110 protein-coding genes, 4 tRNA genes and 2 pseudogenes (1 of these 116 cut by a window edge) are annotated in these 111667 nt (G+C 72.8%); 71 read left to right on the forward strand and 45 right to left on the reverse strand.

Features of this window, described 5'->3' with window-relative positions; genetic code table 11:
• Positions 1-171: pseudogene (locus ACPYO6_RS11700) on the forward strand (IS110 family transposase); the annotation flags it as partial.
• A gap of 64 nt (positions 172-235) precedes the next feature.
• Here ACPYO6_RS11700 and ACPYO6_RS11705 read toward each other — a convergent pair.
• Positions 236-1618: a nicotinate phosphoribosyltransferase gene (locus tag ACPYO6_RS11705; RefSeq protein WP_425715049.1), complete on the reverse strand. Its 1383-nt coding sequence runs from the start codon at positions 1616-1618 to the stop codon at positions 236-238.
• 48 nt (positions 1619-1666) lie between these two features.
• On the opposite strand from ACPYO6_RS11705, the gene clpS reads away from it, so the two are divergent.
• The 5 genes from clpS (at position 1667) to ACPYO6_RS11730 (ending at position 4859) form a co-directional block, all read left to right on the forward strand.
• Positions 1667-1999, forward strand: a complete 333-nt coding sequence (clpS, locus tag ACPYO6_RS11710) for an ATP-dependent Clp protease adapter ClpS (protein WP_425715048.1) — start codon at positions 1667-1669, stop codon at positions 1997-1999.
• 1 nt (position 2000) lies between these two features.
• Entirely contained in the window at positions 2001-2771 is a 771-nt protein-coding gene (locus ACPYO6_RS11715; RefSeq protein ID WP_425715047.1) for a DUF2017 family protein, read from the forward strand.
• Between the two features lie 10 nt (positions 2772-2781).
• A complete protein-coding gene (gene murI / locus ACPYO6_RS11720) occupies positions 2782-3606 on the forward strand; it encodes a glutamate racemase (RefSeq protein ID WP_425715045.1) in 825 nt (274 codons plus the stop codon).
• On the forward strand, positions 3603-4397 hold the full coding sequence (locus ACPYO6_RS11725) for an MBL fold metallo-hydrolase (RefSeq protein ID WP_425715043.1): 795 nt from the start codon (positions 3603-3605) through the stop codon (positions 4395-4397). Before murI ends, ACPYO6_RS11725 begins: the two co-directional genes overlap by 4 nt.
• 114 nt (positions 4398-4511) lie before the next feature.
• A complete protein-coding gene (locus ACPYO6_RS11730) occupies positions 4512-4859 on the forward strand; it encodes a helix-turn-helix domain-containing protein (protein WP_425715042.1) in 348 nt (115 codons plus the stop codon).
• Positions 4860-5000: 141 nt separating this feature from the next.
• On the opposite strand, the gene ACPYO6_RS11735 is transcribed toward ACPYO6_RS11730, so the two are convergent.
• Positions 5001-5588, reverse strand: a complete 588-nt coding sequence (locus ACPYO6_RS11735) for a ClpP family protease (protein ID WP_425715041.1) — start codon at positions 5586-5588, stop codon at positions 5001-5003.
• Positions 5585-6214, reverse strand: coding sequence for a ClpP family protease (locus tag ACPYO6_RS11740; RefSeq protein ID WP_425715040.1), 630 nt, complete (start codon positions 6212-6214; stop codon positions 5585-5587). The genes ACPYO6_RS11735 and ACPYO6_RS11740 overlap by 4 nt, the downstream gene beginning before the upstream one ends.
• 233 nt (positions 6215-6447) lie before the next feature.
• Between ACPYO6_RS11740 and ACPYO6_RS11745 the strand changes: the two genes are divergently transcribed.
• From ACPYO6_RS11745 to rdgB, 3 genes are all read left to right on the forward strand, one after another.
• Positions 6448-9120 carry a phosphoenolpyruvate carboxylase gene (locus ACPYO6_RS11745; RefSeq protein ID WP_425715058.1) on the forward strand — a complete coding sequence of 891 codons (2673 nt, stop codon included), beginning with the start codon at positions 6448-6450 and terminating at the stop codon, positions 9118-9120.
• A gap of 256 nt (positions 9121-9376) precedes the next feature.
• The gene (gene rph, locus ACPYO6_RS11750) at positions 9377-10141 is read left to right on the forward strand and encodes a ribonuclease PH (RefSeq protein ID WP_425715038.1); all 765 of its coding nucleotides are present in this window, start codon (positions 9377-9379) and stop codon (positions 10139-10141) included.
• 107 nt (positions 10142-10248) lie between these two features.
• Positions 10249-10881, forward strand: a complete 633-nt coding sequence (gene rdgB, locus ACPYO6_RS11755; RefSeq protein ID WP_425715056.1) for an RdgB/HAM1 family non-canonical purine NTP pyrophosphatase — start codon at positions 10249-10251, stop codon at positions 10879-10881.
• 12 nt (positions 10882-10893) lie between these two features.
• Here the strand turns inward: rdgB and ACPYO6_RS11760 are convergent, their stop codons facing one another.
• Positions 10894-11544, reverse strand: coding sequence for a hypothetical protein (locus tag ACPYO6_RS11760; protein ID WP_425715037.1), 651 nt, complete (start codon positions 11542-11544; stop codon positions 10894-10896).
• Positions 11545-11797: 253 nt separating this feature from the next.
• Between ACPYO6_RS11760 and ACPYO6_RS11765 the strand changes: the two genes are divergently transcribed.
• From ACPYO6_RS11765 to ACPYO6_RS11775, 3 genes are all read left to right on the forward strand, one after another.
• Positions 11798-12493, forward strand: coding sequence for a hypothetical protein (locus ACPYO6_RS11765; RefSeq protein ID WP_425715036.1), 696 nt, complete (start codon positions 11798-11800; stop codon positions 12491-12493).
• Complete coding sequence (locus tag ACPYO6_RS11770) at positions 12486-12782, forward strand: hypothetical protein (protein ID WP_425715035.1); 297 nt, start codon at positions 12486-12488, stop codon at positions 12780-12782. Before ACPYO6_RS11765 ends, ACPYO6_RS11770 begins: the two co-directional genes overlap by 8 nt.
• Before the next feature lie 63 nt (positions 12783-12845).
• Positions 12846-13559, forward strand: coding sequence for a hypothetical protein (locus ACPYO6_RS11775; protein WP_425715034.1), 714 nt, complete (start codon positions 12846-12848; stop codon positions 13557-13559).
• 18 nt (positions 13560-13577) lie between these two features.
• Here the strand turns inward: ACPYO6_RS11775 and ACPYO6_RS11780 are convergent, their stop codons facing one another.
• Together ACPYO6_RS11780 and ACPYO6_RS11785 are read right to left on the reverse strand one after the other, a co-directional pair.
• Positions 13578-13976, reverse strand: coding sequence for a DUF3054 domain-containing protein (locus ACPYO6_RS11780; RefSeq protein ID WP_425715033.1), 399 nt, complete (start codon positions 13974-13976; stop codon positions 13578-13580).
• 92 nt (positions 13977-14068) lie between these two features.
• On the reverse strand, positions 14069-14605 hold the full coding sequence (locus ACPYO6_RS11785; RefSeq protein WP_425715032.1) for a DUF4916 domain-containing protein: 537 nt from the start codon (positions 14603-14605) through the stop codon (positions 14069-14071).
• Between the two features lie 123 nt (positions 14606-14728).
• On the opposite strand from ACPYO6_RS11785, the gene ACPYO6_RS11790 reads away from it, so the two are divergent.
• The gene (locus tag ACPYO6_RS11790) at positions 14729-14974 is read left to right on the forward strand and encodes an addiction module protein (RefSeq protein ID WP_425715031.1); all 246 of its coding nucleotides are present in this window, start codon (positions 14729-14731) and stop codon (positions 14972-14974) included.
• Positions 14975-14999: 25 nt separating this feature from the next.
• Here ACPYO6_RS11790 and ACPYO6_RS11795 read toward each other — a convergent pair.
• The 4 genes from ACPYO6_RS11795 to ACPYO6_RS11810 form a co-directional block, all read right to left on the reverse strand.
• Positions 15000-15081, reverse strand: a tRNA-Leu gene (locus ACPYO6_RS11795).
• 93 nt (positions 15082-15174) lie between these two features.
• On the reverse strand, positions 15175-15675 hold the full coding sequence (locus ACPYO6_RS11800; RefSeq protein ID WP_425715030.1) for a peroxiredoxin: 501 nt from the start codon (positions 15673-15675) through the stop codon (positions 15175-15177).
• Positions 15672-16142 carry a peroxiredoxin gene (locus ACPYO6_RS11805; protein WP_425715029.1) on the reverse strand — a complete coding sequence of 157 codons (471 nt, stop codon included), beginning with the start codon at positions 16140-16142 and terminating at the stop codon, positions 15672-15674. The genes ACPYO6_RS11800 and ACPYO6_RS11805 overlap by 4 nt, the downstream gene beginning before the upstream one ends.
• Before the next feature lie 15 nt (positions 16143-16157).
• On the reverse strand, positions 16158-17306 hold the full coding sequence (locus tag ACPYO6_RS11810; RefSeq protein WP_425715028.1) for an MFS transporter: 1149 nt from the start codon (positions 17304-17306) through the stop codon (positions 16158-16160).
• Positions 17307-17525: 219 nt separating this feature from the next.
• Between ACPYO6_RS11810 and ACPYO6_RS11815 the strand changes: the two genes are divergently transcribed.
• The 4 genes from ACPYO6_RS11815 (at position 17526) to ACPYO6_RS11830 (ending at position 20596) form a co-directional block, all read left to right on the forward strand.
• Complete coding sequence (locus tag ACPYO6_RS11815; RefSeq protein ID WP_425715027.1) at positions 17526-18644, forward strand: hypothetical protein; 1119 nt, start codon at positions 17526-17528, stop codon at positions 18642-18644.
• 158 nt (positions 18645-18802) lie between these two features.
• Positions 18803-18874 (forward strand) — tRNA-Lys (locus tag ACPYO6_RS11820).
• A gap of 191 nt (positions 18875-19065) precedes the next feature.
• Positions 19066-19347, forward strand: a complete 282-nt coding sequence (locus tag ACPYO6_RS11825) for a hypothetical protein (protein WP_425715026.1) — start codon at positions 19066-19068, stop codon at positions 19345-19347.
• A 58-nt stretch (positions 19348-19405) separates the two neighbouring features.
• Positions 19406-20596 (forward strand): PRC-barrel domain-containing protein, encoded by a 1191-nt coding sequence (locus ACPYO6_RS11830; protein WP_425715025.1) that lies wholly within the window; start codon positions 19406-19408, stop codon positions 20594-20596.
• Positions 20597-20697: 101 nt separating this feature from the next.
• On the opposite strand, the gene ACPYO6_RS11835 is transcribed toward ACPYO6_RS11830, so the two are convergent.
• The 5 genes from ACPYO6_RS11835 to ACPYO6_RS11855 form a co-directional block, all read right to left on the reverse strand.
• Positions 20698-21036 (reverse strand): hypothetical protein, encoded by a 339-nt coding sequence (locus tag ACPYO6_RS11835; protein WP_425715024.1) that lies wholly within the window; start codon positions 21034-21036, stop codon positions 20698-20700.
• The gene (locus tag ACPYO6_RS11840; protein WP_425715023.1) at positions 21033-21368 is read right to left on the reverse strand and encodes a hypothetical protein; all 336 of its coding nucleotides are present in this window, start codon (positions 21366-21368) and stop codon (positions 21033-21035) included. The genes ACPYO6_RS11835 and ACPYO6_RS11840 overlap by 4 nt, the downstream gene beginning before the upstream one ends.
• Before the next feature lie 74 nt (positions 21369-21442).
• Entirely contained in the window at positions 21443-22105 is a 663-nt protein-coding gene (locus tag ACPYO6_RS11845) for a methionine ABC transporter permease (RefSeq protein ID WP_425715022.1), read from the reverse strand.
• Entirely contained in the window at positions 22102-23205 is a 1104-nt protein-coding gene (locus ACPYO6_RS11850) for a methionine ABC transporter ATP-binding protein (RefSeq protein WP_425715021.1), read from the reverse strand. Before ACPYO6_RS11850 ends, ACPYO6_RS11845 begins: the two co-directional genes overlap by 4 nt.
• Positions 23206-23291: 86 nt before the next feature.
• Entirely contained in the window at positions 23292-24200 is a 909-nt protein-coding gene (locus ACPYO6_RS11855) for a MetQ/NlpA family ABC transporter substrate-binding protein (RefSeq protein ID WP_425715020.1), read from the reverse strand.
• A 204-nt stretch (positions 24201-24404) separates the two neighbouring features.
• On the opposite strand from ACPYO6_RS11855, the gene ACPYO6_RS11860 reads away from it, so the two are divergent.
• Positions 24405-25322: an ATP-grasp domain-containing protein gene (locus ACPYO6_RS11860; RefSeq protein WP_425715018.1), complete on the forward strand. Its 918-nt coding sequence runs from the start codon at positions 24405-24407 to the stop codon at positions 25320-25322.
• Between the two features lie 93 nt (positions 25323-25415).
• Here ACPYO6_RS11860 and ACPYO6_RS11865 read toward each other — a convergent pair whose 3' ends face one another.
• Positions 25416-25544 carry a hypothetical protein gene (locus ACPYO6_RS11865; RefSeq protein ID WP_425715017.1) on the reverse strand — a complete coding sequence of 43 codons (129 nt, stop codon included), beginning with the start codon at positions 25542-25544 and terminating at the stop codon, positions 25416-25418.
• Between the two features lie 102 nt (positions 25545-25646).
• Between ACPYO6_RS11865 and ACPYO6_RS11870 the strand changes: the two genes are divergently transcribed.
• From ACPYO6_RS11870 to ACPYO6_RS11885, 4 genes are read left to right on the forward strand one after another with little or no spacing between them, the layout of a single operon-like run.
• Complete coding sequence (locus ACPYO6_RS11870) at positions 25647-26033, forward strand: ArsR/SmtB family transcription factor (protein ID WP_425715016.1); 387 nt, start codon at positions 25647-25649, stop codon at positions 26031-26033.
• Between the two features lie 24 nt (positions 26034-26057).
• On the forward strand, positions 26058-26984 hold the full coding sequence (locus ACPYO6_RS11875) for a helix-turn-helix domain-containing protein (protein WP_425715015.1): 927 nt from the start codon (positions 26058-26060) through the stop codon (positions 26982-26984).
• Entirely contained in the window at positions 26914-27339 is a 426-nt protein-coding gene (locus ACPYO6_RS11880) for a VOC family protein (RefSeq protein ID WP_425715013.1), read from the forward strand. The genes ACPYO6_RS11875 and ACPYO6_RS11880 overlap by 71 nt, the downstream gene beginning before the upstream one ends.
• A gap of 55 nt (positions 27340-27394) precedes the next feature.
• Entirely contained in the window at positions 27395-28015 is a 621-nt protein-coding gene (locus tag ACPYO6_RS11885) for an SRPBCC domain-containing protein (protein ID WP_425715012.1), read from the forward strand.
• A gap of 1 nt (position 28016) precedes the next feature.
• Here the strand turns inward: ACPYO6_RS11885 and glsA are convergent, their stop codons facing one another.
• A complete protein-coding gene (gene glsA / locus ACPYO6_RS11890; protein WP_425715011.1) occupies positions 28017-29297 on the reverse strand; it encodes a glutaminase A in 1281 nt (426 codons plus the stop codon).
• A gap of 14 nt (positions 29298-29311) precedes the next feature.
• On the opposite strand from glsA, the gene ACPYO6_RS11895 reads away from it, so the two are divergent.
• The 3 genes from ACPYO6_RS11895 (at position 29312) to ACPYO6_RS11905 (ending at position 30795) form a co-directional block, all read left to right on the forward strand.
• Positions 29312-29659, forward strand: a complete 348-nt coding sequence (locus ACPYO6_RS11895) for a hypothetical protein (RefSeq protein WP_425715010.1) — start codon at positions 29312-29314, stop codon at positions 29657-29659.
• A 74-nt stretch (positions 29660-29733) separates the two neighbouring features.
• Entirely contained in the window at positions 29734-30270 is a 537-nt protein-coding gene (locus tag ACPYO6_RS11900; protein ID WP_425715009.1) for a DUF6506 family protein, read from the forward strand.
• Positions 30271-30288: 18 nt separating this feature from the next.
• A complete protein-coding gene (locus ACPYO6_RS11905) occupies positions 30289-30795 on the forward strand; it encodes a hypothetical protein (protein ID WP_425715008.1) in 507 nt (168 codons plus the stop codon).
• Between the two features lie 61 nt (positions 30796-30856).
• Here ACPYO6_RS11905 and ACPYO6_RS11910 read toward each other — a convergent pair whose 3' ends face one another.
• Positions 30857-32947, reverse strand: a complete 2091-nt coding sequence (locus ACPYO6_RS11910; RefSeq protein ID WP_425715007.1) for a PTS mannitol transporter subunit IICBA — start codon at positions 32945-32947, stop codon at positions 30857-30859.
• Between the two features lie 183 nt (positions 32948-33130).
• Between ACPYO6_RS11910 and ACPYO6_RS11915 the strand changes: the two genes are divergently transcribed.
• Genes ACPYO6_RS11915 through ACPYO6_RS11925 form a run of 3 tightly spaced genes read left to right on the forward strand, consistent with a single transcriptional unit; the run spans position 33131 to position 35972 of the window.
• The gene (locus ACPYO6_RS11915; RefSeq protein ID WP_425715006.1) at positions 33131-34189 is read left to right on the forward strand and encodes a zinc-dependent dehydrogenase; all 1059 of its coding nucleotides are present in this window, start codon (positions 33131-33133) and stop codon (positions 34187-34189) included.
• A 56-nt stretch (positions 34190-34245) separates the two neighbouring features.
• Positions 34246-35013: a DeoR/GlpR family DNA-binding transcription regulator gene (locus tag ACPYO6_RS11920; RefSeq protein WP_425715005.1), complete on the forward strand. Its 768-nt coding sequence runs from the start codon at positions 34246-34248 to the stop codon at positions 35011-35013.
• On the forward strand, positions 35010-35972 hold the full coding sequence (locus ACPYO6_RS11925) for a 1-phosphofructokinase family hexose kinase (protein WP_425715004.1): 963 nt from the start codon (positions 35010-35012) through the stop codon (positions 35970-35972). Before ACPYO6_RS11920 ends, ACPYO6_RS11925 begins: the two co-directional genes overlap by 4 nt.
• A gap of 36 nt (positions 35973-36008) precedes the next feature.
• Here the strand turns inward: ACPYO6_RS11925 and ACPYO6_RS11930 are convergent, their stop codons facing one another.
• The 3 genes from ACPYO6_RS11930 to ACPYO6_RS11940 form a co-directional block, all read right to left on the reverse strand.
• Positions 36009-36542 (reverse strand): putative glycolipid-binding domain-containing protein, encoded by a 534-nt coding sequence (locus ACPYO6_RS11930; RefSeq protein WP_425715003.1) that lies wholly within the window; start codon positions 36540-36542, stop codon positions 36009-36011.
• 140 nt (positions 36543-36682) lie between these two features.
• Positions 36683-37438, reverse strand: coding sequence for a 3-oxoacyl-ACP reductase FabG (gene fabG, locus ACPYO6_RS11935; RefSeq protein WP_425715002.1), 756 nt, complete (start codon positions 37436-37438; stop codon positions 36683-36685).
• Between the two features lie 144 nt (positions 37439-37582).
• Positions 37583-38215 (reverse strand): ArsR/SmtB family transcription factor, encoded by a 633-nt coding sequence (locus ACPYO6_RS11940; protein WP_425715001.1) that lies wholly within the window; start codon positions 38213-38215, stop codon positions 37583-37585.
• A gap of 68 nt (positions 38216-38283) precedes the next feature.
• Between ACPYO6_RS11940 and ACPYO6_RS11945 the strand changes: the two genes are divergently transcribed.
• The gene (locus tag ACPYO6_RS11945; RefSeq protein ID WP_425715000.1) at positions 38284-39576 is read left to right on the forward strand and encodes an MFS transporter; all 1293 of its coding nucleotides are present in this window, start codon (positions 38284-38286) and stop codon (positions 39574-39576) included.
• 116 nt (positions 39577-39692) lie between these two features.
• On the opposite strand, the gene ACPYO6_RS11950 is transcribed toward ACPYO6_RS11945, so the two are convergent.
• The 4 genes from ACPYO6_RS11950 to ACPYO6_RS11965 form a co-directional block, all read right to left on the reverse strand.
• Positions 39693-40394, reverse strand: coding sequence for a class I SAM-dependent methyltransferase (locus tag ACPYO6_RS11950; RefSeq protein WP_425714998.1), 702 nt, complete (start codon positions 40392-40394; stop codon positions 39693-39695).
• Positions 40395-40420: 26 nt separating this feature from the next.
• Positions 40421-40990, reverse strand: coding sequence for a DapH/DapD/GlmU-related protein (locus ACPYO6_RS11955; RefSeq protein WP_425714997.1), 570 nt, complete (start codon positions 40988-40990; stop codon positions 40421-40423).
• Positions 40991-41030: 40 nt separating this feature from the next.
• The gene (locus ACPYO6_RS11960; RefSeq protein WP_425714996.1) at positions 41031-42053 is read right to left on the reverse strand and encodes a zinc-dependent alcohol dehydrogenase family protein; all 1023 of its coding nucleotides are present in this window, start codon (positions 42051-42053) and stop codon (positions 41031-41033) included.
• Between the two features lie 90 nt (positions 42054-42143).
• Entirely contained in the window at positions 42144-42326 is a 183-nt protein-coding gene (locus ACPYO6_RS11965; RefSeq protein ID WP_425714995.1) for a hypothetical protein, read from the reverse strand.
• A gap of 144 nt (positions 42327-42470) precedes the next feature.
• Between ACPYO6_RS11965 and ACPYO6_RS11970 the strand changes: the two genes are divergently transcribed.
• The gene (locus ACPYO6_RS11970) at positions 42471-42920 is read left to right on the forward strand and encodes a helix-turn-helix transcriptional regulator (protein WP_425714994.1); all 450 of its coding nucleotides are present in this window, start codon (positions 42471-42473) and stop codon (positions 42918-42920) included.
• A gap of 5 nt (positions 42921-42925) precedes the next feature.
• A complete protein-coding gene (locus ACPYO6_RS11975) occupies positions 42926-43333 on the forward strand; it encodes a VOC family protein (RefSeq protein ID WP_425714993.1) in 408 nt (135 codons plus the stop codon).
• 69 nt (positions 43334-43402) lie between these two features.
• Here ACPYO6_RS11975 and ACPYO6_RS11980 read toward each other — a convergent pair whose 3' ends face one another.
• Positions 43403-43972: a VOC family protein gene (locus ACPYO6_RS11980; RefSeq protein ID WP_425714992.1), complete on the reverse strand. Its 570-nt coding sequence runs from the start codon at positions 43970-43972 to the stop codon at positions 43403-43405.
• A gap of 34 nt (positions 43973-44006) precedes the next feature.
• On the opposite strand from ACPYO6_RS11980, the gene ACPYO6_RS11985 reads away from it, so the two are divergent.
• Positions 44007-44870: a helix-turn-helix domain-containing protein gene (locus ACPYO6_RS11985; protein ID WP_425714991.1), complete on the forward strand. Its 864-nt coding sequence runs from the start codon at positions 44007-44009 to the stop codon at positions 44868-44870.
• A 127-nt stretch (positions 44871-44997) separates the two neighbouring features.
• Here the strand turns inward: ACPYO6_RS11985 and ACPYO6_RS11990 are convergent, their stop codons facing one another.
• Entirely contained in the window at positions 44998-45831 is an 834-nt protein-coding gene (locus ACPYO6_RS11990; RefSeq protein WP_425714990.1) for a siderophore-interacting protein, read from the reverse strand.
• 146 nt (positions 45832-45977) lie between these two features.
• Between ACPYO6_RS11990 and ACPYO6_RS11995 the strand changes: the two genes are divergently transcribed.
• The 3 genes from ACPYO6_RS11995 to ACPYO6_RS12005 all read left to right on the forward strand — a co-directional run bounded on the left by ACPYO6_RS11995 (position 45978) and on the right by ACPYO6_RS12005 (position 48762).
• A complete protein-coding gene (locus tag ACPYO6_RS11995) occupies positions 45978-46934 on the forward strand; it encodes a bile acid:sodium symporter (protein ID WP_425714989.1) in 957 nt (318 codons plus the stop codon).
• Between the two features lie 79 nt (positions 46935-47013).
• Positions 47014-47523, forward strand: coding sequence for a hypothetical protein (locus ACPYO6_RS12000; RefSeq protein ID WP_425714988.1), 510 nt, complete (start codon positions 47014-47016; stop codon positions 47521-47523).
• Positions 47524-47601: 78 nt separating this feature from the next.
• Positions 47602-48762: a Gfo/Idh/MocA family protein gene (locus ACPYO6_RS12005; RefSeq protein ID WP_425714986.1), complete on the forward strand. Its 1161-nt coding sequence runs from the start codon at positions 47602-47604 to the stop codon at positions 48760-48762.
• A gap of 12 nt (positions 48763-48774) precedes the next feature.
• Here ACPYO6_RS12005 and ACPYO6_RS12010 read toward each other — a convergent pair whose 3' ends face one another.
• The 3 genes from ACPYO6_RS12010 to ACPYO6_RS12020 all read right to left on the reverse strand — a co-directional run bounded on the left by ACPYO6_RS12010 (position 48775) and on the right by ACPYO6_RS12020 (position 50888).
• The gene (locus ACPYO6_RS12010; protein WP_425714985.1) at positions 48775-49950 is read right to left on the reverse strand and encodes an AI-2E family transporter; all 1176 of its coding nucleotides are present in this window, start codon (positions 49948-49950) and stop codon (positions 48775-48777) included.
• Between the two features lie 229 nt (positions 49951-50179).
• Entirely contained in the window at positions 50180-50647 is a 468-nt protein-coding gene (locus ACPYO6_RS12015) for an SRPBCC family protein (protein WP_425714984.1), read from the reverse strand.
• A gap of 165 nt (positions 50648-50812) precedes the next feature.
• Positions 50813-50888 (reverse strand) — tRNA-His (locus ACPYO6_RS12020).
• A gap of 172 nt (positions 50889-51060) precedes the next feature.
• Here ACPYO6_RS12020 and ACPYO6_RS12025 point away from each other — a divergent pair.
• Positions 51061-52239 carry an epoxide hydrolase family protein gene (locus ACPYO6_RS12025; RefSeq protein WP_425714983.1) on the forward strand — a complete coding sequence of 393 codons (1179 nt, stop codon included), beginning with the start codon at positions 51061-51063 and terminating at the stop codon, positions 52237-52239.
• Between the two features lie 152 nt (positions 52240-52391).
• Here ACPYO6_RS12025 and orn read toward each other — a convergent pair whose 3' ends face one another.
• Positions 52392-53051, reverse strand: coding sequence for an oligoribonuclease (gene orn, locus ACPYO6_RS12030; RefSeq protein WP_425714982.1), 660 nt, complete (start codon positions 53049-53051; stop codon positions 52392-52394).
• A gap of 178 nt (positions 53052-53229) precedes the next feature.
• Here orn and ACPYO6_RS12035 point away from each other — a divergent pair, with 178 nt between their 5' ends.
• The 4 genes from ACPYO6_RS12035 to ACPYO6_RS12050 all read left to right on the forward strand — a co-directional run bounded on the left by ACPYO6_RS12035 (position 53230) and on the right by ACPYO6_RS12050 (position 60288).
• Positions 53230-56859 carry an efflux RND transporter permease subunit gene (locus ACPYO6_RS12035; RefSeq protein ID WP_425714981.1) on the forward strand — a complete coding sequence of 1210 codons (3630 nt, stop codon included), beginning with the start codon at positions 53230-53232 and terminating at the stop codon, positions 56857-56859.
• An 84-nt stretch (positions 56860-56943) separates the two neighbouring features.
• Positions 56944-57774: an HAD hydrolase family protein gene (locus tag ACPYO6_RS12040; RefSeq protein ID WP_425714980.1), complete on the forward strand. Its 831-nt coding sequence runs from the start codon at positions 56944-56946 to the stop codon at positions 57772-57774.
• Between the two features lie 122 nt (positions 57775-57896).
• On the forward strand, positions 57897-59642 hold the full coding sequence (locus ACPYO6_RS12045) for a pyruvate dehydrogenase (protein ID WP_425714979.1): 1746 nt from the start codon (positions 57897-57899) through the stop codon (positions 59640-59642).
• Positions 59643-59658: 16 nt separating this feature from the next.
• Positions 59659-60288 carry an arginase family protein gene (locus ACPYO6_RS12050; protein ID WP_425714978.1) on the forward strand — a complete coding sequence of 210 codons (630 nt, stop codon included), beginning with the start codon at positions 59659-59661 and terminating at the stop codon, positions 60286-60288.
• A 46-nt stretch (positions 60289-60334) separates the two neighbouring features.
• Here the strand turns inward: ACPYO6_RS12050 and ACPYO6_RS12055 are convergent.
• Positions 60335-60811: pseudogene (locus tag ACPYO6_RS12055) on the reverse strand (DUF6157 family protein).
• A gap of 108 nt (positions 60812-60919) precedes the next feature.
• Positions 60920-61954, reverse strand: coding sequence for an NAD(P)/FAD-dependent oxidoreductase (locus ACPYO6_RS12060; RefSeq protein ID WP_425714977.1), 1035 nt, complete (start codon positions 61952-61954; stop codon positions 60920-60922).
• 113 nt (positions 61955-62067) lie between these two features.
• Between ACPYO6_RS12060 and ACPYO6_RS12065 the strand changes: the two genes are divergently transcribed.
• Together ACPYO6_RS12065 and ACPYO6_RS12070 are read left to right on the forward strand one after the other, a co-directional pair.
• Complete coding sequence (locus ACPYO6_RS12065) at positions 62068-62670, forward strand: helix-turn-helix domain-containing protein (RefSeq protein WP_425714976.1); 603 nt, start codon at positions 62068-62070, stop codon at positions 62668-62670.
• 213 nt (positions 62671-62883) lie between these two features.
• On the forward strand, positions 62884-63783 hold the full coding sequence (locus ACPYO6_RS12070) for a hypothetical protein (protein ID WP_425714975.1): 900 nt from the start codon (positions 62884-62886) through the stop codon (positions 63781-63783).
• A gap of 12 nt (positions 63784-63795) precedes the next feature.
• Here the strand turns inward: ACPYO6_RS12070 and ACPYO6_RS12075 are convergent, their stop codons facing one another.
• Positions 63796-64668 carry a GAP family protein gene (locus ACPYO6_RS12075; protein ID WP_425714974.1) on the reverse strand — a complete coding sequence of 291 codons (873 nt, stop codon included), beginning with the start codon at positions 64666-64668 and terminating at the stop codon, positions 63796-63798.
• Positions 64669-64770: 102 nt separating this feature from the next.
• Here ACPYO6_RS12075 and ACPYO6_RS12080 point away from each other — a divergent pair, with 102 nt between their 5' ends.
• The 4 genes from ACPYO6_RS12080 (at position 64771) to ACPYO6_RS12095 (ending at position 68546) form a co-directional block, all read left to right on the forward strand.
• Entirely contained in the window at positions 64771-66069 is a 1299-nt protein-coding gene (locus ACPYO6_RS12080) for a sensor histidine kinase (protein WP_425714973.1), read from the forward strand.
• Complete coding sequence (locus ACPYO6_RS12085; protein WP_425714972.1) at positions 66066-66854, forward strand: response regulator; 789 nt, start codon at positions 66066-66068, stop codon at positions 66852-66854. Before ACPYO6_RS12080 ends, ACPYO6_RS12085 begins: the two co-directional genes overlap by 4 nt.
• Before the next feature lie 479 nt (positions 66855-67333).
• Positions 67334-67582: a hypothetical protein gene (locus tag ACPYO6_RS12090; RefSeq protein WP_425714971.1), complete on the forward strand. Its 249-nt coding sequence runs from the start codon at positions 67334-67336 to the stop codon at positions 67580-67582.
• 268 nt (positions 67583-67850) lie between these two features.
• Positions 67851-68546 (forward strand): DNA alkylation repair protein, encoded by a 696-nt coding sequence (locus ACPYO6_RS12095; RefSeq protein ID WP_425714970.1) that lies wholly within the window; start codon positions 67851-67853, stop codon positions 68544-68546.
• A gap of 215 nt (positions 68547-68761) precedes the next feature.
• On the opposite strand, the gene ACPYO6_RS12100 is transcribed toward ACPYO6_RS12095, so the two are convergent.
• Together ACPYO6_RS12100 and ACPYO6_RS12105 are read right to left on the reverse strand one after the other, a co-directional pair.
• On the reverse strand, positions 68762-69109 hold the full coding sequence (locus ACPYO6_RS12100; protein WP_425714969.1) for a YtxH domain-containing protein: 348 nt from the start codon (positions 69107-69109) through the stop codon (positions 68762-68764).
• Between the two features lie 129 nt (positions 69110-69238).
• Positions 69239-69314: transfer RNA gene (locus ACPYO6_RS12105), tRNA-Arg, on the reverse strand.
• A gap of 221 nt (positions 69315-69535) precedes the next feature.
• Here ACPYO6_RS12105 and ACPYO6_RS12110 point away from each other — a divergent pair.
• Both ACPYO6_RS12110 and ACPYO6_RS12115 read left to right on the forward strand, forming a co-directional pair.
• Positions 69536-70720 (forward strand): FUSC family protein, encoded by a 1185-nt coding sequence (locus ACPYO6_RS12110; RefSeq protein WP_425714968.1) that lies wholly within the window; start codon positions 69536-69538, stop codon positions 70718-70720.
• 77 nt (positions 70721-70797) lie between these two features.
• Complete coding sequence (locus ACPYO6_RS12115; protein WP_425714967.1) at positions 70798-71217, forward strand: NUDIX hydrolase; 420 nt, start codon at positions 70798-70800, stop codon at positions 71215-71217.
• Between the two features lie 224 nt (positions 71218-71441).
• On the opposite strand, the gene ACPYO6_RS12120 is transcribed toward ACPYO6_RS12115, so the two are convergent.
• The 4 genes from ACPYO6_RS12120 to ACPYO6_RS12135 all read right to left on the reverse strand — a co-directional run bounded on the left by ACPYO6_RS12120 (position 71442) and on the right by ACPYO6_RS12135 (position 75822).
• Positions 71442-72299, reverse strand: a complete 858-nt coding sequence (locus ACPYO6_RS12120) for an HAD family hydrolase (protein WP_425714966.1) — start codon at positions 72297-72299, stop codon at positions 71442-71444.
• 214 nt (positions 72300-72513) lie between these two features.
• The gene (locus tag ACPYO6_RS12125; protein ID WP_425714965.1) at positions 72514-73677 is read right to left on the reverse strand and encodes an ABC transporter permease; all 1164 of its coding nucleotides are present in this window, start codon (positions 73675-73677) and stop codon (positions 72514-72516) included.
• Entirely contained in the window at positions 73674-74822 is a 1149-nt protein-coding gene (locus ACPYO6_RS12130) for an ABC transporter permease (protein ID WP_425714964.1), read from the reverse strand. The genes ACPYO6_RS12125 and ACPYO6_RS12130 overlap by 4 nt, the downstream gene beginning before the upstream one ends.
• Before the next feature lie 19 nt (positions 74823-74841).
• Positions 74842-75822: an ABC transporter ATP-binding protein gene (locus ACPYO6_RS12135; RefSeq protein ID WP_425714963.1), complete on the reverse strand. Its 981-nt coding sequence runs from the start codon at positions 75820-75822 to the stop codon at positions 74842-74844.
• 184 nt (positions 75823-76006) lie between these two features.
• Between ACPYO6_RS12135 and ACPYO6_RS12140 the strand changes: the two genes are divergently transcribed.
• The 5 genes from ACPYO6_RS12140 (at position 76007) to ACPYO6_RS12160 (ending at position 82415) form a co-directional block, all read left to right on the forward strand.
• Positions 76007-77644, forward strand: coding sequence for a hypothetical protein (locus tag ACPYO6_RS12140; RefSeq protein WP_425714961.1), 1638 nt, complete (start codon positions 76007-76009; stop codon positions 77642-77644).
• A complete protein-coding gene (locus ACPYO6_RS12145) occupies positions 77641-79101 on the forward strand; it encodes a GTPase (RefSeq protein WP_425714960.1) in 1461 nt (486 codons plus the stop codon). The genes ACPYO6_RS12140 and ACPYO6_RS12145 overlap by 4 nt, the downstream gene beginning before the upstream one ends.
• 324 nt (positions 79102-79425) lie before the next feature.
• Positions 79426-79947 (forward strand): single-stranded DNA-binding protein, encoded by a 522-nt coding sequence (locus ACPYO6_RS12150; protein ID WP_425714959.1) that lies wholly within the window; start codon positions 79426-79428, stop codon positions 79945-79947.
• 191 nt (positions 79948-80138) lie between these two features.
• The gene (ettA, locus tag ACPYO6_RS12155; protein ID WP_425714958.1) at positions 80139-81821 is read left to right on the forward strand and encodes an energy-dependent translational throttle protein EttA; all 1683 of its coding nucleotides are present in this window, start codon (positions 80139-80141) and stop codon (positions 81819-81821) included.
• Positions 81822-81935: 114 nt separating this feature from the next.
• Positions 81936-82415 carry a DUF4282 domain-containing protein gene (locus ACPYO6_RS12160; RefSeq protein ID WP_425714957.1) on the forward strand — a complete coding sequence of 160 codons (480 nt, stop codon included), beginning with the start codon at positions 81936-81938 and terminating at the stop codon, positions 82413-82415.
• A gap of 278 nt (positions 82416-82693) precedes the next feature.
• Here the strand turns inward: ACPYO6_RS12160 and ACPYO6_RS12165 are convergent, their stop codons facing one another.
• Positions 82694-86869: an exo-alpha-sialidase gene (locus ACPYO6_RS12165; RefSeq protein ID WP_425714956.1), complete on the reverse strand. Its 4176-nt coding sequence runs from the start codon at positions 86867-86869 to the stop codon at positions 82694-82696.
• Positions 86870-86976: 107 nt separating this feature from the next.
• On the reverse strand, positions 86977-90087 hold the full coding sequence (locus ACPYO6_RS12170; RefSeq protein ID WP_425714955.1) for a sialidase family protein: 3111 nt from the start codon (positions 90085-90087) through the stop codon (positions 86977-86979).
• Positions 90088-90286: 199 nt separating this feature from the next.
• Between ACPYO6_RS12170 and ACPYO6_RS12175 the strand changes: the two genes are divergently transcribed.
• From ACPYO6_RS12175 to ACPYO6_RS12255, 17 genes are all read left to right on the forward strand, one after another.
• Positions 90287-91093 carry an IclR family transcriptional regulator gene (locus ACPYO6_RS12175; RefSeq protein ID WP_425714954.1) on the forward strand — a complete coding sequence of 269 codons (807 nt, stop codon included), beginning with the start codon at positions 90287-90289 and terminating at the stop codon, positions 91091-91093.
• A complete protein-coding gene (locus ACPYO6_RS12180) occupies positions 91090-91971 on the forward strand; it encodes an amidohydrolase family protein (RefSeq protein WP_425714953.1) in 882 nt (293 codons plus the stop codon). Before ACPYO6_RS12175 ends, ACPYO6_RS12180 begins: the two co-directional genes overlap by 4 nt.
• On the forward strand, positions 91968-93293 hold the full coding sequence (locus ACPYO6_RS12185; RefSeq protein ID WP_425714952.1) for an aspartate aminotransferase family protein: 1326 nt from the start codon (positions 91968-91970) through the stop codon (positions 93291-93293). Before ACPYO6_RS12180 ends, ACPYO6_RS12185 begins: the two co-directional genes overlap by 4 nt.
• A gap of 1 nt (position 93294) precedes the next feature.
• Positions 93295-94854, forward strand: coding sequence for an N-acyl-D-amino-acid deacylase family protein (locus ACPYO6_RS12190; protein ID WP_425714951.1), 1560 nt, complete (start codon positions 93295-93297; stop codon positions 94852-94854).
• Complete coding sequence (locus ACPYO6_RS12195) at positions 94851-95867, forward strand: Gfo/Idh/MocA family protein (RefSeq protein ID WP_425714950.1); 1017 nt, start codon at positions 94851-94853, stop codon at positions 95865-95867. Before ACPYO6_RS12190 ends, ACPYO6_RS12195 begins: the two co-directional genes overlap by 4 nt.
• Positions 95864-96376: a hypothetical protein gene (locus tag ACPYO6_RS12200; RefSeq protein WP_425714949.1), complete on the forward strand. Its 513-nt coding sequence runs from the start codon at positions 95864-95866 to the stop codon at positions 96374-96376. Before ACPYO6_RS12195 ends, ACPYO6_RS12200 begins: the two co-directional genes overlap by 4 nt.
• Before the next feature lie 13 nt (positions 96377-96389).
• Positions 96390-97235: a fumarylacetoacetate hydrolase family protein gene (locus tag ACPYO6_RS12205; protein ID WP_425714948.1), complete on the forward strand. Its 846-nt coding sequence runs from the start codon at positions 96390-96392 to the stop codon at positions 97233-97235.
• A gap of 68 nt (positions 97236-97303) precedes the next feature.
• Complete coding sequence (locus tag ACPYO6_RS12210; protein ID WP_425714946.1) at positions 97304-98893, forward strand: ABC transporter substrate-binding protein; 1590 nt, start codon at positions 97304-97306, stop codon at positions 98891-98893.
• A gap of 4 nt (positions 98894-98897) precedes the next feature.
• Positions 98898-99857 carry an ABC transporter permease gene (locus ACPYO6_RS12215; RefSeq protein WP_425714944.1) on the forward strand — a complete coding sequence of 320 codons (960 nt, stop codon included), beginning with the start codon at positions 98898-98900 and terminating at the stop codon, positions 99855-99857.
• Positions 99854-100801: an oligopeptide ABC transporter permease gene (gene opp4C, locus ACPYO6_RS12220; RefSeq protein ID WP_425714943.1), complete on the forward strand. Its 948-nt coding sequence runs from the start codon at positions 99854-99856 to the stop codon at positions 100799-100801. Before ACPYO6_RS12215 ends, opp4C begins: the two co-directional genes overlap by 4 nt.
• Position 100802: 1 nt before the next feature.
• Positions 100803-102569, forward strand: a complete 1767-nt coding sequence (locus ACPYO6_RS12225) for an ABC transporter ATP-binding protein (protein ID WP_425714942.1) — start codon at positions 100803-100805, stop codon at positions 102567-102569.
• Positions 102570-102604: 35 nt separating this feature from the next.
• Positions 102605-103453 (forward strand): PIG-L deacetylase family protein, encoded by an 849-nt coding sequence (locus ACPYO6_RS12230; RefSeq protein WP_425714941.1) that lies wholly within the window; start codon positions 102605-102607, stop codon positions 103451-103453.
• A 103-nt stretch (positions 103454-103556) separates the two neighbouring features.
• The gene (locus tag ACPYO6_RS12235; protein WP_425714940.1) at positions 103557-104669 is read left to right on the forward strand and encodes an alanine racemase; all 1113 of its coding nucleotides are present in this window, start codon (positions 103557-103559) and stop codon (positions 104667-104669) included.
• Positions 104670-104683: 14 nt separating this feature from the next.
• Entirely contained in the window at positions 104684-105061 is a 378-nt protein-coding gene (locus tag ACPYO6_RS12240) for a RidA family protein (protein WP_425714939.1), read from the forward strand.
• Positions 105062-105066: 5 nt separating this feature from the next.
• A complete protein-coding gene (locus ACPYO6_RS12245) occupies positions 105067-105927 on the forward strand; it encodes a fumarylacetoacetate hydrolase family protein (protein ID WP_425714937.1) in 861 nt (286 codons plus the stop codon).
• A 142-nt stretch (positions 105928-106069) separates the two neighbouring features.
• Positions 106070-106558, forward strand: coding sequence for an acyl-CoA thioesterase (locus ACPYO6_RS12250; protein WP_425714936.1), 489 nt, complete (start codon positions 106070-106072; stop codon positions 106556-106558).
• 42 nt (positions 106559-106600) lie between these two features.
• Complete coding sequence (locus ACPYO6_RS12255) at positions 106601-107140, forward strand: DUF4282 domain-containing protein (RefSeq protein WP_425714935.1); 540 nt, start codon at positions 106601-106603, stop codon at positions 107138-107140.
• 215 nt (positions 107141-107355) lie between these two features.
• Here the strand turns inward: ACPYO6_RS12255 and ACPYO6_RS12260 are convergent, their stop codons facing one another.
• The gene (locus ACPYO6_RS12260) at positions 107356-108375 is read right to left on the reverse strand and encodes an acyl-CoA thioesterase (RefSeq protein ID WP_425714934.1); all 1020 of its coding nucleotides are present in this window, start codon (positions 108373-108375) and stop codon (positions 107356-107358) included.
• Positions 108372-108788: a globin gene (locus ACPYO6_RS12265; protein WP_425714933.1), complete on the reverse strand. Its 417-nt coding sequence runs from the start codon at positions 108786-108788 to the stop codon at positions 108372-108374. The genes ACPYO6_RS12260 and ACPYO6_RS12265 overlap by 4 nt, the downstream gene beginning before the upstream one ends.
• 139 nt (positions 108789-108927) lie before the next feature.
• Here ACPYO6_RS12265 and malQ point away from each other — a divergent pair, with 139 nt between their 5' ends.
• Positions 108928-111069 (forward strand): 4-alpha-glucanotransferase, encoded by a 2142-nt coding sequence (gene malQ / locus ACPYO6_RS12270; RefSeq protein ID WP_425715054.1) that lies wholly within the window; start codon positions 108928-108930, stop codon positions 111067-111069.
• 145 nt (positions 111070-111214) lie between these two features.
• Here malQ and pepN read toward each other — a convergent pair whose 3' ends face one another.
• A protein-coding gene (gene pepN / locus ACPYO6_RS12275; protein ID WP_425714932.1) for an aminopeptidase N crosses the window boundary here: on the reverse strand, positions 111215-111667 show its end. The gene runs 2145 nt beyond the window's last position; only the last 453 of its 2598 coding nucleotides appear in the window; its start codon lies beyond the right edge, outside the window; its stop codon occupies positions 111215-111217.

The raw sequence follows: 111667 nt of genomic DNA on the forward strand, positions 1-111667 counted from the left end.
ACCGCGGTCGTGACCCGGATGAGTCACGACCCCGAGACCCGCGCCTACGTCGAACGCCGCGCCGGCGAGCACCGCACCAAGGCCGAGATCCGCCGCTGCCTCAAGCGCTACCTCGCCCGCCGCATCTTCCGCACCCTCAACAGCACCCCCGAACCCACCATGGCCGCTTGACGAAACATAGAAGGATCAATCTCGACGTGCACCAACCGCAGTCTCGACGAACGGAGGGTGGACGTCAGGCGTGGCCGCTCGGGTCCTCGAGGGCGTCGTCGCTCGGGTCGACGTCGACGTGCCGGGTCGGGATCGCCGGCTCGCCCTCCGAAAGCCGCCACGCCGGGTACGGGAGCGCGGCGCGGGACTCGGCGTGCCGGGCCTTCGCGGCCTCGAGCGCGTCGGGGCCGTGGTGCTCGGCCACGGGTTCGCCGCCGACCACGAGGTCGACCATGAGGCGTCGCGCCCCCTGCCGGTCGACCTCGGCCCACACCTGGTCCGCCGAGGTCCCGGAGACGACGAGCTCCTCGACCGCGTGCCCGGCGCCGTCGACGATCCGCCCCGCGCGCTTGAGCCCGCCGACCGACTTCTTCGACGTCGACCGCTTGGCGACCTCCCGGGGCCGGCCGTCGGCGCCCTCGCGCGAGACGAGCTTGTAGACGAGCTCGGCGGTGGGGTGGCCGGACCCGGTGACGAGCTTGGTGCCCACCCCGTAGCTGTCCACGGGGGCGGCGTTGAGGGCGGCGATCGCGTACTCGTCGAGGTCGGAGGTCACGGTGATCCGCGTCGTCGTGGCGCCGAGGGCGTCGAGCTGTGCGCGCACGGTGAACGCCTGCGCCACGAGGTCGCCCGAGTCGAGGCGCACGGCCCCGAGCTCGCCACCCGCGGCGCGCGCGGCGGCGACGGCCCGCTCGACCCCGCGCTCGACGTCGTAGGTGTCGACGAGCAGCGTGGTGCCCGGCCCGAGGGCGTCGACCTGCGCGGCGAACGCGTCCTCCTCGGAGTCGTGCAGCAGCGTGAACGAGTGGGCGGCCGTGCCGATCGCGGTGATGCCGTACCGGCGCCCGGCCTCGAGGACCGAGGTCGCGGAGAAACCGCCGACGACGGCGGCCCGCGCGGCGGCCACGGCGGAGTCCTCGTGGGTGCGGCGCGCGCCCATCTCGAGCAGCGGCCGGCCGTGGGCAGCGGTCGCCATCCGGGACGCGGCGGCGGCCACGGCGGAGTCGTGGTTGAGGATCGACAGGACGAGGGTCTCGAGGATGACGGCCTCGGCGAACGTGCCCTCGACCACCACGATCGGGGAGCCGGGGAAGAACACCTCGCCCTCGGGGTAGCCCACGACGTTCCCGGTGAAGCGGTACTCGCGCAGCCGGTCGATCGTCTCGTCGGACACGATCTTCGCCCGGTGGAGGTAGTCGAGCTCGTCGGGGCCGAACGTGAAGTCGCCGATCGAGTCGAGCAGCCGCCCGATGCCGGCGACCACGGCGTACCTGCGCCTGGCCGGCAGTCGACGGTTGAAGACCTCGAAGACGCTCTGCCGGTCGGCGGTGCCCGAGCGGACGGCGGCCTCGACCATCGTCAGCTCGTACATGTCCGTCTTGAGCGCGGTCGATGCGCGGTGGCTCATGTGGGGAGAGTAGTCGCGCGTCGGACCGCGGCGGTTATCGTGGACGTCATGGTTCAACCCGCGGTCCCGGCCGCCCCGGCGGCACCCACCGCCCCGGAGACCGACCGGCAGGCCGAGGAGAGCGCCGAGGCGGCGGCACGCCGGGCCCCGTCGTGGCGCTGCGTCGTCCACGACGACCCGGTCAACCTCATGACCTACGTGACCTGGGTGTTCCAGAGCTACTTCGGCTACCCGGAGTCCCGGGCGCACCGCCTCATGCTCCAGGTCCACCACGAGGGCCGGGCGATCGTGTCGACGGGGTCGCGGGAGTCGGTCGAGGCCGACGCGGCCGCGATGCACGGCTACGGCCTGTGGGCCACCATCGAGGAGGGCGAGGACTGACATGGACCCCTTCCGGCGCGTGCGCGGCGGGATCGCCTCCCACCTCGACGTCCACGAGCGACTCTTCCTCGCCCGGCCGTTCTCCGACGTCGCCGAGCTCCTCGGCCATCGCGAGCCGCACACCACCCTGCCCGACGCCGCAGCCTCCTCCGCTGGCGCCGGCACCTCCGGGGGCGGGGCCGCCCCCGGCGACGACGACGCAGCCCCGGCGGACGGTTCCGCGAGACCGGACGGTTCCGCGCCGTCGGCGGGCGCCGCCCGGCGGGGTGAGGGCGCACCGACGGGCGACGACGCCGTCCTCGCCGCCCTCGACTTCGTCCCCTCCGACGCCGGCCCCGCGGGCGACCGGCCCCCGACCGACCCGGCACTGGCCCGGCTGCTGCCCTCGATGTCCGAGGACGAGGCGATCGCGGGCGAGCTGCGCGAGCTCACCGAGGCGCCGCTGCGGGCGGACAAGATCCGGCGGATCATGGCGGTCGTCGACGAGCTCGACACTCCGACCGGCCCGCGGGGCTCGTTCTTCGTCCGGGACGGCCAGGAGGCCGACGTCCTGCGGGCCGTCAACGACGTCCGGCTCGTCCTCGGCACCCGCCTCGGGGTGGGGGACACGCTCGCGGACGACGAGCTGTACGCGCGCGCCGAGGCGGCCGGCAAGGGCGCGAGCGACGGCCCGGACGCCGTGCTCGAGGCCATGGCGATCCTTTACACGTCCTTGACCTGGTGGCAGGAGTCACTGATCAACGCGCTGCACACCAGGCCGCGGTCGAACTAGCGTCGTCGCCATGAACGATGCGCCCATCGGCATCTTCGACTCAGGCGTCGGAGGTCTGACGGTGGCTCGCGCCGTCATCGACCAGCTCCCGCAGGAGGAGGTGGTCTACATCGGCGACACGGCGAACACCCCCTACGGTCCGCGCCCGATCAGCGAGGTCCGCCACCTCGCGCTCGAGGTGATGGACGAGCTCGTCACCGCCGGCGTCAAGCTCCTCGTCATCGCCTGCAACTCGGCCTCGGCGGCCGTCCTCGCGGACGCCCGGGAGCGGTACGCGCTCGACGCCGGGGTGCCCGTCGTCGAGGTCATCCGCCCCGCCGTCCGCCGCGCGGTAGCCGCCACCGGCAACGGGCGCGTGGGGGTCATCGCCACGCGGGCGACCGTCGACTCGGGCGCGTACCGCGACGCGTTCGCCGCGGCCCCCCGGCTCGACCTGACGGTCGCCCCCGCGCCGCGGTTCGTCGAGCTCGTCGAGGCCGGCATCACCTCGGGCCCCGAGGTCCTCGCCGTCGCCGAGGAGTACCTCGCGCCCGCGAAGGAGGCGGGCGTCGACACGCTCGTCCTCGGCTGCACGCACTACCCGCTGCTGACCGGCGCCATCTCCTACGTCATGGGTCCCGACGTCACGCTCGTCTCGTCCGCCGAGGAGACGGCGAAGGACGTCTACCGCACCCTCGTGGCGCACGACATCGAGCGGAGCCCCGACGCCGCGCCGCCGCAGCACCGGTTCCTGTCCACGGGCGACCCGGAGGAGTTCGGGCGCCTCGCCCGCCGCTTCCTCGGCCCCGAGGTGCGCAGCGTCGAGGCCACGCGGCGCGGGGCGGTGGCGCTGTGAGGCTCACCGTCGTCGGCTGCTCCGGCTCGATGTCCGGCCCCGACTCCGCGGCGTCCGCCTACCTCGTCGAGGCGCGCGGTCCGGGGGAGGACGGCGCGGAGCGCACCTGGTCGATCGTGCTCGACCTCGGCCCGGGTGCGATGGGCGCGCTGCTCAACCACGTGGACCCCCGTGAGCTCGACGCCGTCGTGCTCTCCCACCTGCACGCGGACCACATGGTCGACCTCATCGGGATGCAGGTCTACCGGCGGTGGCACCCGGACGGCCCGCTCCCGCCGCTCGACGTCCACGGGCCTGCCGGCACGCTCGAGCGCACGCGGGCGGTCGGCGGGGACGACGAGGACGAGGACTACTCCGACGTCCTCACCTTCCGCACCCTGTCCACCGGCACCCCGGTGGCGGTCGGTCCGATGACGGTCGAGGTCTTCGACGCGTGGCACCCGGTACCGGCGTTCGGGATCCGCGTGACCGGGCCGTCGGAGGACGGCGCCGGCACCGTCTCCCTGGGCTACACGGGAGACACCGACTCCTGCCCCGGCCAGGACGCGATGGCGCAGGGGCTCGACCTCCTCCTGTCCGAGGCCGCGTTCCAGGAGGACCGGGACGAGGCCCGCGGCATCCACCTCACCGGCCGGCGCGCCGGCGAGCTCGCGGTCACCGGCGGGGTCGGGCGCCTCGTCCTCACCCACGTCCAGCCCTGGACGGACAAGCCGACCGTGCTCGACGAGGCGCGCTCCGTGTACGACGGTCAGGTCGACCTCGCGGCACCCGGCGCCACCTGGGTGCTCTGACAGCCTCCCGGTTGCTCTGTCAGACTTCCGGTCGCTGCGTCCCGCTCCGCCGATCCCGCTCCGCCGAGAGCGGATCGGCCGCCGGGCCCGCCGGCGACCGGCCTACCATCGACCATGGCCGAGACCGGACCCGCACCGCTGCGATCCCTGCGTCGCACGCCGCAGGAACCCCTGTGGCGCCACATGCTCGGGGAGCGGCTGCGGGCGCTGCGGCACGCGCGGGGCGAGCGGCTCGGGGACACGGCCGGTCGTGCGGGCGTCTCGCCCCAGTACCTCTCGGAGATGGAGAGGGGCGTCAAGGACCCCTCGAGCGAGATGATCGCCGCCGTCGCGGGCGCGCTCGGTGTCTCGCTCGTCGACCTCACCGTCGCCGTCAGCCGGGAGCTCGTGGCCCACGAGGCGCACGGCGCTCAACGATCGCGTGGGGCCGAGGTGCGGGCGACGCTCGCCGTCGCCGCCTGAGCGACGCCCAGGACCCGGGCGACGTGCAGCACGCGGGCGACGCCCAGGACCCGCGCGACGCTCAGGACCCGGGCGACGTTCGTCTCCCGAGCACCGCTCGCCGCCGTCGGCCGACCGGCGTGCGCGGCCCGGCCGCGCCGCTCACCTGCCCGTGAGCACGCGGTCGACGATCCCGTAGTCGACCGCCCCCTGGGCGGTGAGGACGAGGTCCCGGTCGGTGTCCGCCCGCAGCCGCTCGACCCCCTGCCCGGTGTGCTCGGCCATGATCGACTCCATCTCGGACCGGGTCCGCACGAGCTCGTCGGCCTGGAGGATGAGGTCGGGGATCGAGCCGCGCCCCTGGGCCGCCGGCTGGTGCAGCACCACCCGCGAGTGCGGCAGGACGGCACGCTTGCCCGGGGCGCCCGCGGCGAGCAGCACGGCACCGACGGAGACGGCCTGACCGACGCACGTGGTGGCGACGTCGGGCCGGATGTACCGCATCGTGTCGTAGATACCGAGCATCGCGCTGGGGTCCCCGCCCTCGCACGTGATGTAGAGGTGGATGTCCGCGGCCGGGTCGTCCTGCTCGAGGTAGATGAGCTGGGCGATGAGCGCGCCGGCCACCCCGGAGTCGATGCCGGTGCCGAGGTAGACGATGCGCTCGCTCAGCAGGTGGGAGTAGACGTCCATCGCGCGCTCGCCGCGCGGATGACGCTGGACGACGTTCGGGATCGTGTAGGAGCTCATCGCGCGGCCCCCACGGCCCCGCCGAGCGCGGGGATGCGTCGCGCACGGCGGGGTGCGACGTCGTCGAAGTCGGTGACGATCTCGTCGACGAACCCGTACTCCCTCGCCTCGCCGGCCGTGTACCACCGGTCGTGCAGGGAGTCCTCGAGGACCTGGGCGAACGGCCGGCCCGTGTCCTCGGCGACGAGGCCGAGCACCGTGTCCCGGGTGTGCCGCAGGTCGTCCGCCTGCAGCTCGACGTCGACCGCGCTCCCGGCGATCCCCGCCGAGCCCTGGTGCATGAGGACCCGTGCGTGCGGCATCGCCCGGCGCAGCCCCGGCGTGCCCGCGGACAGGAGGAACTGGCCGGCGCTGTAGGCGATCCCGAGGGCGAGCGTGGCCACGTCGCACGGGATCGTGCGCATGACGTCGCGGATCGCGAGCATCGCCGGGACGGACCCGCCGGGGGAGTGGATCCACAGCGCGATCCCGGCGGTCGGGTCGTCGACGGCGAGCGTCATCAGCTGGGTGGCCAGGAGAGTGCCGTTGTCGTCGTCGAGCTGGCCGTCGAGGACGAGCACGCGCTGGTCGTAGAGCGACCGGCGTGCCTCGGCGTCGAACCGGGGTGGGGGTGGGTTCTCGCTCATGGGGCGACGCTCGCACCCCGGCAGGGGTGAGGTCGCGCCGTGCTGCTCACGGCAGGTCTGCCCTCGGCGGAACGGCCACCGGGTGGTCGCGTCTGCGCCCATGCCGGGCGCGCCGTTAGCCTGCACGCGTGATTGCACCAGGTGACCGCGCGTCCGACCCGCTCGACCCCACCACCGACCCCGCCGGCGGGGCGCCCACGGGCGCCGCACCCGCCGGCACCCCCACGGCGGGCATGCCGTCCACCGGCACGACCACGACGACGCCGAACGGCACCGCGTCCGGCGTCCCCGACGCCATGCGCGCCGACGTCCGCCTGCTCGGCAACATGCTCGGCCAGGTGCTCAAGGAGTCCGGGTCCGAGGGGCTGTACGACGACGTCGAGACGCTGCGCGAGCTCGTCATAGACGCGCGCCGGGCGAGCAGCGCCACGGACATCGCCCGCGCCGAGGAGGTCGTCGCCGGCTTCACGCCCGAGCGCGCCATCGAGGTGGCCCGGGCCTTCTCCTGCTACTTCCACCTCGCCAACCTCGCCGAGGAGCAGCAGCGCGTCCGCGTGCTGCGCGAGACCGAGGGCGGCGGCAGCCGCGGCTTCACGTCCCCCAGCTCGCTGCCGGGCGCCGTGCGCGCGCTCGCCGACGAGGTGGGCGAGGAGGAGGCCCGCCGCCGCCTCGGCGAGCTCCGCTTCCACCCCGTCTTCACGGCGCACCCGACCGAGGCGCGTCGCCGCGCGGTCACCCGGTCGATCCGCACGCTCGGCGAGCTCATCGACGCCCGCGACGACGACCGGCTCGGTCCGTTCGCCCTCGCCGAGATCGACCGCGAGCTCCTCGCCGCCGTCGACACGCTGTGGCGCACCGCCGAGCTGCGCCCCTACAGCCCCGGCCCGCTCGACGAGGTCCGCACCCTCATGCAGACCTTCGACAGCTCGCTCGTCGACGTCATCCCCGCCGTCTACCGGCGGCTCGACGACGCGCTGGACCCCGAGGGCGCCGGCATCGCCGAGCCCGTCGCGCCGGCGTTCGTCCGCCTCGGCAGCTGGATCGGTGGCGACCGGGACGGCAACCCCAACGTGGTCTCGCCCCTGACGATCGAGGCCTCGCGCATCATGTCCGAGCACGCGCTCGCCACCATCGGGGAGCGCACCCGGCACGTCGCCATGCACCTGACCGTCGCGGACTCCTTGGTCGCCCCGGCCGACGCGGTCTCGCGCCTGTGGCAGATGCAGCGCCAGCTGAGCCCGGCGCTCGCGGAGCAGGTCGCCTCGACCTCCCCGGGGGAGACCCACCGGCGCGTCCTGCTGTTCGTCGCCGGCCGCCTCGACGCCACGCGGGAGCGCGACGCCGACCTCGCCTACGCCGACCCGGAGGAGGCGCTCGACGACATCCGCACCGTCCGCGCCTCGCTCGCGGCCGCCGGCGCGCACCGGGCCGCGAACGGCGACATCGCCGACCTCGAGCGCCAGCTCGTCACCTTCGGCTTCCACGGCGCCGAGCTCGAGATGCGTCAGCACAGCAAGGTGCACCGCCAGGCGCTCGCGATCCTCGACGGGGAGGTGGACCCCGAGGAGCACCCGCCGGCCGTGCCGGTCGAGGAGGTGCTCGACACGATGCGGGCCGTCGCCCTCGTCCAGCGCCGGCTCGGCGAGGGGGCGGCGGGCCGCTACCTCGTCTCGTTCACCCAGTCGAGCGAGGACATCGCCAACGTCTACCGGCTCGCGCGGATCGCCGCGGGGGACGGACGCCACGCCCCGGTCATCGACGTCGTGCCCCTGTTCGAGACGTTCGAGGACCTGCGCAACGCGCCCCGGATCCTCACCGAGATGCTCGACATCCCGGACGTCCAGGAGCGGCTCGCCGCGAACGGGCGCCAGATCGAGGTCACGCTCGGCTACTCGGACTCCGCGAAGGACGTGGGGCCGGTGGCCGCCACGATCGCGCTCTACGACGCGCAGCGGCAGATCGCCGACTGGGCGAAGGAGCACGACATCGCGCTCACCCAGTTCCACGGGCGCGGCGGCGCGCTCGGCCGTGGCGGCGGCCCCGCCCACCGGGCCGTGCTCGCGCAGCCGCCGCACAGCGTCGACCTGCGGTTCAAGGTGACCGAGCAGGGCGAGGTCATCTCGGCGAGGTACTTCAACCAGGCCATCGGCATCCGGCACATCGAGTCCGTCGCCGCCGCCACGCTCATGGCCTCCGCACCGAGCGTGGAGCGGCGCAACGCCGAGGCGGCCGAGCGGTTCGCCGAGCTCGCCGAGCGGCTCACCACGACGTCCCGCGAGCGGTTCGACGCGCTCGTCGGCGCCGAGGGCTTCCCCGCCTGGTTCGCCCAGGTCACCCCGCAGGAGGAGGTCGGCCACCTCGCGATCGGCTCGCGGCCGGCCAAGCGCGGCCTGTCGGTCGAGTCGCTCGACGACCTGCGCGCCATCCCGTGGAACTTCGCCTGGTCGCAGGCCCGGACCAACCTGACCGGCTGGTTCGGCCTCGGGACGGCGCTCGCGGAGGTCGGCGACGTCGAGCTCCTGCGCTCCGCCTACGCGCAGTGGCCGCTGTTCGCCACGATGGTCGACAACATCGAGATGTCGCTGGCCAAGGCCGACGACCTCATCGCCGCCCGCTACCTCGCCCTCGGCGACCGCGAGGACCTGTCCGCCATGGTCCTCGAGGAGCTCGAGCTCACGCGCCGCTGGGTCCTCGAGGTCACGGGCCAGGACGAGCTGCTCCAGTCCCACCGGGTGCTCGGCCGCGCCGTGGCGCTGCGCAACCCGTACATCGACGCCCTCTCGCTCCTCCAGCTGCGGGCGCTGCGCGTGCTCCGTGGTGACGTGGACGAGGTGCCGGACGAGGTCCACCAGCTCCTCCTCATCACCCTCAAGGGAGCGGCCGCCGGCCTCCAGAACACGGGGTGACCCACCCCCCGACTCCTCGTCGAGACTGCGGTTGGTGCTCGCCGAGATTGCGGTTGGTGCACCTCGACGTCGGGCGGCTCCGATCGGTTGGTGCACCAACCGCAGTCTCGGAGAACGGATCCCGCGCGCGCTCACACGTGTCGACAGTGCGGTTCAGCGGCCTGAGCCGCACTCTCGACCAACGGCGGTGGAGGGGGGGCCGCCCGGGGTGCCGGACCGGACCGCCCACCTCGGCGCGCGCCGGTAGCCTCGACCCATGACCTCTGACTCGACGAGCACACCCGTGCCCCGCGCCGACGGCCGCGCGCCCGACCAGCTCCGCGACGTGCGGATCACCCGCGGCTGGCAGAAGGCGGGCGAGGGGTCGGTCCTCGTCGAGTTCGGCGACACCCGCGTGCTGTGCGTCGCGTCGTTCACGGCCGGCGTCCCGCGCTGGCGCAAGGACTCCGGCGAGGGCTGGGTGACCGCCGAGTACGCGATGCTCCCGCGCGCCACGAACGACCGCTCCCAGCGCGAGTCCGTGCGCGGGAAGATCGGCGGCCGCACGCACGAGATCAGCCGCCTCATCGGCCGGTCGCTGCGCGCCGTCGTCGACATGTCCGCGCTCGGCGAGAACTCGATCGTGCTCGACTGCGACGTCCTCCAGGCCGACGGCGGTACCCGCACCGCCGCCATCACCGGCGCCTACGTGGCGCTCGCCGACGCGATCACCTGGGGCCAGCGTGAGGGCCACGTCCGCAAGGGCGCCGGCGTGCTCAAGGACTCCGTCGCGGCGATCTCCGTGGGCGTCGTCGACGGGCGCCCCGTCCTCGACCTGCCCTACGTCGAGGACGTCGCCGCCGACACCGACATGAACGTCGTCGTCACCGGGGGCGGGAAGTTCATCGAGATCCAGGGCACCGCCGAGGGCGAGGCGTTCGACCGCGCCGAGCTCGACGCCCTCCTCGACCTCGCCCTCACCGGCACCGCCCGCCTCACCGAGCTCCAGCGCGAGGCTCTCGCCGGCGGGGCCGGCGCGTGACGAACCACCCGAGCCCGACGCCGGAGCCCGCCCCGGGCGGTCACGTCACCGGGCGTGACGGCACAGCCGGGCAGGTCCCGACGCCGGAGCCCGGCGCGGGCGCATCGATCCGTCCGCGGCTCGTGCTCGCCACCCACAACCCCGGCAAGCTCGCCGAGCTGCGCGAGATCCTCGCCCCGCTCGTCCCGGGCCTCGCGCCGGAGGAGGTCGTCACGGCCGGGGAGCTCGGCATCGACCCGCCGGTCGAGGACGGTGTGACGTTCGAGGCCAACGCGCTGCTCAAGGCGCGCGCGATCGCCACGGCCTCGGGCCTGCCCGCGGTGGCCGACGACTCCGGCCTCGCCGTCGACGTGCTCGGCGGATCGCCCGGTGTGTTCTCTGCACGCTGGTCCGGCCGGCACGGGGACGACGCCGCGAACAACGCGCTGCTGCTCGCCCAGCTCGCCGACGTGTCCGACGAGCATCGCGCGGCGCGGTTCGTGTGCGCGGCCGCGCTCGTGGTGCCCGGTGCTCCCGGCGCGACACCGGTCGAGGTCACGCGGTGCGGCGAGATGCCGGGGCGCCTGCTGCGCGAGGCGCGGGGGAGCGGCGGCTTCGGCTACGACCCGCTGTTCCTGCCCGACGGCGAGACGCGGTCCGCGGCCGAGCTCGCGCCCGCCGAGAAGCACGCGATCAGCCACCGGGGTGCGGCGTTCCGTGCCCTCGCCCCCGATGTTGTGCGCGTGCTCGACGCGCGCTGACTCCCGGTCCGGTCAGCTCCCGGTGCGACCCGCGCGTGCGGCCGCCTGTCGCGCGACGTCGGGCCGGTGGTGCGCCACCCATTCGCCGATCCGGTGGCGCGCCCACTGCTCGTCGAACTGGGACAGCGGGATCGCCGTTCTCGACTCACCGCTGTCCGGGTCGGTGCCGTAGCGCGCAGGGTCCTGGGCGTAGGTGCGCTCCGCCAGCGGACCGCCCGTGACCTCCGTGGTGCCGCGGCCCACCAGCCCCAGGCCCTCGCGGCGGAAGGCGCTGAACCCCTCCGTCGGAGCGCCGCCTCCGAGCGGGGTGATCGTCGGGATCACCTCGGCCGCCCGGACGTCGTCCCACGCCATCCGCCGGACGGAGGAGTCACCGACGTACTCGAGGCCGTCGGGGGACAGGGTGAGTGACAGGCCGGCCGCGGAGTCGCGGGCTGCCCGCCGGCCCAGCCAGGCGATGAGCGCGGTCGACACGGCGGCGGCACCCAGTGCGACGAGCACCGACCACGGGATCCCCGCGAGCGCGAAGAGGGGCCAGTAGACCAGGGCGGTCGCGACGAGCAGGCCGGCGATCCGCGCGGGCGTGCGCGTGATCGTCTCGGCCGCGTGTCGGGAACTGGTGCCGGCGACGAACTGCTCGGTGGTCACGAAGTCGTCATCCATCCGGGCTCCTTCATCGCTTGACTGGCATCTGGATCAGGGTGCGCGCGCCGCACGAGAAACGTACCGAGCACCGGCCCAATCAGGTCCGTCGACGCTACCTGCTCCCCGGCCGCGCCGGCGGGGGCTCTGCGGTTGCGTCCAGGATCGCGAGGGGGGGAGGACTCCCCGGCAACGGGGTCACGATTCGTGCTCGATCTCGGTAAAGATCGACGTCCATGACGAGACACCCGACGGCGAGGACCGGCACCACAGCATGAACACCACGAACAGCGGGCACTTCGAGGGCGGGGATTCGCAGGACGCAGTGCTGCTCGTCGTCGATGACGACGCTCGCACGGTCGGCATCGAGCTCGCCGCGGACTGGCCGGAGATCGTCGTAGAGAGGGACCTCGGTCTCCATCTGGTGGAGGCGTATCGCGCGGCGGTCGCCGCGCGCGACACGAGCCAGATGGACCAGGTTGATCTGGACGGGTTGCTCGCCAGGTTGCGGACACTGACCGAGATGACGCCTGAACAGCTCCGGGAGCACCTGGGAACTGCCGCGACCGACGCCTCCTGGCGTTCGTCGAGCGGGTCGGGGAACGACGATCTGCTCGATCCCGAGTTCCGTGCCACCCATGCCGAGCGGCTCCGCGAGATCCACAGTGAGACCGACGAGGTGACGTCGCCGGACGGTCTTCTCACGCTGCAAGGCATCGCAGGGCAGCCGACCGGACTGACGATCGCGCGCGGCTGGTCGACCCGGTACGAGGTCGACACACAGGCCGTACAGCTCTTCGCGTTGCTCGAGGAGCTGGCTCGGCGACATGACGAGCGTCTCGCCCAGCTCGACCTCGAGTTCCCGGGCCTGGCAGACCGCCAGCAGGCCACGATCGACCGTGGGCTCGACCTGGTACGGAGCATCCCGCTGACAGAGGACGACGAAGGACGGAGACAGACCGATGGCTGATATCGAGATCACCTACAGCGTCGTGCGTTCGGTGGCAACGACCTGGAACACGACGCTCGCCGACGAGTACACGAGCCTCAAGGGCCGGGCGGAGTCGTTCACGGTCGACAGCTCCTCCTGGAGCGGCGGGGTCGGCGGCGTCTACGACTCCATCCGTACGACGATGGCTGCGATCGCCGGTGGAGGTAGCGACGAGATGGAACTGATGGCGGGGGCCCTGACGGCCGCGTGCAACCACTACGAGGAGACGGACGAGGAGTCCGAGTACGAGTTCGATACTCGCACCTGACCTCCGCCTCTGGGTATGGACCACCACGACGACTCACCGACGACGAACTGAGAAGAGGACGATATGTCGAGCGCCGAGTTCCTGAGGTCCGAGCTACGCCGAGTCTCGGGCGAGCTGCGTGATGCCGAGGGCGGCCTGCGCAACTTTCCGAACCAGGTCCCGCCGGTGGTCAGCAGTGCGGTCAGTGGCCCCGCGAACGATCTTGCTGACGGCTGCGCGAACGCGGCCGGCGACGCCGATCGCGTCGAGCTGAACGTCCGGGACGACGCCGCGGTGCAGCAGGCGAAGGATGACTGGATCGCGTGGGCGGAGTCCGTGCTCGAGACCATCACGGACTTCCAGACCACCGAGGTCGGACCGCAGCACTGGTCGGCGGACGGTGCCACCGCCTACGCCAACGCCCGCACGCCGCAGAGCGACGCGATGACGTTCATCGAGCAGCACGCCCGCGACATCGCACGTGAGCTGGAGATCTACGGCGAAGCCATCGACGACTTCCGTAACTCGGGCCTGCTGTGGGTCGGGGAGATCGTCCTGCTGCTCGCGTCGATCGTCGCGATCCTCGCCACCCCCGTCACATTCGGGGTCTCGGGGGTCCTCGGCATCATCGGGCTCGTCGGCTCCCTCGTGATGATGGGCTTCACGATCGCCAACCTCATCGAGCTCGCCAACCAGCTGAAGGACACGACGCCGTTCGACGAGCTGCTTGCCACCATCTCCTCGACCCCGTCCCTCCGTTCGGGTGAGTGGCCCTACGCACTCAAGGCGCAGGACTGACGAGCGGAAGCTGCTTCCTCACGGTCGGGTGCGGTCGGAACCGGGTCGAGTCGCAAGCCGGACGACCAGCACCACGAGCCGCCAACCGAGGAAGCCGGCGGCGAACAGGCCGGCAGCCACGAGCACGAACGTCCATGCGGTCCCGCCGCCGGTGAGTGCGCGCAGTGCCATGCCGATCCCGAGGGTGCCGAGCCAGACGAGCACCCCGGTGGGCCACAGCGAGGTCGGGGCACGCCACAGCCGACCCGCCACCCACGTGATCGCGAGCGCGGCGAGGAACGGCCACGCAATGCGAGCCAGGTCCCCGGCGCCCCGCTCGTGGGCGTCCGCACCGCCGAGTGTGAAGGCCGCGACCACTGCCACGTCGAGGAGGAGCGCCCACCACACGACGCCACGACGCCGCGCGACCGGTGTCACGCCGTCGGGTCGGGTGGGCGAGGCTCCGGTCCCCGTACGACCGACGTCGTCGTGACGAGCGGGACGGTCCCCGACCCGCTCCCCGCCTCTCGTCACGGCAGGCGGCCGAGGTGCGCGAGCGCGCGGCGCACGAGGTCGGCGTGCCCCTCGGACATGTCGCCGGTGATCTCCGGGGTCACGACCTCGCGCGGGGTGAACCAGCTGAGCTCGAGGGTGTCGTTGGACGGGCTGCAGTCGCCGGCGACGGGCACGATGTAGGCCAGCGACACCGCGTGCTGGCGCGGGTCGAGGTAGTGCTCGCCGGGCGTGGGGAAGTACTGGCCGATCGCGTACGGCACCGGGGAGACCGGGAGCTGGGGGAGCGCGAGCGGGCCGAGGTCCTTGTCGAGGTGGCGCACGAGCGCCTGGCGCACCGTCTCCTGGAACAGGACGCGGCCGGAGACGAGCTCGCGGGTGATGGTCCCCTCGGGCCGCGCGCGCAGGAGGAGGCCGACCGCCTCGAGGGTGCCGTTCTCGCCGACCCGCACGGGGACGACGTCGACGTAGAGCATCGGCACCTTGCGGCGGACGAGCTCGAGCTCCTCCTCGGACAGCCAGGGACCCATGTCGTCGGACGCGATGTCGCTCACCCGTCGTTTCTACCCCGGCGGCGTGCGTCGGCGCGACTCCGCCGCGGCCGGGGAACGCACGACCTCGCCGGGACCTGTGCACGAGTCGGGACTCGTTCGGGCGCGGTCGCTAGGCCGACAGGCATGGCACGCGACACTGCAGGGTTGATCCGCGACGCGCTCGCGCTCGACGTGGACCAGCGCGCAGTCGTCGCGCGCGCCCTCATCGAGAGCCTCGAAGACGCGTCCGGCGTGGGTGAGAGCGAAGAAGAGTGGCGTGACGAGGCTGTTCGGCGGCTGGCCGAGGTCAGGGCCGGCACGGTGGAGGCGGTGGAGGCGTTGCATGCTGACGAGCACCATGCGCGTCTACGTGCCTCGCTTACTGCATGACCCTGGACCAGCGGGAACCGCAAGGTGCGCGAGGCGGGACTCGAACCCGCACGCCCGAAGGCACCAGGACCTAAACCTGGCGCGGCTGCCAGTTACGCCACTCGCGCTCGCGGGCACGGCCCGCGAAGGACGAGCCTACGTCGTCGTCGGCCGACGATCACCACGTCGACCGACGACGAACACCCCGGTGCTGAACGCGCCTACGCTGCCGCGGCGAGCCCCAGCTCGCGCGCGAGGAGTGCCATGTGCCCCTTGGCCCGCACGTTGTACCGCACCCAGCTCACGACGCCGTCCGGGTCAAGGACCGCGGTCGAGCGGATGAGCCCCTCGTAGGTGCGCCCGTAGTTCTTCTTCTCGCCCCACGTGCCCCATGCCTCGGAGACGGCGTGGTCCTCGTCGGAGAGCAGGTCGAACGGGATCGCGTCCTGCTCGACGGCGCGGGCGAGCCGCTCGACGGGGTCGGGCGAGATGCCGACGAGCGCGTACCCGGCGTCGGTGAAGACGTCGTACCGGTCGCGGGCGTCGCACGTCTGCTGCCGGCACGCCGGGGTCAGGGCCTGCGGGTAGAAGTAGACGATGAGTCCGGTGCGGCCCTCGGCGAGGAGCTCGTCGAGCGTGCGGACGGCGCCGGTGTGCGCGGGCAGCGAGAAACCGGGCGCGGCGCTCCCGATCGCGAGCCGCGCCCCTGCGGGGGCAGTCACGCGCCGAGGACCTCGCGCAGGCGCGCGACGTGGCCGTTGGGGTCCACGCCGTACTCGACGTGGGTCAGGCGCATCTCGGGGTCGACGACGAAGGTCGAGCGCTTGTTGCCCGTCTGGACGCCGAACGGGGTCTCGTGCGTGCCCCACGTGCCGTACGCGTCGCCGACCGCGTGGTCCTCGTCCGACGCGAAGGGGAAGGTCACGTGGTTGTCCGCCGCGAACGACTCGAGGTCGGCGACGGGGTCCGCGGAGATGCCGACCAGGGAGTAGCCGGCGGCGGCGAGGGCCGCCTCGTTGTCCCGGAAGTCGCACGCCTCGGTCGTGCAGCCGGGCGTTGCGGCCTTCGGGTAGAAGTAGACGATCGCGCCCTTGCCCGAGCCGACGAGCTCGGACAGGACGACCCGCGAACCGTCGTGCGCGGGGAGGTCGAAGTCGGGCGCCTGGTCACCGGCGGAGAGAGAAGTCATGCGCCCATCGTGGCATCACCCGCCCCGTCCGCGCCGGTGCGACCGAGGAAGAGACACGACGACGAGACCCGCGATCACGACCGCCGCCAGCAGCGCGCCGGCGCCCGCGGGCGAGGCGGCGAACAGAGGGAGGACGGCGGGTGCGGCGGCGCCGGCCGCGAACTGGGCCGACTGCGTGACCGAGGTCGCGCCGGCCTCGTTGGTGGGTGTCGAGGCGATCGCGAGGCTCGTGCACAGGATCCGCACGCACGAGGCGGTCGCCCCGCACAGCGCGACGGCGAGCACGAGCAGCCACAGTGCGGGGGAGACCTGGACGGCGAACGTGGCCGAGGCGAGGACGGCCGCCGCCACGGCGCCCATGGCGAGCATCCCGAACCGGTCCGCCCAGGCGCCGGCGAGCCGCGCCGTCGCGAACCCCGCCACCCCGAAGGCGACGACGACGAGCCCGCGCTGCGCCGGTGGCAGGCCGAACCTGTCGGTGGCGATGAGGGCGGCCGAGAGCACGACGAAGTTGGCGGCGAGCTGGGCGGTGGCCGCCATCACCGTCACGGAGCCGAGCCGAGGGTTGAGCAGGGCGCCCCAGGCGGCGGGTGCGGTGGGCACACGTGTGGGCCGGCCCGACGGGGTGAGCAGCGCGAGGACCACGGCGGCAAGTGCGGTGGCGACGAAGGCGATCCGCCAGTCGTGGCCGGCCGCGAGGCCCCCGGCGAGCGGTGACAGCGCCTGACCGGCTGCCTGTGCGGCGGCGAACCCGCCCAGCGCTCGCCCGACCCGGCCCCGGTCGGTCGCGGCCACGATGAGCGTGATGAGCACGGGTGTGAGGAAGGCGTTGGCCGCGCCCTGGACCGCGCGGGCGCCGAGGAACAGCGGGAGCGTGGGGACCAGGGCGCACGCCACCGAGGACGCCGCGTAGGAGGCGTAGCCCACGCGGACGACCGTGGCCCGGTCCCACCGGTCGGCCAGGGTGCCGGACACCAGGAGCAGGAGCGCGAAAGGGCCGAGGTACCAGGTGATCGACTGCGAGGCCCCGTGGACGGTGGTGCCGAGCCCCTCGGCGAGCTCGGGCAGCATCGTCGAGACCATCCCGCCGCCGAACGGACCCATGAACCCGCCCACGTAGAGCACCCACAGACGCCGGGGAGCGGTCGGGGGCGGCGTCGTCACCGCGCCAGGGTAGGCCGCGCGAAACGCGGACGCCTGCCGGCCGTCGGTCGTGAGAAGCGGCCTCCGTCTGGGCATCTCGATGCGGACGTCCCCGCTATCGTCAGGGATGGGGGCGCGCAATGCTGCGACGGGCCCCGAACTGCGGGTCGGCCGCGCCGCGGTACGACCGACATCGAGACCGAGCTCTCCGCGGCGCTCGGGGAGGCACAGAGGTGGGACATGGTGTCTGATCCGGTGGGCCGCGGTCCCTCGACCCGCACGGCTCGACGTCGAGCCCTCGTCCTGGTCGCCGGCGCCACGCTGCTGACCGCCGCGTGCCAGGGCGGCGGCGACGGCGGGTTGAGGGCGGGTGACGACTTCTCCGTCGTCGCCGCGATCGGTGAGATCCCGGCCGAGGTGGCGGAGGGCGCCGTCTACGTCAGCACGGCGGATCTCGACTCCGCCTGCGAGGCGAACGGGTGCACGCGTCCGGAGGACGCGGACGACGAGGAGGCCGTCCGGGACTGGATGAGTGCGCTGACCGGGGGGCCGGCCGCGCCCGACGGCCCCGTGCACGTCGATCTGCCCGACTCCTTGGGCGGCCGCACGGGAACGATGGCCGACTTCCGCGATCAGGTGGGCTGGTCGCTCGTCGACGTCGACTCGTACGTGTCGTTCGCGGTGCCTCCGTCCTCCTTCACCGTCGTCACCGGTCCCGAAGCGCTGAGCGACGAGCTCGTCGAGGTCGACGACCGCGTGCTCTCGACCAGCGACGCCGAGGACGGGTGGGTGGACCCGTCGTCGGCGTCGGCGATCGACAGCCTGGGTCGCCCCGTGCGTCTCACGCAGGACGAGGACCGGACCGCGCTCTCGCTCTCCACGGCCTCGGTGGCCGCGTGGCGTGCAGGGCCCGAGGCCACGCTCGCCGACGACGAGTCGCTCCTCGCCGTCGCCGGCGCGATGGACGACGCGGGGGTGGTCTCCTCGGTGCTCGCCCGGGACGACTTCACGGTGCCCGACGACGCGGTGGGTCCCGGGGCCGCGCGCCTGCCTCCCTTCGAGACCGTCGCCGTCGGCTGGAGCGGCGGTGACGACGCCGCGATCACCGTCGCCTACGGGACCGGTGCCGGCCAGGACGCCGAGCAGCTCGCCACCGCGCTGCAGGACATGTTCGACGAGGACGTGACGTCGGCGTCCGCGACGTCGGTGGGCCGCCCGCTGAGCGACGTCCTTGTCCTGGACGACGTCACGGTCGGGGACTCGCTCGTGACGGCCACCGTGCGACCCGCGGCCGAGGGGCGCCCCGGGACGGTCATGGAGATGCTGCACGTGCGCGACCTGCTGTTCAGTCACCGGTAGCCGCTGTCCCGGCCCCGACGGGTTGCCAGTCGGCGCCGCTGTGCGTGACCTCACGGCGTGCGGACGGGCCGCGGACTGGGAGGACGCGCCTCCGAGCGGTAGAGTGATTCCTCGGTTCACACGGGCCGGTCGCGCGCAGCGCGAGCCCCTCGGACCGCGCACCGCTAGCTCAACGGCAGAGCAGCTGACTCTTAATCAGCGGGTTCTGGGTTCGAATCCCAGGCGGTGTACAGCAGGAAGGCCCCGGCCGCGGACATCCGCGACCGGGGCCTTCGTCGTGCCGCTCGCCCGCCGTCGCCGTGCGCGTCCGGCGGCCTCCGAGTAGCGTCGTGTCACGAGGGCGTAACGGCGCACGGGGGAGCCCCGCGGAAGCGGGTTCCCGATGCGGGCGGCGAGCGCCCACACCCCAAGGAGGCACGCCATGAGTCACCACGGCAAGCATGTCGCCGATCCGCACGAGGGCGGCGACGAGGGCGAGGTCGGGTACAGCCCGAGCGAGTACCAGCACCGTCCGGACAACCCGGACCAGCCGGACAACCCGCAGGCCGAGCACACGGACCGTTCCGCCTACAAGCACGACGGGTCGGACGGCGGGGGCGGCGCCGGCCGCACCCACGACGGCGGCGTCCTCGGTGGCGCCGGTGTCGAGGGCGACGCGGGCGGGACCCTGCGCCCGGACGGCACGGACCGGCCCGACGCCTGACACCCCTGCACGTAGCTGAACAGTCCACCCGTACGACACATTCGAACGAGGGAGAAGCATGATCAGCATCAACGATGTCGGTGGCATCCTCGCCGCGAAGACGCCCGTCCACGGAAGCGACGGCAAGATCGGCACGGTGGGGCAGGTCTTCCTGGACGACTCCAGCAACGACCCCACCTGGATGACCGTCAACACCGGGCTGTTCGGCACCAAGGAGACGTTCGTCCCGCTCGACGGGGCGACCTACGAGAACGACGAGATCGTCGTGCCGTTCACGAAGGACGCGGTCAAGGACGCGCCGCGCCTGGACGTGGACGAGAACCTCACTCCCCAGCAGGAGAGCGAGCTCTTCGAACACTACGGACTGCAGGACCGCTACGCGGGCTGGGACCAGCAGCCCGGGGTCGCCGGCGACGCGCGCCAGGACGGGACCGCCCCCGTGGCGGACCAGCAGGGAGCACCCGTCGCCGGTGCCGGCCATGCCGGTGCCCCGGCCGAGGGGGGCGTGGCGGGCCCGACCTTCCGCGACGACCGTCCGGACTCCGCACGCCCGGACGCCCCCACCGCGGACGGTCGGCCCGTCCAGGCCGACTCCGACCTCGCGGCACCGGCTGCCGCTGCCGCCGGTGGCGCCGCCGCGGGTGGCGCGCTCGCCGGCCCGCCGCACGTCGGCCCGGGCCGGGTGTCCGAGGACGGCGCCCCTGCCGGTGCCCACGACGAGCGTCCCGTCCAGGCCGGAGCGCCCGTCGGCGACGCGCGCCTCGGCGACACGCCGGTCCAGCCGCGCGCCGGTGAGCACGGCGGTCCCGCGGGGGCTCCCGCCGCACCCCACGAGCAGGGGCATGCTGGAGCGGGCGAGGTCGACCGTCCGCCGCACGAGCGTGAGCACGGCGTCCCGGGCGAGGCTCCGGTCCCGCCGCACGAGCGTGAGCACGGCGGTCCGGGTGAGGCTCCGGTCCCGCCGCACGAGCGTGAGCACGGCGGTCCGGCCGGTGGTCCACCGGTCCCGCCGCACGAGCGTGAGCACGGCGTCCCGGGCGAGGCTCCGGTCCCGCCGCACGCGCAGGGTGGGGCCGCCGACCAGGCGGGCCAGCCGACGGGTCGGATGCGGCTGCGCCGCTACACGGTGACGGAGACCTTCGCCGAGGACGGCACCCCCGTCACGAGCGAGGACATCCACATCGAGCGCGACCCTGCGGGCCCCGACGCGGGTGCGGACGGGGACGCGGGGCGGCACGCCCGACCCTGACCCATCCTCCACCGGCCGGGAGCCGAGCCGCCTGACCCCCGGGTCGGCGGCCGGCCCCGGCCGGTGCCGTGTCCGCCGCGCGCGCCGTCAGGTGCGAGCGGTCAGCGCTTCTTTCGTCCCATCCGACGACCGGACTTGCGCATCGTGCTGCGCCGCTTGCCACCGCTGGAGCGGGAGCGACGCCGCGAGGACCCGGAGCCGAACCGTCCGCCGGAGCTCCGCCGGCTGGAACGACTCGACCTGAAGCTACCGCCGAAGCTGCCGCGACCGGACCCGCCGGAGCGTCCCGACCTGCGGGACCGGCCCGATCCCCAGCCGCTCCGGCGGTCACGACGGTCGTATCCGCCGTCGTACCCGCTGTGGCCCCTGCGCACGCGCGAGACCCCGCGGGCGATGTTGATGATCGCGAGGATGACGATGAGGATGATGACCCAGGTCATCGCTGCTCTCCCTTCGCACGGGAGCGGAGGTACTGTTCCTCGAGGCTGAGGCCCGCGCCGAACCCGGAGGGTGATCCGGCGTCGTCGGTCGGACCGTGGACCGCCGTCACTTCGGGCGCGGTCGGCTGCCGGCGACGCAGCTCGAGCATGCGGATCTCGTGCTCCCGCCGCCGCTGCGCCTCGCGGTGCGCCATGACGCGCTGAACGATCTTGACGACGATCGACAGCACCATCAGCGCAGGCACCACGTAGAACATCCACGGCACGCCCCCGGGAAAGGCGCCCGGGAAGCCCGCAGTGGCGGGGCCGACAAGGGCGGTGGTCGTCGTCATGGCGACAGCGTGCCACCGAAGAGCTGCCGCAGGAGGGGCTCCACCCGGGGAGTTCAAGCCATCGCCCGGACGGTTCAGCGCCGCATGACCTTCCGCGCCAGCCAGTTGCCGAAGAACTGCACGCCCTGGACGAGGATGACGATCACGATGACGGTGATGATCGTGAGGATCCAGTCGAAGCGCTGGTAGCCGTACGTGAGCGCGAAAGCGCCGAGCCCGCCGCCGGAGATCATCCCGGCGAGCGCGGACATGTCGACGATCGCCACGAAGATGAACGTGTACCCGAGGATGAGCGGTCCCAGCGCCTCGGGGATGACGACCGTGCGGATGATCCGCCACGGCGACGCGCCCATGGCGCGGGCCGCCTCGATGAGCCCGGGGTCGAGCGCCACGAGGTTCTGCTCGACGATGCGCCCGGTCGCGAAGGACGCCATGACCGCGGCGGGGACGATGAACGCCTCGGTCCCGATCCGCGACCCGACGATCTGGATCGTCACCGGTCCCATGACGGTGAGGAAGATGATGAACGGGATCGGCCGCACGAAGTTGGTCAGGACGTTGAGGAACCCGAAGACCCACCTGTTGGCGAGGACGCCGCCGCGCCGGGTGGCGTACAGCAGCGTCCCGAGGATCAGCCCGAGGACGCCGCCGATGAGCAGCGTGGTCCCGACGATCTGCAGCGTGACGAGGAAGGCCTCGAGGAAGACGTCCCAGTTGTTCGCCCAGTCGAACTTCATCGCTGCGCCTCCTCGTCGATGGTCGGTCCATGTGCGGACACGGGAGGCGCGGGGGGTTCGCCGTCGGGCTCGGGGACGTGGATCGTGACCTCCGCGACGTCGTACAGGGCGCCGACGAGCGCCTCGATCGCGGCGTCGGTCCCGGTGAGCGCGAACGTGAGCGATCCGAGCGGGCGGTTGCCGACGTCGGTGATACCGCCGTACACGAGCGCCGCCCGCACCTGTGGGTGCTCGCCGAGCGTCTCCGCGATGAGGGCGGACGAGCCACGCTCCTCGCGCACCGCCACGGTGGTGAGTACCGCGCCCGGGTGGGTCTCGCGCAGGGCGCGCAGCGTGTCGGTCCGGGGCTGGTCGCGCAGCGAGGTCGCGACGAAGCGCCGCGTCGTCTCGTGCTGCGGGTCCGCGAACACGTCGTAGACGGCGCCGGTCTCGACGATCTCGCCGTGCTCCATCACGGCCACCCGGTCGCAGAGGTGCTTGACGATGTCCATCTCGTGGGTGATGAGGACGATGGTGAGGCCGAGCTCGTCGTTGATCCGCCGCAGCAGGGCGAGGACCTCGCGCGTGGTCTCGGGGTCGAGCGCGGACGTGCACTCGTCGGCCAGCAGGATCCGCGGGCTCGGCGCGAGGGCGCGGGCGATGCCGACGCGCTGCTTCTGGCCGCCCGAGAGCTGGTCGGGGTAGGCGCGCTCCTTGTCGGCGAGGCCGACGAAGTCGAGCAGCTCCTTGACGCGGGCGGTGCGGCGCTCCTTCGACCAGCCGGCGAGGCGCAGCGGGTAGGCGATGTTCTCGGCCACGGACTTGCTGTTGAAGAGGTTGAACTGCTGGAAGATCATCCCGATCTCGGGGCGCACCGGCCGGATCTGCCTCTCCCGGAGCCCGGAGATCTCCCGGTCGAGCACGCGGACGCGGCCCGACGTGACCGGTTCGAGGCCGTTGACGAGGCGGACGAGCGTCGACTTCCCGGCGCCGGACCAGCCGATGACGCCGAAGATCTCACCCGCCTCGACGTCGAGGCTCACGTCGCGTACGGCGCGCACCTCCCCGGCCTTGCCGGAGTAGGTCTTCGACACGCCGTCGAAGGAGATGACTGTGCTCATGCGGGGTGCCCCTCACGGTGGCGGCGGAGCGCGACCGTGAGGGGTCGCGCTCCGCCGGTGACGGTTCGTCGGTCGTCCGGTCCCGGTCAGCCCTCGGCGAGGGAGGCCTCGACCTCGGCGAGGATCTCCTGCAGCTCGGCCGGGTCCTGGTCCGCGATCGAGGCGGTGCCGCCCGAGGCCTCCTGGAGCGCGTCGACGACCTCCTGCTCGTGGAAGATCTCGACGAGGCGGGCGTAGGTCTCGTTGTCCGCCTGGTCGGCGGGGGCGGCGAAGACGTTGATGTACGGGCGCGCACCCTCGGACTCGGCGGAGTCCTCGAAGATCGCGTCGGCGGGCGTGAGTCCGGCGTCGGCGACGAAGTCGTTGTTGACGACCGACGCGGCGACGGAGTCAAGCGCAACGACGGTCTGGGTGGCGTCCATCGGGGCGACGGTCACGCGCGAGGCGCCCTCGTCGACATCCGTGGGGTCGGGCACCACGCCGGCGTCCTCGTTGAGCGTAACGAGTCCGGCCTCCTCGAGGACGAACAGGGCGCGCGCCTGGTTGGTCACGTCGTTCGGGATGGCGATCTCGGAGCCGTCCGGGATCGACTCGACGTCGGTGAACTCGGTCGAGTACACGCCCAGCGGGTAGACGGCGGTGGCCCCGATCGGGGTGAGGTCGTCACCGGTGTCGGCGTTGTGCTGCGCGAGGTAGAGCAGGTGCTGGAACTGGTTGAGCTCGAGGTCGCCGTCCGCGAGCGCGGGGTTCGGCTGCGTGTACTCGGAGAAGTCCCCGATCTGGATGTAGATCCCCTCCTCCTCGGCGAGCTCGGTGAAGATGTCCCACTGCGGGTCGGCCGCGCCGACCACGCCGATGCGGATGGGGGAGTCGGCCGAGGCGCCGCGCTCCTCACCGTCGGCCGGCTCGTCGGACGAGCAGGCGGCGAGGGCGAGGGGGAGGGCGGCGGCGAGCGCGAGGAGCGTGCCTGCGCGGCGGGTGCGACGAGTGGTCATGGTGATCCCTGTTCGTGCGGAGAGGCCGGGGGGTGCCCGGGAGAACGAGGAGCACTCTGCATCGCGCCGCCGCGCCGGACGGGGCCGCATCGGGCTGTCTCACATGCTGACCAGGGCGTCGTGAGCCACGGCACGGACGGGCCCGCCGCGGCTCCCGGTGGCGTCGGGCAGCCCCGGTGCGGTGTCGCAGGTAGATTGCGGTTCATGTCGACGACGCCTGTAGTCACCCTTGCCACGTGGTCCGGAGCGCCGGAGCTGAGCGACGACGAGCGAGGACTGCCCGACGCGCTGCGTGCCCGCGGCATCGACGTGCGCGTGAAGGTGTGGGACGACCCCACCGTCGACTGGCAGGACGCGGGGCTCGTGGTGGTCCGTGGCGTGCGCGACTACGCCCAGAAGCTCGACCAGTTCCGCACGTGGACGAACTCGTTGCGCCGGGTGCTCAACCACCCCGACGTCATGGAGTGGAACACCGACAAGCACTATCTGCTCGAGCTCGAGAAGCGCGGCATGCCGATCATCCCCACCGTCTGGCTCGAGCCCGACCACGGCTACAACAAGCACCAGATCCACACGCGCATGCCGGCCTTCGGCGACTTCGTCGTCAAGCCCGCGGTGTCCTCGGGCGGGCGCGGCACGGGGCGGTACACCTCGACGGACGCGGCCTCGCGCCAGGAGGCGATCCTCCACGCCGAGCGTCAGCTGAAGAAGGGGCGCACCGTCATGGTCCAGCGCTACCTCGACCAGATCGACCGCGAGGGCGAGATCTCGCTCATCTACTTCAACGGCCTCTCCGAGCACATGGTCGTCAAGGAGCCGATGCTCCACCCCTCATTCCGTTCGGTCGACGACGTCCACGAGGAGGTCGTCTCCTCCCGGGAGGCCTCGGAGGAGGAGTGGCGCTGGGGCGAGCAGATCCGCAAGTCCATCCATGGCTACATCAAGGACCGGCTCGGCCGCGACGAGCAGCTGCTGTTCTGCCGTGTCGACCTCGTGCGCGACGGCAAGGGCGGCTTCTACGTCATGGAGATCTCGCTCATCGACGGCTCGCTGTACCTCGGCGCCGTGGACGACGGCCTCGAGGCGTTCGCGGACGCGATCGCGGTGCGCGCCTTCTGGTGACGCCGCCGGTGTGACGGAGGGGCCGGGTCCGCAGCGTGGCGGACCCGGCCCCTCGTTTCGTGCCGTTCCCGGTCGGTGACCGGGGTGGTGCGGTCAGTAGCAGCCGCAGCCCTGGCCACCGCAGCAGCCGCCGCCGGTGGCGGAGACGTCGGTGAGCCGGAAGGTCGTGGCGGTGTCCGAGCCGGTGGCGCGGGCGGTGTCCTCGGTCGCGTGCGTGCTCATGGGCACTCCCCTCTCGTCGCGTCGGGCCGCCGGGGATCGACGGCCGTCGGTGTCGACCCTACCCCCATATCGATGCCTGTCGATCCGTTCTATGCTGATCTCATGACGACACACCCCGACCTCGGCCTCGTGGCGGTCTCCCGCGAGCCGTCGGCGGACGGGTGCTGCGCCCCGGACGCTCCGGCGATGACGGAGTCGACCGCCGCGGAGGTCGCCGCTGTCGCGAAGGCGCTGGCCGATCCCGTCCGCGCCCGCCTCTACGCCCACATCGCTGCGACACCGGGCGCGCGGGTGTGCTCGTGCCACATGCCGGAGCAGCTCGGGGTGGGCCAGTCGACGCTCTCCCACCATCTCGGCCGGCTCGTCGCCGCCGGGCTCGTCGACCGCTCGCAGGCCGGTCGATGGGCGTACTACACGGCGCGGACCGTCCCGCTCGCCGAGGCGATCGTCGCGGCGGCCACACCTCCGACGACGTCGCCGCGCGACTGAGCGGACCGGACCTATCGTGGGGCGATGACCGGTCAGCGACCCGTCTGGGAGTTCGTCCACGCACCGCCGCGGTCCGTGCCCGGCGCCGTCACCGCTGTCGGCTACCGCGCCCACGGTGCTCCCGAGACCGTGCACCGTGGACTTCCGTCCGCCGGTCTCACCTTCATCATCGCCCTCGACGACGGGGTCCGCGCCGCCGCCTCGTCCGAGGAGCTGGCCGCGACCCGGCCGACGCGGATCCTCCTCGGCGGGCTGCACCGCACCGCGAGCCTTGTGGACCAGCGCAGCGACCAGGCGGGCGTCCAGCTGGCCCTGCACCCCCTTGCCGCCCGCTCCGTCCTCGGCGTGCCGGCGGCCGAGCTGAGCGTCACCGACTTCGACGGCACCTCTCTCGTGGGCGCGTGGGGCGACGAGCTCGCCGGTCGGGCGGCGGAGGCGAACGGCTGGCGGGAGGTCTTCGCCCACCTCGTCGGCGCCCTGGCCCGCCGGTACGACGATCGGGCGGCCGTCCGGCCGGAGCTCGCCCACGCGTGGCACCTGCTTCAGCGCACGGGCGGGCGGATCCCGGTGCGCCGGCTCGCGGGCGAGGTCGGGCTCTCGGAGCGGCACCTCTCGACCCTCTTCCGGCGCGAGATCGGTGCCGGCCCGAAGGCGGTCGGCGGGCTCATGCGGTTCGAGCGCGTGGTCGCTGCGATCTCCGCGCAGGTCCGTGAGGGTGGCACCGACCTCGCCCGAGCGGCAGCCGAGACCGGGTACGCCGACCAGGCCCACCTCACCCGGGAGTTCACGCGCCACGCGGGGATCCCGCCGACGGCCTGGATCGACGAGGAGCGCCGAAACATTCAAGCCGGCGGGCACGGCGGAACGGCAGCATCGGACCATGAGCGACAACGAGCAGGCCACCACGACCACCACCGACCCGGCCGTCTGGACCACGCTCCAGGCACGTGACGCGAAGGCCCTCATCGACTTCTTCGTCGACGCCCTCGGCTTCGTGTCGACAGCGACCTACGACGACGGCGACGTCGTCCACCACGCCGAGCTCCGCCGACCCGGCACCGCCGGCGGCATCATGCTCGGCACGTACGACGCCGACAAGCCGTGGGGGCGCGAGCCCGGCTCGGGGACGGCCTACGTGGTCGTCCCCGACGTCGACGCGCTGTACGAGCGCGCCACCGCCCAGGGCGCCACGATCATGCGTCCGCTCGACGACACGGACTACGGGAGCCGCGAGTTCGGCGTCGACGACCTCGAGGGCAACAGCTGGACGTTCGGCACCTACCCCGGGGCCCCGCTTCCCGAGTGACGTTGCGGCGGCCCGTCGGCTTGCGGACGCCCTGCCCGGTTGGCACCGTGGCGGGGTGGACCTCTCGCAGCAGATCGCGGCCGTCGGACGCGTCGTCGAGGCCGGGGACGGCGAGCACTCCGTGGTCCTCACCCAGACGTTCGGCGCGAAGGCCGCCGAGCTCTGGTCCGCCTTCACCGACCCGGCCCGCCTGGCGACGTGGCTCGAACCCGTCGAGGGCGACCTGCGCGAGGGCGGCCGCTACCGGCTGACCGGCAGCGGGACCGAGGGCACGGTCGAGCGGTGCGTGGAGCCCGGCGCGCTCGAGGTCACCTGGGAGTACGCGGGCGACTCGAGCCGGCTCGGCGTGTCGATCGTGCCTTCCGGCGGAGGCACCACGGTGACGCTGCGGCACACGGTGCCCGCCGACGACCACTGGGACGAGTTCGGTCCGGCCGCGACCGGGATCGGCTGGGACGGCGCGTTCCTCGCCCTGGCCCTGTTCCTCGCGGGCGACCCACGCTCCACGCCGGAGGCCATGGGCGAGTTCAGCACGTCGGCCGCCGGCCTGCGGTTCGTCGCGGAGCTGGCGCGCGCCTGGGAGTCCGCGCATCTCGCGACGGGGATCGACCCTGGGTCGGCCGCCGCAGCCGCCGCACGATCCTCCGCGTTCTACCGCGGCGAGTCCGAGGAGTAGGTCAGGACCGCAGGTCGATCTCGCCGACCGAGGGGACCACGCTCACGTCCGCGGCGACGTCGTCGGGGTCGATGATCCCGGGCAGGCCGACGAGCCATGCCTCGTAGCCCTCCGCCCGCAACCGCGCGACGAGGTCACCGAGCATCCGGGCCGCCGTCGCGTCGACCGACGTCGCGGACGTGGTGTCGACGACGACCGACCGGTGCTCCGGCGGGTTGTCCGTCACGACGCGGACCACGGCCTCCACGCTCGAGAAGCGCAGGGGGCCCTGGAGGACGTAGCTCGTCGCGGAGCGCCCGTCGATCAGATCGACGCTGCCGCGGTCCCGGATGACCGAGCGCGTCAGCGGCGGGACGCTCATGAGGTGCAGCCCGAAGTCGTGACTGAGCCGCTCGAAGATCTCCACGCCGCGGGCGCTCGACCCGTGCTCGTCCAACGGCGGGGAGAAGGAGGCGACGCCGAGCTGCCCGGGCAGGGCGCCGATGAGCCCGCCCCCGACCCCGCTCTTGGCCGGGATCCCGACGTCGGTGATCCAGTCGCCCGCGGCGTCGTACATCCCGCAGGCGAGCATGACGGACAGGGTCTGGCGCACGACGTCGACGGGGACGACCTGCTCACCGGTCACCGGGTTGGTGCCGCCGTTGGCGAGGGTGGCGGCCATGACGGACAGGTCGCGCGGGCTCGCACGGATCGCGCACTGGCGCGTGTACCCGCGGACGGCGGCGTGGGCATCGATGGTGAGGATGTCGTAGCCGTAGAGCATGTGGGCGATCGAGAAGTTGCGGTGCGCGGTGTCCATCTCGGAGCCGTGCACCTTCTCGTCCACCTCGAGGCGGCGCCCGGCGAACGCGGAGAGCCCGGCGAGGACCAGCTCGTCCCGTTCCTCGTCGGTGATGCCGGGCTCGCCGACGAGCGCGTGCGTGGCCAGCGCACCTGCGTTGATCATCGGGTTGTACGGGCGCTTGGACACCTCCTCGAGCGTCATCTCGTTGAACGCCTCGCCGGAGGGCTCGACGCCCACCTTCTCCTCGACGGCGGCGATGCCCCGGTCGCGCATCGCGAGGGCGTAGACGAACGGCTTCGAGATCGACTGGATCGAGAGCATCGTGTCGGCGTCGCCCGCCGCGTACGTCACGCCGTCCGTCGTGGTCAGGGCGACGCCGAGCAGCGTCGGGTCGACGTGGGCGAGCTCGGGGATGTAGGTCGCCGGTTCGCCGCGTGCCGGGCCCGTGGCTGTCGCGGCGACGATCTCGTCGAGGTACTCGGAGACCTGGGAACGCATGGCACCATCGTCACATGACCGACCCCTACGCGCCGTCGCCGACCGCCGGCGAGAAGCGCTCGTGGCTCGTGCCGCTGATCATCGGTCTCGCGGCGCTCGCAGCCTTCGGCGGGTTCGCCTGGGGCCACGCCGACGCGACGGCCCTCGGGCTCGACGAGGAGGGCGTGCAGACCGCGGCGATGGTGGTGGCCGGGGCGGCCGCCGTCGGCACCTTCGGGCTCGGCAACCTCGTGGCCACGCTGCTCGGGCGGGAGCCCGGCAAGGAACGGGCGGTGGCGGTCGGTATCGGGCTCTCGGTGCTGCTCCTCGTGGTGGCCGCCGTGCTCTTCCTCGTCGTCCACCCGATGGTCGTCGACCTGTAGCCGGTGCGGTCACGGGCGGCGGACGGTGCACCACCGGCAGGAACACGCGTCGCGCACGCGGTGTTGTCGTACACATGGAACCGACAGCAGTGCTGTACGAAGGAACGCCCGGTGCGCGCCTGAGCACGCCGAGCCTGACGGTCGTGGGGGCGGAGGCCAGCGACGTCGTCACCGAGGCCCTCCGGCTCGCGGGGGAGGGGTGGACCCGGCTCGAGCTGTGCGGGGGGCTCCCCGTCGACGTCGCGTCCGAGGTCCTCGACGCGCTCGCGACGGAGGAGCGCGAGGAACCGGTCCGGGTCGGGCTCAACCGCTACGGGTTCGAGTCCCTCGAGCTCGTCGCCGACTTCAAGCGCGCGTTCGACCGTGGCGAGGCCGCACCGCAGGTCTTCCTCGTGCCGGCCCGGCGGGAGGTCGCCCGCGTCGAGCACGCCGACGTGACGATCATCCCGGTCGGCTCGCTCCGCGAGACCGAGGGCCTCGCCGGCGACCTCGCCGCCACCGGCGTCGGGATGATCGAGCTGTACGGCGGGCTGGGGACCGACCACGCCGCCGCGGTCTGGCGCGGGTCGGGCGGGCGCATCCCCGTGGGCTTCGTCGGGTACGACGACTGAGCGCACGAGGAGGCGGCCATGACTGACGAACCCGGTGTCGGGCCCGCGGGCGGGGACCAGGACGGCCAACCACCCAGGATCGACTCGGACGCGACCGCCTCGGACGCCACCGCCGCCGATCGGCGTGCGGTGGAGACGGCCGAGCGTCGGGAGCGCGCGCGGCGCGAGCACGAGCGCGACATCCGGGTCACGCGTGAGGTGACCGAGCGCAGCGGGCAGCGCAACCGCTACTGGATGGTGGCAGTCCTCGCGGCCCTCACCATCTCGGCGGGGTACTTCGGCTTCACCTGGGGGGAGGTCGACGCCGCCGACGCCGGGGCGGACGAGCGGACGGCCACCGACGCGGGTGCCGTGCTGGCGCTGGCGGCGATGCTCGGCACGCTCGCGGTCGGACTGCTGCTCATGCCCCTGGTGCTGCGCCGGCGAGCCGTGACCACGATCGTGCTCGCCGTGCTCGCCCTCGTGCTCGCGGTGGGTGCCGCTGCGCTCGCGCTGTGGGCGTACCCCGCCGCGCTCGGCGGCTAGCACCCGAACGGCGCGAGTCCCGGTCACGTCGGCACCGGCCGGGCCGCCCCGGACGGGCCGGTCAGACCTGCACCGCACCGAGGACGTCGAGCACCTCCTCGGGTGAGCCGGCCGCGCGCAGCCGGTCGACCTCGGCCTCGTCGAGGAAGACCTGCGAGAGCCGGGAGAGCACCTGCAGGTGGTCGTCGCCGCTTCCTGCAATGGCGACGACGAACTCGGCCCGCTGCCCGCCCCAGTCGAGACCCTCGGCGTAGCGGACGAAGGACAACGAGGTGCGGCGGACGAGGCCCCGGGCGTCGTCGGTCCCGTGCGGGATCGCGAGCCCGTTGCCGACGAGGGTGGAGACCGAGCTCTCGCGCTCGTGCATCGCGGCCACGTACTCCTCGGGGACGGCGCCCGCGGCGACCAACAGTCGTCCTGCCTCGTCGATCGCGTCGTCGCGGGTGCGTGCGGTGCCGTCGAGGACGATCGACTCCGGCGCGAGCAGGCCGTGCCTCGGTGGCGCGGCGGTCGCGACCGCAGCGGCGCCGTTCTCGCTGCCGACCGGGGTGGCGGCCTGGGTGCCGGCTCCGCCCGGGGTGGCGCCCCCGCCGGCAGCTGCGGAGCCGTGCGCCGCCCCCGTCGTGCCGTCCGTCTGCTCCTGGAGCAGGGCGACGACGTCGTCGTACCGCGGGCTGGCGAGGAAGTCGTCGACGGAGACGTGGACGGCCGACGGCGTGCGCCCGCGGGCACGCTCGGTGAGGTCCTGGTGCGTGACGACGAGGTCGACGTCGTCGGTGAGGCTCGAGATCGCCCGGTTGACCACGGTGACGTCGGTGAAGCCTGCCGCGTGCACCTTCTTGCGCAGCACCGAGGCGCCCATCGCGGACGAGCCCATGCCGGCGTCGCACGCGAAGACGATCGTGCGGATCGGACCCGACCGGTCCCCGCCGGCGACGAGGGTGGAGGCGATCGAGCTGCGCCCCTTCATCGCCTCCATGTCGGCCGTGGCCCCGGCGAGGTCCTCGGAGCCCGACCGCCCCGTCCGCAGCAGGACGCCGGCGACCACGAAGGTGACGGCCGCCGACAGGACGACGGACAGCGTGACTCCGACGAGGCTGCCGGCGGGCGACTGCAGGAGCACCGCGATGATCGAGCCCGGCGCGGCCGGTGCGCGCAGCCCGGAGTCGAGCAGCAGGTTGGTCGCCACGCCGGTCATGCCGCCGGCGATCATCGCGACGATGAGCACGGGCTTCATCAGCACGTACGGGAAGTAGATCTCGTGGATGCCACCGACGAACTGGATGAGCGCGGCGCCCGGCGCGGACGCCTTCGCCATGCCCGTGCCGAACACGGTGAACGCGAGGAGCAGCCCGAGACCGGGGCCGGGGTTCGCCTCGATGAGGAAGAGGATCGACTGTCCCTCCGACGCGGCCTCGGCCGTCCCGAGCGGGGTGAAGACGCCGTGGTTGATCGCGTTGTTGAGGAAGAGGACCTTCGCGGGCTCGACGAGCACGGACGTCAGCGGCAGGACGCTGTTGTCCACGAGGAGGTCGACCACCCGCTCGGCCGCGCTCGAGAACGCGGAGACGAACGGCCCGGCGGCGAGGAACCCGACCACGGCGAGGACCATGCCCCAGATGCCGGCGGCGAAGTTGTTGACGAGCATCTCGAAGCCGGGACGGATCCGGTCGGCCCACAGCGCGTCGAGCTTCTTCATCGACCAGCCGCCGAGCGGGCCCATGACCATCGCGCCGAGGAACATCGGGACGTCGGCGCCGGCGATCGCGCCCATCGTGGCGATCGCGCCGACCACGCCGCCCCGGGCCGTGTCGCCGTACATCATCCGGCCGCCCGTGTAGCCGATGAGGATCGGCAGCAGGTAGGTGATGGTCGGCCCGACGATCCCGCCGCCCTCGGCGCCGGCACCCCAGCCGCCGAAGTGCTCGACGAACCCGTAGCCGCCCTCGTACCCGAGGACGCGGTCGCCGACGAGGGTGATCCACCCGGCCTCGATGAACAGGGCGGTGATGAGCCCCCACGCGATGAACGCGCCGATGTTGGGCATCACCATGTTCGACAGCGCCGTGCCGAACCGCTGCACGGCCACCCGGGCGCCCCGCCGGGGGCGGGCGTCCTCCAGGGCCGGCCTCGCGTCAGTGGGTGCGGACATCTCTCCTCCTCGAGATCGACGCCGGCCGCCGTCGGCCGACGCTCTGCCACGCGGCAATGTGACGATGAAACCACACGAACCCAACTGAAGCCAAGTAAACAACGCTGGCAGAATCTGTGAGCATGTGGCTATGCTGGGTGCTGGCGGCCGGAACCGGCGCCGACGGTCGACCGAGGAGGACCGATGAAGGCCCTGCGCTTCTACGCACCCGAGGACGTCCGGCTCGAGGACGTGCCGGAGCCGACGTGCGGACCCGACGAGGTGAGGATCCGCGTGCGGAACTGCTCGACGTGCGGCACCGACGTCAAGATCTTCCACAACGGGCACCAGAACCTCAGCCCCCCGCGGACCACCGGGCACGAGATCGCCGGCGAGATCGTCGAGGTCGGCGCCGACGCGGTCACTCCGGACGACCGGCCGTGGCAGGTCGGCGACCGCGTGCAGGTGATCGCCGCCGTGCCGTGCGGCCGGTGCCACGAGTGCCTGCGCGGCTGGATGGCCGTGTGCCAGAACCAGACCTCGGTCGGCTACCAGTACGAGGGCGGGTTCGCCGAGTACATGGTCGTGCCGCGCGAGGTCCTCGCCGTGCACGGTCTCAATCGGGTCCCCGACGGCATCGGGCTCGACGAGGCGTCCGTGGCCGAGCCGCTCGCCTGCGTCATCAACGCCCAGGAGCTCCTCGGGATCGAGGAGGGGGACACGGTCGTCGTGTTCGGCGCCGGCCCGATCGGCTGCCTCCACGTCCGCGTCGCCCGCGGCGTGCACGGCGCCGGCCAGGTCCACCTCGTCGACGTCAACGCCGATCGGCTGGCGATGTCCGCGGCCGCCGCCCGCCCGGACGGGACGATCGACGCCTCCCAGGTCGACGTCGTCGAGCGGGTGCTCGAGCTGACCGGCGGCCGCGGGGCCGACGTCGTCATCACGGCGACGGCGGCGAAGGTCGCCCAGGAGCAGGCCGTCGCGATGGCCGCCCGCAACGGGCGCATCTCCTTCTTCGGCGGCCTGCCGAAGAACGACCCGGTCATCGCCCTCGACTCCAACGTCGTGCACTACCGCCAGCTCCACATCCACGGCGCGAACGGGTCCGCCCCCGAGCACAACCGGCGGGCCCTCGAGCACATCGCCTCCGGGCGCGTCCCGGTCGCCGACCTCATCACCCACCGCGTGCCGCTGGGCGACGTGCTCCATGCGTTCGACCTCGTGCGCACCGGGGCCGGGATCAAGGTGACCGTCGAGCCGTGAGCGCCCGCCGCGCATAGCATCGGCATCGGCCCGTCGGGTCGCGAGGGAGGAGCACGGTGTACGCAGAGGAACGGCAGCAGGCCGCCGCGAGGCTCGTCCTCACGCGCGGCCGCGTCTCCGTCACGGAGCTCGCCGAGGAGTTCGACGTGACGAGCGAGACGGTGCGGCGCGACCTCGGCGTGCTCGAGCGGATGCGGCTCGTGCGCCGGGTGCACGGCGGCGCCGTGCCCGCCGCGTCCCTCTCGGCGATCGAGTCCGGGCTCGACGAGCGCGACGTCACGCGGTCGAGGGAGAAGGAGCGGATCGCGCTCGCGGCGCAGCGCTTCCTGCCGGACGACGGCGGCACGGTGGTGATCGACGCCGGGAGCACGACCGGACGCTTCGTCACTCTCATCGGCCCTGGCGCGACGTTCGTCGCCTTCACCCACGCGCTGCCGATCGCCGCCGGCCTCGCGCTCCTGCCCGAGGTCGACCTCCACCTGCTCCCCGGACGGGTCCGGCACACCACGCAGGCCGCCGTCGGCTCGCCCACGACCGAGGCCCTCGACCGGGTCCGCGTCGACGTCGCGTTCCTCGGGACGAACGGGATCAGCGCCGAGCACGGCCTGTCCACCCCCGACCCGGAGGAGGCGGCGGTCAAGGCGGCCCTCGTCCGGGCGGCGCGCGTCGTCGTCGTGCTCGCGGACTCCTCGAAGTTCGCCCGCGACGCGACGGTGAGCTTCGCCGACCTCGCCGACGTCGACGCGATCGTCACGGACGCGGCGGACGTGCCCCTCCCGCGCGCCCTCCTCGAGGACCTCGGGATCGAGCTCGTGGTCGCATGATCGTCACCCTGACGGCGAACCCGTCGACCGACCGGACGGTGGTCCTCGGCGGCCGGCTCGTCCGCGGCGGGGTCGCCCGCTCGACCGGGGCGAGCGCCCAGGCCGGGGGCAAGGGCGTCAACATCTCGCGCGCCGCGGTCGCCGCCGGCGTCCCCACTCTCGCCGTCCTCCCCGCCGACGAGGGATTCGCCCACGAGCTCGCCGCCGCGGGGATCGAGTGCCGCACCCGGCAGCCGGCCGGCCCGGTCCGGGTCAACCTCACGATCACGGAACCGGACGGCACGACGACGAAGATCAACCACCCCGGCCCGGTCGCGGACAGTCGTCTGCTCGACGGGCTGCGCGACGACGTCGTCTCCCTCGCGGCCGGCGCCGACTGGGTGGTCCTCGCGGGCTCGCTCCCGCCGGGCGCGCCGGACGGCTGGTACGCGGAGATCGTCGTCGACCTGCGGGGGGCCGGCGCGCGGATCGCCGTCGACACCAGCGGGGCACCCCTGGCGGCGCTCGCGGCGGCGCTGCCCGCGGCGGCGCCGGACCTCATGAAGCCCAACGGCGAGGAGCTGGCGAGCCTGACCGGCGCCGAGCCCGAGCGCCTGGAGCGGGACCACCGGGCCGCCGCGGACGCCGCCCTCGAGCTCGTCGCCCGAGGGGTCGGCGCGGTGCTCGTCACGCTCGGCGCCGGGGGAGCGGTGCTCGCCACGTCGGACGGGGCGTGGCATGCCCCGGCCCCGGTCACCGAGGTCGTCAGCACCGTGGGCGCCGGCGACTCCAGCCTGTTCGGCTACCTGCTCGCGAGCGAACGAGGCCTGGCGCCCGAGGAACGGCTCGCCCACGCGGTCGCCTACGGGAGCGCCGCCGCGGGACTCCCGGGCACCACCATCCCGCGCCCGGCCGACGTGGAGCCAGGTCGCGTCCGGCCCGTCCGGGTCGCGGCCGCCCGGCCCGCACCGACCGCCTGATCCGGGCAGGGGGGCGCCGGCCCGTGCGGGTCGGCCTCAGTCCCGCTCGACGGCGAACAGCCCGGGATAGCCGACGACCAGTCCGTCGTCGTCGACCGTGATCTCGCGGGAGAAGTCGGAGTCCATCGACTCGTAGAGGTAGAGGTGCGTGTCGAGGCGCGTGTAGCGCTGGGGGTCGGTCGTCACCTCGAGGGACGGGGTGTCGACGTAGGCGCAGACGATCTCCGCGGAGGCGCCGAGGTCGAGGTCGAGCCGGCGGATCGGCAGGGTGTTCGTGAACGGGCTGAACGACAGGTCGATGTCGAACGCGTCCGAGAGGTCGTCCCGGTCCTGGCCGTCGACGCTCCAGAGGCCCGTGGGTGAGCGATGGACCGACAGGGCGCGGCCGTCGCCGGAGCCCACCGTGAGGTGGAGGAAGTCCCAGTCGTGGGTGAGGGTCGCCCGGTAGGAGTACCGCTCCTCCCCGGCCGCGACCACGCCGATGGCGACGAGGCTCGCCGCCTGGTGGAGCTCGAGGTCCTCGTGCCCCTCGATGTCGAGGCGGTTCCACCTGCGGGTCGACGACTGCATGACGATCCTCCGGACGACGGGGGCGGTCGGGCCTCGACGAGGATCGCGCCGGACGACGCGGTCGTGCAACTCGGGCTGCGTCGTGCGGCCCGGGGTCATGGGGATCGCCCGGGCCGCTGTCGCGCAGGCCCTGCGCGCGGTCAGAGGATCGCGTCGGGCTCCTCGGGAAGGATCTGACCGCCGTCGACGATGATCGTCTGACCCGTGATGTACGCGGCCTCGTCGGAGGCGAGGAACACTGCCGCGGCCCCGATGTCCTTCGGGTCGCCGAGCCGGTGCATGGGGATCGAGCGCGACATCGCGGCGAGGTACTCCTCGCCCTGGGCCTTGAGCCCCTCGGACAGGACGTTGCCCGGCAGGACGGCGTTGACCGTGATGCCGTCCTTCGCGTACTCGAGCGCCGCGCTCCGCATGAAGCCCTGCTGGCCGGCCTTGCTCGCGCCGTAGTGCGCCCAGCCCGGGTAGCCGGTGATCGACCCGGTGATCGAGGAGGTGATGACGAGGCGGCCGTGGCCCTGGGTGCGCATCTGGGCGAGGGCCGGCTGCGTGGCGAGGAACGTGCCCTTGAGGTTGACCGAGTGCATGGTGTCCCACTGCTCCTCGGTCATGTCGGCGATCGACGCCTGCGGGAAGATCCCCGTGTTCGAGCAGAAGATGTCGAGCCGGCCGTGCTGCTCGACCACCCGGTTGACGAGCGCGCGGCACTTCTCGGCGTCGGTGACGTCGACGTGCTCGGCGCTCGCGCCGATCTCCTCGGCCGTCGCGCGGGCCTTCGCGTCGTCGATGTCGGCCACGACGACCGTGGCCCCGGCCTCGACGAGCCGCTCGGCGATGCCGCGTCCGATCCCGGAGGCACCCCCGGTGACGATCGCGATCTTGTCGGTGAGCGTGAACATGGCGGACCTCCGGTCGTCGAGCGGGTCGAGAGTGCTGTCGCCCTCTCAACCTATCGACGACCGACGTCGTCGCCCAGGCCCTTGGTCGCAGGCGCGGGGCGGGTGGCCGGGTGGCCGGGTGGCCGTGCTGTACGGGGAACGCCCTCAGTCCTCGGGCAGCGGGAACACGTCGAGGTAGACGCGGACCCGGCGGGTCTCGGCGTCGTTGCCCTGTGCCTCCGCGTTCTCCCGTCGGTCCTTCGCCGCCGTGACGTGCTCGTGGAGCACGGTCATGAGCGCGTCGCGCAGGTCGCGCATCTCGTCGAGGGTGAGCGAGGAGGTGATGGTCGAGTTCGTGGTCGCCGTCTGCCACGGCAGGGGCTCCGACTCGCTGCGCGCGTACCAGTCGGCGAGCTGGCGGGCGCGTCCCGCGACCTGGTTGCTCAGCACCGCCTCGACAGCGGGTCTCGTGCCGGCGTCCTGCGCGAGCTCGAACCCGTCCATCCGGAACCCGACCGACCTCCACCAGCGCTCGCGGCCGCTGCCCCGGCCCGGGTCCTCGGTGACGAACCCGTGCCGCTCGAGCTGGCGGAGGTGGTAGCTGGTCTGCCCGGTGCTCTCGCCGGTGTGCCGGGCGAGCATCGTCGCCGTCGCCGCCTCGTGATCGACGAGGTAGTCGTACATCGCCATCCGCAGGGGGTGGGCGAAGGCCTTCATCGCGCGCGCGTCGATCGCGGGGGCGAAGAACTCGGGCTCGTCGGGGTCGCGGGAGTCCGTCGGGGGGTTGTGCGTCGCCATATGCAGAGATACCTTTGCAGAGAGAACTTTGCATTGATCCTTCTGCACCGACTCTAGGGGAGACCGCCATGACCACGCCCACCGCACCCACGTCCGGTGTCGAGGACGCCCCGACCGTCCGGGAACCCCTCGGCCGGCGATTCGGCGTCCACCTCACGGGCGTCGGCTTCGCCAACCTGGCCGACGGGTTCGTCCTCGTCGGTGTCCCGCTCGTCGCCGTCACCCTCACGCGCTCGCCGGGGCAGATCTCGCTCATCCAGGCGGCGTTCTGGCTCCCGTGGCTGCTGCTCGGCATCGTCGCGGGAGTGGTCGTCGACCGGATGGACCGCCGGCACGTCCAGCTCCTCGGCATGGTCGTCCGCGTGGCCGTCATGGCAGGGCTGGCCGCGCTGGCCGCCACCGACCGGCTGACGATGCCCGTACTGATCGCCGGGGTCGGGCTCTACGGCGTCACCCAGGTCTTCGTCGACCTGGCCGGGTCCTCGATCGTCCCGCAGCTCGTCCCGCGCTCGCGGCTGTCCGCCGCCAACGGGCGCGTGATGGGGCTCGAGCAGGTCGGCACCAACTTTCTCGGTGCCCCGCTCGCCGGGCTCCTCGTCGCGATCGGCAGCGGATGGGTGTTCGGCGTACCGGCCGCGCTCGGCGTCGCCTTCCTCCTCGTCATCGGCCTCGGCATGCGCGGCAGCTACCGGGCGCAGCGGTCCGAGCCTGCCGCGACGAGGCTCCAGGAGGTGCTCGAGGGCATGCGGTTCCAGGTCCGCCACCCCGTGCTCCGGCCGCTGCTCATCGGCAACTCTCTCCTCAACTTCGCCAACACCGCCTACTTCTCGGTCGTCGTGCTGTGGGCGGTGGGTGAGGAGTCGCGGGTCGGGCTCGAGCCGGAGCAGTACGCGCTGCTCGGTGCGCTCCTCGCCGTCGGCGCCGTCCTCGGCGCGATGCTCGCCGAGCGGCTCGTGGCCCGGCTGCGGGAGGTGCCGCTTCTCGTCGGCAGCTGGCTCGTGTGCTTCTCGCTGCTCATCGTCCCGGTGATCGCCCCCAACCCCTGGGCCATGGCCGGCGCTCTCACGCTCATCGGGATGACCAACATGATCGGCAACGTGGTGTCGCGGACGATGCGCCAGCGGCTCGTCCCGCGCGACAAGCTCGGACGGGTCGGCGGCGCCGGCGGCATGATCGGGTACGGACTCATGCCCCTCGGGGCGCTGACCGCGGGCCTGGTCGGCGAGCTGTGGGGGCTGCCGACGGTGTTCGTCGGAGCCGTCGTGGTCTGCCTCGCCACGGTCGCCTACGTGGCCACCCGGATCAGCACCCGGCTCGTCACCGAGCACGAGATCGAGCACGACGACGCCGCCGCGGCGTGACCGTGCGCCGCTCGCGAGGCGGCGGCGCGGGGCGGCGGTGGCCACGCCGGCGGCGCGGGTCGGGCCGGCCGACCGGTGGTACGGCATCGGTGATGCGGGTCGGTGCCGGACGGGGACTACCGGCGGCGCAGCAGCAGGACTCCGTCCTCGAGCTCCGCGGGCTCGCCGTCCGGAGAGGTGGCGGCCCGGGTCCTCGTCTCGGCGAGCACGACCTCCCATTCGTCGCCGAGATCGAGCTCCGCGAGCTCCTCCGCGGGCGACGGCATGTCGTGGAGGTGCCCCTCCGGACCCGCCCACGGGGGAGGGGCCGCGTGGGTGACGGCGAGCAGGTGCCCGCCGGGTGCGACGGCGTCGGCCACCCGCCGCAGGATCTGCGTCCGGGGGAGCTCGACGCTCGAGTGGAGGAAGCTCGCGGTGACGAGGTCGTACGGCCCTTCCGGGGTCCACGTGGCGAGGTCCGCGACGTCGAACCGCACCGCGTCCTCGTCCAGCCCGAGCTCGCTCGCCGCGGCTCTCGCGCGACCCACGGCGACGGACGAGATGTCGACCCCGGTCGTGCGCCAGCCCTGCCGGGCCAGCCAGATCGCGTCGGCGCCCTCCCCGCAGCCGAGGTCGAGGGCGTTGCCGCGCGGCAGGTCGGCGGCGACGTCCGCCGTCGTCGCGTTGGGCCGGCCCGACCACATCCGCTCGGACTCCCCGTAGCGGCCCTCCCAGTACGCCGTCGGGTCCTGGTCCGGATCGACGCTCGCGTGGCCGCCGGGTGCGGCGTCGTCGTGCGCGTGGTCGTGCCCGTGCGGGCGCGGGGAGGGCGCGGTCATGCCGGGGACGCTACCGGTGCGCCGGGTCAGCCCGTCACGTGCCGCACGACCCGGGCGGGTGAGCCCACGACCACGGCGCCGGCCGGGACGTCGCGGGTGACCACGGAGGCCGCGCCGACCACGGCGTCGTCGCCGATCGTCACGCCCGGGAGGATCGTCGCGCGCGACCCGATCCACACGTTGGTCCCGATGACGACCGGGGCCGGCTTCATGTCGCCCCGGCGGGCCGGGTCGAGGTCGTGGTTGAGCGTCGCGATGATCGTGTCGTGGCCGATGAGGCAGTCGTCGCCGATGGTGATGCCGCCCTGGTCCTGGAACCGGCAGCCGGCGTTGATGAACACCCGCCGGCCGAGCCGGATGTTCCGACCGAAGTCGGTGCTGAACGGCGGGAACATCTGGACCGACGCGTCGACCGGGCGTCCCGTGAGCTCGGTGAGGAGCTCGCGGACCCGGTCCGGGGCGTTGTACCGGCCGTTGAGCTCGGCCGTGATCCGCAGCGCCGCCTGGCTCGCGGCGTGCATCGCCTCGTGCAGCGGCGAGTCGGACGGGATCGTGCGGCCGGAGTCGAGCTCGGCCAGGAGAGCGTCGAGGCTCATGCGGGGTCCTGTCGTCGAGGGGCGGCGGGCTGGCGCCGGCTCAGAACGTGAGCATGGCCTTGATCGCGCGGCGCTCGTCCATCGCACGGTAGCCCTCGGCCGCCTGGTCGAGCGGCAGGGTGAGGTCGAAGACCACGCCCGGGTCGATCTCGTCGGACATCACGAGGTCGACCAGCTCGGGCAGGTAGCGGCGCACGGGCGCCGGGCCGCCGTGGAGGTGGACGCCGGACAGGAACAGGGCGGCGCCGTCGAGCTCGACGCCGTGGCTCACGCCGACATAGCCGACGTGACCGCCCGGCCGGGTCGAGCTGATGGCCTGCATCATCGACTCCTGCGTGCCGACCGCCTCGATCGTCGAGTGCGCGCCGTAGCCGCCGGTGAGCTCCTTGACGCGTGCGACGCCGTCCTCGCCCCGTTCCTCGACGACGTCCGTGGCGCCGAGCCGCGTGGCGAGCGCCTGCCGGTCGGCGTGGCGGGACATCGCGATGATCCGCTCGGCGCCGAACCGCCTCGCGGCGAGGATCCCGAGGAGCCCGACGGCGCCGTCGCCGACGACCGCGACGGTCGTCCCCGGCCCGACGGCGGCCGCGTCGGCGGCGAACCAGCCGGTGCCCAGCACGTCGGAGGCCGCGAGCAGGCCGCGGGTCTGCGCCTCGGTGGGGGTGCCGGGGATCGTGACGAGTGTGCCGTCGGCGTGCGGGATCCGGGCGAGCTCGGACTGGGTGCCGATCGAGGCCATGAAGACGTGCTCGATGCAGCGCGACTGGTAGCCGGCGGCGCAGATCTCGCACGTGTTGTCCGACGCGACGAACGAGCCGACGACCCGGTCGCCGACGGCGAGGTCACGTACGTCCGCCCCGATCTCCTCGACGACGCCGACGTACTCGTGCCCCATCCGGGTCGGCCCGCCGATCTCCTCGAGCCCTCGGTAGGGCCACAGGTCCGAGCCGCACACGCAGGCGGCGGTGACGCGGATGATCGCGTCGGTGGGGTCGACGATCTCGGGGTCGTCGACCGTGTCGACCCGGACGTCACCGGGGGCGTGGAGGACGACGGCGCGCATGCTGGCTCCTTCGGTCGGGGGAGGTGGAGGTCGCCCGAGTGCAACCTCGGTCGTTGCCGAGCGGGACCGCGTGCGGGAGGGACCCTGTGCTCACTCGTCGCGGCGGGCGAGCGCCCGGCGGATCAGGACATAGATGACGAGTGCGATGACCGCGACGACGACGAGCCGCGCGAGGAAGGCGATGGCCTGGAAGACGAAGCCCACCAGCCACCACGCCACGACCACGGCGCCGATGACGATGAGCACCGTGGCGAGCGTGCTCCGTCCCTGCATGGCACCAGTCTCGCATTCGCGGGAGGAGACCGCGAGGGTCGGTGCAGCGGGTGCAGCGGATGCAGCGGGTGCAGCCCGTGCGTCAGGTGCCGGGCCGCTCCCGCCGTCGGACGCGGGTCGACGCGACGTGCCACCATGCCGGGCATGGCCACGGTGACGCGGGAGGAGCAGCGCCTGCGGGACATCGTCGCCATGCGCCGGGTGCGCGACCGCATCGACCGTGAGTACGCCCGCCCCCTCGACCTGGAGGCGCTCGCGCGTGGCGCTCACATGTCGGCGGGCCATCTCAGCCGCGAGTTCCGCCGCATCTTCGGCGAGCCGCCGTACTCCTACCTCATGACACGCCGGATCGAACGCGCGATGACGCTGCTCCGGCGCGGCGACCGCAGCGTCACCGAGGTGTGCTTCGAGGTCGGCTTCACCTCGCTGGGCACCTTCAGCACGCGGTTCACCGAGCTGGTCGGGGTGCCGCCGAGCGTGTACCGGAAGGACCACGGCGCGGCCGGCGCCGGGATCCTGCCGTGCCTCGCGCGGCAGGTCATGCGACCGATCAGGAATCGAGAAGCGAGCACCGAGATCGCGCCCCTAGCGTGACCGCCATGGATCTCACCATCGCCCTGGCCTTCCTCCCGCACACCGACGCCGACGCGGCGCTCGGCTTCTACCGCGACACCCTCGGGTTCGAGGTCCGCAAGGACGTCGGCTACGAGGGCATGCGCTGGATCACCGTCGGCCCGCCCGACCAGCCCGGGACCTCGATCCTCCTCCACCCGCCGGCGCTCGACCCGGGTCTGACGGACGAGGAGCGGGCCACCGTCCACACGCTCATCGCCAAGGGCGCCTACACTGCGCTGACCCTGGCGAGCCAGGACCTCGACGGCGTGTTCGAGGCCCTCGTGGCCGCCGGCGCGGACGTGGTCCAGGAACCGACCGACCAGGACTACGGCATCCGCGACGGTGCGGTGCGCGACCCGGCCGGCAACCTGCTCCGGATCAACCAGCTCTGAGCCGTCGTCGGGCCCTGCCCGCCCAGGCTGTGGCCGCCCCGCCGTCGCCGGCGGGGCGGCCGATCACCGTCAGGCGTGCGCCGCGGCCTCCTGCTCGGCCGCCCATGCCGCCACCCGCCGGGCGCTCTCCTCCTCGGAGAGGTCCTCGACCCGGCTCATGATGGTCCAGCGCACCCCGAACGGGTCGATGATCGAGGCGTACCTGTCGCCGGAGACGAACGTGGCCAGCGGCTCGCGGACCCGGGCGCCTGCGGCCTCGGCGCGCGCGACGACCGCGTCCGCGTCGGCGCAGAAGAGACCGAGCGAGTAGCAGGCGGCGTCGCCGTCGGGCGGCGGGACCAGGCCGTACTCGGGGTTGGGCTCGCCGATCTGGAGGCGGCCGTCGCCGAGGTCGAGCTCGGCGTGGACGACGACGCCGCCCATCTCGGTGACGTCGACGACGCGCGCCCCGAGCACGTCCCGGTAGAACTCGACGGCCTCGACGGCGCGGGGCACGGCGAGGAAAGGTGTGAGGCTCGTCGAGCCGTGCGGGACACCGTCCGTCGTGTGCTCGCCGGTCACCCCGGTGCGGGGTGCGTCGTCGTCGGAGGTCGTGGTGGGTGTGGTGGTCGTCGTGGCCGTGGTCTGCTCGGTGGTCATGGTGTGAGGCTAGGTTCGACGTCGAGAGTGCGGCTTGGAGATTCGCGACGACGTCGGAGGCGGGGGCGAGATGGCCGATCTGGCGGACGGCCGCGGGATCCTCTACCCGGCGCGGCTCCCGACCTTTCACCGCGCTGCGGCCCCGCCGGACCTCGCGGATCGCGTCCGCTGGTTCTGGGTGCCGCGCTGGCGCCTCGCCCCGGGACGGGTCTCGCGGCAGCGGCTCCTCCCGTTCCCCGCGGCCAACCTGGTCGTGGGACCGGACGGCGTCACGCTCTCCGGTCCGACGACGGGCGTCTCGCACCGCGACCTCTCCGGGACCGGCTGGGCGGTCGGCGCGCTGCTCCGGCCGGCCGGGATCGCGGCTCTCGCGGACGAGCCGCGCGACCTGCGGGACTCCGAGGTCGTGCTGGACCTCGCTGGTTGGGGGCTGGGGGAGCTGCACGCCGCGGTCGCAGGGGCGATGTCCGACCCGGACGAGGACGCCGGCCGGGACCGGGCCGTGGCGGCGCTCGCCGACTGGGTGCGTGTTCACCTGCCGGCCCCCGACGACGCGGGAGCGACGGCCAACGCGATGGAGGACCTCGTCGCCACCGACCCCGAGGTGGTGCGGGTCGAGCAGGTGGCGCAGCGGCTCGGGATGTCGGCGCGGGCGGTGCAGCGGCTCGCGCGCAGGTACGTGGGGCTCGCGCCGCTGGCGATCGTGCGGCGCTACCGCCTGCAGGAGGCGGCCCGGCGCCTGAGGGAGGAGCCGGGTCTCGGCATCGCGGACGTCGCGGCCGACCTCGGGTACGCCGACCACGCGCACCTCAGCTCCGACTTCCGCACGGTCCTCGGCCTCACGCCGAGCGAGTACCGGCGGCCCGATGCCGATGCCGATGCCGACGTTGGCGAGTGAGGGGATTCTCCTCCGACGAGTCAGGGGAGGGTCTGATCACCCGCCCTGAGCCGCACTCTCGACACGGGGTGTGCACGAACCGCAATCTCGACGTGCACCAACCGCAATCTCGACGAAGAGGAGCCGGTCAGATGCGGCCGATGTCCTCGCGCTTCTCCGCCTGGAACGCGTCCTCGATGCGGCCGTGCGCCCAGTAGGCCGAGATCGAGAGCTGGTCCTTCGCGAGCCCGCGGTCGTCGGTGAGGTACGGGCGCAGCGACTTCATCGCGCTGCGCTCGCCGTGGGCGAAGACCTGGACGCGCCCGTCCCGCCACGGGGTCTCGCGCACGGCGTCGGTGAGCAGGGAGGTGGTGCCGGGCTCGGCGCCGTCGCGGTGCAGCCACCGCACCTCGATGCCGTCCGGGGCGTCGATCTCCTGGTGATCGGCCGCGGAGTCGACCTCGAGGTGGGCGACGCCCACGGCGTCGCGCGGCATCGCCTCGAGGGCGGCGGCCACCGCCGGGAGCGCGGAGTCGTCGCCGGCGAGCAGGTGCCATTCGGCGTCGGGGTCCGGTGCATAGCCGCCGCCGATCCCGCCGAGGACGACCGCGTCCCCGGGGCGAGCCGCCATGGCCCACGGCCCGGCCACGCCGCGGTCCCCGTGCACGACGAAGTCGATCCAGATCCGACCATTCTCGAGGTCGAACCGCCGGATCGAGTACGTGCGCCGCGTGGGCATGAGCTCGGTCGGGAGCTCCTCGCGCAGCGCCTCCATGTCGTACGGCGGCGTGAGGTCGGTGTCCGGGTGCGGGAACAGCATCTTCGTGTACGCGTCCGTCTTCCCCGCGTCCTCGACCGCGGCGATCCCGGGTCCGCCGGCGACGATCCGCACCATGTGCGGCGTGAGCTGGATCCGCTCGAGCACCTCGAGGACGATCTGGGGCCGCTGCGGACGACGGGGACGCTCGGTGTGGGCAGTCATGTGCACCTTTCGGCTCGGGGGCCCGCCCGGGCGCGCGATGTGCGGGGGGCACGGCAACTTAGGCCAGCCTAACCGCGACCTTCGTGGGCGTCACGTGAGGAGGAGGTCACCCGGACCAGGCGGGGGCCCGCGAGAGGATGGCCGGCATGCGCGTGGTCGTCGAGGGGATGGAGCGGCACCAGGTGTCGCTCTACCTGGTGGCGCTGGTGCTCGGAGCCGCGGTCGGCCTCCTCGTCCCCGGCGCGGCGGGGGCGGCGCGTCACGCGGTCGATCCCGCGATCGCGCTGCTGCTGTACGCGACATTCTTGGGGGTGCCGTTCGCCCGGATCGGCGGGGCGGTGCGGGACGTGCGGTTCGTCGTCGTCGTGCTCGCGGTCAACTTCCTCGTCGTGCCGGTGGTGGTCGCGGTGCTCTCGCGGGTCGTCGCGCACGACCGGGCGTTGCTCGTCGGGGTCCTGCTCGTGCTGCTCACCCCCTGCGTGGACTACGTCATCGTCTTCACGGGCCTCGCCGGCGGCGCGCACGACCGGTTGCTCGCGGCGGCCCCGCTCCTCATGCTCGTACAGATGGCGCTGCTGCCCGCCTACCTGTGGCTGCTCGCCGGCCCCGACGCCGTCGCCGCGGTCGACCTCGCCCCGTTCGTCCGCGCGTTCGTCGTCCTCATCGCCCTCCCGCTCGCCGCCGCCGCGCTCACCCAGGCGATCGCCGCCCGCGCGAGCGCGGCCGCGGCCTGGTCGAGCGCAGTGGCGAGCGCGATGGTGCCGCTGATGATGCTCGCGCTCGGCGTCGTCGTGACCTCCCAGGTCGCGGCCGTCCGCGGAGAGCTCGGCGCGCTTCCGCTCGTGGTCCCGGTCTACGTCGCGTTCGCCGCCGTCATGCTCCCGGTCGGCGCCTGGGCGGGCCGGGTCGCCGGGCTCGACGTCCCCGGGCGGCGCGCCGTCACGTTCGCCGGGGTCACCCGCAACTCGCTCGTGGTGCTCCCGCTCGCGCTCGCGCTCCCCGCCGGCTTCGAGGTGGCGCCGATCGTCGTCGTCACGCAGACGCTCGTCGAGCTCCTCGTCATGGTGGCCCTCGTCCGCCTCGTTCCGCGGCTCGTGCGCTGACGGGCCGCTAGCCTTGGCCCGTGCCACGACACCGCTCGCCCGTCCCACCCGCGGACGGCCCGACTCCGGGCCGCCGCGCATGACCCGGGCCCCTGACGTCCGCGACCACCCGACGCCGATCCTCACCCCCGAGGAGGTCAGGCACCTCCTCGTCGAGGCCAACGCGGACCTCGGCGCGCGCGGGGGAGCGGTCGGCGGAGCCATCGGCGGCGGGATCGGCGGCGCCGCCGCCGGAGCCCTGGGCGGGAGTGTCGGTGGACGCTCCGGCGGCCGCAGCGGCGGCAGGCTGGGTGCCCGGCTGTTCACGAAGGTATACGGCTCGCAGCGCGTCGTCCCGATCCCGCCGACGCCGGAGCGAGAGGCGGCCCTGGCCGCCGTGCTGCACACCGTCCTGCGCCAGGATCGCCAGGCCCTCATCGGGCTCATGGGCTCGGGCTCGATGAACATGAACACGGCGGTCGTCCAGGTCCAGTGGCACCCGAACCAGGCGGTCATCACAGCCCACGGGCTCGAGGGGATCATCAAGCAGCGGACGTCGGGCAAGGCGATCGACCGGCTCGAGGCAGCCATGCGCGAGACCGCTGCCTAGCGGGCGCAGGCGTCCACCCGCGTCTCGCCACCCTCGGCCGGGCCCGCGATTCACCACCACAGGAAAGGACGGCTCGACATGGAGACGGTCGGAATCGGGATGGTCGGCGCGGGATTCGTGGCCGACCTGCACGTCGAGGCGTTCCGCCGGGTCGCGGGCCACGACGTCCGGGTCGTCGCGGTAGCCGCGCCGCCCACGCGGCGCGCGGCGTTCGCGGAGCGGCACGGGATCGACGCGGTCTACGAGGACCTCGACGAGCTGCTGGCCGACGACGCCGTGGACGTCGTCGACATCTGCACCCCGCCGTCGCTGCACGTCGAGATGGCGATCGCGGTGCTCGAGGCAGGCAAGCACGTCATCTGCGAGAAGCCGCTGACCGGGTTCTTCGACGTGCCGGCCGAGGGCGCGGACGGAGTGGATCGTCGTCGGATGGTCGAGTCGGTGACGGCCGAGATGGACCGGCTGCGGGAGGTCGTGGTCCGGGGTGACCGGGTCTTCGGGTACGCGGAGAACTACGTCTACGCGCCGTCGATCCAGAAGAGCCGTGAGGTGCTCGAGCGCTCCGGGTCGCGCATCACGATGATGCTCGGCGAGGAGTCCCACAACGGCTCGCACTCCGAGTACGCGCGCCACTGGCGCCACTCGGGCGGCGGGGCACTGATCCGGCAGGGCTGCCACCCGCTGTCGGCGATGCTCTACCTCAAGCAGGTCGAGGCACGGGCGGCGGGTCGCAGCGTGGCCGTCGAGTCGGTCCTCGCGGACACGACGGCGATCACGCCCACGCTCCCGGACGAGCGGCGGCGCTTCCTCCACGCCCGGCCCGCCGACGTCGAGGACGTCGCGAACGTCGTCCTCGCCTTCGACGACGGCACCCGGGGCGTGGTGACGGCGAGCGACGTGATCGTCGGCGGGGTCCGCAACACCGTCCAGGTCTTCACCACGGACAGCGTCCACCTGTGCCAGATCAGCCAGAACGACTCGATGCGTCTCTTCCACGCGGACCCGGCCTCGGTGGAGGACGTGTACGTCACCGAGAAGCTCGACCACAAGGCCGGCTGGCAGTACGTGCTGCTCGACGAGCTGCTGGCCCGCGGCTACGTCGGCGAGATGCAGGACTTCGTCGACTGCGTCGTCCACGGTGGGACTCCGCAGGCGGACATCGAGCTCGCGTACTCCTCGATGCAGGCGATCTACGCCGCGTACGAGTCGGCCGCCACGGACCGGCGGGTGCGGCTGTAGCGACCGGGTCGGTCAGTCGGCCCGGTCCTTGCGCACCTGCCGGATCTTCTCGTCCCGCCGGGCGTTGCGCTCGTCGACCCAGGCGGGGGACACCGACCCCAGCTGCTTCGGGATCCGCTCGGCGTCGACCTCGGGCAGGAGCCTGCGCGGTGGGTCGGTGAGCGCGCTCCCGCCGTGCGCCAGTCCGGGGAACGGGTCCCGGCCGCCGAGGTAGCTCGCGATCGTGTTGACGGCGGCGATCGCGGGGACCGCGAAGAGGGCGCCGACGATGCCCATGATGTACGAGCCCGTCGCCACGCCGAGGAGGACGACGATCGGGTGGACGTCGACGGCCCGGCCCATGAGGACCGGCTGGAGGAAGTTCGACTCGAGCTGCTGGACGCCCACGACGATGACGAGCATGATGATCGCCGCCGTCAGGCCCTGGGAGCCCAGGGCGACGAGCACGAACAGCGCGCCGGAGACGAACGCACCGACGACCGGGATGAAGCACAGCACGAAGGTCAGCACGGTGAGGGGGATGACGAACGGGACCCCGAGGATCGCCGCACCGATGCCGATACCGACCGCGTCGACGGCGGCGACGAGCGCCTGCGTCTTCGTGTACGTCCCGATGGTCACCCAGCCGCGGCGCGCCGCCTCGTAGGCCCGCTCGTGCCACTGGCGGGGCAGGCGCATGATCGCCCACGTGCCGAGGCGGTCGCCCTCGGCGAGGAAGAAGAACGTGGCGACGAGGCAGAGCACGGCCCCGACGACGACACCCGCCGCGCCGGTCCCGATGCCGACGGCCGACGTGGCGATTTGGGAGGAGTTCTCCTGCAGCCAGGTGCCCGCCTGGTCCATGGCCGACTGCACCTGGGCGGCGTCGACGGGCAGGGGCGAGCTGGCGATCGCGTTGACGATGTCCTGCACCTGCAGGGACGCGAGCTCCCCGACCTCACCGATCCCCTCGGAGATCTGGGTTCCGACGAGCGCGCCGACCCCGGTGAGGAAGGCGAGGGTGATGAGGATCGTCAGTGCCGCGGCGGCCAGGCGCGGCAGGCGCAGCCGGTGGTTGAGCAGCACCTGGAGCGGCATGAGCAGCCCCGTGAGCAGGATCGCCACCGCGGTCGGGATGAGGATCGAGCTGAGCAGCGCGCCGGCCTGGTTGATCGTCTGGACGGCCAGGCCGACCAGGACGATGGTCACCGAGGCGAGGATGACCACCCGGGTGCGTGGGTATCCGGCGAGAAAACCGGCACGGCCCGACGTCGAACCACCCGCGTCCGTGCCCTCCGGCACTGTTCCGGCGGCGGTCACCGCGTGGGCGGCCGAGGTGCGGGTGTCGGCGTCGTGCGGGGTCGATCCTCGGGAGAGGGCCGTGCGGCCGGCCTCGCGCCTGACGCTCCTGCGCGATCGCCTGCGGGGTACGCCCACCTCACGCGTCCGAGACGGCGGCGGCGAGCAGGTTGAGGGACTCCTCGAGGCTCTCGGCGGGGATCGCGGGGAAGACCGACGCGAGCTTCGGGTCCTCCACCTTCGACCAGTCGTACGTGAGGGTGACCTCGGTCGAGTCCGAGCCCTGGGACTTCAGCTCGTACAGCCACTCCCAGCCCCCGGGGCCGTCGGCGTCGGGGCTGTTCGGCTGCCAGCCGACCATGACGTTCTCGGCGTACGCCGTGACGTGGTTGCGCATCTGGTAGTCGCCGCCCTGCGACTCGGCGTGCATGTTCATGACGAACGTGTCGCCCACCTGCTGGATCCGGTCGGCGTAGTCGTCGGACCGGACCATCCCCGAGCCGTCGAACTCGGAGTGACGGGAGGGGAGGGTGAGGACGTCGAAGATGGCCTTCGCCGGGGCGTCGATCGTGCGGGAGACGGACAGGGACGTCTGCTCGGTGCTCATCCCTCCACTCTGCCCCCTCCGGCGTCGGCGCGCATGGTGGATCGGCGCGTCGGCCGGAGACGTGTGAGCGGGGCGACACGGACGGTCCGGCGGGGCCCGGGTCCGGGGCCGGAAGGGGGCGGGCCCCGACCGAGCTGCCTCGGCCGGGGCCCGAACCTGACTCCCTGGGGTGGCTAACGGGGCTTGAACCCGCGACCTCCTCGACCACAACGAGGCGCTCTACCAACTGAGCTATAGCCACCATGCGCCACCGACCGGCGGTAGCGACGCACCATGCTATCCGAGGCCCGAGGGCGTCGGCGCCGTGTGTGCGGTGCGCTCGCTCACGTCCGCGGGGGGTGGCGCGACGTCCCCGAGAGGTCGCGCAGAAAAAAGGTCACGCCCTGTCCGGGTGGGTCCGTAGCGTCCCGGTCATGGATACCAGCGGTACGCGAACCACCGACACCCAGACCGACACCCGCGCCGACGAGACCGTCCGTCCCTTCACCCTCGCCGTCCCCCAGGACACGATCGAGGACCTCCACCGTCGCCTGGCGGACACGCGCTGGCCGGACGAGAACCCGGAGGCCGGCTGGTCCGACGGTCTCCCGCTCGCTTTTGCGAAGGACCTCGCGACCTACTGGCGGGAGACCTTCGACTGGCGGGCGCAGGAGGACCGCCTCAACGCCGTCCCGCAGTTCACGACCGCGATCGACGGCCACGACGTCCACTTCGTCCACGTCCGTTCGCCCCGCCCCGACGCGAAGCCGCTCCTGCTCGTGCACGGCTGGCCGAGCGGACCGACGGACTTCCTGTCGATGATCCCGCTGCTCACCGAGCCCGCGGACGGCGGCCAGGCCTTCGACGTCGTCGCCCCGACGATCCCCGGCTTCGGTGTCTCGGGCCCCGTCGTCGGGTGGACGCTCACCCGGGTGGCCGACGCGTTCGCCACGCTCATGGACCGGCTCGGCTACGAGCGCTACCTGGCCCACGGCTACGACACGGGCGCCGGGGTCGTCCGCGACCTTGGGCTGCGCCACCCCGAGCACGTCGCCGGCATCCACTCCACCGGCCCGCTCGGCGGCGAGGAGCTGACCGAGGAGACCGCGGACATGTCGGTGCCCGCGGAGGCGGCCGCCGTGGCCGACGGGTACCGGTACATGTACGACATCGGCGCCTACGCGATGCTGCAGTCGACCCGGCCGCAGTCGATCTCCTACGCGCTGACGGACTCGCCGGTCGCGCAGATGTCGTGGATCGTCGAGCGGTTCAAGGACTGGTCGTCCGCCGAGGGCGACCCGGACCAGGTGCTCGACCGCGACGAGATGCTCACCGTGGTCTCGATCTACTGGTTCTTCCGGACCGCCGGCTCCTCCGCCCGGTACTACAAGTACGGGCTGCCCGACTGGGCGGAGCCGCTGCAGCCCTCGACCGTGCCGACGGCGATCCTCGTCATGCCGGACGACATCGGCCGGCCCGTGCGCCGGCTCGTCGAGCAGGTCGACCGGGTCGTGAGCTGGACCGAGGCCGAGCGGGGTGGGCACTTCGCGGCCTGGGAGCAGCCCGAGCTCGTCGCGGCCGACATCCGCGCCTCGATCGGGCACCTGGACTGAACCCGGCCGGCGGTGGGCCGTGGGGACGGTGCGCCACCGCCGGTGGGGGCGCCGGTCAGGGGTGGCGCTGGTCGGCGTCGGCTCGGGTCGGTGGCGGAGGTGGCTGGAGCGGTCCGGGGCACCGGGTCAGAGGGTCTCGTCGTCGGGCGTGGTTACGCGTCCGACGGCTTCGCGAGCTCGGTGATCGCGGCGCTCGTCGGGTGGTCGGAGACGGCCTTGGCGGCGGCGCGCGCCTCGGAGGTCGTCGGCCCCTCGCCCTCGGGCCACAGGACCGCGCGGTAGTACCGCAGCTCGTCGATCGACTCGAGGATGTCGGCGAGCGCGCGGTGGCCGCCGTTCTTCTGCGGCGACTGGAAGTAGGCCCGCGGGTACCAGCGGCGGGCGAGCTCCTTGATCGAGGAGACGTCGATGATCCGGTAGTGCAGGTGCTCGACCAGCTCGGGCATGTCCCGCGCGAGGAACACGCGGTCGGTCCCCACCGAGTTGCCGGCGAGCGGGGCGCGGCGCTTCTCCGGCACGAACCGCTTGACGTAGGCGAGGACCTGCTCCGCGGCGTCGGCCATCTCGAGGCCGTCGTCCAGCTCGGTGATGAGGCCGGAGGCCTTGTGCATCTCGACGACCACCTCGTCCATCGTCTCCACCGTGCCGGGGCGCGGCCGGATGACGAGGTCGAGCCCGGCGTCGAGCGGCGTCAGCTCGGAGTCGGTGACGACGACGGCGACCTCGACGAGCGAGTCGCGCTCGGCGTCGAGGCCCGTCATCTCGCAGTCGATCCAGACGATGGGGTCCTTGGCGCGGGAAGCAGCAGTCACCAGGGAATCGTAGGCGCGGACGACGGCGGCGGCGCGGTCCCGGCGTACGTCACACCGACGACCACACCGTCAATCCTTCGGCTGATGCCACCAGACGAGACGCGGTGTCTAGACTCAGCGACGGCGCGGCCGGTGGTCCGGCGCGATCCCCTCCCCGACGACCTCCCGGAGCACGCCCGTGGCGAACCTCGCCCGCTTCTCGCTGTCCAATCGCGCGCTCGTGGCCCTGTCCACGATCATCGCCGTGCTCGCCGGCCTGTGGGCCACGACCTCCCTGCGGCAGGAGCTCATCCCGGACCTCGAGCTGCCGATCGTCGCCGCCGTGACGACCATGCCCGGCGCCTCCCCGGAGATCGTCGAGGACCAGGTGACGGGCGTGGTCGAGGAGGCGGCGCGTGGTGTCCCCGGACTCGAGGGCACCACGTCCCAGTCCGGTCCCAGCGTCTCGGCGGTCATGCTCGAGCTCGAGTACGGCACCGACATTCTCACCGCGCAGCAGGAGCTCCAGGTGGCCCTCGGCCGGGTCGAGCAGCAGCTCCCCGAGGACGCCGAGACCCAGGTCATCGCCGGCTCCGTCGACGACCTCCCGGTCATCCAGCTCGCCGCCACGGGCGGCGCCGACGTCGCCGAGCTCCAGCAGCGCGTCGAGGAGGTGCTCGTCCCCGAGCTCTCCCGGGTCGACGGCGTCCGCCAGGTCCAGCTCTCCGGCATCACCGAGCAGCGCGTCGCCATCGACGTCGACCCCGAGGCGCTCGCCGCCGAGGGCCTCACGCTCGACTCCATCACGAGCTCGCTCGACGAGAACGGCGTGGTCACCCCCGCCGGCACCATCGAGTCCGACGGCAGCGAGCTGACGATCCAGGCCGGTGGCCGCCTCACGTCTCCCGAGGAGATCGCGGGGCTCCCGCTCGTCGCCGACTCGTCGTCGGGCGGCGCCGCGGGCGGGGACGCCCCTGCCGACGGGGGCCAGGCACCCGCCGACCCGGGGCAGGCACCGACCGACCCGGGGCAGGCGCCCACCGACCCGGGGCAGGCGCCCACCGACCCGGGGCAGGCGCCCACCGACCCGGGGCAGGCACCGACCGCCGGTGACGGCGCCGAGCAGGCGCCCCAGGCACCCGCCCCGGACGAGGTCGTGACGATCGACGACGTCGCGGACGTCGCCGTCGAGGACGTGCCCGCCACGTCGCTCACCCGCACCGACGGGGTCGCGAGCATCGGGCTGGCGATCACGGCCACGCCCGACGGCAACACGGTCGAGATCTCGGAGCAGATCCGCGAGCTCATGCCCGAGCTCGAGGGCTCCCTCGGCGACGGCGGCGAGCTCGTCGTCGCGTTCGACCAGGCCGTCTTCATCCAGCAGTCCATCGAGGACCTCGCCGTCGAGGGCGTGCTCGGCCTCGCGTTCGCCGTCCTCGTCATCCTGCTGTTCCTGCGCTCGATCCGCGCGACCACCGTCACGGCGATCTCGATCCCGCTCTCGCTGCTCGTCGCGCTGCTCGCGCTCAAGGTAGCCGACTACTCGCTCAACATGTTCACGCTGGCGGCGCTGACGATCTCGATCGGCCGCGTGGTCGACGACTCGATCGTCGTCATTGAGAACATCGCCCGGCATCAGTCCTACGGGACGTCGAAGCGGCAGTCCGTGCTCACGGGCGTCAAGGAGGTGGCCGGCGCCGTCACGTCCGCGACCGTCGCCACCGCCGCCGTGTTCGTCCCGCTCGGCCTCGTCGGCGGCATGGTCGGCGAGCTCCTGCGCCCCTTCGCGTTCACCGTGGCCCTCGCACTGGGCGCGTCCCTGCTCGTCGCCCTGACGATCGTCCCGGTGCTCGCCTACTGGTTCCTCCGCACGCCCGTCGACCCCGAGCGCGCCGCCACCGCCCGCGTCGAGGCGGAGGAGAAGGAGCGCAGGAGCATCCTGCAGCGCGGCTACGTCTCCTCGTTGCGCGGCGTCCTCGGGCACCGCTGGCTCACCATCGGCGGCGCCGTCGTCCTCATGGCGGCCACCGTGTTCGGTGCGACTCGCCTGCCCACCGACTTCATCGGCGACACGGGCGAGAACGCGATCTCGGTCACCCAGGACCTGCCCACGGGCGTCACGCTCGAGGCCCAGGACGCCGCCGCCCAGCAGGTCGAGGACGTGCTCGCCGACGTCGAGGAGGTCGAGAGCTACCAGGTCACGGTCGGGTCGGCCGATCCCGCGATGGCGGCCTTCGGCATGGCGCAGGACGTCACCTTCTCGGTGACGCTCGACGTCGACGCCGACGCGGGTGCCGTCGAGGACGACGTCCGCGAGCGGCTCGAGGCCCTCGGCGAGGACGCCGGCACCATCACCGTGGCGCCCGGCTCGGCCGGCGGGTTCTCCTCCGGGGTCGAGGTCATCGTCTCCGGGGCCGACGGCGAGGACGTCGCCGCAACCGCCGAGGAGGTCGAGGCGGCGATCGCCGGGATCGACGGGCTGCGCGACGTCGAGAGCTCGCTCGCCTCGGACCTGCCCTTCATCCAGGTCGCCGTCGACCGGCCCGCCGCGGCCTCGCTCGGCCTCACCGAGTCCGCCGTCGGCGGCATCGCCTACGCGGCGATCAACGGCCTCCCGGCCGGCGACGTCGACACCGAGGACGGCACCCTCCCGATCGTCCTGTTCTCCGGGGAGGCGCCGGCCACCGTCGACGAGCTGAGCGCCCTGCCGCTCGGCGGGTCGCCGGAGGCGCCGCTCGTGCTCGACGACGTCGCCGACGTCGCTGAGGAGCGCCAGCAGGCCTCGATCACCCGCCAGGACGGACTCCGCTCGGCGTCGATCACCGCGGCGACCGAGATCGCCGACCTGCAGACGGTCAACGCCGAGCTCGCCACGGCGCTCGACTCGGTCGACGAGCCCGAGGGCGTCAGCGTCGAGATCGGCGGCGTCAGCGCCGAGCAGGAGGACGCCTTCGGCAACCTCTTCCTCGCGCTCGGGCTCGCCGTGGCGCTCGTCTACCTCGTCATGGTGGCGACGTTCCGCTCGCTCGTGCAGCCGCTCGTGCTGCTCGTGTCGATCCCGTTCGCCGCCACCGGCGCGATCCTCGGTCTGTGGCTGACGGACACGCCGCTCGGGGTCGCGGCCCTCGTCGGTGCGCTCATGCTCGTCGGCGTCGTCGTGACGAACGCGATCGTCCTCATCGACCTCATCAACCAGTACCGCACGGCCGGAATGGACCTGCGCGAGGCGGTCGTCGAGGGCGGGCGGCACCGCCTGCGCCCGATCCTCATGACCTCGGCCGCGACGATCATGGCGCTCATCCCGATGGCGTTCGGCATCACGGGCGGCGGTGCCTTCATCTCGCAGCCGCTCGCGATCGTCGTCATCGGCGGCCTCATCACCTCGACGATCCTCACGCTGCTGCTCGTCCCGGTGCTCTACGAGCTGACCGAGGGGCGCGGCGAGCGGCGGGCACGGGAGAAGGAGATCGCTCGGCTGGAGAAGGTCGTGGCGGCGCGCGAGGAGCGCGGCGAGGACGCCGCTGCGCCCCGCGCCGAGCTCGAGCGGCTGCGCGCCGGGGGGGGAGCGGCCCGGGTCCGCGAGGAGGAGCGGGTCGGCGACGACGACGCCCCCGTGCTCGTGCATGCCGGCGCCGGCGAGGCCGAGGCTGGTGCGGGCGCGGCTGGTGCGGACGCTGGATCGGCCCCCGCGTCAGGTGCCCGGGCCGGCGAGGGGCGGAAGCCGTCCGACGGTTCCACCTCCGGGGCCCACGCGGCGGCACCGCCGGACGACGCCCACGTCCTGAACGAGGGTGACGACTCCGGCGGCGGCAAGCACGCCGCCGACTGAGGGTCGCGTCGGCCGGCCGTCGGGGGAGGCCGCCGACCGGCGGACGGCTGTGCCGTCGACGGCCCGCCGGGGGAGAATCGGACCATGACCGACAGCAAGATCGTGTTCCTCGACGTCGACGGCACCTACGCCCACCAGGGCGAGGTACCCCCGGGCCACGTGCGGGCTGTGCAGGCCGTCCGTGCGGCCGGCCACCGGGTGCTGCTGTGCACGGGGCGACCCCGGATCATGCTCCCCGAGCGCATCTCCGCCGCAGGTTTCGACGGGTACGTCGCCACGGCCGGGGCGTACGTCGAGGTCGACGGCGAGGTCGTCGCCGACGAGCGGTTCCCGGTCGAGCTCGGCGACCGGCTCATCGACGTGCTCGAGTCCTACGACGTGACCTTCGTGCTCGAGACGCCTGGGGCGCTCCTGGGAAACCGGCACGCGGAGCAGGTCATCAGCGCGGCGGTCGCCGGCCACGAGGCCTCCGTCGACGGCTCGAGGCACTCCGGTCCGTCCGACATCCTCGCCGGCATGTCCGTCGTCGACGACCTCAGGGGCCGCCCCTTCGCCAAGGCCGTCGTCGTCGAGTCGGGGGTCCCGAACGACCAGCTCGCCCGCGAGGCCGGCGAGGCCGTCCTGTCCCTCGAGGCCTCCGTGCCCGGCCTGCACCCCTCGTCCGGCGAGCTCTACCTCGCCGGTATGCACAAGGCGGTCGGCATGCGGGCCGCGCTCGCGCACCTCGGTGCCGACGTGGCCGACTCGATCGCCTTCGGCGACGGGATGAACGACCTCGAGATGTTGCGCGAGGCCGGCATCGGCGTGGCCATCGAGGGGTCCGACCCGCGTGTCCTGGCCGCCGCCGACCGGACGGCGCCGGGCCCCGAGCGCGAGGGCCTGACCCGCGCGTTCGCCGAGCTCGGCCTGCTCTGACCGCGCCCGCGTCGCCCCGACGCGCGAGGCGTGCGCCCGGGCCGTAGCCTGGCGGGACGACGAACGACCCGTGGCCCGGCGGCCGGAGTCGGGGTGCCCACGGGCCCGAGGAGGACTGCCCCGTGAAGCTCGCCGACCAGATCGTCGCCCAGCTGCAGGCCGTGGGGGTGCGGCGCATCTACGGGATTGTCGGTGACAGCCTCAACCCCGTCGTCGACGCCGTCCGCCGCACCGTCGGAAGCGCCGAGGGCGGCATCGACTGGATCCATGTCCGCCACGAGGAGGCAGCGGCCTTCGCTGCCGCCGCGGACGCCCAGATCTCCGGTGAGCTCGCGGTGTGCGCGGGATCGTGCGGTCCCGGCAACCTCCACCTCATCAACGGCCTGTACGACGCCAACCGGTCCGGCGCGCCCGTCCTCGCGATCGCCAGCCACATCCCCACACCGCAGATCGGCCAGGAGTTCTTCCAGGAGACCCACCCCGACCGACTCTTCACGGAGTGCTCCGTCTACAGCGAGCTCGTCAGCACGCCCACCCAGTCGCCGCGGATCGTGCACTCCGCGATCACGCACGCGCTCGCCGCCCCCGGCGTCGCCGTCGTCACCCTGCCCGGCGACGTCGCGGACGAGGAGGCCACCGCGGACGCACCCGCCTACGTGCCGACCGTGCGCGGCACGCTCGAGCCCGCGCAGTCGGCGCTCGACGCCGCGGCCGAGGCGATCGACGACGCCAAGCGGGTCGCGATCTTCGCCGGCGCCGGGGTGCGGGGCTCGCACGACGAGCTGATCGATCTCGCGGACAGGATCGGCGCGCCCGTGGGCCACTCGCTGCGCGGCAAGGAGTGGGTGCAGCACGACAACCCCTTCGACGTCGGCATGACCGGTCTGCTCGGGTACGGCGCAGCCGCGGAGGGCATGGACGACGCCGACCTGCTGCTCCTGCTCGGGACCGACTTCCCCTACGACCAGTTCCTGCCCGACGGGCCGACGACGATCCAGGTCGACCGCCGGGCCGAGGTGATCGGACGGCGCACCGGCGTCGACCTCCCCGTCCACGCCGACGTGGGCCCGTTCCTGCGCGGACTGCTCGACCGCGTGGCGGCGAAGCGCTCGCGCTCCTACCTGAAGAAGACCCTCAAGCGGCACGAGAAGCTGATGGACTCGACCGTCGGCGCCTACACGCGCAATGCCGAGGACCTCGTGCCGATCCACCCGGAGTACGCGGCCTCGCTCATCGACCAGGCGGCCGCCGACGACGCCGTGTTCACCGCGGACACCGGCATGTGCAACGTGTGGCAGGCCCGCTACGTCACCCCCAACGGCCGGCGCCGTGTCATCGGCTCGTTCCTGCACGGGTCGATGGCGAACGCCCTCCCGCACGCGCTCGGCGCCCAGGTGGCCGACCGGGACCGCCAGGTGGTCGCGTTCAGCGGGGACGGCGGTCTGTCGATGCTCATGGGCGACATGCTCACCGCCGTCCAGTGCGAGCTGCCGGTCAAGGTCATGCTCTTCAACAACTCGACGCTCGGCATGGTCAAGCTCGAGATGCTCGTGGACAAGCTGCCGGACCACGGCGTGGACGTGCCCGCGACGAACTACGCCGCGATCGCCGAGGCGATGGGCTGGCACGCCGTGCGGGTGGCCGACCCGAAGGAGCTCGAGGCGGGCATCGCCGAGGTGCTCGCCCACCCCGGTCCGGCGCTGCTCGACATCGTCACCGACCCCAACGCGCTCTCGCTGCCGCCGTCGATCACCGGCGAGCAGGTCTTCGGGTTCGCCACCGCGATGAGCAAGATCGTCTTCACCAAGGGCGCCGGCGAGGTCGTGTCGATGGCGCGCTCGAACCTGCGCAACATCCCGCGGCCGTAGCCGGGACGAGTGGATCATGACGACGATCGAGCTGATCGGCGTCGTCGGGGGCCTGGCGGAGACGTGGAGGGCACCCGGGCTCCTGCTGCTCGACGGCCACGAGGACACGATGCCGCTCGACGTCGTCGAGGACGGGGAGGCAGCCAACTGCGAGGTCGGCCTTCTCCTGGGGCTGACCGGGCGAACGCTGCGCGACGGGCTCGGGGTCCCGCTCCCGGCCCTCGACACCGACTCGCTGTGCCTGCTGGGGCAGCGGGACGCCGACTGGCGGCGGCGGTTCAACGTCGGCAGCCTCGCCGACCTCGGCGTATGGTCGCGGGATCTCACGTCGATGCGTGCCGATCCCGGTGGTGCAGCCCGTGACGCCGCTCGCCACCTGCGGGAGCGGACGAACGGGTGGTGGCTCCACGTCGACGTCGACGTCCTCGACCCGACAGTCGTCCCGGCGCAGGGCCTGCCCGACTACCCCGACGAGCCCGACGGCCTGGACCTCGGCCAGCTTGCCGTAGCGATGACGGCGGCCGTGGCGGAGGGCGGCTGCCTCGGCCTGAGCATGGCGATCTACGACCCGGACCAGGATCCGGCCGGCGACGACGCCGCCCACCTCGTCGAACTCGTCGGGACCACCGTCCGAGCACTCGCCTGAGGGACGCGTACCGACGCACGCGAGTTTCCTCCCGGCCGTCGTCGCCTCACCGCGAGGACCGCATCGCCGGTCGCTTCGTCACCGACTCGTCGGCCACGAGCTCGTCGTAGCGGTCGGAGCCGGGCTCGACGAGCGCGATGCGCCCCTCGGCGTCGAAGTGCACGGCTCAGCCGTAGGTCTTCGTCAGCGGCGAGGCGCGCAGGCACGGCTGCCCCTTCGAGAAGAACTCCTCCCGCGCCCGGTCGACGTCCGTCGCGGGGATCCCGCGGCGGACCATGTGGACGTCGAGGAGCAGCTCGTCGCTGGTGAGGGCGTAGTCGGTCGGTGCGAGCCGCTCGTACTGCAGCTCCGCGACCGTGCCCTTCCCGGTCGGCGGCTCCGTCGGGTGCGTCGCCCGGGTGTCGGGGGCCGGGGTGATCAGCGTGTCGCGGTAGTCGGTCGAGTGCGTCGCCATGGGGTGCCGTCCGTCCGTCGGGCCCGGGGCGGGGCCGTGTGGTCGGAGGCTAGCGAGGGCCGCCGACATCCGTGGCGAGATCAGGACCTTCTCACCGAGATTGCGGTTGGGAGGCGGCCCCGGGCAGGCCGCGGCGGCCCGGCGGCCCCGCCCGACCCGCCTCGAGGCGCGCGACCGTCAGGCGGCGGCCGCTGCGACCGCCAGGTCGGCGTCGGCCATGACGAGGTCCCCGTTGATGTGGCCCCCGGCCAGCGCCCCCTGCGCGGCAGCGGCACCGACCTGCATCGACACGTCCGCGAGGTTCCCGGCCACCCATACGCCGGGGACGTTCGTCGCGCCGGTCGGGGTGGCTGCGACCGCGGTGCCCATGACGTTCTCGGCGACCTCGAGGCCGAGCGCCGCGAACGGCTCGAGGCGCGGCTGGAGCACGGTCTGGACCGTCACCGCCCCGACCTCGAGGACTCGCCCGTCATCCATCCGTACGCCCGACACCCGGCCGCCCTCACGCACGATGCCATCGGGCGTGCCCGTGACGATCTCGACCCCGCGGGCGGCGAGTCGCTCGCGGTCGGTCGCGGCGAGCTCGAGGTCCCACGCGAACAGCCGGACCCGCTCGGAGAGCTGGCGGAACATCAACGCCTGGTGGACGGCCATCGGACGGGAGCCCAGCACGCCGATGACGCGGTCGCGGACCTCCCAGCCGTGGCAGAACGGGCAGTGCACGACGTCGGAACCCCAGCCCTCCCGCAGGCCCGGCAGCTCGGGCAGCTCGTCGAGCACCCCGGTGGCGAGGAGCAGCCTGCGGGCGCGGACCGTCGAGCCGTCCTCGGTGGTGACGACGAACAGGTCGCCGTCCTGCCGGGCGTCCCGGACCTTCGCGGGCCGGATCTCGCCCCCGTACCGCTCGACGTCGGCCCGCCCGCGGGCGAGCAGCTCGAGGGGCGGTGTGCCGTCGAGGGCGATGAGTGCGTGGACGGCGTCGGCCGGGGCGTTGCGGGGCTCGCCGCCGTCGAGGACGAGCACGCGACGCCGCGAGCGAGCGAGCATGAGTGCGCCGCTGAGCCCGGCCGCACCACCGCCCACCACGACGGCGTCGTAGGTCTCGGGGGAGGGGGAGTCGTTCGTCGTCGGGAGGGTGTCGTCGTTCGTGGCGGGATCGGACGGGGTGGTGGTCGTCGTCGTGGGCGAAGTGGTGCGGTCGGGCGTGGTCATGGTGGTCCTCACATGCGTCGGCGGGGCGCTCGCCCCGGGAGTCGGTGTGCTGACGAGCCTGCGCGGCCATTTCCCGTATGGCAAGCAGAGTTGCCGAATGGCAAACTGGGGGCATGGCACCCGACCTCGACCACACGCTCGACGCCGTCGGGCCGCGGCTGCGCCGCCTCCGGCAGCGTGGCGACGTCACGCTGGCGGAGCTCGCCGAGCGGACCGGGATCTCCGCGAGCACCCTGTCCCGCCTCGAGTCCGGCCTGCGCCGGCCCACCCTCGAGCAGCTGCTTCCGCTCGCCCGGGTGCACGGCGTGACGCTCGACGAGCTCGTCGACGCCCCGCCGACCGGCGACCCGCGCATCAACATGCGTCCCCTTGCCGGGGACCACGGCGCGGTGGTCCTGCCGCTCTCGCGCCGTCCCGGCGGGATCCAGGCCTACAAGTTCGTCCGGCCCGCCGGCCGGCCGGGAGAGGTCCCGCAGCCGCGCACGCACGAGGGGTTCGACTGGGTCTACGTCCTCGACGGCCGGCTGCGCCTCGTGCTCGGTGAGCAGGACATGATCCTCGGGCCGGGCGAGGCGGCCGAGTTCGACACCCGCACCCCGCACTGGTTCGGCGCCACCCCGGACGGACCTGTCGAGTACCTCAGCCTCATCGGCAAGCAGGGGGAGCGGGCGCACCTCCGCGCCGCCCCTTCTGTCGAGAGTGCGCCTCAGGACTGACCAGTTGGTCGAGAGTGCGGCTCAGCGCGAAGACTGGCTGCGCAGCTCTCCTCGAGATTGCGGTTCGGAGCGTCCGGCTTCCTGTCGAGAGTGCTGGGCAGGGGGCGCGTCGATTCGTCAACTGCTCTCGATGTCGGTGATGGTCCATACCTTGGCATCGACGCGTTCCCCCGGACGCGTCGTCCCCCCACCCGAATCAGCCAGGGAGCCCCCGTGCCTGACACCTTCCCCGACGGCGTGCCGCCGTCCTCGACGAACGGCGACGTCGCCGACACCTACGCCCCCGTGTACACGCCGACCTACGCGCCCGACGCCGGTCAGGGCCACGCCGACGCCCCGGCGTACGGCTGCGCCACCGCCACCGCCACCGCCACCGAGCAAGACCCGGCCGACGACGCGCCCTTTGCGACCTCCCCGGCGCGCCGCGGCGGCCGCGCCCGGATCGTCGCCCTCGCCACCCTCGTGGCGGCGCTCGCCCTGGTCGCCGGCTTCCTCGGCGGACGGATGACCGCCGACCCGACCGCATCGGAGGAGTACGCCGGCCTCGAGGGCCGGCTCACCACCGCCGAGTCCGAGCGGGACGAGGCACTGACGACGCTCGGCACCACCGAGGGCGACCTCGCGTCCGCGCAGCAGCAGGTCACCGACGTCACCGCGGAGCGCGACCAGGCGCTCACCGACCTCGACAACGCGACGGCTGGGCACGACGAGCGCGAGGCCGGCCTCGACGAGCGTGAGGTGGGCCTGGACGAGCGCGAGAGTGGCCTCGACACCCGTGAGACCGAGATCTCCGAACGTGAGACGGACATCGGCGAGCGCGAGACCGAGGTCGGCGAGCGCGAGGTCGCCGTCGGCGCCGTGGAGGAGGAGATCGACTCCGCCTCGTTCGGTGCGGGCACCCACCTGGTCGGGACCGACATCGCCCCGGGAACGTACCGGTCGACCGGCACCGGTGACGGGTGCTACTGGGAGCGCCTCGCCGGCACGTCGGGCGAGCTGTCGGACATCATCGCCAACGACTTCACGAGCAACCCGGGGTCGATCGTCACCATCGCCGCCTCCGACGTCGCCTTCAGCTCGAACCGCTGCGGCAGCTGGGAGCCGGTCCAGTAGGTGGGGCGCCGCTCAGCCCTGGAACTGCTGGAGCCCGTTGAGCGCGAGGACCACGCCGACGATGCCGACGACCCACGCGGTGGTCGACGCCGCGTTGCGCGTGAGCCAGCTGTCGAGCCTGCGCAGCGGTCCGTCGAGCTGACGAGCGGCGACGAGCCGGCCCGTGAGCAGGACGAGCGCCGGCGTGATCATCACGAGGCAGTAGGCGGCCAGCCACAGCACCGATGTCGGCCAGCCCGGCCCCTGGGTGGAGATGAGACCGATACCCGCGAGGTAGGGGAGCATCGAGGCCACCTCGATGGCCGCTGCCGCGAGGGCCAGGCCCATGAGCGCGCCGACCGATCCGCGCCCGCGCGTCGTCGTCGAGGTGGGAAGGGCCGACTCGGACCATGACACGGACCCGGTGCTGAGCCGACCGTTCACGGCACTGCCCACGCCACCGCCCCGCGCAGCGTTGTCGTCGGACTCGACCCCCATGGCGCGCTCGCGCCACCGGCCGATCCGACCGCCACCGTGCTCGGCCTGCTCGGCTGCCCGGCGCTTGGCGGCAGGGGAGTCGAGGGCGAAGCTGAGGAGGACCAGGCCGATGCCCACCACCATCATGAGGATCGCTGCTGGCCGGCCGGACAGCAGGTCTCCGAAGGCGCCGAGGAAGGCGTCGGCGCCGAGCATGACGGCGATCCCGACCGCGAGGTAGAACCCGGCGACGGTCCCGAGGAAGACCAGCACGCGCCCCGGGCGCAGGCGGCCGGGGGCGAGCATGAGCCACACCGGGATGAGCAGGGTGCCGAAGCTCGTCGAGTCGATGAGCGCGAGCACGGCCAGCACACCGGCGAGCGCCGGCTGCGACATCGCGCCGTCCGAGAAGGATCCGAGGAAGTCCATGACGCCAGTCTCCGGGGTGGCCCTCGCGTGCGCGTCCGTCGAACGGAGCGACGAACGGGTACATCCTTCGACGGACCTTCTCGACAAGGCGGGCGTGCTGGGATGGACCCCGTGACCCCGGACCGGACCAAGGACGTGCGTGCCGCCGGCTTCGTCGTCGGCATCGGGCTCCTCACGCTCGGGCTCGGGCTCTACCCGCTGACGAACCTGCCGTCGGTCTACGGGGCCGACGCCGGGTCGATCTCGCCGTGGTGGTTCGTCGTCACACTGGTCGCGGGCAGCGCCGTCGTCGCACTGCGCAGCCTCCACGCGGGCGGGTCGCTCGTCGTCGGGACGCTGCTGCTCCTCGTCGACCTCGCGCTCGGTGGAAGCGTGGCGATGCTGCTCGTCATCTGGGAGCTCATCCACCATGCGGCGCTCGTCGGGTCGCGGCGGATGCGGATCGGGTTGCTCGTCGGTGTCGGGGTGGTGGCGGTGCTCGCCGGCGTCGGCACTGCGATCGGTGAGAGCGATTCGCGCGTGTGGATCTCGACCGTGCTCCAGGTCGCCGGACTGGGCGTCATGCCGATCTGGTGGGCGACCGAGGTGCGGCGCGGGCACGAGCTCGCCGAGGTCTCCGCGCAGAAGGCGCGGCTCGAGGCGGAGCGTGCCGACGCCGTGGCCCTGGCCGCCGAGCGGGAGCGGGCCGACGCCGTCCGGGAGGAGCGGACGTCGATGGCCCGCGACCTGCACGACGTCATCTCCTCCCACCTGTCCGCGATCGCCATCCACTCCGGGGCCGCGCTCGCGGTACCGCCCGACGGGGAGCGCGACCGGGCGGCACTGACCGCGGTGCGGCGCGAGGCGGTGGCCTCTCTGGAGGAGATGCGGACGATGGTGGGGCTCCTGCGCTCCGGGTCCGACGAGCCGTGGGCGTCGCCCGCGGGACTTGACGAGCTCCCGGCGCTCGTCGAGCGGACCCGGGACGCGGGGCTCGCCCTCACCGTCGACCCGCACGTGCTCGCCCCGGACGGGAGCGTCGCGGTCACGGCTCCGACGCCGGTCGCGCAGTCGGCCCTGCGCATCGTCCAGGAGGCGCTGACGAACGCGCTGCGGCACGGCGCCGGCGACGCGCACCTCGAGCTCGAACGCACCGGCGGCACACTGTCCCTCGTGGTGACCAACGAGCTCCGCGACCCCCGCGCGGCCGACGTCGATCTTGCGACGCCGTCCCCCGGGATCGGGCTGCTCTCGATGCGCGAGCGCACCGAGGCGATGGGCGGCACGTTCGACGCCGGGGTCCGTGACGGGGTGTGGCAGGTCCGCGCCGATCTGCCGACCGATCCGGCGGGAACGACGGGAGTCCCCGAGCTACCGGGGCAAGCCGCCGGGGACGACGCCGTGACGGAGGCAACCGCATGATCCGGGTGCTGCTCGCCGACGACCACGCCGCGATCCGCGGGGGACTGCGCCTCCTGCTCGACGCCGCCGACGACGTCGAGGTGGTGGGGGAGGCCGCCGACGGTCGCGCCGCGATCCTCAACGCCCGCTCGCTGCGGCCCGACGTCGTCGTCATGGACGTCCGGATGCCCGGCGTCGACGGGGTGGAGGCGACGCGCACGATCGTCGGCGAGGACCTCGCCCAGGTGCTCGTGCTGACGACCTTCGACGTCGACGAGGTGGTGTTCGGCGCCCTGCGCGCCGGCGCGGCCGGGTTCCTCCTCAAGACCGCGGAGCCCGAGGCTCTCATCGACGCCGTCCGGACCGTCGCGGCCGGTGACGGCGTCGTCGCCCCCGAGGTCACGCGCCGGGTGCTCGCGGCGTTCGTCGGACCGGGGTTGCGGGGCGAGGGCGGGGGAGGGCTCGGTGCCGGAGTGGGCGGCGGTGGTCTCGGGGTGGTCGGCGGTGCGGCGGCCGGCGGCGCCGCCGGTGGCGCGGTCGACGACGGCTCAGGTTCAGCTGCAGCAGGCGGGCCCCCTGGTGCGAGCGGTCCGGGTCGTCCCGGCGGCATCGGCGTCGACCTCACGGACCGCGAGCGCGAGGTACTTGCCGCCCTGGGGCGGGGGCTGTCGAACGCGGCCATCGCCGCCGAGCTGTTCATCGCGGAGGCGACGGTGAAGACCCACGTCTCACGGGTGCTCGCCAAGCTCGGGGTCGCCTCGCGGATGCAGGCGGCAATCGTCGCCCGCGAGGCCGGCCTGGCCTGATCGCCGGGGCCGTCCGGACCGCCGGACCGCCCCTCGTCCGGGCCGGCCGGGACGCAGCCCCCGCCGAGGGAACCTCGCGCTCTCGATGTCGGTGCTCGGTGGTCGAATGGGACGAACGGCGGACGGGAGGCCGTCGTCGGGAAAAAGACCTGACATCGCGTGCACGGCCTGGTGAAGTTGTCCCTGTGAGACCGACCGGGACGATCCCGGCGGTCTCACCACCCGTCAGTCCGCACGACGCGAAGGAGGATCAGATGAATGCCACCGGCACTGGTCCGGCGTCGGCGCACGGCGGGGCTCTCCGCCTCGCCTAGCCGACACCGCTGAACGGCCCCGGTCGCCCACGAGCGACCGCGAACGAGGCGACGACGATCACCATCCGCGCAGCCGCGCGGTTCGACGTCGTGCCCATCTCCTCCGCCCGCAGGGGCGGGCATGCACCTCGGCGCGCTCATGCGCGCCGCTCGGGTTGGAGAATCATGAGCACAGCAACCACCACCGTCGTCTGCCCCGAGGCGATCCGTCGGCACGTCGCGACGGTCGTGCCGCGGACGTCCCGGCCGACTCCCCGTCCGTCCGTGGGCGCTCGCGTCGCGGCCGCCGCCCGGCGCACCCTGTCAGCGATCGTCCGCGACGAGGTCGGGGACCGCATCTCGGCCGACCGGACGCACCGCGGGGCGCAGGCCGCGTCGACGAGCTACGTCCTCGCGCGGGCCGACGCCCGCTGAGCAGGGTCGCGGTCCGGCGTGCCGGACGGCGACCCACGGCGACGACGCAGCTCGTCGTCGGGGATCGTCCGGCGCGGTCGACGCGGCCGCCCGGGCGCCCGACCGGATCCTCCTCGTCGAGATTGCGGTTCGTCGCCATTGTGCGACGTCGGGTGCCCGACGTCGCACGGATCCCCGCAGGCCCGCCCCGGGCACGGTGACTCGCACCCACCGTGACTGGGGCGGGCCTGCGCGCATACTGGGGCGAGGACCCAGGAGAGGAGCCGTGATGGCGACCGCGACCACGCCGACCACCGCGCCCGAGGAGGGCGTCGAGAGCCTGCTCGCCGAGCTGCGAGCGCTCGAGGATCCGCGGATGCGGGCCGTCAACGAGCGCCGCGGCGACGACCACGGCGTCAACCTGACGAAGCTCCGCGCGATCGCCAAGCGGCTGAAGACCCGGCACGAGCTCGCGACGGACCTTTGGGCGACCGAGGACACCGCCGCCCGACTGCTCGCACTGCTCGTGTGCCGGCCGAAGGCGTTCGAGCGCGCCGAGCTGGACGCGATGCTGCGCGACGCCCGCGCCCCGAAGGTCCAGGACTGGCTGGTCAGCTACGTGGTCGGCAAGAGCCCGCACGCCGAGGACCTGCGGGTGAGCTGGCTGACCGACCCCGACCCGGTGGTCGAGAGCGCCGGCTGGGACCTCACCTCGGTCCGGATCCGGAAGTCGCCGGCGGGGCTCGACCTCGACGGGCTGCTCGACGTCATCGACGCCCGGATGAAGGACGCCCCCGAGCGGCTCCAGTGGTCGATGAACACCTGCCTCGCCCACATCGGGATCGAGCACCCTGACCTGCGCCCGCGGGCGCTTCTCATCGGGGAGCGGCTCGAGGTCCTCAAGGACTACCCGACGCCGCCGAACTGCACCTCGCCCTACGCGCCCGACTGGATCAACGAGATGGTCCGCCGGTCAGGCGCCTGACGCTCTTCTTCGTCGAGATTGCGGTTGGTGCGCGTCGAGATTGCGGTTCGTCGGCGTTGCGCGTGTGCCCCGCGTGTGTCACGCGTGTGTCCCGTGTGCCGAGAGTGCGGTTGCGGGCCGCGTCATGAGCCAGGAACGGGCCTCCGGACGGACGACGACGCCGGGCCTCCTCGCGGGAGCCCGGCGTCGTCGTGCGTGTATCGGTGCTGACTGCCTCAGGCGGTGTCGGCGCGGTTCGGCGCGTCCTTGATCCCGGCGTCGACCGCGGGCGACGGCCCGGTGCTCTCGGGTGCTGCGTCGTCGGTGGCGGAGCGCTCGCGACGCTCCTCGACGGCCTCACCCACCTTGTCCTTCGCGGTGCGTGCGGCGGAGGCGGCAGCACCCGGCGCCTGCTTCGCGAGCTCCTCGGCCTTCTCGGCCGCCTGCTCGCGCACCTCCGCGACCTTGGGGTTCTCCCAGATCTGCGTGGCCTGGCGCTTCATCTTCTCGTACTGACCGCGGCCGGCGCGTGCGCCGAGCACGAACCCCACGCCCAGTCCGACCAGGAATGACACCTTGCTCATCTGACTGCCTCCTCATGACTCGGGAACGGGTACGAGCCTAGGGGGATCGGCGGCCTGGCGCGCGACGATGGCTGACGCGACGGGCGATCGTGTGCGGTGCCCGCACCTGTGCGCGGCGTCGCGCGGGCATGGTGCCCCCACCCGGACTCGAACCGGGAACCTACGGATTAGAAGGCCGGTGCTCTATCCATTGAGCTATGGAGGCGTGGGTGGCCACGGCCGGCCGCCACCGGGACAGTCTAGGTGTCTCGCTGCCGGCGGATCGGCCGATCCTCGGGCGCGGAGGGATCCTGTGCCGAGCACGGTGTCCTCGACGGGCGCGCGCACCAGGGGTGTGCGACCGTGGCGCCGGATGTCCGATCCGAGCTGCGGACCTCGAGCTCGGTACGGACTCCGCCGGGACTGTCGTGCACCCGAGAGGATCTCATGTCGCCGCCGAAGGATCAGGTGCCCGCTGGATCGGGCGGGCCGGGCCGGGGCGGACGCACCCGCGGACGTCCGGGGGAGGGCTCGGGCAGCCGGCTGCGAGAGCTTCTCGCGCGGCCCGAGCTCACGACCGAGCTGCTCCAGATCCTCAAGGGTGTCGTCGCCGCGACCGGCGCGTGGTGGCTGTCGGTCGCGGTGCTCGACTCCGAGCTGCCGTTCCTGGCGCCATGGACCGCTCTGCTCACCGTCCACGCCACCGTGTACCGGTCGATGTCGAGCGGCGTGCAGCTCACCCTCTCGTCGGCGCTCGGTGTCGGGATGTCGTTCCTCATCGGCAGCTATCTGGGCGTCAACGGGTGGACGTTCGCGCTCGCGATCCTGGTCGGCCTCGCCGTCGCGCGGACCCCGTGGATCCGGGACGAGGGGACGGCCGTCGCGACGACGGCGATCTTCGTCCTCGGCACCGGGTTCGACGAGCAGGCGCCGCTCCTGCTCGACCGCATCCTCGAGGTGGGTGTCGGCGTCGGGGTCGGGGTCGGTGTCAACCTGCTCGTGGTGCCCCCGCTGCGGGACGCGCAGGCCGCTCGACACGTGGATGCCGTCAACCGCCGGATGGGTGAGGTGCTCGTCGAGATGGCCGAGGAGTTCGCCGAGGACTGGGGCACGCAGCGGGCGACCGACTGGTTCGAGGCGACGGAGTCGATGAGCAGGTCCGTCGAGGTGGCGTGGCAATCGGTCGGCTTCGCCCGGGAGAGCAGGAGGGGGAACTACCGACTGTTCCTCCCCGAGCGCCACGCCGCCGGACGGCGGGGCGTCCGGCTCGGGTACGAGGACATCCTGCCGAGGCTGGACGAGGGGGTCTCGCACCTGCGGCACCTCGCGCGCACGCTGTACAACGCGACGTATGCCGAGGGCGAGTGGGACGAGCACTTCCGCGTGACCTGGGTGCGGATCGTGGGGGACTGCGGTCGCTCCGTCGCCGATCCCGACGCCGAGGTCGAGCCCGTCGCCGACAGACTCGAGGCGCTGGCCGAGGAGCTCAGCCGCGACCGGCAGCTCCCCGCACGGTCGTGGCCCGTGTACGGCTCGCTCATCACCAGCGTGCGCCACATCGCCGAGGTGGTCGACGACGTCGCCTCGGCCCGCCGTGCACGTGAGGCGGGTGCCCCGAACCCTGAGGCCTGACTTGCGGCCGACGGGCGATGATGCGGGAGCTCCGAATTGCCTCGCTCGTGCGCGGCGCCGGCTGCTTGGATCGCGGCGTGGATCTCCGTGTCTCCGCCTACGTCGTGGTCGTGCAGGACGACCGGCTCCTGCTCTCGCATCTCCGGGACCATCCGGACGACGCCTGGACGATGCCCGGTGGTGGCATCGACCCCGGCGAGCACCCTGAGGACGCCGCGGTGCGCGAGACACGCGAGGAGACCGGGTACGACGTCGAGATCACCGGCCTGATCGGGGTGAGCAGCATCGTCATCCCGCAGCCCGACCGGGTGCCGCCCGCCGACCGGCCGTTCCAGGGGATCCGGATCGTCTACGAGGCCCGGGTCGTCGGCGGGGACCTCCGCCCCGAGACTGACGGCACGACCGACCGCGCGGAGTGGATCCCGCTCGGCGTACTGGATGACATCGAGCTGGTCGAGCTCGTCGACGAGGTGCTCGAGCTCGCGGGCCTTCGGTGACCCTGCTCGTCGGTGGCTCGGATGGTGATCGCGGCACCATCCGGAGCGGGGGAGGCGAGTGACCTGGCCCTGAACCGCACTCTCGACGTCGCCCCGGCGGAGGGTCGACGACGACGATCCGCTGTGCCGACGTAGCGTTCGGTCCTCAACCGCAGTCTCGACCTACGGGGTGTGCACGAACCGCAATCTCGACGGGCACCAACCGCAATCTCGACGAAAGTAGTTCAGGCGGCGAGGAGGGCGCGCAGGACGTGCATGACGCCGTCCTCGTCGTTGGACGGGGCGACGAACCGGGCGGCGGAGCGGATCTCGGGCTCGGCGTTGGCCACGGCGAACGGCATCCCGACCGACTGCAGCATCGCGAGGTCGTTGAAGTGGTCGCCGAACGCGGCACTCGCCTCGCGGGGGATCCCGAGCGACTCGCGCAGGCGCGTGAGCGCGGCCCCCTTCGAGGCGCCGGCGCGCATGACGTCGGCCCAGTACTCGTGGGAGCGCACGATCGCGGCGTCGAGCTCGAGCGCCTGAAGCGCCGGGACGACCGCCTCGACGATCGGCTCCGCGTCCCAGGTGGCAAGCTTGACGACGTCCTCGGGAAGGTCGGTGAGGTCGTCGACGACCTCGACGACCGGGTAGAAGTGGCGCACGTGCGCGAGGAACGTCGCGTCGCTGCGCTCGACGTACGCCCGAGACGGCGCGCCGGCCACGAGCCCCGTGTCCCGCCCCTGGGCGGCCAGCGCGCGGACGGCGGTGGCGACGCGCACGGTCGTCTCGCGGTCGACGGTCTCGGCGCGCAGCACCTCCTCGCCCTGCCAGGCGACGGCACCGTTCTCCGAGAGCACGGTGATCCGGTCGCCGACGGGCGCCATGGTCTCCATGATCGCGCCGCGCTGCCGCCCGCTCGCGGCGACGAGCACGATGCCGCGCCCGATCAGCTCCTCGGCGACCGGCCAGAACTCGTCGTTCACCGTCTTGTCGGAGCGGACCAGCGTGCCGTCCATGTCGAGCGCCACGAGGCGCAGGTCCCGCGCCTCCTCGGCGGTCGGGAGGTCGAGGGCCGGGGCGAGGGAGGACTGTTCGAGCACGCCCCCAGTCTCCCAGCCTTTCGGGCCGACGTCGTCCGCCCTCGGACGCCGATCGGGTGGCGTCCGACGCTTCCGGACCTCCGGAAGTGCCGCACGCCACCCGAACGGTTCGATCAGCGGATCGCCCACCTCACAGCGCCCACCTCACAGCGCCCACCTCACAGCGCCCACCTCACAGCGCCCACCTCACAGCGCCCGCGTCACGACGACCGCGTCACAACGACCGCGCGAGGCTCCGGCGCATGGCCCACGAGCCGAGCAGCACGGCGAGGGCCGCCATCCCGGCGAGCACCCCGAGCATCGGCAGGATGTCGACGAGCCCGCCGTCGTGCCGCTGGATCTCGGCGAACGCGTCGTAGGCCCAGGCGTGCGGGGTGACGTGGGCGACCTGCCGCATCGTCTCGGGGAACACCTCGAGCGGGGCCATGCCGCCGCCGATGCCGGCGAGCACGAGGCCGAGCCCCACGCCCACCCCGGACGCGGCGCCCTCGTTGTCGAGCACCGAGCCGAGCAGCATCGCCACGCCCGCGGCCACCGCGGCGAACACGGCGAGCACGAGGGCGGACAGGGCGAGGTTGCCCCAGTCCACGCCGAAGAGGATCGCGGTGGCGGCCATGATGTAGAGGCCTTGGAACATCGCGATCACCCACCGCCCGAGGGTGAGCCCGCCCATCATCTGGCTCGTGCGTACCGGCGCGGCCAGCGACCGCCCGATGACCCCGTTGCGGCGGGCCTGGATGAGCGTCCCGGAGGCGGCGAGCGAGATGAGGAAGACGAACAGGAGCAGCTGGGAGACGCCGCCGAGGTCGAACTGGCCGAGACCCGAGAACTCCTGGGCGATCTCGTTCACGTCGGTGACGACGAGCTCCGGCGCCGCGACCTCCTCGCGGGTCTCGCCGAGCGCCTGCTCGGCGTCGGCCTGCTCGGCGCCGGCCGACACGAGCGCGTCGACCTGCGCGCGCTCGAGGGAGAGGGACTCGACGGCGGTCGACACGCGCTGCTCGATCGCGAACGCGTTCCCGCCCGAGCCGGAGACGACCTCGACGGTCACGGGCTCGCCGTCGGCCCAGGAGGTCTCGGCGCCCTCGGGGACGAACAGCCCCACGTCGGTCCGGCCGCGGGCGACGGCCGTCCGCGTCGCATCGGCGTCGTCGGAGGAGACCGTGAGGTCGTGCTCCTCGAGGGCGGTGACGAGCTCGGTGCGCAGCTCGCCGTCGGGTCCCGCCACGGTGACGCTGCCCTGGGAGCCGGCTGCTCCGAACTGGGAGCCGAGCACGAGGACGAGCAGGAGCGGGAAGAAGAAGACGAAGAAGATGTTGGAGCGGTCGCGCAGGAACCGGCGCAGCTCGGTGCCGGCGACCGTCAGGATGGCTCTCACAGCGACGTCCCCCTGTCCGGGACGAGGCGGGACACCGCGCCCATGACGAGTGTGAATCCGAGCAGGACGGCGACCGGGACGGCGATCTCGCCGAGCCCCCCGCCGCCGGAGGTGATCCCGAGTCCGCGCGTGAAGGCGCCGATCGGGTTGAGGTCGAGGATCTGCCCGAGCAGCCCGGAGGCGCTCATCGGGAAGAACGCGCCGCCCGCCATGCCGAGCACGAGCGCGACGATCGACTGGGCGATGTTCGCCTGCTCGCTCGAGCGCGTGACCCGGGCGATGACGAGCATGACGGCGGTGCCGGCGGCGGTCACGCACAGGACGAGCACGGCGACCGCGAACGGGTTGCCGAAGTCGACCCCGAACATCAGGCTGCCCGCGACCAGGAGCACGGTCGTGGCGACCGCGCCGAGGAGGAAGCTCGTCAGCGCCTTGGCGGCGCCGATGTGCCAGGTCGGCATCGGCATCGACCGGAGCCGGGCGAGCGTGCCCTGCTCCCGCTCGGTGACGAGCGCGAGCACGCCGAACCCGACCGTGAACAGGAGGAACAGCCCGGCCTGGCCCGCGACGAGGGTGGCGGAGGCGTCGAGCTGCTCGTCCGCCGTCGTGCCGGCCGTGAGGGCGAGCGCGGTGTCGCCCGCGCCGACCTGTTCGGCGAGCGCCCCGATCTGCTCGGGCGCCATGCCGAGCGCGGACCCGGCGCCGGCCGCCGTCGAGGCGGCGTGCATCCGGGTGAGCGTGCCCTGGAGGATCGACAGCACGACGTCGCCCTCGATCCCGGCGGCGTCACCCTCGATGACGGAGACGTCGAGCGCCTCACCTCCGCGCAGGCCCTCGCCGAAACCCTCGGGCACGACGACGCCGAGCGCGGCGTCGCCCTCCTCGGTCATCGTGCGGGCGTCCTCGGCGGAGGTCTCCTCGACCGTGACGTCGAAGCCCTCGATGCCGCCGAGGACGTCGATCAGGGTGGCGGCGGAGTCGTCGCCGTCGGGGACCGAGGCGGCCACCGTGACGGGGTCGAGCTCGTCGTCCTGCGTCCCGCCGACCACGAGGTTGAGGACCGTCATTAGGGCGAGCGGCACGACGATCGCGAAGATGATGACCGACTTGTCTCGTATGCGTTGACGCAGGTCCGACTGCGTCATGGTCCAGATGGTCCGCATGTCAGTCCCTCAGCGCCTTCCCGGTCAGGTGGAGGAAGACGGACTCGAGGTCGGGGCGCGAGATCTCGACGTCGGAGAGCGTGAGCCCGGCGCCGGTGGCCCGCGTGACGACGTCCGCGACCACGGCGGGCGCGTCACGGACGGTCAGGCGCAGGGTGCGCCGTTCGACGTCGACCTTCTCGACCGCGGCGAGCTCCCGCAGGGCGGCGGCCGCCGCCTCGGTGTCCCCGGTGCCGGACAGGACGATCTGGTCGACCCCGCCCACGATCCGCGTGAGCTCCTCGCGCGTGCCCTCCGCCTGGATCCGCCCGGCGTCGACGATCGCGATCCGGTCGCAGAGCCGCTCGGCCTCCTCCATGTAGTGGGTCGTGTACAGCACGGCCATGCCCTCGACCGAGAGCTTCTCGACCGACTCGAGGATCGAGTTGCGCGACTGCGGGTCCACGCCGACCGTCGGCTCGTCGAGGATGAGCAGCTCGGGGCGGTGGAGCAGGCCGATGCCGATGTTGAGGCGGCGCTGCATGCCGCCGGAGTAGTTCTTCGTCTGGTCCTTCGCGCGGTCGGTCAGGCCGATGAGCTCGAGCACCTCGTCGACCCGGCCCTTGAGCTCGGAGCCGGCGATGCCCTGGAGGCGGCCGAAGTACACGAGGTTCTCGCGCGCTGTGAGCTCGGGGTAGATCGCGAGGTCCTGGGGGACGAGCCCGATGTGACGCTTCGGCTCGACGGCGTGCGGGCCGACCCGTTCGCCGGCGATCGTCACGGTCCCGGAGTCGGCGGGGATGAGCCCGGCGACCATCGAGATCGTCGTCGTCTTCCCGGCGCCGTTCGGCCCGAGGAGACCGAAGGTCTCGCCCTTGTCGATGTGGAAGCTCACGCCGCCGACGGCGGTGAGGTCGCCGAACCTGCGGACGACCTCGTCGACCACGAGTACGGCGCTGTCGGGGACGGGGGTGGGTGGGACGTGCTCGGCCTGCTGCGTCATGGCGCCTCTCCTGGCTGGTGGGACGCTGACGACAGTAGGAGCGCGACGTCCGCCGGTCTCCGACATTTGTCATGCATCGACGGGCCACGTGTCACGAACCGACGGGCCACGTGTCACGAACGTCGCGGCGCGCCGGGCGGTGCGGACATGCACCGACACCGCGCGGGCGGCCACAATGACCCATGTGCCCACCCCCGAGAACCGACGCGCTGCGACGCCCGACGTCGCCCGCCGGTCCGCGCAGGCGGGCGACACCCCCGACCGTCTACCCCGGGTGGCCGTCATCGCCGACACGCTGAGCGACCTGCGCGAGCTGCGGCTCCCGCTCGACATCCCGGGCGCCGAGGAGGCGCGCGGGCGGCGACGACGCGTGCTCACGGAGCTCGAGGTCCGCCTCCTGCCGCGCCTGCGCGAGGACTCGGCGCCGGCGGTGGTCGTGCTGGGCGGCTCCTCGGGGGCCGGCAAGTCGACCCTGCTCAACTCACTCGTGGGCGACGAGATCTCCCTCGCCGGCGTGCTCCGGCCCACCACGCGCACCGCGATCCTCGCGGCGCACCCCGACGACGCCGACGCGCTCGTGGACAACCCGCTTCTCGAGCTGGCCCGCCTCGCGCCGACCGATCAGGTCCCGCGGGGCGTGGCCGTGCTCGACGCCCCGGACCTCGACTCGGTCGAGGCGCGCAACCGGCAGCTGTCCGCGCGGCTCGTCGAGGCCGCCGACCTGTGGGTATTCGTCACCACCCCCGTGCGGTACGGCGACGAGCTGCCGTGGTCGGCGCTCGCCGCCGCGCAGGCGCGCGGGGTGACGGTCGCGGTCGTCCTCAACCGGGCCAACGACCGGGTCCGGCGCGAGGTCGAGCAGGACCTCACCAGGAGGCTCCAGGCCCTCGGCGCCTCGGACGCCCCGATCTTCGTGGTGCCCGACGTCGGACCGAACCACGGTCCGCTCCCGCCCGAGAGGGTCTCCGAGCTGCGGCAGTGGCTCGGCCTCGTCGCGCGCTCCCGGGCGGGGTCGATGCTGCGCCGGCACACGACCCGGACCACGTGGGCGGCCCTTCGCGCCGACCTGCTCGCGATCGCCGACGCCGCCGACGCGCAGGTGCGGCGCGCCGAGGAGCTGACCGGGCTGGTCGACGACGCGATCGCCGGACCGCTGGCGGACGTCCGCGAGGCCGTGACCGACCCGTCGCTCGGGCACGGATCGCCCACCACGCGCTGGCTCGCGCTCGCCTCGACCGGCGGTCCGCTCGCCCGGGTCGCCACCCGTCCCGAGCGGCTGCGCTCCGGTCGCGCGCGGGTCAACGAGGAACGCCGGGCCGCCGCCGTCAGCGTGGGCGCCCAGGTCGACGGCCCCGTCCACGACACGATCCTGCGGCACGTGCGCGCCGCTGACTCGGCGATGACCTCGCGCTGGGAGGCCGGGGGTGCCGCCGAGATCCTCGCCGGCGAGCGGGTCCGCCGCGCGCGCGGCCCCGAGGCGCTCGCCGAGCGCGCTGTCGAGGCGTGGCAGGCCTCGGTCTCAGCGGCCGTCGACCCGGTCGCGTCCGGGACGACGGCGGGCGACGTGCTCGGGGCCGACGGGGTCGCCGGCCTCGTGCGCGCCGCTGCCGTGGGCCTCGCCGGCCCCGCCACCGCGCTGCGTGGGCTGTTCCCGGCCGACGGGGAGCGGCTCGTGACCGGCGCCCGCGAGAGCCTGACCGACCTGGCCCAGGGCGCCGTCCGCGACGTCGCCCGCCCCTACGCCGACGTCCTTGCGGACCTCGCCGTCGACCCCGGCACCGCCGTCCGCCTCCGCGCGGGCGAGCTCAAGGAGTTCACGTGACCCAGACCGCACCGATCGCGGCCGCCTCCGACCGTCCCGTCGCCGAGCGGCTGCGTGCCCGCATCGGCGCCCTCACCGAGGCGCTCGACCGTGCCGGCGACCGGGTGGACGCCGAGGCCGCGGCCACCGCGCGCGAGCGGTGCGCGGAGCTGCTCGACCGGCTCGAGCTCGGCGTGGACCACGCGGTCGTCGCGCTCGTCGGCGGGACCGGCTCGGGCAAGTCGTCGATGTTCAACCAGATCGCCACGCTCGAGGTGGCCGAGGTGGGGCCGCTGCGCCCGACCACCGAGGAGCCCACGGCCTGTGTGTGGGGTCCGGACGCGACACGTCTGCTCGACTTCCTCCTCGTCGAGCCCGGTCGCCGGGTGACGCGCGAGTCGCTGCTCGACGCCTCGGACGAGGAGCTCCTGCACGGCCTCGTCCTCCTCGACCTGCCGGACCACGACTCCCGCTCGGAGTCCAACCAGCGGATCGTCGAGCGGATGCTGCCGCTCGTCGACGTCCTCGTCTGGATCGTCGACCCGCAGAAGTACGCCGACCACGTCCTCCACGACAACTACCTCACGCACCTGCGCGGCCGCGAGGAGCACATGCTCGTGGTGGTCAACCAGATCGACAACCTGCGCGAGCAGGACGTCGACGTCGTCGTCGAGGACGTGCGGGAGGTGCTGCGCCGCGACGGCCTCGACGGGGTCGAGATCCTCACCGCCTCCGCGCTGACGGGGGAGGGGGTCGCCGACGTGCGGGAGTTCCTCGCCCGCGCGCTCGTGCGTCCCACGACTTCGTCGGCCACGCTCGACGCCGGGATCGACCGCCTCGCCGAGCGCCTCGCCGACCAGGTCGCCGACCGGCAGATCACCCCGCCCGCCGACGACGCCGTGGGCGCCCACCTCTCCCGCGCCGTCGGGACCGAGGCCGCCGCCGACTCGGTGCGCACCGCCGTCCGTTCGGGCGGCGCGGCCGCGAGGCCCGAGCCGGTCCGACCGCTCGCCGTGGCCGACGTGCGCGGCGACTGGCTCGCCGAGGTCACCGCGGGCGTGCCCGAGCGGTGGTCGAGGTCGCTCGACGACGCCGTCACCGACGCGCCGGACCTGGCCCGCGCGGTGGACGCCGCCGTCGCGGAGGTCCCGCTGCCCGCCACCGACGTGCCCCGCGCCCGCGGGCTGCAGATCGGGGGCGCGGTGGCGCTCGCGCTGGCGGTCGTCGTGGTGGTCGTCGGGCTGATTGCGTCCCTGCCGCTGGTCGCATGGGTGCTCGGGGCCGTGGTGCTCGCCGGCGTCGGGGCGGGTCTGCTCCTCGCGGCGCCGAGGGTGAGGGCCACGGCGGCCGACGAGCGCGCGACCGGCTACTCCCGCGAGCTCGACTCCCGGCTGCGCGACGTGGGGCGCTCCGCCCTGCGCGAGCCCGCCGAGCCGGTCCTCGCCGATCACGAGTCCCTCCGCACGGCCCTCGCCTGACAGTCCCCATCACTCACCTGTCGTCGAGATTGCGGTTCGTCGTCGTCGAGATTGCGGTTGGTGCCCGCCGAGATTGCGGTTGGGAGCCCCGCCTTCTGGTCGAGAGTGCGGGGTAGCGCCTCGACCTTCTGCCGAGAGCGCGGCTCGGGGTCTCGCTCCTCGTCGAGAGCGCGGCTCAGGGCCGTCCCGCCCGCCACGACGTCCCCACAGGTCCGCGGACTGCACCCTCGTCCACAGCCCCCGACGACGGTCCGCACATCGAGTGGGTCCCTCACGCCACGGTGGGCGCGAGTCGGCACGGCGCCGGCAGCGAAGGAGCACGTCATGTCCAACGAGATCCAGGTGACGGTGCGCGGCAACGCCGCCGCCGACGCCATCCTCCGTACCACCGAGTCCGGGACGCCCTGGGTGTCGTTCCGCCTCGGTTCGACCCCGCGCAAGTTCGACACCGTGAGCAACACCTGGGTGGACGGACCCACCCAGTGGTTCAACGTCAAGAACTTCGGCCGGATGGCGCCCCACATCGGGGCGTCAGTCAAGAAGGGGACGCCCGTGCTCGTACGCGGGAACCTCGCCACCGAGACGTGGACCGGCAAGGACGGCGGGGAGCGCACCAACCTCGTCATCAATGGCGAGTCCGTCGCTCTCGAGATGTCCCGCGGGCTGACCACCTACACGAAGGTCGACAACGGAACGGCGGGCCAGGGCGAGCAGCAGGGTCCGGCGTCGTCGGACGGCGATCTCTCCGGTGCGCCGGAGGTCGACGAGGCCGACGGCGTCGAGACCGGTCACGGGATCGAGTCCGAGCCCCTCGAGGTCGACCGCGAGCTCGAGTCGGCCTTCTGACCGCCCGGGGCGTCCGGCCGCGCGGGGAGAGTGGTCGGACGCCCGGGGTGATCGTCGTCGACAGGTCGGCGCCTCCCGGGTCGGATGCGAGGACGGGTTGGGCCCGGTTCCCCCGCCTCGCCTACGCTGGGGGACAGCGCCGCGGCCGCACGGGCCGGGCACACCCCACCACCCGATCGAGAGGGAGCTACGTGGCCGAGTACATCTACTCCATGGTCCGGGCCCGCAAGGCCCACGGGGACAAGGTCATCCTCGACGACGTGACGATGTCGTTCTACCCGGGCGCCAAGATCGGCATGGTCGGTCCGAACGGCGCGGGGAAGTCCACGATCCTCAAGATCATGGCCGGCCTCGACCAGCCGTCGAACGGCGACGCCGTCCTCACCCCCGGTCACACCGTGGGCATCCTCCTGCAGGAGCCGCCGCTCAACGAGGAGAAGACCGTCCTCGGCAACGTCCAGGAGGGTGTGGGCGAGATCCTGGGCAAGGTCGAGCGGTTCAACGAGATCGGCAACGAGATGGCCGAGCCGGACGCCGACTTCGACGCGCTCATGGAGGAGATGGGCAAGCTCCAGACCGAGATCGACGCCGCCAACGCGTGGGACATCGACGCCCAGCTCGCGCAGGCCATGGACGCGCTGCGCTGCCCGCCGCCGGACTCGCCGGTCACCAACCTCTCGGGTGGTGAGCGCCGCCGCGTCGCGCTGTGCAAGCTCCTGCTCGAGCAGCCCGACCTCCTGCTCCTCGACGAGCCCACCAACCACCTCGACGCCGAGTCCGTCCTCTGGCTCGAGCAGCACCTGTCGAAGTACCCCGGCGCCGTCATCGCCGTCACGCACGACCGGTACTTCCTCGACCACGTGGCCGAGTGGATCGCCGAGGTCGACCGCGGCCGCCTCTACCCGTACGAGGGCAACTACTCCACGTACCTGGAGAAGAAGCAGCAGCGCCTCGAGGTCCAGGGCAAGAAGGACGCCAAGATGGCCAAGCGCCTGGCCGACGAGCTCGAGTGGGTGCGCTCCAACGCCAAGGGCCGGCAGGCCAAGTCGAAGGCGCGACTCGCCCGCTACGAGGAGATGGCCGCCGAGGCCGAGCGCACGAGGAAGCTCGACTTCGAGGAGATCCAGATCCCGCCCGGTCCGCGGCTCGGCAGCGTGGTCATCGAGGCGCGCGACCTGCACAAGGGCTTCGACGACCGCGTGCTCATCGACGGACTCTCCTTCAGCCTCCCGCGCAACGGCATCGTCGGCGTCATCGGCCCCAACGGTGTCGGCAAGACGACGCTGTTCAAGACGATCGTCGGCCTGGAGCCGCTGGACTCCGGCGACCTGACGATCGGCGAGACGGTGAAGATCAGCTACGTCGACCAGTCGCGCGGCGGCATCGACCCGGACAAGAGCCTCTGGGAGGTCGTCTCGGACGGGATGGACTACATCCAAGTCGGCAACGTCGAGATGCCCTCGCGCGCGTACGTCTCGGCGTTCGGCTTCAAGGGGCCGGACCAGCAGAAGCGGGCCGGCGTGCTGTCCGGCGGTGAGCGCAACCGCCTCAACCTCGCGCTCACGCTCAAGCAGGGCGGCAACCTCCTGCTCCTCGACGAGCCCACCAACGACCTCGACGTCGAGACCCTCGGCTCCCTGGAGAACGCCCTGCTCGAGTTCCCCGGCTGCGCGGTCGTCGTCACGCACGACCGGTGGTTCCTCGACCGCGTCGCCACGCACATCCTCGCGTGGGAGGGCACCGAGGAGAACCCGGCCAGCTGGTACTGGTTCGAGGGCAACTTCGAGTCCTACGAGGCCAACAAGGTCCAGCGCCTCGGCCCGGAGGCCGTGCGCCCCCACTCCGTCACCTACCGCAAGCTCACGCGCGACTGACCTCGGTCCCACCGACGAACCGGCCGCGCGCGTCAGGCGCGGCCGGTTCGTTTGTGCTGTCGCGGGTCCGATATGGTCCCTCGCGGCCCATCCTCAACGACTCCAGGAGAGACAGTGACTGAGTACAACCCCTCGGCAGCATCGGCGCCCGGCCCCGGCGGGCAGCCCGGCCCCGACCACGGGTACGGACAGCAGCCGCAGGGCTACGGCCAGCCCGCCCCCGGGGCCGGCTACGGCCAGACGGGCGGCTACGCCCAGGGGCAGCCGGGACAGGCCCCCGCCGGCTACGGTGCGCCGGGTCAGCAGTACGCGCCGCAGGCCCAGGGCCAGGGGAACGTCTTCTCCGCCCTCTTCTCCGGCAGCTTCACCGAGTCGGCCGTCGCGCGATTCGCCTCGACGATCTTCTACATCGGCGTGGCGATCCTCGCCGTCGAGTGGATCGGCGAGATCTTCACCCTGACGAGCGCTTACGGCGATGCCCCGGCCGGCCTGTGGGTGCAGTGGGTGCTCAGCCTCGCCGTCGTGCTCCTCAAGGTCGCCGTGCTGCGCGGCTTCATCGAGATCGTCGTGGCGGTCTCGCGTCAGCGCAGGTAGGACGAGCGTGCGGCGCGAGTCGTCCGCCGCATACGCGAGCACCAGCTCCGACGACGAGTGAGCGCCGCCCGGTCACAGACCGGGCGGCGCTCGTTCGTGCTGGACAGTGGTCCGTTCGCTCGCCCGCCCGCCCGGCGAGTGAGGGGAAGTCCTCCCAACGAGTGAGCGCGTCGCCCCGGGGACGACGAAGCGGGCCCCGCACCCTGATGGGTGCGGGGCCCGCTCACTGGTCGAACCGACAGCCGCTCACTCGTCACTCACGGACGAGCAACCGGCAGTCAGCGGCGGACACCCAACGTGTCGGAGCCGTCGCCGTTCCAGTCACCGACGAAGACCTCGTCACCCGACCGGCCGTAACGAACCTCCTGGTCCGCCCAACCACCCGTGAGGGTGTTCGACATCAGGTACAGGTTCCCGCGACGCGAGGCGAACGTGTCGCTCCCGTCCCCGTCCCAGTCACCCACGAGCACCTGGTCGTTGCCGCGCCCGTAGGTGAACTCCGCATCCGCCCAGCCACTGGCCAGGCTGTTGGACACGAAGTACCGGGCCCCACGACGCACCGCGAACGTGTCCGTCCCGTCGCCGTCGTAGTCACCGACCAGGACCTGGTCATTGGCGCGGCCGTAGTCCAGCTCGGTCTCCGCGTCCCCACCCGCAAGCGAGTTGGTCAGGAAGTACGAGTTACCGCGACGAACGGCGAAGGAGTCCACGCCGTCACCGTCCCAGTCACCCACGAGCACGGTGTCCCCGGAGCGGCCGAAGGTCAGCTCGATGTCCGCGTTGCCCCCGTAGAGGGAGTTGGACAGGAAATAGGCGTTCCCGCGGCGCACGGCGAGCGTGTCGGACCCGTTGCCGTCCCAGTCGCCCACGAGCACCTGGTCGCCGGGGCGGCCGAAGGAGAACTCGTGGTCGGCCCAGATGTCCCAGCCGTCGTTGAGGTAGAACCCACGACCCGGGGTCGGGGGGACCGGCTCGGGGTCGGGGTCCGGCGTCGTGCTGTCGTCGAAGGTGTGGCTCCACTCGGTGGTGGCATCCTCGGCCAGCTCGTACCCGTCGGCGGCGCGCGCCGTGACGGTCACGGTCCCCTCACCGGGGTGCGTGCCCGCCTCGACGACCTCGTCGCCGACCAGGTACTCCACGCCCTCGACCTCGGGAACCGTGAAGGTGTCCGCGTCGGTCCCGTCCTCGTCCGTGAACACCACGTCCTCAGGAGTCACCACCACCGGCTCGGGCTCGTCGGTCCCGCACTGCCCGCTGGCCGCGCCCGCGACCGTGAAGGGCACGCCCGAGTCCGTCGGGACGACCGCGTTGCCCGTGCAGGCCAGCGAGCCGTCGACGGTAAGACCGGAGAGGATGGTCGCCATGCGGCCGCTGTTGTCCGCGATCGTCACGTCGTCGGCGACCTCCGAGCGGTCGATGACGACAGGGCCCGCCGTGCCGGTGACGCTGAGCGTGCCCCCGATCGTCGACTGCTCACACCCGGCGGTCGTGTCGCCCACCGAGACCTGGCCGGTCGTACCAGCGATGCTCACCGGTCCGGTGACGCCGGACCCGCAGATCGCGACGACGGAGGCGCCGTTGGTGGTGACAGAACCGGTGACCTCGGAGTCCTGGACGATGAGCCTGCCACCGTCCGCGACGGTGACGTCGCCGGTGACGCTCGCGTCGTCGAGGCAGAGCCCGCCCGCGCCGGCGGTGACCGATCCGTCGTGGGCGCCGGTGATCGTCTGCTCGCACGGCGGTGCGATCGAGACGTTCCGCGACCACACCTCCCACGGCGCCACACGCCCGCGGTCACCGGCGACGACGACGTTCATCGAGTCGAGCACCGTGAAGGCGCCGTTCTCGGAGTTGTTGTAGTCGACGCCGACCGGGACGCTCCAGTCGTCCCCGCGCCCGCTCTCGGACATCGTGAGCACGAGCCCGGGCCGCCCCACCATGAGGAGCAGCTCGCCCGAGGGGAGCATCTCCATCGTGGGCTGGACGCTCTCCAGGTCCTGCCCGGCCGGGCCGACGTCGATCGGCTCCGGCTCGCTCCAGGTCGCGCCGTCGTCCGTCGAGCGCGAGTGGAGCATCGGCAGGTGCCAGCCGGTGCGCATGACCATGTACAGCGAACCGTCGGCGAGCCGCTCGACCGCGCCCTCGCTCGGTCCGTCGTAGGCGGTGACGTCGGCGAGCTCCGGGTCCGGCTCGGCGGCCGTGCCCGCGACGTCCCAGTTGATGCCGCCGTCCTCGGAGACGAGCAGGAGCTGGCGGTAGTTCTCGTCGCCCTCGTAGTACCCGTAGGCCGAGATGTACAGCGTCCCGTCGGGGTCCTCGAGCAGGGTGTGGAGCAGCACGAAGCCGCCCAGCGTCGTCCCCGGCCGCGGTGAGGTGGCGCCGATCGGCCGCATCGGCTCGGGCGTGTCGAGCACACCGTCGCGGTACTCCCAGGTCGTGCCGCCGTCGGAGGAGACCGCGGTCTCCACGGTGGCCTGCTGGTTGCCGCTCCCGTCCACCATGAACGTGTTGAAGTCGACCGCGATGATGTCGCCGTTGCGGAGCCTCGACACGGTGATGCCCGAGGCGTCCGGCATGGGGTTGAGGTCCACGGCGGGGGTCCAGCTCGCGCCGTCGTCGTCCGACATCCCGAAGAGGAAGCCGGAGGCGTCGATGCGGTCCGGGCTGGCCGAGTACGGGAAGATGATGCGACGTCCGCCGTCGTCGGTCGGGACGAGGATCCCGCCGAGGGGGAAGCCGAGATCCTCGCCGTCGTCGTCGATCGTCACGGTGTCGCCGATGGTGAACGGCGCGGTGCCGACCGCCTCGGCCGGGGTCTCCTCGGCCGTGCCGAACGTGACGTCGTCGATGAAGAGATCGTCGACCGCAGCCCCGACGCCGGTCGCACCCGTGGTGAATGCGAGCCCGGTGATGGCCGTGACCGCGTTGGTCGCGCCCGAGTTGTTGCCGATCGTCGACCCCGCGGAGCCGACGTACTCGCCGCCGACACTCACCCGCGCGGCGGCGTTGTCGCTCGGCACCGCCACCTCGATCTGCGACCACTCGCCGAGCGGGACGCTGCCGGCCGGGGCCAGCTCGCGCCAGGTCCTCGTCCACTGCTCGTACCACTGGATGCTGCCGTCGTCGATCACCCGCAGGCGGAACAGCGAGTTGGCCGGGTGGCCGGTCGGGAGCAGGGAGTCGCCGACGATGTCGAACGTGAATCCCTCGAGTGCCGTGGGGTTGACGTCGAAGGCGAGGTAGGCGCCCTGTTGGGGAGCCACCGGGCAGGTCACGCCGACGGCCGCGTCGGAGCTCGTGTCCTGCACACGGAGCGAGCGCTCGCCCTCGGACGCGGCCTCGTCGCTGACGAGCGCCGGGTCGTAGCCGTCGAGCGTGGAGCACTCGGCCGGCACGGACCCGACGTCGTCGTTTTCGAAGGTGAGCGTGTCGAACTCGCCGGCGACCGTGACCTCCTGGGTGCTGTCGGACTCGTTGCCGGCGGTGTCGGTGACGACCGTGCGCAGCGTGTTGACGCCGGCCTGGGCGAAGGTGTGCGAGATCGACACCGTCACCCACCCGTCCTCGTCGGGCCCGCTGAGCACGGCCGGGATGGTCTCGCCCTGCCACTCGGCGACCGCCGTGTAGTCCGCGACGTCCGCGCCCTCGGGGAGCACGAACCGGGCGATGGGCTCGTCGGTGACCTCCGTGCCGACGGCGAGGCCGCTGTCGTCGAAGGTGGACTCGATGGTGAGGCCGGCGAAGGCGTCCTCGGGCAGCTCGCCGGAGACGGCGAGGTCGTCGATGTAGTAGTCGACGCCGACGGGACTCTGTCCGGCGGACCCGAAGAAGATCTCGCCCATCGTGGGCGACTCGGCGTTGCGTCGGTCGGTCTCGAAGCGGACGCCGTTGAGGACGAGCTCGGCGCGCTCGGTGGTCGCGTTGATGGTGACGTCGACCCACTCGTTGAGGGTGGCACCTCCCGGGATCGTGGCGACGTCGGCGAAGCTCGACCCGTCGTAGGCGGCGACGCGGATGTCGTCGCCGTCGCGGTTGAACGTGAACCGCCAGACGCCGTTGGCGCTGGTGCCCGGTGCGCCCTGGATGGCCACGTAGGGGCCGGCGTTGATCTGGGCGGGGGAGAACCGGTAGGAGACCGAGCGTTCCTCGGTCTGGGGGTAGTTGCACCAGGCGCGCGTGTAGACAGAGTTGTCCTGGTCGACCACGCGCATCGCCCGGTTGGTCTCGGCGGCGCCGCCGAAGGCCGCCTCGGCGACGGTGACGTCGCCGATGATGCGGCAGTCCGCGGGTGGCTCGCCGAGCGGTTCGTCGTCGAAGGTGCGCACGGTGCCGTCGGCCGGCGCCGCTACGGCCGGTGAGCTCGGTACGACGGCGCCCGACACCAGCGTCAGGGCACAGGCGGCCACGGCGGCCGCGAGCGCGGCGCGTCGTGGACGCGATCTGCGGAGTTTCATCTCTTCCACTTCCTCCTCGGTGGTGCGGCCGGCACGGTGTGGCGGCGCCTGGGGTCATGCGGGGGGCCCGCCCGGGGGCGGTGGGGACGTCGGTGATCGGGGGTTTGTCAGCGGCGGATGCCGAGGGTGTCGGTGCCGTCGCGGTTCCAGTCGCCGACGACGACCTCGTCGCCGGTGCGGCCGTAGAACTGCTCGATGTCGGCCCACCCGCCTGTGAGGGTGTTGGACACGAGGTACTGGTTCCCGCGTCGGGAGGCGAAGGTGTCTGCGCCGTCGCCGTCCCAGTCGCCCACGAGGACCTGGTCGTTCGCCCGGCCGTAGTCGAACTGCGCGTCCGCCCAACCCGAGGTCAGCGAGTTGGAGACGTAGTAGGTGGTGCCGCGCCGCACGGCGAACGTGTCCACGGAGTCGGCGTCGTAGTCACCGACGAGGACCTGGTCGGACGCCCGGCCGTAGTCCAGCTCGGTCTCCGCGTTCCCGCCGGTGAGCCGGTTGGTGAGGAAGTAGGAGTTCCCGCGTCGGATGGCGAAGGAGTCGGACCCGTCGCCGTCCCAGTCGCCCACGAGGACGGTGTCGCCGGAGCGGCCGAAGGTCAGCTCCACGTCCGCCGTCCCGCCGTAGAGGGTGTTGGACAGGTAGTACGCGTTCCCACGCCTGACCGCGAGGGTGTCGGAGCCGTCGCCGTCCCAGTCACCGACGAGGACCTCGTCGCCGGGGCGGCCGAAGCTGAACTCGTGGTCGGCCCAGATGTCCCAGTCGTCGTTGAGGTAGAACCCACGACCCGGCGACGGCGGAACGGGCTCAGGGTCCGGCTCCCCGGGCTCGCCCGGCTCCTCGTCGTCGATGAGCGTGACGAGGAACGGGTCGAGCGTGACGTCGGGCGTCTCCTCGGTGATCGCGGCAGTGGCCGTGGTCGCCTCGTGCTCGTAGCCCTCGGGCACGCCGGTCAGCGTGACCTCGTAGTCCCCGGCGCCCTCGACGACCACCGTGATGACGCCGTCGGCCTCGGCCAGGTCGGCCTCTCCGCCGTCGACGACCGTGATCTCCTCACCGTCACCGGGCGCCACGACCGTGATCGCGCCACCGGCAACAGCAGCACCGTCAACGTCCTCGACGGACGCCGTGATCGACCCCGCCACCGGCTCGGGCTCGTTCGGGTCCGCGGGATAGTCACCCAGGGAGCTGAACGTGCCGACGACGGCGTTGATGTTCGTGTCGTAGCTCACCGTGAGGTACTCGTCGCCGGAGACGACGGCGGAGCTCGGATCGCCCTGGTCGACGTTCTGCCGCGACATGTACAGGAGCACGGGAGTCGTGTCGGTCCAGGCCTGCCCCGGGTGCGCGAGCCGGCCGACGACGGGTTCGCTGGACCCGTAGTCGTTGCCGCCGTACGTGAGCAGCATCCGGCCGCCGGGCAGCGTGAGGATGTCGGGAGCCTGCATGCTCCACGGGACCGGGCTCGCGACGGACCACGTGCGACCGTGGTCGAACGACTCGCTGACGAGGCCGGGCCGGATGACGGCGGTCAGGTGGTCGTCGTCCAGGACGGCCACCTCGATCTCGGAGAGGCCGACCCCGGGCTCCGACGGGATCATCACCTCGTTCTCCAGCGGCCAGGTCCGTCCGCCGTCCGTGCTGCGCACGACGCTGGCGCGGCTCAGCGCGGCATCGGGGCGCGTCCCGTACAGGGGGACGAGCAGGTCGCCGTTGTCCAGCTCGACGACGTTGCCGGACTCGGCCGCCCAGCCGAGGAGGTAGTGGCCGCTGCGGGGCCCGCAGCCGCAGCTCATCGACGTCTCGACGAGGGCGGGGTCGGACCACGTCGTGCCGCCGTCCTCGGAGCGTGCCACGTAGGTGTCGATCGTGGCGCCCTCGGCGGGATAGTCGGTCCAGTCCGTCTGGAACCAGGTGAGCACGATGGTGCCGTCGCGCAGCTGCGTGATCTGGGGGTCGCGGTCGTCGTCGGGCGTGTCGATGACGACCCGCGGCTCCGACCAGGTCAGCCCCCCGTCGGTGCTCTCGGTCCACCGGATCTGACCGGGATCACCGCCGTCGCCCGGCGAGTGCCCGTTCGACCAGTAGTAGACGGTGACCAGGCGTCCGTCGTCGAGGCGTGCGACCTCCGGGAAGAAGGGCCGCTCGTCGCCGTCGCCCTCCGCGATGATGACGTCCGGCTGAATCCTGGAGCTCGCGCCGACGGACTGCGCGGCCACCGACTCGGTCCCGTCCGGGCCGGTGACGATCGTGCGCAGGATCCCGCGCTCCCCGTCACCGAAGGTGTGGGAGATCGAGATGGTCGCCCAGCCGTCGTCGTCGGGGCCTGTGAGCTCGGCGGGGATGGTTTCGCCCTGCCACTCGGCGACCGCGGTGTAGTCCGCGACGTCGGCGCCCTCGGGCAGTTGGACGCGCGCGACGGACAGGTCCACGACCTCGCCGGCGTCGATGAAGTCGTCGAGGAGGGGCTCGACGGCGAGGCCCGCGAAGGCATCGTCGGGCAGCTCGCCGGAGACGGCGAGGTCGTCGATGTAGTAGTCGACGCCGACGGCGCTGGCGCCGGCGGACCCGAAGTAGATCTCGCCCAACGTGGGCGAGGGTGCGTTGCGCCTCTCGGTCTGGAACCGGACGCCGTTGACGATGATCTCGGCGCGCTCGGTCGTGGCGTTGATGGTGACGTCCACCCACTCGTTGAGTGCCGCGCCACCCGCGACCCGGGCGACGTCGGCGAAGCTGGACCCGTCGTAGGCCGCGATCCGGATGTCGTCCCCGTCGCGGTTGAAGGTGAACCGCCAGACGCCGTTGGCACTGGTGCCCTCGGCACCTTGGATGGCGACGTAGGGGCCGGCGTTGAACTCGGCGGGAGAGAACCGGTAGGAGACGGACCGCTCCTCGGTCTGGGGGTAGGTGCACCAGGCTCGGGTGTAGACCGAGCTGCTCTGGTCGACCACCCGCATCGCCTGGTTCGTCTCGGCCGCGCCGCCGAAGGCGGCCTCGGCGACGGTGACGTCACCGATGATCCGGCAGTCCGCGGGTGGCTCGCCGAGCGGCTCGTCGTCGAACGTGCGCACGGCACCGTCCGCGGGCGCCGCAGCGGCGGGAGACCCGCGTAGCACCGCCACTGGCGCCAGTGCCAGGACGAGCGCGAGGAGCGCAGCGGTGGCGAGACCGAGCCACCGCCGGTGAGTAGAGGGACTGAACCTGACCAAGGGGAGGGCGATCACGAGTGGCTCCTTTGCCGACCGTTGAGACGCAACTATCAGCATGGACCCCCGTTCCATGTCGAGAGTGTCATGTCGCGTGACCGAATCGTGATGTGCCCGAGCATGGAGGTCTCATCGCACTCCGCGTGCCACGTCGCGACACGCATTCGTGACATGGAATGTGTTTCCATGTGGCCGATCCCCTGTTACGGTCCCCGACATGGAACAGCGTGCCAAGTCGTATCACTCGCAAGGGCTCGTCCGAGCCCTGGCGATCTTGCGACTGCTCGGCAAGGCACCCGCCCCCCTCACGCTGGCCTCGATCGCCACGGAGCTCGAGCTGCCGAAGTCGACCGCGGTCCGCCTCCTCCAGGTGATGGAGGAGGAGGGGTTCGTCCGCCGCTCCGGCGAGCACCCGGCGTACTCGATCGGGCATGCCGTCCACGAGATCGCCGAGGGCTACCGGCCGCCGAGCATGTCCGACGTCGCGGCCCCGGTCCTCAGCCGGCTCGCCGACGAGGTGGGCTTCACCGCAAACGTCGGCCTCCTCGAGGGCCCCTCGGTCCTCCACCTGCACGTGGCGGAGCCGCAGCGCGCGCTCCGCTTCGCCACCGGCGGCACGCTCGACCACGCGTACTGCACCGGACTCGGCAAGCTGCTCATGTCGGTCCTCCCGGAGGACGCCATCGACGCCCACCTCCCGGAGTCCGAGCCCTACTCGAGCTGGACCGCACGCACGATCACCACCCGGGCCGGCATCGTCGACGAGCTCGAGCGGATCCGCCGGGACGGCTACAGCGTCGACGACGAGGAGCGCAACCGCGGCGTCACCTGCATGGCCGTCCTCCTGCCGACGCACGGCGCCCCCACGTTGGCGATGTCCGTCTCCGCCCCGAGCGCCGAGCTCGAGGAGCCGGCCCGTGCGACGCTCCTCCCCGTCCTCAACGCCGCGGCGGCCGAGCTCGTCGCGGCGCCCGGTTTCGACGCCGCGCTCGAGCCGCTGCGCCCCCGGATGGCCACCGCATGATCGTCGACGTCCACAGCCACTGCCACCAGCCGGAGCACTGGGGGAGCGAGCACGAGGACCACTGGCAGGGCGCCTACGGCGGCGAGCCCTACCCGGTGGTCACGCCCGAGTCCTACGACCAGGTCATGCAGGAGGCCGGCGTCGACGTCGCGGTCGTCTTCGGCCTCGCGGCGTCGCAGGCCGGGGTGCGCACGCCGAACCGCTTCGTCGCCGACTTCGTGGCACGGATGCAGACCCCGGCGATCCCGTTCTGCTCGATCGACCCGCTCGACGCCGACTGGCGCGACCAGCTCGACGAGGCCGTCGAGCTCGGCTTCCAGGGTGTCAAGCTCTACCCGGTCCTGTCGCTGTTCGACCCGCTCGCCGACGAGTTCGACGACTTCTACACGACGCTTCGGGCGAACGGCATGGTCGCCCTGTGGCACATGGGCGCCACCCCCAGCCCCGTCGGCCGGCTCGCGGTCAGCCAGCCGATGGTCATCGACGAGGTCGCCCGCCGCCACCCGGACCTCACCCAGGTCATGGCGCACATGGGCCACCCCTGGCAGCGCGACACGAACGTCGTGCTGCGCAAGAACCCGCGCGTCTTCGCCGACGTGTCGGGCGTCCCGTCCCGGCCGATGGACGCGTTCTTCGCATTCGTCGGCGCCCAGGAGTGGCGCACGGTCGACAAGCTCGTGTTCGGCTCCGACTACCCCCTCTGGACCCCCGCGCAGGCGCTCGCCAACCTGCGCGCGATCGCCCGGTTCCGCGCCGGGAACCTGCCGTTCGTGGCCGACGACACGATCGAGCGGATCATCCACTGCGACGCGCTGACGATGCTCGAGCTCACCGCTCCCGCCGGCACGCACTCTTCGACACCTAGGAGCACCTCGTGACATCCGTCTCCCGCAGCCTCGCCGAGGCTGCCGAGCGCATCATCCCGGGCGGGGTCAACTCCGCCACCCGCAGCATCGGCGCACCATGGGCCTGGCGGTCGGCCAAGGGCGCCACGATGACCGACATGGACGGTGGCGTCTACACCGACTACCACGCCGCCTTCGGGGCGATCCTGCTCGGCCACAGCGACGAGCGGGTCAACGACGCCGTCACCCGCGCGATCGCCGACATCGACCTCGTGGGCGTCGGGACCACGGAGCTCGAGGTCGAGCTCGCCCGGCTCGTGGTCGACGCCATCCCGAGCGCCGAGATGGTCATCTCCACGATGAGCGGGTCGGAGGCCACGTTCCAGGCCGTCCGTCTCGCCCGTGGCGCGACGGGGCGCCCCTTCATCCTCAAGTTCCAGGGCAACTTCCACGGGTCCTACGACGCGCTCGCCCGCAACGTCATCTCGAGCCCCGACCTCGCCTGGGGCCGCGACCCGAACTCCTCGGGAATCCTCGACGACGCCATCGACCACACGCTGATCGCCGAGTTCAACGACCTCGCCTCGGTGCAGGAGCACTTCGCCCGGCACCCCGAGCAGATCGCCGCCGTCATCCTCGAGCCCGTGCCCCACAACGTCGGCGCGCTCCTGCCCGAGCAGGAGTTCCTCGAGGGCCTGCGCGAGATCACACGGGCGCACGGCAGCCTCCTGATCTTCGACGAGGTGATCTCCGGCTTCCGGCACGCGCTCGGCGGGTACCAGGAGCTGTGCGGCGTCACCCCGGACCTCACCACCTTCGGCAAGGCGATGGGCAACGGGTTCCCGGTCGCGGGCCTCGCCGGCTCCACCGAGGCGATGTCCCACTTCACGCCCGCCGGCGGCTCGGTCATGCTCGCCGGCACCTTCAACGGGAACGCCGCGTCGATGGCCGCCGCCATCGCCACGATCGAGGTCCTCAAGGACCCCGAGGTCGACTTCTACGGTCACGTGGGCCGCCTCGGCGACCGGATGCGCGTGGGTCTCCAGCAGATCGCCGACGACGCCGGGATCGCCGCGCACGTCACCGGTCTCGGCTCCGTCTTCATCCCGTACTTCCTCGACGGCGAGGTGCGTGGCTACCGCGACCTGCTGCGCAACGACGACCACGCCTACGCGACCTTCCACCGCCGCATGATCGACAAGGGCTCGTTCATGTACCCGATGGCGCTCAAGCGGAACCACATCTCGCTCGCGCACACCGAGGCCGACGTCGACCGCACGCTCGCCCAGGCCGAGGACGTCCTCGGTGCGATGGCGCGCGAGGGGATCTTCGCGGCGCAGGCGGCGAACGCCTGACATGTCCCCGATCTCCTCGACCGTGCTGACCGGAGGCCTCGTGGCCGACGGGCTCGGCGGCGACCCCTTCCTCGGTGACGTGCTCGTCGCCGACGGACGGGTCTCCGCCGTCGTCCCGGCGCGCGAGCGGCCCGCCGGCGGGTACGACGCGGAGATCGTCGACTGCACGGACCGGGTCGTCGCCCCCGGGTTCGTCGACCTCCACTGCCACTCCGACCTCAGCCTGCTCGCCTACCCGGGCAACGAGAGCAGGGTCGGTCAGGGAGTGACCACCGAGGTGGTGGGGAACTGCGGCATGAGCCCGGCCCCCGGGAACGCCGACGCCGCCGGCCTCGCCCGAGTCATCAGCACGATCGACGTCACGCCCGACCTCGGGTGGACCTGGACCGACGTCGCCGGCTGGCTCCAGGCGCTCGACGACTGCGAGACGGCGACCAACGTCGCCGCCCAGGTCGGGCACGGATCCGCACGGTTCGCCGTGACCGGCACGAGCACGGACCCGCTCGACGACGACGGGCTCGCCGCCCTCGAGCGGGAGGTCGAGGACGCCTTCGCGGCCGGCGTCGTCGGCGTGAGCCTCGGGCTGATGTACGCGCCCGGCGCCTCGGCCGGTGCGGACGAGCTCGCCGCCGTCGCCCGGATCGTCGCCGCGCACGACGGCCTGCTCTCGGCGCACCTGCGCGACTACCGCGCCGGGTCCCTGCGGCGCTCGATCGACGAGCTGGCCGGTGCGTCCGGCGAGGGCGGGCCGAGGCTCCAGGTCTCCCACCTGCGGGGCATCGGCGGGCAGCACGGGTTCCCGGAGGCGCTCGCCCACCTCGCGGCGCTGCGGGAGTCCGTCGACATCGACGCCGACGCGTACCCCTACGTCCACGGCCACACCACGCTCACCCAGCTGCTTCCGCCCGAGCTCCGCGACGGCGGGCCGGACGCCGTGGTCGCGGCCTGCCTCACCGACCCGGGCGCGGTCGCGAGGGAGCTCGCCGCCGCCGGGTACGGCCTCGACCAGATCCTCGTGATGAAGGCGACCGAGACGCCCGAGGCCGTCGGATCGGACCTCACGGAGGCGCCCGGGGACCCCTGGCTCTGGCTCGTCGACCTCCTCGTCGCCAACCGCGGCCTCGTCGACGTCGCGGCCGAGAGCGGCCGGTGGAGCGACATCGACCTCATGCTCGCCACCGACTGGGTCTCGATCGCCTCCGACGGCACCGCGCTCGACCGCACCCACCGCGCGTCCGTGGCCCACCCCCGCTCGTGGGGTGCCTTCTCCGCGGGGTACCGCATGCTGCGGCACCGCGGGACCGCGATCGGCGAGACCGTGCGCCGGCTCTCGACGGCGCCCGCCGCGCGTGCCGGCATCAGCAGCGGGATCGTGCCCGGGCGGCGGGCCGACCTCGTCGTCCTCGACGACCAGGCCTTCGACTCCGCGGCCACGTTCGGGGACCCGGCCCGGCCGTCCGTCGGGCTCGACCACGTGTACGTGGGCGGCATCGCCGTCGTCGACTCCGGGCGCCTGACCGGCGCCCGCCCGGGAGCGCTCATCAGAGGGAGAGAGCAGTGAACGAGGACAAGACGCCGCTCGGCGTCGGGATCGTGGGGGTCGGCGGCATCGCCCTGTCCCACATGGCCGCGCTGCGCACGATGCCCGGCGCGCGGCTCGTCGCGGTGTGCGACCTGGACGCCGCCCGTGCCGCCGAGGTGGCGCACACCGAGCGCTGCGCCGGCTACGGGTCGGTCGAGGAGCTCCTCGCGGACGACGAGGTCGAGGCCGTCATCGTCTGCACCCCGAACATGACGCACGAGAAGCTGGGCCACCAGGTCCTTCAGGCCGGCAGGCACCTGCTGATGGAGAAGCCGCTGGCGCTGACCCCGGAGGGGGCGCGCGGCGTCGCCGCCGAGGCCGAGGCGCGCGGGCTCGCGCTCGCCGTGGGCCACAGCCACCGGTTCTCCGACCAGAGCCTCGCGATCCGCGAGGTCATCGACGCCGGGGAGATCGGCACGCCCCGGTTCGTCCGGGTCGTCATCAACGGCGGCTGGATCTGGCCCGGCTGGCAGGCCTGGGTGCTCGACCCCGCCCTGTCCGGCGGCCACTCCCTGCACAACGGCGTCCACCTCGTCGACCTCGCGAGCTGGTGGATCGGCGAGCCCGCCACGAGCGTCCACTCGGTGGGGCAGCACGCCACGAGCGAGGCGCTCGACATCTACGACTACCTCGTCATGGGGCTCGGCTTCGCGAGCGGCGCCGCGGCCGTCTGCGAGATCAGCCGCGGCGAGCGGCCCCGCAGCGCGTCCTACCTCGAGCTCACCGTGGTGGGCACCGACGGCGTCCTCACGCGCTCGTGGGACGCCGAGGGCGTCCTCGCCTGGACCGACACCGGCCTCACCGCCTGGGGCGTCGACGGGTCCGGCCCCCGCACCTTCGTCCGCGAGCTCGAGGCGTTCGTCGCCGCGGCGCGCAGCGAGGCCGAGGTCGTCCCGCCGGTCTCGGCGGCGATCCACGCCGTCGACATCGCCGCGGCGTCCGAGGAGTCCCTGCGCACGGGCCGCACGATCGAGATCGGAGCCCTGTCATGACCGGACCGCTGGCCACCCGCCCGGGCCTCACGCGCGCGCTCGCCGCGGTCCGCAGCGGCGAGATCGGGCTCCTGCGCGCCGTCGCCCTCGATCTCGTCGCGACCGGCCCGGGGGACGCGCTGAGCGAGCTCGGCCCGGACGCGATCGAGGTCCTGCGCGGCGCGACCGGCCCGACCTCGGTCACGCTCCAGGCCCACGCGAGTGCCGACACGGGCGCCGCGACGTTCCTCGGTCGCGCCGACCACGGGGTCGCGGTGAGCGCCCACCTCTCCCTGGTCGCGGGGGAGCGCCGGGAGTATCTGCGCGCCGCCGTCCGGATCGTCGGCACGCACGGGTCGGTGCTCGTCGACCTCCTGAGCCCCGAGCTCGACGTCCGCACCGCGGCCGGCGTGCGCGCGGTGCCCTTCGGCCTGCCCGGCGCGGACGTCGCGCCGGACGAGGCGACCGAGACCCTGTCCGCGATCGCCGGTTCGGCGCGGTCCGGTGCGACGGCAGAGACCAGCTGGTGAGGAAGGAGCGGACATGAAGTGGTTGACGTTCGACGAGGACGGCGCGGTCCGGCACGGGTACGTCGAGGGCGACGAGATCGTCGTCACCGGCGACGGGGACCTGACCGCCGTCGTCCGGGGAGAGGCCGGCACGGCCGAGGCGGGCCGACGCCCGCTCGACGGCGCGCGCATCCTCGCCCCGCTGCTCGCCCCGGGCAAGGTGCTCGCGGTCGCCGCGAACTACCAGGAGCACGTCAAGGAGGCCGGGTTCGAGGCGCGCAAGCAGTCCACCGCGACGCCGCGGCTCTTCCTCAAGCCCGACACCTCGATCACGGGCCCGGGCGCCCCGGTGGCGCTCAACCCGATCACGAGCCAGCTCGACTGGGAGGTCGAGATCGCCGCGGTCATCGGCCGGCGTGCCCAGGGTGTGCCGGTGGACCGGGCGCTGGAGCACGTGTTCGGCTACGCCACGAGCAACGACATCTCGGCGCGCAGCCTCGACCTGGGTGTCGAGCGCGACGGCGAGGCGGCGACCGGGTTCTTCGACTGGCTCGAGGGCAAGTGGCTCGACGGCTCCGCGCCGCTGGGCCCCTACCTCGTCACGAGCGACGAGGTGCCCGACCCACAGAACCTCGGGCTGACGCTCGAGCTCAACGGACAGGTCATGCAGCGGGGGAGCTCGACCGACATGGTCCACACCGTCGCCGAGCTGGTGTCCTTCAGCTCGCGACTCATGACCCTCAACCCCGGTGACGTCATCCTCACCGGCACACCGTCCGGCGTCGGTGCCACCACCGGCGTCTTCCTCCAGCCCGGCGACACCATGGTCGCCGCGGTCGAGGGACTCGGGTCCCTCACCACCCCCATCGTGGCGGCATAGTCGCCGCCCGCACCAGCACCACCCGATCACGAGGAGCAATGATGCGATCACGAATCGCGAAGAGTGTCGTGGCAGTCGGCCTCACGACGGCCCTGCTCGCCGCCTGCGGGGGCGGCGGCGACGACGGTGACGGCGGCGAGTCCGGGTCGGACGGGGGCGAGGCCACGTCGGCGAACCTCTACCTGTACCAGGCGCCCGTCCAGTTCAACCCGCTCGCGCCCGGCCAGGGTGCCGAGCAGCTGACGATGTCGCTCGTCTACGACGGCCTGTTCAACCTGGGCCCGGACTTCGAGCCGGTCCCGCGCATCGCCGAGTCGTGGGACGTCTCGGACGACGCGACCACCTACACGTTCCACCTGCGCGAGGGACTCGAGTGGAGCGACGGTGAGCCGATCACCGCGGACGACGTCGTCTTCACGTACAACCTGTTCGCCAACCCGGACGTCGCCAGCCCCAACGTCGCCCCCTTCGACAACGTCGTCGGGTTCGACGCGGTCCAGGACGGCTCGGCCGAGACGCTCGAGGGCCTCGTGGCGGAGGACGAGCAGACGGTGTCGATCACGCTCACCGACCCGACCCCCGGGTACCTCGCGGAGTTCGGCATCGGCTTCGGGATCCTCCCCGAGCACGTCCTCGGCGAGGTCGCGCCCGGCGAGATCATGGAGCACGAGTTCTGGACGATGCCGACCGTGAGCTCCGGCCCCTACGTCATGCAGGAGTTCAACACCGACCAGAACGTCGTCCTCGAGGCCAACCCCAACTACTGGACCGAGGTCGGCATCGACACCCTCTACCTCCAGATGCTCACGACCGACGTCGCGACCGCGCAGCTCGCCACCGGCGAGATCGACCTCGTCCAGATCGCGCCGCAGGACCTCGAGACGGTCGAGGGGCTCGACGGCGTCACCGTCGGCTCGGCGCCGTCGCCCGGGTTCCTCCGCCTGCTCGTCAACTTCACCAAGTTCGAGGACGAGCGGATCCGTCAGGCGTTCCTCATGGCCATCGACCGCCAGGGCATCATCGACGGCATCCTCGGCGGCCACGGCGAGACGATCAACAGCACGATCATGACGCCGTGGGCGCTGCCCGACGACCTCGAGACGTACGACTACAACCCGGAGGAGGCGACGGCGCTCCTCGAGGAGGCGGGCTTCGACTTCGACCAGGAGGTCGCGATCAGCTACATCCCCGGGACGGCCGATCGTGACGCCGCCGTCCAGGTCGCCATCGAGAACCTCAACGCGATCGGCGTCAACGCCGTCGCGCAGCAGATCGAGAGCGCGAACCAGCTCTCGATGATCGAGAACGCGGAGTACGACCTCATGGTCTCGGGCGGTGGCTTCTACACCCCCGACCCGACGGTCTCTGCCAACGCGCTGACCTGCGACAACGTCTTCCCCGCCGGAGGCAACACGTCCCTGTTCTGCAACGAGGAGCTCGACGCCCTGCTCGCCGAGGGCGCCGTCACCGCCGACGAGGGCGAGCGCGAGTCGATCTACCAGGACGCCGTCCGCATGGACAACCAGCTGGTGCCCTACCTCTGGCTCTACGTCCCCGACACGCTGTGGGCGTCGAGCGACCGCCTCCAGGGCTTCGAGCCGCACGGCGACTTCGCCAACGGCTTCTGGAACGTCGCCGAGTGGACCGTGACGGAGTAGCTGCATGCTGAGAGCCCTCGTCCCACGTCTCCTCTCGAGCGTGGCTGTCTTCCTGCTCATCGCCATCGGACTGTTCGCGCTGGTCCGGCTCGCACCCGGCGACCCCATCGAGATGATGGTGCCGCCGGAGCTGGCCGGAGCCCAACGCGACGCGTACCTCGCGTCGGTCCGCGAGAGGTTCGGTCTCGACCAGCCGATCGTCGTGCAGTTCTGGCGCTGGCTCGGTGGGCTCCTGACGGGGGATCTCGGCTACTCGTACACCAACGGCCGGCCGGTCGGCGACCTCCTCGCCGACCGGCTGGGCCCCACGGCCCTGCTCATGGGCAGCGCCCTGACCATCGGTCTGATCGTCGCGGTCCCGGCCGGCGTCATCGCCGCCGTGCGCCGCAACACGATCGCCGACTACACGATCAGCTCGGTGAGCGTCATCGCGATCGCCGTCCCGAGCTTCTTCCTCGGCATGCTCGCCATCTACACCTTCGCGGTGCGGATGCAGGTCCTGCCCTCCTCGGGGATGCACTCGCCGGGTCGCGACGACCTCGGCGACCTGCTGCTCCACATGATCATGCCGGTGGGCCTGCTCGCCCTGGCCAACGCGGCCAACTTCATCCGGTACGTGCGCAGCGGCGTGCTCGAGGAGCTGAACAAGGACTACGTCCGCACGATCATCGCGAAGGGCGGCACCCGGGCACGGGCCCTGCGGCACGCCCTGCGCAACAGCCTGATGTCGCTGGTCACGGTGCTCGCGATGACGATCCCGATCGCCCTGTCCGGTGCGGTCGTGCTCGAGCAGATCTTCTCGTGGCCCGGGATGGGTCAGCTGGCGATCGACGCCCTCGGGCAGCGCGACTACCCGGTGCTCATCGGGTTCGGGCTCTACATCGCGGTGCTCGTGCTCATCTGCAACCTCATCGCCGACCTGTCCTACACGATCATCGACCCGAGGGTGAGGACCGCACGATGACGAGCCAGACCCCCGGTCCCGCCTCGAGCGTCGACCTGTCCCCGGGCCAGAGCCCCGGTCCCGTCACGGGGGCCGACGTCGCCGGGACGCAGTCGGAGTCGTCCCCCGACAAGCTCGCGGTGCGCCGGTTCCTCAAGAACCCGATCGCGGTGATCGGCGTCATCGCCCTGGTCATCACCGTGCTCGCGAGCGTGCTCGCCCCGTACATCAGCCCGCACCCGCCGAACGCGATCGACCTGACGAACGTCCGCCAGCCGCCGTCCGGGGAGCACTGGCTCGGCACGGACTCGACCGGGCGCGACGTCTTCAGCCGGCTGCTCGCGGGCGGCCAGATCTCGCTCATGGTGGGCTTCCTCGCCGCGCTCATGGCGGTGGTCATCGGCACGCTGGCCGGCGTCGTCGCCGGATGGTTCGGCGGCATCGTCGACGGGATCATCAGCCGCGTCATCGACATCATGCTCTCGGTGCCGCCGGTGCTCGTCATCATCGTCCTGGCCGGCGTCATCGGACCGAGCGTGCCGATGCTCATCATCGTCATCGCCGGCCTCGCGTGGCCCACGCCTGCGCGCATCGCGAGAGGCGTGGTGCTCAGTCTCCGGGAGGAGGAGTTCGTCCAGGCCGCGCGGGCCCTCGGCTCGCGGACCGGGTTCATCCTCATGAGGCACCTCGTGCCCGGCGTGCTGCCCCCGATCGTCGTCTCGGCGACCCTGCTCGTGGCGGAGTCCGTGCTCCTCGAGTCCTCGCTGTCGTTCCTCGGCGCCGGCGTCCAGCCCCCGGAGTCCAGCTGGGGCAACATGCTCAACGAGGCCCAGTCCCTCACCGTCCTGTCGTCGATGCCGTGGCTGTGGGTGCCGGCCGGTCTGATGATCGCCGTCACCGTCCTGTCGGCGATGGCGATCGGGGACGGCGTCCGGGACGCCATCGACCCGCGGAAGAACACCTGACATGACAGACGAGAAGACGACGACGACCACGTCGGACGGGCCGATCATGAACGGGTCGACCACGATCAGGTCGACGACGGACAGCACGTCGAGCGGCTCGACCACGGACGGGCAGACGACGACGAACCCCCTGCTGGCGGTCCGCGACCTCACCCTCGACATCCGGACGCCCCAGGGCAAGGCGCGCATCCTCGAGGACGTGTCGCTCGAGGTCCACGAGGGCGAGATCGTCGGCGTCGTGGGTGAGTCCGGCTCTGGCAAGAGCATGACCGCGCTCAGCGTCCTGCGGATCCTGCCCCCGACCGCCTCCATCCTCGGCGGTCACATCGAGTTCGAGGGCGTCGACCTCGCCACGCTGAGCCAGGGCGGGATGCGCAAGATCCGGGGGCGGCGCATCGCGATGGTCTTCCAGGACCACATGACGACCCTCGACCCGGTGATCTCCATCGGAGCGCAGATCGAGGAGGCCTACCTCATCCACCACCCGCGGGCCGGCCGGGCGAAGGCCCGCGCCCTGGTGGTCGAGACCCTCGAGCGGGTCGGCGTGCCGGACGCCGCGGAGCGGGCGAAGCAGTACCCGCACCAGTGGTCCGGCGGCATGCGCCAACGCGCGGTCATCGCGATGGCGCTCGTCAACGACCCGGACGTCATCATCGCCGACGAACCCACCACGGCCCTCGACGTGACGATCCAGGCGGAGATCCTCGCCCTCCTGCGCGCGATCCGCGACCGCCGCGGCCTGTCGATCCTGCTCATCACGCACGACATGGGCGTCATCGCCGACATGGCCGACCGCATCGTCGTCATGAAGGAGGGGCGGGTCGTCGAGACGGCGGAGTCGCACGCCCTCTTCGCGTCGCCGCAGCACCCCTACACGCGCAAGCTCCTCGACGCCGTGCCGCAGCCGACCGGCGAGGAACCCGTTCCCGCCGAGCCGGAGACCTCCGACCCGGTCGCGCTCGAGGTCACCGACCTCGTGGTCCAGTACAACCGCTCCTGGCGCCGGCAGGGCTTCCGCGCGGTGGACGGCGTCAGCTTCTCGGTGCCCGAGGGGTCCGTCGTCGGGCTCGTGGGCGAGTCGGGATCGGGCAAGTCGACGATCGGCAAGGCGATCGTCGGGCTCGCCCCGATCACGGCCGGCAGCATCCGGGTCGGCGACGTCGACCTCAAGGACCTGCGGGGAGGGGCCGCGCGCCGGTCGCGCGCGAACTACGGCATGGTCTTCCAGGACCCGGCCTCCTCGCTCAACCCGCGGATGACGATCGGCCAGTGCATCGCCGAGCCGCTCGTCGCGCACCGGCGCGAGATGACGAAGGCCGAGCGCAAGGCCCGCGTCGTCGAGCTCCTCGAGCAGGTCCAGCTGCCCGCCGCGTGGGTCACGCGCTTCCCGCACGAGCTCTCCGGCGGCCAGCGCCAGCGGGTCGGTATCGCCCGGGCGCTGGCGCTCGACCCGGAGCTGCTCATCGCGGACGAGCCGACCTCGGCGCTCGACGTGTCGGTCCAGGCCGCCGTGCTCGACGTGTTCCAGGACCTGCAGCAGCGGCTCGGCTTCTCCTGCCTCTTCATCAGCCACGACCTCGCGGTCGTCGAGCTGCTCTCGGAGAGCGTCGTCGTGCTCCAGGGCGGGCAGATCGTCGAGCGCGGGAACGCGCAGGCGGTCCTCAACGACCCGCAGACCGACTACACCCGTCGGCTCGTCGAGGCCGCGCCGGTCCCGGACCCCGAGCGTCAGCGGGACCGGCAGCTCACGCACGTCACCACCCACTAGATCTGCACGACCAACCCCACAACAGGAGTACACCCATGCGCGTCATGACCGTCTACGCCCATCCCGCCGACACGATCACCAACTGCGGTGGCACGCTGGCGCTCCACGCCGACGCCGGCGACGAGATCGTCGCCGTGATCCTCACGCACGGCGGACGGATCCACCCCAACGTCTACGCCGAGGAGGCGCGCAAGGAGGACGCCGCCGACCTCGCCCTCCTCGAGGCCGACCGCGAGGCGATCATCGAGAACAAGAAGGGCGAGCTGCGGCGCGCCGCCGAGATCGTCGGCATCGGCACGATCGAGTTCCTCGACCACGACGACGCCATCAGCGTGGTGCAGGAGGACATGGTCGACGAGGTCGCCGAGCTCATCGCCAAGCACCGGCCCGACGTCATCATCGCGGACTACCCGCAGAACCCCGCGGTGACGAACTCCGCGCACACGATCGCGACGATGACGCTCATCGCCGCCCTCGACCGTGCCTCCCAGTTCCTCAAGAACATCGACGGCAAGGAGGAGGTCAACGTCAAGCAGGTCTTCCTCGGCGGCCTCCCGGTCATGGCGGGCGACGCCCTGTCCACCTACGGCGTGCGCAACGACCTGTTCATCGACATCACCTCGGTGGTCGGCCGCAAGATCGCCGCGATGGACTGCTTCTCGAGCCAGGGCTACGACGGCCCGTTCGCCCGCAAGCTCATCGAGGCGAGCAACGGCGAGTTCGGCCGCACCGCCGGCGTCGCGCTCGCCGAGCCCTACGTCCGCTTCCGTGGCGAGACCCGGTCGCTGCTCCCGCTGACCGAGTACGCCGAGGCGGCCGACCCGCTCACCCGCCACGTGGCGTACTCGCAGTTCGACGTGCGTCGCGAGTTCCCGCTCGCCTAGTCACCCCGACGACGCCGCCGCCTCCGGCGTCGGTCCCGCCCGCCGGCCTGCCCGACCTGCCGACCTGACCGGCCGACCCCACCGAGACGCCCTGGAGGGCCCCGTGACCGTGACCGACCCCGCCGACGTCGTCGGCCGACCGCTCGAGGAGCTGCCGACCCCGGCGGTCCTCGTCGACCTGCCGACCGTGCGGCGCAACATCGCGCGGATGGCGGGGGTGGCGCGCGGCTTCGGCGTCGCGCTGCGTCCCCACTGGAAGACGAGCAAGTCCGCCGAGGTCGCCCGCATGCAGCTCGAGGCGGGGGCGGTCGGGCTCACGGCGGCGACGGCCGGCGAGGTCGAGGCGCTCGTCGCGGCCGGCGTGCCGGACGTCTTCTGGGCGTACCCGCCCGTCGGTCCGCACCGGGTCGCGACGGCGCTGGGCGCCGCGCGGCGCGCGCGCCTGATCGTCGGGGTCGACTCGCTCGCCTCGGCCCGGCCGCTCGCCGAGGCGGCGGCCGCGCAGGGCGTCGAGGTCGAGGTCCGCCTCGAGGTCGACACCGGCCTCGGGCGCACCGGCGTCGACCCCGAGGAGGCGCCGGCCGTGGCCCGGGACCTCGCGGACCTGCCGGGTCTCGTGCTCGAGGGGATCTTCACGCACGAGGGGCACGTCCAGGCCCTCGGGCCCGACCCGGAGCGGCGCCTCGAGGTCGGCACGGCGGCGGGGCGCCTCCTCGCCGATGTCGCCGACCGGCTGCGTGCGGACGGCCTCGAGGTCGGCAGCGTCTCGGTCGGCTCGACCGCCGGCTCACGGTCGGCCCCGAGCGCCGACGGCGTGACCGAGGCCCGTCCGGGCACCTACGTCTACGGCGACGAGAACCAGGTCGCCATCGGCACGATCGACCCGGCCGACACCGCGACGAGCGTGCTCAGCCGCGTGGTGAGCACGCAGCGGGGCGAGCCCGTCGTCGTCGACGCCGGGATCAAGGCCATGAGCTCCGACCCGAGCATGCACGGCGACGGACGGATCGGCACCGTCGTCACCGACGGCGGGGGAGTCCTCGCCAAGGGGTACGAGGAGCACGGCGTGCTCGGCGGCGCTGCGCCTTTGCAGGTCGGCGACCTCGTCCGGTTCCGCCCCAACCACGCCTGCGGGCTCACCAACATGCACAGCCACGTCCTCGTCGTCGACGGCGGTGTCGTCGTCGACGTCTGGCCCGTCCTGGGCCGTCACTAGAAGGGAACACCCCCATGCAGCAGATCACCTCGCCCGAGGCCCCCGCGCCGGCGGGCCCGTACTCGTCCGGCATCGTCAGCGGGGGGTTCCTCTTCCTCGCGGGGCAGGGGCCGTTCGACGCCGACAGCACCCTCGTCGGCGGCAGCTTCGCGGACCAGGTGCGGCGCACGTTCGCCAACCTCGAGGCCGTCGCCCAGGCGGCGGGGACCTCGATGAGCAATGCCGTGCGCATCGGCGTCTACCTCAACGACATGGCCGACTGGCCCGAGTTCAACGAGGTCTCGAAGGAGTGCCTGAGCGAGCCGTACCCGGCGCGGACCTCGATCCAGGCCGACCTCAGCGGCTTCCTCGTCGAGATCGACGCGGTCGTCGCGCTCGTCCCGGAGGCGTGACCGGCATGGAGCTCCTGCGTATCGGTCCGGTCGGCGGCGAGCGACCCGTGGTCCGGCAGGGCGGCACGACGTACGCGCTGGACGGCCTGACCGCCGACATCGACGGCGACTTCCTCGGCGGCGGCGGGATCGACCGCGTCGCCCGCGCGCTCGAGGCGGGCGAGCTGCCCGAGATGAGCATCGACGGCGCCCGCGTCGGCGCGCCGATCGCCCGCCCCACGGCGGTGATCTGCATCGGCCAGAACTACGCGGCCCACGCGGCGGAGTCCGGCGCCGAGCCCCCGAGCGAGCTCATCGTCTTCCTCAAGCACCCCAACACCGTCGTCGGCCCCTACGACGACGTCGTCATCCCCCCGGGCGCCGAGAAGCTCGACTGGGAGGTGGAGCTGGGCATCGTCGTCGGCCGCGCCGCGCACCGGCTCGCCTCCCGCGAGGAGGCGGAGGCCGTGATCGCCGGGTACGTCGTGTGCAACGACGTCTCCGAGCGCGAGCACCAGCTCGTCACCTCGCTCGGGCAGTGGTCGAAGGGTAAGACCGCGCCGACGTTCTGCCCCGTCGGTCCCGCGCTCGTGCCGGCGGGCGAGCTGGACCCGGGGGACCTGCGGATCTGGTCGACCGTCAACGGCGAGCCGCGGCAGGACTCGACGACGGCGGACCTCATCTTCGACGTCCCCACGATCGTCCACGAGCTCTCGCAGTACGTGCGGCTCGAGCCCGGCGACCTCATCAGCACGGGGACGCCGCAGGGCGTCGCCCTGTCGGGTCGCTTCCCCTACCTCACCGGCGGGGATGTCATGGAGATGGGCGTGGACGGCCTGGGCCACCAGCGCTCGCGCCTCGTGCCCGGCGACGGGAGCGCCGCCTAGCCCCGCCCGTCGTCGTCCGGCTCGTCGGTGCCCGTCGGGCGCCGTTCTCGTCGTCGGCCGTCCGGGCCGGTCCCGGTCGTCGGCCGTGCCTCCGCACGGCCGGTCACCATCGGACCCGGACGGTCGGGCGACAATGGCTCCCATGCCTCGCCTGACGATCCCCGTGCGCCTGCGCTGGTCGGACATCGACGCCTACCGGCACGTCAACAACGCGAAGATGCTCGGCATCCTCGAGGAGTGCCGCATCCAGGCGTTCTGGCAGCCGCGCCAGGGGGAGGACTCGCCCGCGATGGGCCCCGGGTCGGGCACGAACACGCTGATCGCCCGACAGGAGATCGAGTACCTCGCGCCCGTCGAGTACTCGCTCGAGCCCCTGCAGGTGGAGCTGTGGATCTCGCACATGGGCGGGGCGTCGATCGACGTCTGCTACGAGATCCCCGGGCCTGACGGGCCAGCCGCGCGGGCGACGACCACGCTCGTCCTCGTCGACGAGGAGACTGGACGTCCGCGCAGGATCACCGCGGCCGAACGTTCAGCGTGGTCCGAACTCACGGATGCTGCGATACGTTTCCGACGCCGGGACCGAGACACGTCCGACGGTGGCTCGTCGACGGTCGAGAACACGGCCTGAACCCCCTCTGGCCAGCTCGATGGAGAGCCCTCGGAGGCACTCATGTCCCACCATCCCCCCGAACCGCTCGGTCACCACCCCGGGCAGCCCGACGACCAGCACCAGGACTCCGGCCTGCACTCCGCGCAGTCGCCCGGGACCGGCCAGTACGCCGTCCATCCGAGCGCACCGTCGCCCGGCGGTCACGGCGGGTACGGGCCGCCCGGGGGCTACGGCGGCCCCGGAGGCCCCGGCCGGGCGGGAGGTCCCCCGGGCGTCGGCGACCCGTACCGCGCCACAGCCCCGGCGGACGCCGCGAAGGGGTTCTTCGCCAAGCTGTTCGACCTGTCCTTCAACGACTTCATCACCCTGACGTTCGCGAAGATCATCTATGTGCTGGTCATCGGGATCGCCGCGATCGGCTGGCTCATGCTCGTGGTCACCGGCTTCGCGACGGGAGAGGCGATGCTCGGCATCCTCGCCCTCCTGCTCGGCTGGGTGCCGGCCCTGCTCTACCTCGTCCTCGTCCGCGTCGGCCTCGAGTCGGCGATCGCGCTCATCCGGACGGCGCAGAACACGACCGACATGGTCCGCCGGGCCTGACGGCAGCCCCGGGGTCCCGGTGCCCCCGCGCCGGGACCCCGCGTGCTCCCCGGTCCTCGCGTGCTCCCGGGGTCTTGCCCGCCCTCGGGAGATCGCATGCCGCGGGGGACGTCTGGGCCGCGGGGACCCGGGTGCGGTGCCGGCGCGCACGAGGCCCGAGCCCGCGCCCGATCGGGCACGTCCTGCCCGGGCGCGCCTCGTCGTCGTGCAGGTGTCTATCGCAGGGACGGCCGGCGCCACTGCTCGCCGGGACCCGACCCCGAGACGTGCGGCTGGGGCTCGGGCACGCGGACCATGCCCTCCTGCCCGATGGTCGACACGAGCGCGCCGGAGCGGTCGTAGACCTCGGCGGTCCCGAGGCCACGGCCGCCCTGCGCGGACGGCGAGCGCTGGACGAACAGCAGCCAGTCGTCGACCCGCAGCTCTCGGTGCCACCACATCGAGTGGTCGAGCGAGGCCATCGAGAGCCCGTCCGTGCGCCACGTCAGTCCCTGTCGACGCAGCACCGGCTCGAGCATCACCTGGTCGCAGGCATAGGCGAGCAGGGCGCGGTGGAGGAGCTGGCTGCTGCCCTCGGGCAACGGGGCACGAGCCCGCATCCAGAGCATCTGCGTGTCGGACCTGTCCGGGTCCGGCCCCAGGTAGATGCTCGGCCCCACGTGCCGGATGTCGAACGCCGCGGTCGAGGACATGAACCGCGCGACGGGGTGGTCGACGGACTCGAACAGGTCGATCGCGCTCGGCAGCGTCTCCGGGTCCGGCGCGTCCGGTGCGGGGTCGTGGTGCTCGAGCCCCGGCTGGGTCTCCTGGAACGAGAAGATGATCGACAGGATCGGCTTCCCGCCCTGGAATGCGTGGCTGCGGCGGGTGGAGAACGAGCGGCCGTCGTGCAGGCGCTCGACGGCAAGGGTCACCCCGTGGTCGGCGTTGCCCGGGCGCAGGAAGTAGCCGTGGGCGGAGTGCAGCAGGCGTGGGCCGTCCCCGTCGTCGACGAGCGTGTCGTCGGCCGCGAGGATCGCCTGGGCGAGCACCTGCCCGCCGTAGATCCGCCCCGACAGCTGCGGCAGGGACTCCGCCGCGTACGTGTCGTCGCCGGTGCGCTCGAGGCGCATGGCGTCGAGGATGCGCCGCATCTGCTCCGAGTCGCTGCTCGGGACGTCGAGCACGCCCGACCGGTCGCCCGGCGGGGGAGGCACCGAGGGCACGCCGACGTGCGTCGTCTGCTCATCGCTCACGGCCGCGGCTCCAGCGTGTTGATCATCGCGTCGGCGGCGCGGACGAAGTAGTCCCACATGGCCTGCTCGGACTCGGGGTCGAGCCCGGCGTCGTCGAGGGCGGCGCGCATGTGCGTGAGCCACCGGTCCCGAGCGTCCGGGGTCACGCGGAACGGCGCGTGACGCATCCGCAGACGCGGGTGGCCGCGCTCCTCGGAGTACGTGGTGGGCCCGCCCCAGTACTGCTCGAGGAACATCCGCAGGCGCCGCTCGCCGCCCTCGACGTCGCCCTCGTACATCGGCGCGAGCACCTCGTCCGTGGCGACGCCCTCGTAGAAGCGACGGGCGAGCAGCTCGAAGGTCTCGTGGCCGCCGAGGCGGGCGAACAGCGCCGCGCGCTCGGCCAGCTGGGTCGATCGGTCGCTCGTCGTCATCGCCCCATTGTCACCCGTGGAACCCTTGCGGCAACACGGCACAACCTCACGGCGTCCGCCGTTCTGCTCTGGCAGGATCATGATGTTCCACCGAACCTCGACGGCCGGCCAGCGCGGGCCTCACGTAAGGAGCTCAATGATGGACGCCGACGACGCCGTGGCACCCTCGCAGGCCCTCGCGCGTCTGGCGGACCTCAAGGGGGTCGCCACCGAGTTCTGGGACTTCCACGGGAAGCACCGGACGATCAGCGCGGCCACGATCCGGTCGGCGCTGCGGGCCCTGGGTGTCCCGGCGGACACCGACGACGAGGTCGCCGAGTCCCTCGAGGAGCACGAGCTGGCGCCCTGGCGCGAGGTCCTGCCCGACTCGGTGGTCGTGCGGCAGGGGCACGAGTCCCGGCTGTCGGTCTACGTCCCGCTGGGCACCGACGTCCACGTCGAGGTGCGCCTCGAGGACGGCGAGCGGTGGGAGCTGAGCCCCGCGGCCGAGCCGCCCGAGATGCGGGAGGTCGACGGCCGCACGCAGTCGAGGGTGGAGTTCGTCGTCCCCGCCGACCTGCCGCTCGGCTGGCACACGGTGGTCGCCAAGCCCGCGGGTGCTCGGCGTCGTCGTGCACCCATGGCCGTGACGCCGGACCGCCTGCAGCTTCCCGAGCTCGAGGGCGGCCGCGGCTGGGGGCTCAGCGCCCAGCTGTACTCCGTGCGGTCGCGCCGCTCCTGGGGGCTGGGGGACGCCGCGGACCTCGCCGAGCTGGCCGCGCTCGCCGGGGGTTCCGGCGCCGACTTCATCCTCATCAACCCGCTGCACGCCGCGCAGCCGGTGCAGGGGATGGAGACGTCCCCCTACCTCCCGGTCACGCGCCGGTTCGTCAACCCGATCTACCTGCGCCCCGAGGAGATCCACGAGGCCACCTACCTCTCCGGCCCCGAGCGCTCGCTCGTGCAGTGGGCGGCGGACGAGGTGCGCCCCCTCAACGAGACGAACGAGCCCCTCGACCGCGACGCCGTGTGGGCGGCCAAGCTCCAGGCGCTCGAGGTGATCTTCGCCGCCGGCCGCAGCGCCGCGCGGCAGCAGGCGTTCGAGCGGTTCCGGGCGGACGAGGGCGAGGGCCTGGAGGACTTCGCCCTGTGGTGCGCGCTGCTCGAGGACCAGGCCGGCGAGCCGTGGCCGGTCGAGCTCACCGACCCCGCAAGCCCGCAGGTGGCGCTCAAGCGCTCCGAGCTCGCGGACCGGGTCGAATTCTTCGCGTGGCTCCAGTGGGTGCTCGACGAGCAGCTCGCGGCGGCGCAGCGCGCGGCAACGGAGTCCGGCATGCGGCTCGGCATCATGCACGACCTCGCCGTCGGGGTGGACTCCCAGGGCGCCGAGCGCTGGTCCGGCCAGGAGGTCTTCGCCGCCGGCATCGAGGTCGGCGCGCCGCCGGACATGTACAACCAGCAGGGCCAGAACTGGTCCCAGCCCCCGTGGCGGCCCGACGCTCTCGCGCGCACCGCCTACGCCCCGCTGCGGCAGATGCTGCGCACAGTGCTGCGCCACGCCGGCGCGATCCGGGTCGACCACGTGGCCGGCTTGTTCCGCCTGTGGTGGATCCCCACCGACGGCGGGGCCGACCAGGGCACCTACGTCAGCTACGACCACGAGGCGATGGTCGGCGTCCTGCTGCTCGAGGCGCACCGCGCGGGCGCGGTGGTCATCGGGGAGGACCTCGGCACGGTCGAGCCCTGGGTGCGCGACTACCTCGAGGAGCGCGGCGTCCTCGGCACGCAGGTGTTCTGGTTCGAGAAGGACGAGGACGGGCGGCCGAAGGAGCCCGCGGACTACCGGCGGCTCGCGCTCGCGACCGTCGACACGCACGACCTGCCGCCCGTCGCGGGGTACCTCGCCGACGAGCACGTCGACCTGCGCGAGCGCCTCGGCCTGCTGGTGGAGCCGGTCGAGCAGGTCCGGGCCGAGTCCGCGCTCGAGCGTCGCCGCACCGTGGAGCGCCTGCGCGAGCACGGGCTGGTCGGCGAGGACCCCTCGGAGCGCGAGATCCTCGAGGCGCTGCACGCCTACGTCGCCGCGACGCCGAGCTACCTCGTGGGCGTCTCGCTCGTCGACGCGGTGGGGGAGCGGCGCGCCCAGAACCAGCCCGGAACGCACACCGAGTACCCGAACTGGAAGGTGCCGCTCGCCGACGGCACCGAGCAGGTGGTCCTCCTCGACGACCTGCACGCCCACCCGCGCGTCCGCTCGCTCGTGGCGACGGTCGAGCGCGCGATGGGCCGCCAGGGTCGCTGACCCGGGCGCGGGTGCCTGCTCCGGCCCTCGACGTAGGGAATCGGGCGGTGAGTGCGGGGATCCGGTCCCCGCACTCACCACCCGATCGCCGCATTCGTCGCTGAGGGTGGTCGCCGGGCTGGTGCTTCACCGGCGGCCCCCTACCTCAGCGGCCCGCGTCGACCGCCTGGGCGCGTACCGCGCGCTCCGCCGTGTCGAGCCGCTCGGCGACGAGGCGGCGCAGGGCGGCCGGCGCGTCGGCGTTCGCCTCGAGCCAGGCGCGGGTCTCGGCCACGACGTCGACGCCGGCCTCGTCCGCGCGTCCCGCCAGTGCGGCCGGGAACGCGAGCGTGGCCACGTTCTGCGCCATCTCGTTCGTCTGCTCGGTCCACACCCGCACCAGCGCGTCGAGGTAGCGGCGCACGTACGGGGCGAGGAGCTGCGGGTCACGCACGTCGGCGAACCCGAGGGCGGCGTACCGCTGCTGGGTGTTCGGCAGGTTCGCGGCCTCGACGATGTTCTCCCACACCCACTGCTTGGCCTCCGCGGTGGGGCGGGCGGCCCGGACCCACACGGCGTACTCGCGGCCGGTCGCCGACGGGTCGGCCGCGAGGGCCGC

It is taken from the genome of Georgenia sp. Z1344 (assembly GCF_049856295.1).
Classification (GTDB): Bacteria; Actinomycetota; Actinomycetes; order Actinomycetales; family Actinomycetaceae; genus JB111.

Coding starts and splice junctions, on each gene's coding strand:
- ACPYO6_RS11705 (WP_425715049.1), bottom strand. CDS start 1,618: ATGAGCCACCGCGCATCGACCGCGCTCAAGACGGACATGTACGAGCTG.
- clpS (WP_425715048.1), top strand. CDS start 1,667: ATGGTTCAACCCGCGGTCCCGGCCGCCCCGGCGGCACCCACCGCCCCG.
- ACPYO6_RS11715 (WP_425715047.1), top strand. CDS start 2,001: ATGGACCCCTTCCGGCGCGTGCGCGGCGGGATCGCCTCCCACCTCGAC.
- murI (WP_425715045.1), top strand. CDS start 2,782: ATGAACGATGCGCCCATCGGCATCTTCGACTCAGGCGTCGGAGGTCTG.
- ACPYO6_RS11730 (WP_425715042.1), top strand. CDS start 4,512: ATGGCCGAGACCGGACCCGCACCGCTGCGATCCCTGCGTCGCACGCCG.
- ACPYO6_RS11735 (WP_425715041.1), bottom strand. CDS start 5,588: ATGAGCTCCTACACGATCCCGAACGTCGTCCAGCGTCATCCGCGCGGC.
- ACPYO6_RS11740 (WP_425715040.1), bottom strand. CDS start 6,214: ATGAGCGAGAACCCACCCCCACCCCGGTTCGACGCCGAGGCACGCCGG.
- ACPYO6_RS11745 (WP_425715058.1), top strand. CDS start 6,448: ATGCCGTCCACCGGCACGACCACGACGACGCCGAACGGCACCGCGTCC.
- rph (WP_425715038.1), top strand. CDS start 9,377: ATGACCTCTGACTCGACGAGCACACCCGTGCCCCGCGCCGACGGCCGC.
- ACPYO6_RS11760 (WP_425715037.1), bottom strand. CDS start 11,544: ATGGATGACGACTTCGTGACCACCGAGCAGTTCGTCGCCGGCACCAGT.
- ACPYO6_RS11765 (WP_425715036.1), top strand. CDS start 11,798: ATGAACACCACGAACAGCGGGCACTTCGAGGGCGGGGATTCGCAGGAC.
- ACPYO6_RS11770 (WP_425715035.1), top strand. CDS start 12,486: ATGGCTGATATCGAGATCACCTACAGCGTCGTGCGTTCGGTGGCAACG.
- ACPYO6_RS11775 (WP_425715034.1), top strand. CDS start 12,846: ATGTCGAGCGCCGAGTTCCTGAGGTCCGAGCTACGCCGAGTCTCGGGC.
- ACPYO6_RS11790 (WP_425715031.1), top strand. CDS start 14,729: ATGGCACGCGACACTGCAGGGTTGATCCGCGACGCGCTCGCGCTCGAC.
- ACPYO6_RS11805 (WP_425715029.1), bottom strand. CDS start 16,142: ATGACTTCTCTCTCCGCCGGTGACCAGGCGCCCGACTTCGACCTCCCC.
- ACPYO6_RS11815 (WP_425715027.1), top strand. CDS start 17,526: ATGGTGTCTGATCCGGTGGGCCGCGGTCCCTCGACCCGCACGGCTCGA.
- ACPYO6_RS11825 (WP_425715026.1), top strand. CDS start 19,066: ATGAGTCACCACGGCAAGCATGTCGCCGATCCGCACGAGGGCGGCGAC.
- ACPYO6_RS11830 (WP_425715025.1), top strand. CDS start 19,406: ATGATCAGCATCAACGATGTCGGTGGCATCCTCGCCGCGAAGACGCCC.
- ACPYO6_RS11835 (WP_425715024.1), bottom strand. CDS start 21,036: ATGACCTGGGTCATCATCCTCATCGTCATCCTCGCGATCATCAACATC.
- ACPYO6_RS11840 (WP_425715023.1), bottom strand. CDS start 21,368: ATGACGACGACCACCGCCCTTGTCGGCCCCGCCACTGCGGGCTTCCCG.
- ACPYO6_RS11845 (WP_425715022.1), bottom strand. CDS start 22,105: ATGAAGTTCGACTGGGCGAACAACTGGGACGTCTTCCTCGAGGCCTTC.
- ACPYO6_RS11850 (WP_425715021.1), bottom strand. CDS start 23,205: ATGAGCACAGTCATCTCCTTCGACGGCGTGTCGAAGACCTACTCCGGC.
- ACPYO6_RS11855 (WP_425715020.1), bottom strand. CDS start 24,200: ATGACCACTCGTCGCACCCGCCGCGCAGGCACGCTCCTCGCGCTCGCC.
- ACPYO6_RS11860 (WP_425715018.1), top strand. CDS start 24,405: ATGTCGACGACGCCTGTAGTCACCCTTGCCACGTGGTCCGGAGCGCCG.
- ACPYO6_RS11865 (WP_425715017.1), bottom strand. CDS start 25,544: ATGAGCACGCACGCGACCGAGGACACCGCCCGCGCCACCGGCTCGGAC.
- ACPYO6_RS11870 (WP_425715016.1), top strand. CDS start 25,647: ATGACGACACACCCCGACCTCGGCCTCGTGGCGGTCTCCCGCGAGCCG.
- ACPYO6_RS11875 (WP_425715015.1), top strand. CDS start 26,058: ATGACCGGTCAGCGACCCGTCTGGGAGTTCGTCCACGCACCGCCGCGG.
- ACPYO6_RS11880 (WP_425715013.1), top strand. CDS start 26,914: ATGAGCGACAACGAGCAGGCCACCACGACCACCACCGACCCGGCCGTC.
- glsA (WP_425715011.1), bottom strand. CDS start 29,297: ATGCGTTCCCAGGTCTCCGAGTACCTCGACGAGATCGTCGCCGCGACA.
- ACPYO6_RS11895 (WP_425715010.1), top strand. CDS start 29,312: ATGACCGACCCCTACGCGCCGTCGCCGACCGCCGGCGAGAAGCGCTCG.
- ACPYO6_RS11900 (WP_425715009.1), top strand. CDS start 29,734: ATGGAACCGACAGCAGTGCTGTACGAAGGAACGCCCGGTGCGCGCCTG.
- ACPYO6_RS11905 (WP_425715008.1), top strand. CDS start 30,289: ATGACTGACGAACCCGGTGTCGGGCCCGCGGGCGGGGACCAGGACGGC.
- ACPYO6_RS11910 (WP_425715007.1), bottom strand. CDS start 32,947: ATGTCCGCACCCACTGACGCGAGGCCGGCCCTGGAGGACGCCCGCCCC.
- ACPYO6_RS11915 (WP_425715006.1), top strand. CDS start 33,131: ATGAAGGCCCTGCGCTTCTACGCACCCGAGGACGTCCGGCTCGAGGAC.
- ACPYO6_RS11925 (WP_425715004.1), top strand. CDS start 35,010: ATGATCGTCACCCTGACGGCGAACCCGTCGACCGACCGGACGGTGGTC.
- ACPYO6_RS11930 (WP_425715003.1), bottom strand. CDS start 36,542: ATGCAGTCGTCGACCCGCAGGTGGAACCGCCTCGACATCGAGGGGCAC.
- fabG (WP_425715002.1), bottom strand. CDS start 37,438: ATGTTCACGCTCACCGACAAGATCGCGATCGTCACCGGGGGTGCCTCC.
- ACPYO6_RS11940 (WP_425715001.1), bottom strand. CDS start 38,215: ATGGCGACGCACAACCCCCCGACGGACTCCCGCGACCCCGACGAGCCC.
- ACPYO6_RS11945 (WP_425715000.1), top strand. CDS start 38,284: ATGACCACGCCCACCGCACCCACGTCCGGTGTCGAGGACGCCCCGACC.
- ACPYO6_RS11950 (WP_425714998.1), bottom strand. CDS start 40,394: ATGACCGCGCCCTCCCCGCGCCCGCACGGGCACGACCACGCGCACGAC.
- ACPYO6_RS11955 (WP_425714997.1), bottom strand. CDS start 40,990: ATGAGCCTCGACGCTCTCCTGGCCGAGCTCGACTCCGGCCGCACGATC.
- ACPYO6_RS11960 (WP_425714996.1), bottom strand. CDS start 42,053: ATGCGCGCCGTCGTCCTCCACGCCCCCGGTGACGTCCGGGTCGACACG.
- ACPYO6_RS11965 (WP_425714995.1), bottom strand. CDS start 42,326: ATGCAGGGACGGAGCACGCTCGCCACGGTGCTCATCGTCATCGGCGCC.
- ACPYO6_RS11970 (WP_425714994.1), top strand. CDS start 42,471: ATGGCCACGGTGACGCGGGAGGAGCAGCGCCTGCGGGACATCGTCGCC.
- ACPYO6_RS11975 (WP_425714993.1), top strand. CDS start 42,926: ATGGATCTCACCATCGCCCTGGCCTTCCTCCCGCACACCGACGCCGAC.
- ACPYO6_RS11980 (WP_425714992.1), bottom strand. CDS start 43,972: ATGACCACCGAGCAGACCACGGCCACGACGACCACCACACCCACCACG.
- ACPYO6_RS11990 (WP_425714990.1), bottom strand. CDS start 45,831: ATGACTGCCCACACCGAGCGTCCCCGTCGTCCGCAGCGGCCCCAGATC.
- ACPYO6_RS11995 (WP_425714989.1), top strand. CDS start 45,978: ATGCGCGTGGTCGTCGAGGGGATGGAGCGGCACCAGGTGTCGCTCTAC.
- ACPYO6_RS12000 (WP_425714988.1), top strand. CDS start 47,014: ATGACCCGGGCCCCTGACGTCCGCGACCACCCGACGCCGATCCTCACC.
- ACPYO6_RS12005 (WP_425714986.1), top strand. CDS start 47,602: ATGGAGACGGTCGGAATCGGGATGGTCGGCGCGGGATTCGTGGCCGAC.
- ACPYO6_RS12015 (WP_425714984.1), bottom strand. CDS start 50,647: ATGAGCACCGAGCAGACGTCCCTGTCCGTCTCCCGCACGATCGACGCC.
- ACPYO6_RS12025 (WP_425714983.1), top strand. CDS start 51,061: ATGGATACCAGCGGTACGCGAACCACCGACACCCAGACCGACACCCGC.
- ACPYO6_RS12040 (WP_425714980.1), top strand. CDS start 56,944: ATGACCGACAGCAAGATCGTGTTCCTCGACGTCGACGGCACCTACGCC.
- ACPYO6_RS12050 (WP_425714978.1), top strand. CDS start 59,659: ATGACGACGATCGAGCTGATCGGCGTCGTCGGGGGCCTGGCGGAGACG.
- ACPYO6_RS12060 (WP_425714977.1), bottom strand. CDS start 61,954: ATGACCACGCCCGACCGCACCACTTCGCCCACGACGACGACCACCACC.
- ACPYO6_RS12065 (WP_425714976.1), top strand. CDS start 62,068: ATGGCACCCGACCTCGACCACACGCTCGACGCCGTCGGGCCGCGGCTG.
- ACPYO6_RS12075 (WP_425714974.1), bottom strand. CDS start 64,668: ATGGACTTCCTCGGATCCTTCTCGGACGGCGCGATGTCGCAGCCGGCG.
- ACPYO6_RS12080 (WP_425714973.1), top strand. CDS start 64,771: ATGGACCCCGTGACCCCGGACCGGACCAAGGACGTGCGTGCCGCCGGC.
- ACPYO6_RS12085 (WP_425714972.1), top strand. CDS start 66,066: ATGATCCGGGTGCTGCTCGCCGACGACCACGCCGCGATCCGCGGGGGA.
- ACPYO6_RS12090 (WP_425714971.1), top strand. CDS start 67,334: ATGAGCACAGCAACCACCACCGTCGTCTGCCCCGAGGCGATCCGTCGG.
- ACPYO6_RS12095 (WP_425714970.1), top strand. CDS start 67,851: ATGGCGACCGCGACCACGCCGACCACCGCGCCCGAGGAGGGCGTCGAG.
- ACPYO6_RS12100 (WP_425714969.1), bottom strand. CDS start 69,109: ATGAGCAAGGTGTCATTCCTGGTCGGACTGGGCGTGGGGTTCGTGCTC.
- ACPYO6_RS12110 (WP_425714968.1), top strand. CDS start 69,536: ATGTCGCCGCCGAAGGATCAGGTGCCCGCTGGATCGGGCGGGCCGGGC.
- ACPYO6_RS12130 (WP_425714964.1), bottom strand. CDS start 74,822: ATGACGCAGTCGGACCTGCGTCAACGCATACGAGACAAGTCGGTCATC.
- ACPYO6_RS12135 (WP_425714963.1), bottom strand. CDS start 75,822: ATGACGCAGCAGGCCGAGCACGTCCCACCCACCCCCGTCCCCGACAGC.
- ACPYO6_RS12150 (WP_425714959.1), top strand. CDS start 79,426: ATGTCCAACGAGATCCAGGTGACGGTGCGCGGCAACGCCGCCGCCGAC.
- ACPYO6_RS12165 (WP_425714956.1), bottom strand. CDS start 86,869: ATGAAACTCCGCAGATCGCGTCCACGACGCGCCGCGCTCGCGGCCGCC.
- ACPYO6_RS12175 (WP_425714954.1), top strand. CDS start 90,287: ATGGAACAGCGTGCCAAGTCGTATCACTCGCAAGGGCTCGTCCGAGCC.
- ACPYO6_RS12180 (WP_425714953.1), top strand. CDS start 91,090: ATGATCGTCGACGTCCACAGCCACTGCCACCAGCCGGAGCACTGGGGG.
- ACPYO6_RS12190 (WP_425714951.1), top strand. CDS start 93,295: ATGTCCCCGATCTCCTCGACCGTGCTGACCGGAGGCCTCGTGGCCGAC.
- ACPYO6_RS12200 (WP_425714949.1), top strand. CDS start 95,864: ATGACCGGACCGCTGGCCACCCGCCCGGGCCTCACGCGCGCGCTCGCC.
- ACPYO6_RS12205 (WP_425714948.1), top strand. CDS start 96,390: ATGAAGTGGTTGACGTTCGACGAGGACGGCGCGGTCCGGCACGGGTAC.
- ACPYO6_RS12215 (WP_425714944.1), top strand. CDS start 98,898: ATGCTGAGAGCCCTCGTCCCACGTCTCCTCTCGAGCGTGGCTGTCTTC.
- opp4C (WP_425714943.1), top strand. CDS start 99,854: ATGACGAGCCAGACCCCCGGTCCCGCCTCGAGCGTCGACCTGTCCCCG.
- ACPYO6_RS12225 (WP_425714942.1), top strand. CDS start 100,803: ATGACAGACGAGAAGACGACGACGACCACGTCGGACGGGCCGATCATG.
- ACPYO6_RS12230 (WP_425714941.1), top strand. CDS start 102,605: ATGCGCGTCATGACCGTCTACGCCCATCCCGCCGACACGATCACCAAC.
- ACPYO6_RS12240 (WP_425714939.1), top strand. CDS start 104,684: ATGCAGCAGATCACCTCGCCCGAGGCCCCCGCGCCGGCGGGCCCGTAC.
- ACPYO6_RS12245 (WP_425714937.1), top strand. CDS start 105,067: ATGGAGCTCCTGCGTATCGGTCCGGTCGGCGGCGAGCGACCCGTGGTC.
- ACPYO6_RS12250 (WP_425714936.1), top strand. CDS start 106,070: ATGCCTCGCCTGACGATCCCCGTGCGCCTGCGCTGGTCGGACATCGAC.
- ACPYO6_RS12255 (WP_425714935.1), top strand. CDS start 106,601: ATGTCCCACCATCCCCCCGAACCGCTCGGTCACCACCCCGGGCAGCCC.
- ACPYO6_RS12265 (WP_425714933.1), bottom strand. CDS start 108,788: ATGACGACGAGCGACCGATCGACCCAGCTGGCCGAGCGCGCGGCGCTG.
- malQ (WP_425715054.1), top strand. CDS start 108,928: ATGGACGCCGACGACGCCGTGGCACCCTCGCAGGCCCTCGCGCGTCTG.